The organism is Streptomyces sp. NBC_01341, assembly GCF_035946055.1.
GTDB lineage: Bacteria > Actinomycetota > Actinomycetes > Streptomycetales > Streptomycetaceae > Streptomyces.
This window is the reverse complement of sequence record NZ_CP108364.1, coordinates 3,485,338-3,600,680: the sequence shown is the minus strand read 5'-3', so window position 1 is coordinate 3,600,680 and position 115,343 is coordinate 3,485,338. Positions and strand designations below refer to the sequence as shown.

The following is a 115,343-nucleotide window of genomic DNA, read 5'->3' as shown; positions in this document are numbered from 1 at the left end:
GCGAGGCCGGAGCGGCGCACTTCGCCGTCGAAGAGATGTCCCGGCGGACAAGCTTGTACGTGTCCGAGACGCCGGTGCCCGTCAGTAGGGCCGTGTAGCCGACACCGGCCGTGAACCGGCAGGTGGTCGTGGAGCCGCCAACAGTGGTGCACAGCTCGTTGCCGGCGCCGTCGAACACCCGCACCGCGGCGTTGACCCTGTTGGTGTTGTTCGTGTAGTCGAACATCTCGGCGGTGGAGTGCTGGCCGGCGGCGATGCCCAGACACACGGCCTGGGTCGTGCTGGTGAGCGGAACTGACACGCCCCAGGTGCCGTCGAACGCCGACTGCGGCCAGGCCGTGCAGCCCGCGGTCTTCCCGGTGTCCTGGACGGCGAGCTGGTACTCACCTGCGGCGGAGCCCGAGAGCACCGCGTGGAACGGGGCGGTCCCTGTCAGCTTGCAGACCACCGGGGAGTCGTCGTTGTCGCACTGCGCGATGCCTTTGGCGTCGAACACCCGGTAGCTCGGGTGGACCCCACCGTCCGGTGTCCGGTCGATCAGGTAGAGGCCATGGCCGGTGGCCGTCGGGAGGGACAGACACTGCTGCTCGCCCGGTCCGCCGAAGGCACCCTTCACCGCGCCGGAGGCGAAGCCGTCGTCGCGTACGACGGTGCAGCCCTGCGTCAGGTTCGTCGCGTACAGCCGGACCCCGAAGGCGGCCGGGGCGCTGCTGCGCCCGTCGCGCGCCCAGGTGTAATCACCTGCGGTCAGGGTGCAGGGGGCGAGCAGCGTGGGAGTGCAGCGGGACGTGCCGTCGGTGGCGTAGAGGCTCCCGGAGACGCTGTCGCCGACGGTGTCGAAGAGATAGGGCCCGGAGGCGGGTACGTGCAGGACGCGGCAGCGCGCGGTGGACGTGGCGTCCGGGACCGTGCCGTAGGCCAGCGGCTGGACGGTGGGGCAGCCGGCGGGAGCGGAGAGGCGGGCCGACGTGAGGCTGTAGTCCATGCTCGCCGCGTACGACTGGTTAGTCAGCACACGGAACGGTGCGTTGCCCTTGAGGGTGCAGTCGAAGTCCGTGGCGTTGTTCTCACGGGTCGTGCAGACCTCCGTGCCGGTGGCGTCGTAGACGGTCCCGGTCACCTGCCACGCGGACAGATGGCTCCGCAGAACGTCCCCGGCGGCGGACGGCAGGCCGAAGCAGTGGCCGGCTGACCCGGCGGTAAGCGTGTCGGCGAGGGACTTCGGCGCCCCGAGGGCGGTGTCGTCCTTGGAGACCGCGGTGCAGGAAGTACCGGACAGCAGAGCCGTGTACGACACCGAGAAGCCACTCGGCGTGGCCCCGGCCTGCACGGTGTACGTACCGGCCCGGCTCGTCGGACACCGTGCCGCCCCGTACGCGCCGTCGGGCCGGTCGCAGGTGACCGTCGAACCGTCCGGTGCGGTGAGCGTCGGGTACTGGGGCTGGTCATCGGTGGAGACGACCTGGAGGAACACCAGGTCGTCGGGGTTCGGCAGGGCGAAGGTGAAGCTCGCGCCGCCCTCGGGCCCGGCGGAGCAGGTGTAGACCGTTCCCGACTCGATCGCCCCGGAGCAGGTGTCGGCCGCGTCGTTACGGCCGATCTCGCGCGCGGCGGTGGCGTGCAGCGCCTCGGGAGCCGCCTTCTTCTCCGGTGACTTCGGTGACTTCGGTGTCGCGGGCCCGGAGGCCGCGGCCGTGGTCTTCGGGGTCGGCACGGCCACGGCGGAAGCCGTGCCTGTCTGTGCGGTGAACGAGGCCAGGACGGCGACGATCAGCGCGAGAAGCGAAGCGGCCCCCCTGGACGCGTGTCGTCTTCGGCGTTGTTCCCTGATGGACGTGTGAAGCATGCGTTCCCCCCTGGAAAGCGCAGGCCCCGTCCCCGTGGTGCTCACGAGGGCTCTTGGGGCGAGTGGATTCTAACGAGGGGCAAGGACAGACGTTCGATCTTTACGGTGGCGTGGATTACGCCTTCCCGACCGATGTATTCGCGATGGGCTCCGGATGCCTGACCACCTACGTGCCGACGTACTACTCGGCCTTCGATCCGGCCGCTGCCCATCGGCGTGGAGCAGGCGCAGACGATCGTGCACGATGCGGTCGCCCACGCCCACGCCCGCGGTCTCGGCTTCGAGCCCGCGAGCGGCTTCGCCGACGCCGCAGCACACCTGGGCTCCCCGCCCGGTGACCGGCCCGCCCATCGGCTTCGGCCGGGACGGTAAGCCCTTCTACTTCTCCGGCCCCTACGACAACCCGCGCACGGGCCATTACGACTACGTCGCCCATCTGCACAAGCGGAACGGGGGCGACCCTCGGCCAGGTCCCGGAGTGCAGACCGACCGGAGTGACCGCCGAGAGGGAGCCACGTCACGACGCCTGGGCGAAATGTTGCGAAGATCGGAAATGAGCGAGACTGAAACTGAGAACAGGGCAATACGTCGAAGGGCCCCGCAGCAAGCTGCGGGGCCCTTCGACGTATTGCCCGGTGAGAGCAATGGCGGAGGATACGAGATTCGAACTCGTGAGGGGTTGCCCCCAACACGCTTTCCAACTATGCGAGTGGCCGTTCACACGCGTCCATGTGCGGTCGTTCGGCAGCTCGGCGAGGGTCGGCGTACGGCGATGAACCTGCGCGAGCACAAGCGAACTGAACAAAGAACAGGACAACGAGCACCGGGCAGCCTGAGGCTCTACTGGACGATGTTGCTTCGGTGCCAGGCGAAGTATGGGGCCCGGTGCTCGCTGTACCCACCGACCGAGTTGCCCGCGAGCTGGTCGGCGGCTTCCTTGAGCGCGGGATGCTCCCCGGCCTTGTCGCTGACAGCTACGTGGCCGGTGTCGGTGACGTGGATGTAGCCGTGCTCGAAGAGTTCGTCGCAGCCTAGGAGGCAGGCAGGCATGATGTTCGACAGCTGCAGGCGCTCTTCACGACTGGCCTGGCTGCGGCGCTTGATGTGAGCGGCCCGAATGAAGCGAACCGGGAGGTGGCGCCCGCACAGGGCACAGGTGAAGGTGTCGGCCCCGCCCAGCATCCTTTTGCGGAGCTTGCTCTGCTCACGGCGGACCAGGACTTCAACCAGGGCGCTGTCGGCGCCGGAATGCGTCACGGTTTCGGGTTCGTTGGGGAGCTGCGGCTGCTGCTCGCCTTCGCCCTCGCCTGTGGTCGGCAACTCGGTGACGAACTGAGCGAGTGCGGCCGTGCCGGGGTAGACGAGTGCTGAGCCCTGCTTGTTGGCGGACAGCCGGAGTGCTTCGGCGGCCTGGTCCCCGAGGGTCTGGCCGGTGACGTTGGCTTCGTCCGCGAGAAGGTCGATACCGATGCGCTCAGGGTAGGTGTCGTCGGGCCAGACCTGCGTGGTGTCCTGGAAGTATGGCTGGGTGATCTGGGTGACGATGACGCGCTTGAGAGTGGCGTCGGCCCAGCCGCCGGCCGGGACGCGGGCCTGCGGGCCGATGTGGGCGAGGACGAGGTAGTCGCCTGCCTCGAGGCTCTGGACATCGGGACGGCCGGTTGCACGGTCGAGGGTGGGGCTCTTCCAGCCCCACAGCCCGCGGTCGAGGCCGATCTCGAGGTTCTTCTTCGAGGGCGCGGGGACGTAGATGTACGCGGTCTTCGACATGCTGCTCCTGCACTCTGCCTCCCAACTGGGAGGGTTCAGTGGCGGTTGGCCCTTCTGGTCCGGTCTCCGGCTCGTGCCGGCGGAGAGGAAGTTCCTTCCATAGCCCGGTAGTCGGGCTGGCGGCGATGGTACATCGTCCTGGACGGTGGGACGGGGCAGTTGCTCTCGTCTCGCAAGGCATCTTGCAGGACCCGATGCAACTGGCCGAAGACGTCGCCACCGGTCCAGTCGGCGCGAGCACGTCTGCCTCGAGCCGAACCCCAGCTCCAAAGGCAGGAGTTGCCAGGCTATGTCGTTGTAGAGGACGAACAGGATGCCCTGGAGGAGACCGCGTCGGCTATGGCGGCAGCAACGCTCGACCAGAGCCCACAACTCATCGTCCACGATCCACGGTCGAGCACCGACACCCTCACGAACAGTCGAATCGTCACACCGGTTACGCCCCACCAGCCAACGTCAACAAGATCGTGTTACGAGCTCTTAAGGAGGGGCAAAGAAGGCGCTGAGGTGGGGGCCGCTGAGATGCGCGAAGCCCAGCTTAGAGCGCTTCACTGTCCACGGTGGTCCACGTAAATGTGCCTTCGGTTGCGGAGAGGTGGAAACGAAGCAGCGACAAACCAGGTGCAGTGGGAACTACATGAGGCGAGCGCGCGTGTTCTGAGGAGCAGACACGAAGTCACCACGAAAGGGTGTGGAGGGTGAGGGCCTCGTCGAGACGGGCAAGAATCTTGCTTTGGGTGGGGGCGACGCTGGCTGCTGGCCTCGCGGTGCTCCTCACATGTGTGGCGCTCTGGGCTGACCTGGATACAGCCGACAAGTTGGCCAGTCTGGTAGGAGCAGTGCTGGCTGCCGCAGGGCTGGCACTTTCCTGCTATGCCCTACTCGCGAGCCCCACTGACCCCCAGGTGACAGGCGCGCGATCAGTCCAAGCCGCAGGCAGCGTTGGTCGTGCCGTGACAGGTGACAGGAACCGCATCGGAGGCGCAGCCCCTCAGCCAGTTCCGCGAACTGAAGATCGCAGCGTGCCGGTACCCCCTGCACCAGGTGAGAGAGGGGTGTCTGCCGGGGGCCATCTCGGTGAAGGCATCACAGGCGACGGGAACCAGGTCCCGTGAAGTTCTGGAAAAGACATACAGGGTTGTCCAGAGCTCAAGGAACTGGAGAGGCCGCTCAATCCCAATCAGATATCGCACACGCCGAGTCAGGAACCGGGACGTCTGCTACCGAAACCGGAGGACGTTTAAATCCTCCGAGTCGCTCTGCATCGGCACCAAGGGAAGAACTGCAGGACGGTTACGTAACCGGCGGTGCAGAGCGATCCATGACTGCGGGGGGCAGTATCGGCCTGGCCTTATCCGGGGACAGAAATAAGGTCAACGTTCACGGAGACATACTGCTCGAATCCGGTCAGGCCCGAGCACCGAGATCGGGTTATATGCTCGAAGTGCAGGAGTTGAGCGCGCAACGGTTTGAAGGGCGCGAGGCTGAACTAGCGGCAATGGCAGCCTTTAGTTCTGCTCCGGAAGCTGACACTTCCGGTTATTGGAGATGGCTAGCTCCCGCATGGGCTGGCAAAACTGCCCTGATGGCTCACTTCGCCCTGCACCCGCCGCCAGACACAGATGTGCTGGCCTTCTTCGTGACAGCCCGGATGGCAGACCGCGCCGATCGAACGGCTTTTCTGTCCGCCCTGGAGAGCCAGCTGGGTGAATACCTTGATGATGGAGATGTGCGGTGCTCCAATCAGGGTGCTTTCTTGGAATCCTTGCAGCGAGCAGCAGATAGGGCGCAAGGTGTCGACCGACAACTTCTTCTCGTTGTAGACGGTCTAGACGAAGACGCAGGTCTGGCAACCGCTAGTACGGGGTATAGCATCGCCGCGCTACTGCCACGCACCCCGCCCCCTGGGCTCAGGCTGATCGTCGCTGGTCGTACTCATCCACCGCTACCTGGAGACGTTCCACCTGGTCATCCCCTCCGCGACCCAGCCACTAACCATGAATTACTGCCCGCGCCGGCTGCTTGGGTTGTGAAAGAGGATGCCGAACGCAATCTCGATGCCCTTATCGCCGCAGGGGGCCTTACAGAGGAGCTTGTCGGTCTCACGGCGGCGGGCGGAGGACTCACCGCGCCCGATCTTGCCGAACTGACCGGACAAACTCAGCGACGCATCGAATTGGTATTGGGAGGAAGTATCGGGCGCGCGTTCCAGATACGCCCGACACGCTATGCGGCTGACGGTGATGGTGCGCCCCTTGCGGTATATTCCTTTGCACATCAAGAGCTTTTTCTCGGTGCTCGCGAATTGCTGCGGCCATCAGTCATGCAACAGTACCGAGACCGCTTGCATTCTTGGGTGGAAAGTGCCCGCGCAGCAGGATGGCCTGCTACAACACCTGAGTGGGTCCTAATTGGGTATCCTCGAACGCTGGTTGAGCTGCAGGACGCAGACAGGCTCTTCGCGCTAGCTACCGATTCCGTGCGACACGAGCGCATGTGGCAGTTTACTGGTGCTGATATCGATGCCCTAGCCGAGATAACTAACGCGTTTACAGTTCACGGCACCCGTGCGCGTCCTGATATTTCTGTCTGCGTCCGGTTGGCCCATCAGCGTGAGAATCTCGTCGAAAAGACTAGAAATGTTCCCGACGGACTTATTTATGCCTGGGCGCGTATGGGGCACTTGCAACGTGCGGTAGCGCTCGCTGTCCACAGCGCTGGCTCAATTCGACGCTTGGACTATTCCAGCTACATTGTAAAAGCAGTCGGCTCGACACCTGAGTCCCTGGCAGCAGCAGCGGAGATCATCAGAACTCTCGACCCGATTGACAAGCCCTTTGCTCTAGTATGCCTGGGAGAGGCGCTTGTAGAAGTAGGAGATTTGGAGAGAGCGTCGGATATAGCCAGCCAGGCTCGACATTGGGCTCTGGATATTCCCAATGCCTCTCGGCGAGATGAGGCGGCGATGGCCAGTGCCAATTTGCTGGCTCGGGTCGGCAGGGAGGAGGAAAGCGCAGAACTAGCGCGCAGTTTGGTAGATGAGGAGAGGTGGGGAGAAGCTCTCGGCAGTGTTGCGGAGGAGTTGGCTCGTGCAGGGAAACATTCTAAAGCTATCGATTTTGCACGCGAGGCCATCCTATTGGCTGACACCTCTTCAGAGTCGGAGCAGGCCGTGTATGCACTCTGCCTGTCAAGCCGTGCTCTGGCTCTGGCAGGTCTGTGTGATGAAGCCGCTGATATCGCTCGCCAGGCCGTCGACTTGGCTGCGGACCTGGATAGCGACGAAGCTGCGTGGCTTTGTCGAGGGGCATCAATGGCCCTAGCGCAGGCAGGATATGCGTCAGAAGGTGCGGATCTTATTCGGGCTTTGGATAGCGATTGGGATGGAGTACACGCTTTCGGCGACGGCGCAGAAGAACTTGCTCTCAATGGGAAAATGCAGGAAGCGGCATATTTTGCGCGCGAGGCGGAACGGATAGTTTCCGCCATCGGAAATGCGACGCCTCAAGAACCACTGATGGCCGTCGTTGCAAGAGCCTTAGCAGTCTCAGGGAACGTGCACCGCGCTTATGAGATCGGGCTATCTCTTACTAGCTCCAGTGTGATTATTGCGATCGCTCATGCGCTAGCTGATTACAGCCATGCGGATGAGGCTGGCAAACTCGCGCAATACGCAGTCGATGCGTCTGCCGCTATATCGGATAAGTACCGCCAAGGAGAGACCCTCGGCGAAGTCTCTGCACTCCTTGCACGCTGCGGTCGGTTGAATGAGTCTGCTGAGCTCGCGCAATATGTTGCAGACACCGCTCGAACGAAAACGAATCCAACCAGTCATGCAGTAAGTCTTCTTGAAGCCTCAGCCGCACTCTTCTCTTGTGGCCAGATCGGTGAGGCCATAGGGCTTGCAGAACGCGCTGTTGCAGTTTCTGACACCATCGAGGACCTGTTGGGTAGGTGCGAGGTACTTGCGCGATCGGCCCAACTACTTTGCCGGCTAGGAAAAGCCGGAGAAGCGACTGGCGCAGCCCAGAAAGTCGCTCACTTGACTGTTTCGCTTCACAGAAACATGGGTCTCCCGTATCTGCTAATTGCTTTTGAAGTGTTGATCGAAACAGAAAGTTTTGAGGAGATGCTCGATGTCATCAAAACCTCGATTGAACCACCTCAAAGGGTGGAAATCGAGTTTGAGCTATCGATTCGGCTGCTCGAGAGAGGGAGGTTCGAGGAGGCGGTAAAGCTGGCTCGCGATGCCGCAGGCGGCACTCCACACAAGTCTTTGCCTTTTGCAGCTAGAAAAGCGCACAGGAGAATCATCAATGCGCTCGCTGAAGCTGAACTGATGGATGAGGCGATGGCGCTCCTGGAGGAGACTTGCGAGAACAATGAACACGCCGAGATAATTTCCCTTGCAAAACATCTAGTGAGCATTGAACGTGCAGACGACGCAGTCAGTTTTGTCAGTATTGCGGTGAGTCGAGCTCGGGAAGTAAGTCGCAGTCTTGGGGTGATTGGTGCTACGTATTCGGAAGACCGGACGCTAGTTGAGGCTGCGGGAATACTTGCAACCGTTGGGCGCTATAAGGAGGCGGTTGATTGTGCTCTCGCTGTATCTTCTCCGAGATGTCGAATCGACGGGCTTTTGGCTGTTGTGGAGGCGGGCGCTGGTCCCGATGAATTGAAGCAGTCGGTCAAGCTAGTCAAAGCTTCGGTGGCACTTGCTCTTGAAATAGACAATGATTACGTAAAATCTCGCTCATTGCGCTCAATTGTCGGTGCGAAAGCACGATGCGGACTCGTAGAGGAAGCCCTTATCCTCGCGGGCGAGATAGCTGATGATTGCCAGAGGTCGCGAGGTGTCAGTGAGGTTGCTTTAGTGTTGGCGAAGGAGGGTCAAAGGGACAGGGCTGATGTTCTATCCCGGCAAGCAATTGATTTCGCCTCCCGTTCCCACGACCCAGTTAGGCGCGGAAAGGCGATTCGTGATGCATGTCAAGTTCTAGCGCTGACTGCGGTACCGAGAGAAGTAATTGATACTGCCCTGTCCATAGAAGCGCACGATCAGAGATGTGAGGCGCTGGTTGGCGTCGCTAAGTCTTTCGCTCGCTCCATCAAAGCGGAGGACGCAATTGATGCAGTGCTGTGCATACCTGATGAGGATGAGCAGGTATCTACTTTCCGTGAGGTCGCTAGACTACTTATCTCCCAGGGCGGGGGAGAGGAACTTCTGCGTGGTGTGAGAAAGTGCAGCGACCCGTTTTGGCTGGAGACGGCTTTGCCGCTTGTTGTCGAGTCTCGGCGGGGATGGTCGGATGGAATTGTGTTGCTAGCTGAGGCGTTGGCGGTCAAATCCCCTACCTCTCTGATTTCGCTCATTGCTTCTTTTGACGGCCAAGCCGTAAAAACTTATGCCAGATGCCTGATGTCGTAATTGAGAATTGCCATGGGAAGTGTTCCGGTACGACAAAGCGGCTGCCGGCCAGAGGTGGAAGCCCTGCTCGCAGAACTCCCACGCCGTGCGCGGGTCTTGATGCAGTAGAGGAGGTTCTACCGCGTAGGCGCCCTCACGGCTCTCAAGAGCGCTGCGGGTGCAGATACTTAACCGACCTGCACCCATGTCCTACAACGGGCCCCTAATTGGCCGACACGAGGCGGCTCGTGAACCCCTCGGCACACAGGCGTTCATAGGCCGCGGCAACAGAGTCCGGCACCTCTTGCCTGATCATGAACCCTTGCTCGGGGTAGACCAACAGACGCTGCTGGGCCCCAACGAGCATGTCCAGCACGAGACGCGGATCCTTCATGGAGTCGACGTACTCCGAGAGCGTCATGGGCGCCGACGCACTGACGATCGCGACTCCCGGCCAGAGCCTGCGCGCTGTCGCGTAGGCCCGTCGCTCCTCGTACGGCTTGCTCACGAGCAGCACGGATGAGACTTCGACACTTCGCTCGGCGAGTAGTTCGCGTGCGAAGTTGATGTTCTCGCCCGTGTTCCGCGCCCTAGGCTCAACGAGGATCGCCGATGCGGGAACGCCCAATTCCAACGCACGCTCCCGATAGTGCTCGGCTTCCCCCCGTGGCATCCGGTCGCGTGTAGTCCGGCTGGTCGCCCCCGTGAAGAGGATCAGCGGGAACATGCTGCGCTGATACAGGTTCACGGTCGCGTCAGCCACACCCAAGTCATGGCTTCCGAGACCGATGCCGACCGAACAGGGCTGGGGGTCGTGGCGCATCTGCTGAAAATCCCAGAGCAGCTGAGCGTCAGACCACGTCTGCACGGAGATCACTGCGTTGCCCCTTCCGCCGAGTCGGGAACCTTGAAGTCGTAGGCCCAAGCGAAGCGGCTCGCTGCGTGAATGCCAATTGCGAACTCCACTACGGTCCCGTCGACCGTGTACGTGGTTCGGTGGAGTTCTACAACCCACTCGCCCGGCGTCAGCTGGAGTAGTGCGGCCTCCTCTGGCACTGCGGCCCGCGCGAACAGTTCCTCCCGCATGTGGTCAATCTCGTACCCCGCGTCGTAGAGCACGCGGTATCCGCCACCCTTGCCGGCCGGGCCAGGCGTGGGGTCGACAAGCCGTGTCCCCTCGACGTGCTCCGGGCGGTAGTAGCTGGTCAGGGTGTGAGTCGGCTGGTCCCCCTCCTTCACGAGGCGTGCGCGCGCGTACACCTCAGAGCCTTCCGGAAGTCCGTGTGCAGCGGCCACGAGTGGCGTGGCTGGGACGCGACTCACGTTCTGTGTCTGCTCGCCCCGCTTGTGCGCGCGCCCAGAAGCTACGCGGTCGGCGATGAACGCGACCTCGTCCCCGTCGCGCCATTTGGCTTTGTCATACCGAGCGATACCGAGCCGCTTGAGCGGCTCTTGCTTCCGCACAACGGTGCCGTGGCCTCGGGACGAGGTCACCAGGCCTTCGGCCTCCAGCGCCCTGTAGGCCGCGTGAACCGTGGACTTCGACCCCTCACCAGCCTCAACCAGGTCTCGGATATGCGGAAGCTGCCGACCAGGGGGCAGCTCACCGCTCTTGATCTGCTCGGCCAGCTTGTCGGCCAGTTCCCGCCACTTGGGTGCCACGAGCACTCCTCTCAACGACTCCAGTGAAACACAGTCCTAGGACTGTTGACAGTCTCGGGACTGTGCGTCATTGTCATCTCAGGTGCACCGCAGTCCTAGGACAGCGAGCACGTAGGCCGTCCTTTTGGGCTGCTTCGACCTGCGCCCGTCGGCTCTCCGCCGGACCGCATCGCTGAACAACTGCACAGCGTGATCCACCACCGGCAGTCGACCGTGACCGATCCGGCGAGGTGAGTGGAGACCAGCCGACCGAGAGTGGGCCCCCGTCACACCGGGGCTCTACACCCCAGTGGGGGACACGCCCTCGGCTCTAAACCGCAGAACCGCACCACCATCCGCCGCAGCGCGTGACCGCTGCGGCCGGTTGCCTCCCCGCCCGTCCGACCCTTCGCGGTCGTACGGGCGGGGCAGAGGGGAGCCGGACTGTCCAGAACCGCGACCCACGGGAGCGACATGAGCACCGAGACGTTCGAGACCATCCGCTACACCGCTGACGTCGTCGTCACCACGACCGACGGGTACGTCCTGCTGATCGAGCGAGGCTGGGACCCGCACGCCGGCCAGTGGGCGCTGCCCGGCGGGCACGTCGACCCCGGCGAGACCAGCTGCGCCGCGGCTGTCCGCGAGCTGGCCGAAGAGGCCGGCGTGTACGCGGCGCCGGAGGAACTGACCCAGGTCGGCACCTGGGACGCCCCCGGCCGCGACCCGCGCGGCCGGTACGTCACCGTCGCCTACCAGCTCACCGTCATCCCCGGCACGTCCGCCGAAGCCGGTGACGACGCGGTCAACGTCCGCTGGTGGCCGCTCGCCGACCTTCCGCCGCTGGCGTTCGACCACGCCGACATCATCGCCGCCGTCACAGCGTCGACCGTCTGACCCACCTGTTTCGTCCCGGTCCCGCCGCCTGCCGGCGGGGTCGTGACGGCGCCGGATCGAATCCGGCCCGGGGCGCTGCCACCCACTGGGGTGGCTACCACCAGAACGGCGCGCGGCCCCGGTGCTGGAACACCGGGGCCGCTGTTCGGGCCGTTCCACCACGAGGAGAAAACGACCCATGCAGATCATCGCTGCACTTCAGGGCCTTGTCACGGCCGAGTCGCTCGACGTCGAGCCGACGGCGGCAGAGCTGGACGCGATCGAGCAGGAGATGCCGCTCATCCGGGCGGAGGTCGAGTTGCTGGATGCGCAGATCATGACCATCGACCGCCCGGCGAACGAGCTGGACACCCGGCGCATCCGCCGGGCCCGTAACCGGGTCCTGGTGGTGCGGCGGGACCTCGCCAACCGCGTTTCCGGCACGGCGGCGTCCGGGGGCGCGGCATGAGCAAGCAGATCTTCGGAGCGCAGATGTCGCTGCGCTGCTGCGGGACCACCACTCCGGAAGTGACGGCCGGTCCGTGCTGGCAGGTGTTCGTGGCCATGTCCGGACGGGTCAGTGAGTGGCCCACCTACACGTGGCCGACGTCCAGCGACGTTCCGACCCCTGACCAGCGCCTGGAAGCGCTGTCGGAACTCGGGTTCGCCCTCGCCGAGGGCGCTGAATGGGAGTGGACGGAGGACACCGGGCCGGAGTACCACCCGCACCCGGTGCGCGTCGCGCTGCTGGGCGCGGTCAAGGTCCGGTCGCTGGACGGGAGTGCGGCATGAACGCCAAGACCGTACTGCCCGCCGTCGGCATGACGGCCGTCTCCATGGTCCTCACCCTGGCCGTCGTGGTGATGTGGCTGGGTACGGCGATGCCGTGGCCGGTCGCGCTGGTCGTCGGTCTCGGGATCGACGGCGGATGGCTCGCCACCCTCGCCTACGAACGCCGCCTCGCCGCGCAGGGCGACCACTCCACCCCAGTCACCGCCGTCGGCTGGTCCTTCGGCCTCATCGCCACCGGCGTCCTGATCGCCCACGCCCTCACCGAGGAATCGGCCGGCGCGTGGCTGGCCGTCGCCTGGCTCCCCATCGCCGCCAAAGCACTCTGGCTCGTGCACGGACTGTGGGAGCGCACCGCACTCACCGGTGAGGCGCTGAACGCGATCCAGGGCATTCAGCAGGAAGCGCGCGACGAAGCCGCGGTTGCCCGTGCCCGTCTCCGGGCGGAAGCCTCCACGGAGGAGACGCGGCTGACGGCCGTGACGCAGGCCGGTGCCCGCGTCGCACACGTCCAAGCCCGCACCGCTGACACTCTGTCCCGGGCCTGGTCCACGCTGGAATCGGCAAGGGATGGTGAGGACACCGGACGGGCGCTGACCAGCGTGACGAGCCGCGTCACGCCCGGAGTCACACCCCGCTGGGAACTCCCCGTCTGGGGCCCCACAGAGCCTGTTTCCGCGTTCGCGCTGGAGTCTGCTGGCGCCCTCACCGATGACGCCCTGGACGCGCTCGTCGACCAGATCCGGCACAGCGAGACCCCGGCCCTGTCCTACCGGGAGATGGCGTCACGGTTCCGGACCGCTGGCCACTCCGCCTCAGAGGTCCGCCTGCGGGCCGCGTGGAAGCGCGTGGCTGCGTGATGGCGACACTGCCTGTCTACCAGTGGCGCCTGGCCCCGGACGGATATGCCACCCGCCGCCAGCTCCGTGCCCTCGGGCTCCGGCCCGGCGGGCAGGACGTGGCCGCGCAGCTGGAGCGGCCCCGCCGACGGCGCGGTCCGCTGGTCGCCTACCTCTACCGCGTCGACCGGGCCAAGTCCGTACGTCCCATGACACCCGCCCGCCGGGCCGCCCTGGAAGCGGCCATGCGGGCCCGCCGGACCTGCACCAACTGCCGGACCGATGCCGGGTACTGCATCCCGCGCTCCCTCGGCATGTGCGTGCCCTGCTCGGACCTTGAGACTGCCGCCTGACCTGCGGCAAGAGACGGAGATGACGTGAAGCTGGACGTCAGCACACACAAGCTCTTCGGCTACGGATCCACCCTGCGCACCGCCAAGCGCCTGAGCGAAGAGGCCGTACGGATCGTGGAGCGTTCCGTGGCTGGCCGCATGCCCGACGTGAAGGTCGTCCTCACCGGGGAGCGGAACCTGGCCGAGGTGACCACGGCCGCCGAGTGGGAGACCGCAGGATGCACCGACAAGCGGGTCCAGGCCCGGGCGCTGCGGGACGCGAAGCGGCACGCCCGGGAAGTCGCCGGGCGGTCCATCCCGCTCGCCGACGGCGGGGTCCTGGTCGTCATCAACGTCGACCAGCACCCCAACGAAGCCACATTCGCGATCACCCTCGTTCACGAACTGGTCCACGCGATGCAGACCAGCCGCAAGGACGTCCGTGACCGGCTCGTCGCAGGCCTGCGCCACGACCTCGGTGTCGAGCGCCTGTCACGCCGGCAGAGCCGTGAGATCGACCGGCTGCTGGAAGCCGACGAGAAGGAGGCGTACGGCGCCGAGTACCTCGCCGGCCGCCTCGTCCCCGCCGCAGCAGCCTGACCCCCACCCCCACACCATTCCGCCTTCCTCGCCCCTGGCATCCCGGGGCAGTCAGGAGTCGTTCCGCCATGAGCGACAACGTCGTTCCCCTCTTCGAAAAGACCACCCCCACCCCCCTGGAGCCCGCTCCGGTCGACGCGGCTGCTGTAGCAACTCCAGCCGCTGAAAAGCCGCCTGTGCCCCTGTGGGTGCGCTCCGCACGCGGCATCCGCACGGTGGCCACGCACGAGACCACCAAGACCGCCTGCCGGGCCACCGCTCGCCACGGCCTGTACGTGCTGGGTGGGACACGGATCGTGGCCCGTCGCACGTGGGAGGGCCGCACCGCCTCCCGCTATGAGCGCATGCTCCGTGCGGCAGAAGCCGCGGGGAACATGGAAGCCGCCACCGAGTGGGAAGAGCGCGGGCAGCGCTTCCGCCACGAACGACACCGCCGCCGCATGGACCTGCTCACCGCACCCATGGACGCCGCCAAAGGCATCGCCGCCGGGCTCGGCATCGGGGCCGGTGGCCTCTTGCTCCTCGGCATCATGCTCGCCGTCGCCAACAAGGACTGGACCGACATCGGCGCCCCGACCATGGCGCTGATCGAGCTGGTCCGCTGGATCGTCTTCATCATCACCGTGACCTGGGGCCCCCTCGTCACGATCGGCCCGTGGGCCGTCCTGCTCGGCCTGTGGGCCGTGGGCAAGAACCAGCAGGCCGCCCCACAGTGGGCCCTGCCCGCCAACGCCCGCTCCGGTGAGGGGGAGCCGATCACCCCCTCCATCGTCGTCCTCGCGCTCCGGAACCTCGGTATCGCTCCGCTGCGCAGCGCCATCAAGGAGATGGGCGACGCCGGCGCTTCCATGCTGGGCCCGATCCGGATCGCCGGATGCGGCGTAGAAGTCGACGTGACCCTGCCCTCCGGCGTCTCCACCAACGAAGTGCAGAACCGGCGCCGCAAACTCGCCGAGAACCTGGCCCGCCATGAGCACGAAGTGTTCATCACGATCCCGCAGGCCGCCCGCACCGTCCGGCTCTGGGTCGCCGACAGTGGCGCGCTGGACGAGCCGATCGGCCCGTCCCCGCTCACCACCGACCAGGACCTCACCGCGAACTACAAGACCGGCAAGGCCCCGTGGGGCCAAGACCTGCGCGGCGACGCCGCAGCTCTCAGCCTCTACCAGCGCCACCTCCTCATCACCGGCCTGTCCAACCAGGGCAAGACCGCAGCCTTGCGGGCCCTCGCGCTGTGGCTGGCCCTGGACCGCGCGGTGGAGTTCCGGCTTGCCGACCTGAAGGGCGCCGGGGACTGGGCCATGTTCGATGGCCTGGCCACGGTGCTGATCCAGGGGCCGACTGACGACCACGTCATCCAGGCAACCGAGATGCTGGAAGGCGGCGTGAGCGAGATGGAACGCCGTCTCCAGGCGCCGCCCGGCACTGTCTTCCCGCCGCTCGTGCTGCTGGTCGACGAGGCGCAGGTGGCGTTCATGTGCCCAGTCGTCGACAGCGAGAAGCGACCGTACGGCGGGTCCAAGGCCACCTCCCGCTACTTCATGGCCGCGAGGAAGATTCACAACCAGGGCCGGGCCGTGAACGTGACCCTGTGGCAGGGCACGCAGGACCCGACCGACCAGAACCTTCCCAAGCTGGTCCGCGAGGGCGCCCACACCCGCGCGTCCCTCGCGCTCGGCACCGAGTCGCAGGCCCGCATGGCGCTCGGTGACAAGGCCGTCGACGGCGGAGCCGCCCCGAACCTCCTCCGCCCGGGGCTCGACAAGGGAACCCTCGTTGTCGCCTCCGACGGCATCGCGATCCCCGCCGGCCAGGCGTCCATCACCGTGCGCACGCACTTCATCGACACCGACACCGCCGCTCTCATCACCGCCCGCGCCCGCGCCATGCGCGACGGGGTCACCACCCTCCACGTCATCGAGCGCGACGAGGAACGGGACCCGCTCGCCGACATCGCCACCGTCATCGCCGACGCACCCCGGCTGTTCACACAGGACGTCCTGCAGCGGCTCACGGCGTTGAGCGCGGACGTCTACGGCGGATGGACCAACGGTGACCTCAAGCGGGTGCTCGAAGCCTGGGGCGAGGAGCCGAAGAAGTCCCACGGCCGCATGGTCGTCCACCGCGATCACGTCCTGCGTGCCCTGTCCAACCGCGACGCCGACGATTCCGCTTCCGCCACCCAGTAGCGGGGAGGCGAGCACCCTCCCGCGGGGGAGGCGGGGAGAACTCCCCAACCGCCTCCCCAACCCGCCTCCCCCGCACTGATCAGCGGAAACACCGGTTCGGGGAGGCGGGGAATCACCCCAGCTCAACACCCCCGCACCCCCCTCACAGCGCCTCCCTCAGGGGGTACTTCCGCCTCCCTGACCCAGCAGAGGAAGGGATTCCGCATGTTCCCCGAGAACACCGGCCACCGGCCCGCCGAGCAAGCCGTGACCATCCACCACCCCGCCCCCATCACGCCCTACCCGGCCGCACCGGTCATCCCGGTACAGCCCGGCGGCGTGCCGTCGGTGACCTCGATCGTGCTGCCGGACGGGCGGGTCATCACCGGCTACGCCATCGACCACAACCGGCCCGAGCCGGGCACCGCCAAGCCGCTCGTGTCGCGTACGGCGGTGAACATCGCGCTCGGCGGAATCGGGTTCGGCGCCGTTTGCGGCGGGCTGGTCCTGCTGACCACGTTCATCGCCGCCCTCGCGGCCCTGGTCCAGCAGCTCATCATTCTGGCCGCCGTCATCTTCGGCGGCTTCATCGCCATCCAGGTCCTCACCGCCAGCCGTGAACGCGGCACCACGACGGTGAACATCCGCAAGGCCGTCATCAAGCGCAACCACTTCCACAGCTAGCTACGCCGACGGCGGCCCCCAACCTCACGCCAATGAAACCGGGGCCGCCGTCGTCTGCCAGCACCCTCATCAGAGAACTGGAGACATCCAGCATGACTCAACCTGTCCTAATCCGGCGAGGCCCCGGCCACCGGCCCCGTTTGCTGGACCTCTACTGCTGCCAGGGCGGCGCGGCCAAGGGCTACACGGATGCCGGGTTCGAGGTGACCGGCGTCGACAGCGCCCCGCAGCCGCTGTACCCGTACCGGTTCGTCCAGGCCGACGCGATCCAGTACCTGCTCGCACACGGCGGGGAGTTCGACTTCGTCCACGCCTCGCCGCCCTGCCAGCGCTACAGCCGCGCGCAGAAGATCCAGCACCGCGCCCACCCCGACCTCATCGCCCCCACCCGGGCCGCCCTCGAAACGGCCGGCCGCCCCTGGGTCATCGAGAACGTCGAAGAGGCCGCCGGAGAACTCCGGGACCCGGTGACGATGTGCGCCGCCGCATTCGGGATGCGCACCTACCGCCACCGCCTCTTCGAGACCTGCGGCTTCACCATCACCCCGCCCCAGCATGGCGCCCACCTGGCGCCGCTCACCAAGATGGGCCGCCCCCGCGCCGCCCGGCACTTCGCCCACTACGTCGGCAACTTCAGCGGCGTCCAGGAAGCACGCGACGACATGAACGTGCCGTGGATGACGCGCGACGGCATCCGCGAGTGCATCCCCCCGGCCTACACCCAGTGGATCGGCACCGCCGCCCTCCAGGCCCTGGCACTGCTGGGGGTGGCCGCGTGAACGCCCGCGTCCTGCCCTTCCGCAAGCCCAACGGGTTACGGCTCCTGGACGCCTGCTGCGGAGCCGGTGGCCTGTCCATGGGCTACTACCTCGCCGGATACGACATCGTCGGCGTCGACATCAACCCGATGCCGAACTACCCCTTCGAGTTCGTCCAGGCCGACGCCGTCGACTACGTCGCCGAACACGGGCACAGGTTCGACCTCATCCACGGATCGTGGCCCTGCCAGTACTTCGCCCGCGTCACCGCCTGGCGCGGCAACCGCGACGACCACGAAAACCTCATCCCCGCCGGCCGCCAGGCCATGCAGTCCACCGGCCGCCCCTGGGTCATCGAGAACGTCCCCGAAGCGTCCTGGTGCGGGGCCCTGCGTCCCGACTACCTGCTGTGTGGGTCGCAGTTCGGGCTCAACGTCCGCCGCCACCGCGTCTTCGAAACGTCCTGGGGCGGCGGCGGGGACCTGCTCCCGCCCTGCTGGCACCACAAGGGCCTCCTCCCCTTTGAGCACAAGGGCGAGCGCGCCTACGCCGACGCCATGGGCTGCACCTGGATGAACAAGACCGAAGCCCGCCAAGCCGTACCCCCCGCCTACACCCAATGGATCGGCCAGCAGTTCCTCACCTACGAGAAGGAGGCCGCAGCATGAGCACCCACCTGGCCACCGCCCTCACCCTGGCCGCACGAAACGTCCCCGTCCTGCCGCTGCGAGCCGGAAAGCTCCCGTTCGGTAACTGCCCTGCCTGCCGGGACAACGCCTGTGGCGGCCGGCCGACCATGAAAACGGCCGGGCCGTGCCAGTGCCCTCGCCCCTGCCACGCGTGGGCTGCCGCCACCACCGACCCCGCCGTCCTCACCGGGCCCGCTTGGGCGTCGGCCTGGAGGCAGACCGCTGCGGTGGCTTACCACCCCGGCGGGACCGGTCTGACCGTCGTTGACCTCGACCACGCCGACGCCATCGCCTGGGCCCGCGAGACGCTCCCCGCCACCCGCACCGTGCCCACGACGCGCGGTGAGCACTGGATCTACCAGGGTGCGATGCAGTCCGCGAACGCCGTCCGTGTCGGCGTCGACATCAAGTCGTCCATGTCCTACGCCCGGTGGCTCGGACCCGGCACCGGCACCATGACCGTCCTTCCTGATGCCGTACTGGCCCTGATCGTCAAGAAGCCGTCGCCGGACCGACCCGTCACTGTGCCCCTTCCGGCCGGGGGCGGGCAGTGCCGTCACCGCACCCCCGCCTATCTGGAGCGCGGCATCGCTATGGCAGAACAGAGCATCACCGAGGCGGCCGGCGGGGTGCACACGACCGTGTACCGCACCTTTCTCGCCGTGCTGTCCGCCCACGGCCGGTGCGGGTGCCTCACCGACGCCCACGCGGAGCGGCTGTTCGCGGCCGCCCAGATGAAGGGCGAGAGCGCCCGGCACTGCACGGATGCGTGGTCCAACGCCCGCACTGCATTGGGGATGTGAGCCATGTCCGAGGACGAGAAAACCCCGGCGCGTGAGGTCATCACCGAGTACGCGCAATCGCACTTCCGGTACTTCCGCACCACCGAGGGCACCGTTTACGCCCAACGGCTCGGCCACCCCGTGGCCCGCCCGATCCGCTCCCAGGGCACAACCGGCAGCCACCGGCAGGAACTCATGGTCGACCTCTTCAACGACGGGGTCGGCGTCTTCAACGGAACCTCGCTCAAGGAGGCATTGGACTTGATCGAAGCACTCGCGCTGAGCCAGGACGTGCAACCCACACACATCCGTGTCGCCCCCGGGTTCGACGGGGCGACGTGGCTGGACCTCGGGCGCGACGACGGTCAGTCCGTCCGCATCCACCCCAACGGGTGGGAGATCAAGGTTCCGGACCCGCGTGAGGTGTGCTGGCGGCGCACCCAGCTCACCGGAGAACTCCCGATGCCCGCCCGGGACACCGAGGGCAAGGGCATCGACCAACTGTTGCGGCTGACGAACTTCGCCACCGCCGACACCGAGAGCCTGGCCCTGGCCTGGCTCATCGGCTGCCTCGGCCCGTCCGTCCCCGTCCCGGCCCCGTTCCTCACCGGCCCGCAGGGTGCGGGGAAGTCGACGGCCGGCCGGATGCTGGTACGGATCATCGAGGGCATGACCGGCGACCTGCGTAGGGCCCCGAAGGACGAAGAGAACCTGATCACGGCCGTTGCCGCAGGATGGGTCACCGCGCTGGACAACCTCTCGCACCTGGCGCCGGACCTGTCCGACCTCATGTGCTGCATCGTCACCGGAGCCGAGAGCATCAAGCGGGCCCTGTTCAGCGACGGGGATGTTGTCCGTTCCCGCTACCGCCGCCCTCTCCTGCTGACCGGGATCGACGTCGGCGTCATCCGCCCGGACCTGGCCGAACGTCTACTGCCGTTGCGTCTGGAACGCCCGAGGGTGCGGCGGACCGAGGCGGAGCTGTGGCGGGAGTTCGAAGAGGCCCTGCCCGTGATCCTCGGCTCTGTCCTCGACTTGGCGGTCAAGGTCCGGGCTGCTGAGGCGGACATCCCGAGTGATCTGCGGATGGCGGACTTCGCCCACCTGTGCGCGCAGTTCGACACAGCCACCAGCCTCCGGGCGCTCCCCGCTTACCGCAGCAGCCTGGACGAGCTGAACGACGACGTCATCGAAGGGGACCTCCTCGCGCAGACCGTCCTCAAGCACGCCTCAGGCCTCGACCCTGGCACCGAGACGCGGATGACGTCCTCGGAGTGGCTGCACCTCCTCAGCGGCCTCTACAGCGGCGACGACTGCCGTCCACTGCCCAAAGGATGGCCCACAACCGGGAAAGTCCTCTCCGACCGCCTCAAACGCCTCCAGCCCACCCTTGCCGCCCGGGGCGTCCTCGTCGACTGGGGCCGCACCAAAGCAGGCCGGTACATCGAAATGACCCGACGCCCGGCCCTGCCGCCCCACGAGCAGCAGTCGCTCTGACCCGCACCTGCGGCCGGGGTACGGACAAGCAAGAGGAGCACCACGCGCCATGGCGGCGGGTGCTCCTCTTGCTGTTCGGCGGAACGCCGCCCGGTGGTCGCGCCGCGAAGCGGCTCCCCACTTCACGCCCGAAGCCGCACCACACCACAACAGACACCCCTCTCTTTTTCCATGAGAAAGGGAAGGCTGCGTCACCCGCGTCACCACAGGCCCTGAAACAGCCCCTGAACTGCGGTGATCGAGGTGACGCAGAACGGTTCGGCTGCGTCACCCCGCGTCACCTGCGTCACCCCGCACCACCTCATGACGCACGCCTGCGTCACCGATGACGCACCCCCAACCGGCTGCGTCATCGCGTAACCGCAGGTCAGGAGGCATGAGTGACGCGGATGACGTGGTGACGCAGAAATCGCAGCCTCGGACACATCTCGCGCTATTTCACCGCCAAGGAGCGAGCCCGTGCACCAGATCCATGCAGCCGCACCCCATGCGGCAGACGACTCGACGCTGGTCCTGCTCACCGTGGAGGAGGCCGCCCGCCGCCTCCGCGTGGGCCGGACCACTTGCTTCGCCCTGATCCGCTCGGGCGCTCTGGAGTCGCTGACGATTGGCACCCTCCGCCGTGTCCCCGCGGACGCCCCGGCTGCGTACCTCGCACGCCGTCGCGCCGAGCGGCATGCCGCCTGAACCACCTCACATACGGGACGCCGCCCCAGCGGGGCGGCGTCCCGTATTCACACCTGAACTTGAAGGAGTCCGCCCGTGGCGGAGAAGAAGCGCACTCGCCGGGCAAACGGTGAAACAGCCGTCTACTTCGGCAAGGACGGCCGTTGGCACGCCCGCGTGCCCATGGGCTACAAGGACAACGGCGAGCCCTACCGCAGGCACATCACCCGCCCGACCGAGGACGCCTTGACCGAAGAGGTCAAACGGCTGGAGAAGCAGCGTGACCAGGGAACTGCGCAGCAGCCCGGCAAGCTGTGGACCGTTGAGAAGTGGCTGTGGCACTGGGTCGAGAACATCGCTAGAGACGTCGTCAGCGAGAACACTTACGACGGGTACGAGGTGGCGGTACGCGTGCACCTCGTACCCGGCATCGGCAAGCACCGCATCGACCGCCTGGAACCGGAACACCTGGAGAGCCTGTACCGCCGGATGCAGAATCACGGCAGCAAGGCAGCCACCGCTCACCAGGCCCACCGCACTGCCCGGACCGCCCTCGGTGAGGCGGTCCGCCGTGGCCACGCAGCGAAGAACGCCGCCGCCCTGGCCAAGCCGCCACGGGTGGAAGAGGCGGAAGAGGAGATCGAGCCCTACTCGGTCGAGGAGGTGCAGAGCCTGCTGATTGAGGTAAAAAACCGCCGCAACAGCGCCCGTTGGATGCTGGCGTTGGCTCTCGGCCTGCGGCAGGGGGAGACGCTGGGCCTGCGATGGGTCGACGTGGACCTGGACCACGAGTACCTGAAGCTCCGCCGGAACCGGCTGCGCCCCAAGTACGACCACGGGTGCAAGGAGGCAGCTTCCTGCGGCCGGAAGGCTGGGTACTGCCCGGACCGCAAGCAGGTGCGGCGCGAGACGAAGAACACCAAGTCGCGCGCCGGCCGCCGAGCGGTGCCCCTGCCGGGCCCCTTGGTTGAGATGCTGCGAAAGCACAGGGAGGTACAAACCCGTGAGCGCAAGACCGCCGGCAACCTGTGGACCGAGTCGGACTACGTGTTCACGAAGCCGCTCGGTGGACCGCTCAGCCCGAACACGGACTACCACGACTGGAAGAAGCTGCTGGAGGACGCCGGGGTACGTGACGCGCGGCTGCATGATGCCCGTCACACCGCCGCCACCGTCCTCATGCTGCTCGGCATCCCAGACCGCGTGATCGACCAGATCATGGGCTGGGAGGCAGGCACCTCCTCACGGATGCGCGCCCGGTACCTGCACGTGCCCGACGCCATGCTGAAGGAGGTGGCACAGAAGCTCGCGGACGCCATCTGGGGGCCCGCACCGAACGCTCCTATGGACAAAGACCAGAACAACGAGGGCTGAGACAACGCCGAAGGGCCCCACCGCGAACGGTGGGGCCCTTCAACGTATTGCCCGGTGAGAGCAATGGCGGAGGATACGAGATTCGAACTCGTGAGGGGTTGCCCCCAACACGCTTTCCAAGCGTGCGCCCTAGGCCACTAGGCGAATCCTCCGCGGCAAACAATACAAGACGCCAGGGGGTGCTCGCGAACACGTTCCCCGTAGATCGTTCCGGAGCGCTCTCCGTCCGGATCGTCATGGGGGAGCGGGTGGACGGCGGGGGGCGGGGATCGGCTAAGGTGGGCGTCAGCCCCTCACGTGGCGCTATCTGACTGAACTCCCCCAGGGCCGGAAGGCAGCAAGGGTAGGTCGGCTCTGGCGGGTGCGTGGGGGGCCCTTGCGTGCCCGGGGTGTGGTGTCCCGCCGGGGGCGGTGTCCCGGGGCGGGACCGGTTGTCGGTGCGCCCCGATAACCTCGTATGTGTGTCGTCCCTTGCGCTGTACCGCCGCTATCGTCCCGAGTCCTTCGCCGAGGTCATCGGGCAGGAGCATGTCACTGACCCGTTGCAGCAGGCCCTGCGGAACAACCGGGTCAACCACGCGTACCTGTTCAGCGGGCCGCGCGGCTGTGGAAAGACGACCAGCGCGCGCATCCTCGCCCGCTGTCTCAACTGCGAGCAGGGCCCCACGCCCACGCCCTGCGGGGAGTGCCAGAGCTGCCGGGACCTCGCGCGCAACGGGCCGGGATCGATCGACGTCATCGAGATCGACGCCGCGTCGCACGGTGGCGTGGACGACGCGCGTGACCTGCGGGAGAAGGCCTTCTTCGGGCCCGCGTCGAGCCGGTACAAGATCTACATCATCGACGAGGCCCACATGGTCACCCCGGCAGGGTTCAACGCCCTGCTGAAGGTGGTCGAGGAGCCGCCGGAGCATCTCAAGTTCATCTTCGCGACCACCGAGCCCGAGAAGGTCATCGGCACGATCCGTTCGCGTACGCACCACTACCCCTTCCGGCTCGTACCGCCCGGAACCCTGCGCGGCTACCTCGCGGAGGTCTGCGGCAAGGAAGGCAGCGCGGTCGAGGACGGTGTGCTGCCTCTCGTGGTGCGGGCGGGTGCCGGGTCCGTGCGTGACTCGATGTCCGTCATGGACCAGTTGCTCGCCGGCGCACGCGACGACGGTGTGACATACGCCATGGCGACCTCGCTCCTCGGCTACACGGACGGGTCCCTGCTGGACTCCGTCGTGGAGGCCTTCGCGGCGGGCGACGGGGCCGCCGCCTTCGAGGTCGTGGACCGCGTGATCGAGGGCGGGAACGACCCCCGGCGCTTCGTCGCCGATCTGCTCGAGCGGCTGCGCGACCTGGTGATCCTGGCCGCCGTGCCCGACGCCGGCGAGAAGGGGCTGATCGACGCCCCCGCCGACGTGGTGGAGCGGATGCAGGCCCAGGCGTCCGTCTTCGGCGCCGCGGAGCTGAGCCGCGCCGCCGACCTGGTCAACGAGGGCCTCACCGAGATGCGCGGGGCGACCTCCCCCAGGCTTCAGGTGGAGCTGATCTGTGCACGGGTCCTGCTGCCCGCCGCCTTCGACGACGAGCGTTCGCTGCAGGCCAGGCTGGACCGGCTCGAGCGCGGTGCGGCGGCGTCGTTCGTGCCCGCGAGCCCCGGTCCCGCCATGGGGTACGTCCCGGGGCCGGACGCCCACGGGGCCGGTGGCGGGATGTCCGGCGGCCCGGCCGCCGCCCGTGCTGCCGTTCGGGGCGACGCCCAGGGCGGTGCTCCCGCCGATACGCCGTCGGCCGCGCCCGTCGCCGCGGAGGCCGTGGCACCTCCGGTCGTCCAGCGGTCCCCCGCGCCGTACGAACCCCCGGAGCCGCAGGAGGTCCCGCCCGTCCAGCAGCCCCCGGCCGTCGAGCAGCCTCCGGCCGGACAGCGTCCCGGAGCATGGCCCGCCGCTGCCGGAGCCGGCAGTGGGGCCGAAGCCCCTCGCCGCCCCGGCGGCTGGCCGACGGCTTCCGCGCCCGGCGCCGGTGTCCCGCAGACGCAGGCACAGCCGCCCGCTCCGTCTCCTGACCGGGCAGCACCGGCCCCGGCTTCCGCCCCGGTCGGCCAGGCGCCCGCGCAGGCGGGCCCGGGTACGGCCCAGGGCGCCGCCCAGGTGCGCAACATGTGGCCGGACATCCTGGAGGCCGTGAAGAACCGCCGTCGCTTCACCTGGATCCTGCTCAGTCAGAACGCCCAGGTCACGGGCTTCGACGGCAGCACCCTGCAGATCGGCTTCCTGAACGCCGGTGCACGCGACACCTTCGCGAGCAGCGGGAGCGAGGAGGTGCTGAAGCAGGCGCTGGCCCAGCAGTTCAACGCCAACTGGCGCGTGGACGCGGTCGTCGACCCGTCCGGCGGTGGCGGGATGCCACCGCAGACCGGTGGAGGCGGAGGAGGAGGCCGGCCGCCGGCCGCTCCGTACCAGCCCCCGTCGTCGCCGCAGGCGTCGTCCTACGAACCCCGGCCCGCCCCTGCCGAGCAGGGGCCACCGCCCGTGCAGCCGCCCCCGCAGCAGGATCAGGGCCGCCCCGAACCGTCTTCCTACGACCGGACGGCGCCCGAGCCTCCACGGCCGGTCGCGCCCGAGGACGACACCGCCGAGGCGGACGACCCCGACCTGGTCGACTCCGCGCTCTCCGGGCACGACCTGATCGTCCGCGAACTGGGGGCCACGGTCGTGGAGGAGTTCACCAACGACTGAGGCCGGACGGGCGCCACACCCCCCTGCCATCCGCCCGTGGGCCGGACAACCGCCCTCGGACATCCGCCCGGGAACCGGGCACCGCCTCGGACATCAGTCGTCCCCGCCGGCTTCCGTACAGGACCCCGTGGCCGTCCACGGAGCGGAGCCCGTCGAGGCTCTCCGCCCCCGGCGGCTAGGCTGCACCCCGTGAAGGTCCTCGTCATCGGCGGCGGCGCCCGCGAACACGCCCTGTGCCGCTCTCTCTCCCTCGACCCCGATGTCACCGCTCTGTACTGCGCTCCCGGCAACGCCGGAATCGCAGAGGTGGCCGAACTGCACCCGGTCGACGCACTCGACGGCGACGCCGTCGCGCGCCTCGCCACCGAGCTGGGCGCCGAGCTGGTGGTCGTCGGTCCGGAGGCACCGCTTGTCGCCGGTGTCGCCGACGCCGTCCGCGCGTCAGGCATCCCCTGCTTCGGCCCGTCCCGTGAGGCCGCACTCCTGGAGGGCTCCAAGGCGTTCGCCAAGGACGTCATGGCCGGTGCCAACGTCCCGACGGCCCGGAGCTACGTCTGCACGACGCCCGCCGAGATCGACGAGGCACTCGACGCCTTCGGAGCGCCGTACGTCGTCAAGGACGACGGTCTGGCGGCCGGCAAGGGCGTCGTCGTCACGGAGGACGTGGAAGCCGCCCGCGCGCATGCCCTGGCCTGCGACCGGGTCGTCATCGAGGAGTTCCTCGACGGTCCCGAGGTCAGCCTCTTCGCGATCACCGACGGCACCACCGTGCTGCCCCTCCAGCCCGCCCAGGACTTCAAGCGCGCGCTGGACGGCGACGAGGGCCCGAACACCGGCGGCATGGGCGCGTACTCCCCGCTTCCCTGGGCCGACCCGAAGCTGGTCGACGAGGTCATGCAAACCGTTCTGCAGCCGACCGTCGACGAGCTGCGCCGACGCGGCACCCCGTTCTCCGGGCTGCTGTACGCGGGTCTCGCGATCACCTCACGCGGTGTGCGGGTCATCGAGTTCAACGCCCGCTTCGGGGACCCGGAGACCCAGGTGGTCCTCGCCCGGCTGAAGACCCCGCTGGCCGGTGTCCTGCTCGGTTCCGCCAACGGCACCCTCGACGCCGTACCCGCCCTGACGTGGCACGACGACGCCGCGGTCACGGTGGTCATCGCCTCGCGCAATTATCCGGAGACGCCCCGGACCGGGGATCCGATCGAAGGACTCGCGGACGTCGCGGAGAAGGATGCGCCCCACGCGTTCGTCCTGCACGCCGGCACACGGCAGGACGGCGACGCGGTGGTCAGCGCCGGAGGGCGTGTGCTCTCCGTGACGGCAACCGGCAAGGACCTCACGCAGGCCCGTGAGCGCGCCTACACGGCGCTCGGCCGCATCCGGCTGATCGGCTCCCAGCACCGTACGGACATCGCGCGGAAGGCCGCGGAGCAGGCCTGAGCCGCACCTGTCCGCACCTGTGCCCGGCCCTCCCGCGAGGTGCCGGGCACAGGTGCGTCCGGTGTCTGCCGGGTTCCGCCGGGGTGCTTGCGGGTATCACCGGACCCCTGCTCGTCCGCGCGTCAGCAGCTTTGCCCAAAGCCATTCCATCGGGTGACGGCTCGGCCATCCGGATGACGGCCGCCGAGCCCCCAACTAGGGTGCGGCGCAAGCGTTCCGGCACTTGGCCCACCGGCATTGCGATGTCAGTGACGGGTGCCACAGTGGGGGAGTGACCAACACCGTCGCGGGGGCAGAGGGGGTGACGTACAGCCGTGTCCGGTACCGGTTCGGTTGAGGAGCTGGGCGCGCACGCAGCGCGCGCCAGGGCCCTGGCCCTGCTGCGCATCCGCAGCAGAGCCACCGCCCTGGCGATCCTCCCGGCAGGCGCGGCCGTCGTGCTGCTCGTCGCGAGCGGTCAGGGGCGCCTCGACGGAAGCGCGTGGACCACGGCCGCCTGGGTGGTGACGGCTTGTGCCGTCATGGTGCTCCTGGTCGCCGCCGGGGTGGGCGTCGCCCTTGCGCGCGCGAGGCCGGCGGTCAGCCCGACGGTGCCTCTCACCGAGACGGCGGCCCCCGATCTGTACCGGCTGGTCCGGGATCTCGCCGACCGGCTCGACGTCCCGGCGCCGTCCGCCATAGCGCTGACCCCCGACTGCGACAGCTGGCTGGAGGACCGTACGCACCCCTCCGCCGGACCCGGAGCGTCGGACACGGCCCCGGCGGAAGCCGGACGCGGCCGTCGTGTTCCCGTGGCCCCGGTGCTCGTCATCGGCTCCCCGTTCCTGTGGTGGATGCGGGTCGCCGAGCTGCGCGCGGTGCTCGCTCCCGTCGTCGCGGGCACCGGGCCGTCCGCGCACCCCGACATAGCCGCGGCCCGCCGTTTCGTCCGTGGCCTGGATGCTGCCGTTGCCGATGCCGCCCTCCCCGGGCAGGGCGTCGTCCGCCGCATCCCCACGGCCTTCGTGGGGTGGGTCGCCAAGATGATGCTGCGCGGGTGCCGGGGGCACGCCGCCGAGATGGAGCGCTGTGTCGCCGCCGCCGCGTCGGGCCGCGCGCAGGACGTCGACTACGGCCTGCGGATCCGCGCCCAGGAGCAGGTCGGCCTCGCCTACGCGGGCTGGGACCGGCTGCTGACCCGGGTCGCGCTGCCGGCCTGGCGGATGGGGCGCTGGCCCTCACGGCTCGACGCGGGTGTCGTCTCCGCGCTGACGGAGCTCTCGCGGCGCGACAGGCTCGCGGAAGGTTTCACCGACCGGCTGGGGGAGCGCCCCGCCTGTGACCTCATCGAGGAGCCCGGCGCCGCCGACGAGGCGGCCTCGCTGCTCGCGGCACGGCTCTTCCACGGCGGCCCGGCGGAGCCCGGACCCGGCTGGGCCCCCGTCGACTGGCAGCAGTACCCGGAGGAGGTCGTGGACCGGAAATGGCGTTCGGAGGCGGCCCGGCTGCACCGGGTGCTCGACGCGCTGGGGGTCGCCGCGAGCGTACCGGTGGGGAGACCGGGGGCATCGGGGGCGGATGGGGCGGTGGTTCCCACGCTGGCGCGCGTCATCGATCATCTCGCCGCGCCGGGCGCCGACAGCGACGCGCTCGCGGCCGGGATCGGTGCGGCCGTCGCCCGGGACGAAGCGGGGACCGGGCCGCGTCCGGGGGAGGCCGCCGGCAGCAGCGCTTCGGACGGTTCACCGGCCGGGACGGGCGCCGACGCCCAGGACCTCTGGGGGCCCGTGCCGCTTCCGCTCTTCCCCCTCCAGCCGCCGCGCACGGGCACGGAGCTGCTCGCCGACCATGTGGTGGCGATGGTCTGCTGCGCCGCCGTGGACACCGCGGGAGCGGCGCCCGGCCTCGACTGGCTCGACGGTCCCGCCCTGCTGGTGGACGGCGGCCGCCGGTCGGACCTGGGCGCCCCGGTGCTCAGCCTCGTGGAGGACGGCGACGCGGAGCCGCTGCGCTCCTGGCTCACCGCGGTGGGGGTCCGCGCGGACAAGCCCGTACGCCTGGGCTGAACGACCGTCCGTCTACTTAACGAGCGAAATATTCCGAATGTGCGCTCAATGCCTGGATGAGCTCCTTCCGTTCACATCAATTCGCGACGAAAGGTGACGGACCGTGCGCGTTATGTGATGTGCTGGGGGCCCGCGCCGGCGTCCGGCGCATCGGGTCTCACGGGGGGACGAGGGAGGGGTGCGCGATGGGGGCGGAGCATATTCGGCGGTGGGAATCGGGTGCCCTCGCGCACGCCGTGAGCGACCCCTTCGGAATGGGGCCACTGCCCTGGCTGCGCGGCAGTGAGAACTACTTCGACGACACGGGGCAGGTCGTTCCCTGGTACGCCGACACCGCCCTGGGCCGTAGCGGATCGGGCGGCGGCACGCGGACGGCCGACGACGTGCACCGCCAGATCAAGGGGTTCGTGTCCCCCGGCGCAGCGGCTCCCGGTGAGGCGATCGACTTCCACATCACCGTGGACCCGCCCCAGCAGTTCTCCGTCGACGTCTACCGCATCGGGCACTACGCCGGCGACGGCGCCGCCAAGATCACCACGAGCCCGCGTCTGTCCGGCATCGTGCAGCCTGCGCCGCTGACGGCCGAGCGGACGGTCTCCTGCCACCACTGGTGGCTCTCCTGGCGCCTTCAGATCCCGACGTACTGGTCGGTCGGCGCGTACGTGGCCGTCCTGACCACCGCCGACGGGTACCGCTCGCACATCCCCTTCACGGTCCGCGACGACCACCCGGCGGACCTGCTGCTCCTGCTTCCCGACATCACGTGGCAGGCCTACAACCTCTATCCGGAGGACGGCCGGACCGGTGCCAGCCTCTACCACGCGTGGGACGAGGAAGGCCGGCTGCTGGGGGAGGAGGACGCCGCCGTCACGATCTCCTTCGACCGCCCCTACGCGGGCGCGGGCCTGCCCCTCCACGTGGGCCACGCCTACGACTTCATCCGCTGGGCCGAGCGCTACGGCTACGACCTCGCGTACGCCGACGCCCGCGATCTGCACGCCGGACGGGTCGACCCCAGTCGCTACCGCGGCCTGGTCTTCCCCGGCCACGACGAGTACTGGTCGGTCCCGATGCGCCGCACGGCCGAGCAGGCCCGGGACATCGGCACCTCGCTGGTCTTCCTCTCCGCCAACACCATGTACTGGCAGGTCGGCCTCGGCCTGTCGCCCTCGGGTGTCCCTGACCGCCTGCTCACCTGCCGGAAGCGCCGCGGCCCCGGGAAGCCGGCGCTGTGGCGTGAGGTCGACCGCGCGGAACAGCAGCTGCTCGGCATCCAGTACGCGGGCCGGGTTCCCGAGCCCCACCCCCTGGTCGTGCGGAACGGCGGGCACTGGCTCTGGGAGGCCACCGGGGCCGCGGAGGGCGACGAGATCGCCGGGCTGGTCGCCGGTGAGGCCGACCGCTACTTCCCGCGCACGTCCCTGCCGGAGCACGAGAACCGCATGCTGCTCGCGCACTCGCCGTACAGCGACAGCGAGGGGGCCACCCGGCACCAGGAGACCTCGCTCTATCGCGCGCCCTCGGGCGCCCTCGTCTTCGCTTCCGGCACCTTCGCCTGGTCCCCGGCGCTCGACCGGCCGGGCCACGTGGACGCCCGTGTCCAGCGGGCCACGGCCAATCTCCTCGACCGGATCTGCAAGCGCGACTGACGGGCAGGGCGCAAGCCCCACTGACCGGCACGGCCCTTGGACGTGTGCCCGGGAGGACGCACGTCGGGACACGGGTTCGCGTGCTCCCTACGTCGGTTCCGGGCTTCCGCCGCAGGCCCGGGCGTCACCGCTCGCCGTCCACGGGGGTGACCCCTGTCGGCGCGGCCTCTTCGCATGCGGGACAATCGGAACCACTCCTGGATCAACCTACGCGGAGGCAGCGTGTCCGGTTTCGTAGAAAAGCCCGAGCCCGTGCAGGTGCCGGGGCTCACCCACCTGCACACCGGCAAGGTGCGCGACCTGTACCGGAACGAGGCCGGTGACCTCGTCATGGTCGCCAGCGACCGTATCTCCGCGTACGACTGGGTCCTGCCCACCGAGATTCCCGACAAGGGCCGGGTCCTGACGCAGCTGTCGCTGTGGTGGTTCGACCAGCTCGCCGATCTCGTCCCCAACCACGTCCTGTCGACGGAGCTCCCGGCCGGGGCGCCCGACGACTGGGCGGGCCGCACCCTGATCTGCCGTTCGCTGCGGATGGTCCAGGTCGAGTGCGTGGCGCGCGGTTATCTGACCGGCTCCGGCCTGACCGAGTACGACGCGACCCGCACGGTCTGCGGGCTCGCGCTGCCCGAGGGGCTGGTCGACGGCTCCGAGCTCCCGGCGCCGATCTTCACGCCGGCCACGAAGGCCGCGGTCGGTGACCACGACGAGAACGTGTCGTACGAGGAGGTCGCCCGCGAGGTCGGTGCGGAGACGGCTGCCGTGCTGCGCCGGACGACCCTGGACGTCTACGGGCGGGCCCGGGACATCGCGCGTGAGCGCGGGATCATCCTGGCCGACACGAAGTTCGAGTTCGGCTTCGCGCCCAGCGCCGACGGCGGCGAGGAACTGATCCTGGCGGACGAGGTGCTGACCCCGGACTCGTCGCGTTTCTGGCCCGCCGAGAGCTGGGAGCCCGGCAGGGCGCAGCCGTCGTACGACAAGCAGTTCGTGCGGGACTGGCTGACGTCTCCGGCCTCCGGCTGGGACCGCCGCGGCGAGGAGCCGCCGCCGGCGCTTCCGCAGGAGATCGTCGAGGCGACCCGCGCCAAGTACCTGGACGCGTACGAGCTTCTCACCGGTCTCAGCTGGGCGGCCGACGGCCGCTGACGGAACGGAAGAAGGCCTCGGTCGCGATGACCGGGGCCTTCTTTTTTCATGGAGCGGACGACCAGGTTCGAACTGGCGACCTCAACCTTGGCAAGGTTGCGCTCTACCAACTGAGCTACGTCCGCGTGCGCCGAAGCGCGGTGCTTACTATACCCAACCTCTCACCCCTGTGAGACGCACCGTTGCACGACGGTGCTCCGGCCGGGTCCGGAGACGGCCGCTGACAGGTGGTCGGGCGCCGTCGTCCCGGGACGGGGACGCGCGCTCCGCGATCCCGGCGGCGGAAACCCGGTCGGCCGTGGGCTCCGGCACCTCGGTCCCCGGGCCGTCGGCGAGGGACTCCGGCAGGGTCGAGTCGGCGGCCAACTCGGTTCGTACGGAGCGGTTTCCGGCAGTCACGTCAGGATGATCCCGGCCGCCCGGTGGACGCAGGCCGTCTTCGGGGCGAAGGGTCCACGCCTGTGCGCCCGGGAGCCCCGGACCGTTCGTGACCTCGTCATGGACGTGTGCGGTGGTCCGGCAGTCCGGTCCGCGGCGATGTGGCGACCTTCACACCGTGCTCGGCCCGCAGCCGGCTCCCGCGCGCCGCCGGTCCCGCGCAGGGCGCAGCCCTCCCCGTGGGCGGCACGGGAAAACGAGATCCCGATCACTGCTCCGGGGCTCAGGCGGAAAACGACGCCGATGCCCGGGCGGAAACCGTGCCGGTGCCCGGGCCGTGCGCGCTGCCATCACCGCTCAGGACACACGTCATGCGCCGATAACCGGAAACGTCGAAGGCCCCGGTCGAAATCGACCGGGGCCTTCGAATCAAGAGCGGACGACCAGGTTCGAACTGGCGACCTCAACCTTGGCAAGGTTGCGCTCTACCAACTGAGCTACGTCCGCATTGCTGCCACTCGGCTTTCACCGGTGGAGCGTTCACTACTCTACCTGATCCACTGAGTGGTCCGGTAAGGCAGTGCAGAGCGGGTGACAGGAATTGCACACTGCGCCTTCCCCCTGGAAGGGGGATGTTCTACTACTGAACTACACCCGCACGCTGCGTCGGACCCGGCTTTTCGGCCTTGCCCTTCGGCGTGCTCCAGACTCTAGCCGACCTGCAGGGGTGTTGTGCAAGTCGGCTCCCCGAGGTGTCGCCCCGGGGAGCGGCGGGCGCCGGACCGGAATGGAACATTCCGGGCGCTGCCCTCAACTCGCCGCGTGGAACGCCTCGTAGACCTTCTTGGGGATCCGGCCGCGGGCCGGCACCTCCATCCGGTGCGAGCGGGCCCAGGCGCGCACGGCGGCGGGGTCGGGCGCCAGTGAGGTGTGGTGGTAGGTCACCGGGGCCTTGCCGCGCTTGCCGGTATTTGTCTGCTTTCGGCCGGCCGACACGTACGGAGCCAGCGCCTTGCGCAGTTTCTTTGCATTGGCGGGATTGAGGTCGATCTCGTAGGACTTCCCGTCCAGGGAGAAGGTGACCGTTTCCGCCGCTTCTCCCCCGTCGATGTCGTCGGAGAGCGTGACCACGACGCGCTGAGCCACGGATATCGGTCCTTTCCTGCGGCATCGTCGCGTCTGACATGCGCTGATGCCGGCCTTCCGGCGGCTGGGCGGATACGGATCGACGGGTGTCGACTGTTCCGGGACAATCGTGCTTTCCCTGTATTCATTTGTACAGCGGTGGGAGGTGCATTGTGAAGCCCGCCCAATTACTTCCGCGTGTTGCTTCCGCGTGACGCCCCCGCGCAATCGGGGTGAAGATTTTTTCCTCAGGTTTTTCCGTGTGTTGCACCGCTCCGATATCGCGGCGTGATCCGGGCCACCCGATATCTACCCGCGTAGAATTTCTGGCCAGGTACGCTGAGTGGACCCGCGGGGATCTGGGGAACCCCTCGGAGACACAGCCGCACCACACCACCGGGAGTGCCAGTGGCACGCGTCGTAGTCGACGTCATGCTCAAGCCGGAGATCCTCGACCCGCAGGGACAGGCTGTGCAGCGCGCACTGCCCCGTCTCGGCTTCGACGGAATCGCGGACGTTCGTCAGGGAAAGCGTTTCGAGCTCGAGGTCGAGGGGCCGGTCGACGATGCCGCCCTCGCCCGTATTCACGAGATCGCCGAGACCTTCCTCGCCAACACCGTCATCGAGGACTTCACCGTCAAGGTGGAGGAGGAGAAGTGACCACCCGTATCGGAGTCGTCACTTTTCCCGGCACGCTCGACGACCAGGACAGCCTGCGGGCCGTCCGGATCGCGGGGGCCGAGCCCGTATCGCTCTGGCACCGTGACAAGGACCTGCACCAGGTCGACGCCGTCATCCTGGCGGGCGGATTCAGTTACGGCGACTACCTGCGCGCCGGTGCCATCTCGCGGTTCTCGCCCGTGATGGAGACGGTCATCGCGCAGGCGAAGGCCGGTATGCCGGTCCTCGGTATCTGCAACGGCTTCCAGATCCTGACCGAGGCGCACCTGCTCCCCGGCGCGATGCTGCGGAACAATCACCTCCACTTCATCTGCCGCGACCAGAAGCTGCGGGTGGAGAACGCCGAGACCGCCTGGACCTCGGACTACACGGCGGGCCAGGAGATCTCCGTACCGCTGAAGAACATGGACGGCCGGTACACCGCCGACGAGCGCACGCTCGACGAGCTGGAGGCCGAGGGCCGTGTCGCCTTCCGCTACGCCGACGTGAACCCGAACGGCTCGCTGCGCGACATCGCGGGCATCACCAACGCCGCGGGCAACATCGTCGGTCTGATGCCGCACCCCGAGCACGCCGTCGAGCCGCTCATCGGCACCGGTCGCACCGACGGCCTGGGTTTCTTCACCTCGATCATCAAGAAGCTGGTCAACGCATGAGCCTCGACACGGTCAAGCACGCGGCCGAGACGCCGGACGCCGGACAGCCCTGGAAGGAGCTCGGCCTCAAGGAGGACGAGTACGCCCGCATCCGGGAGATCCTGGGCCGCCGTCCCACCGGCGCCGAGCTCGCCATGTACTCCGTGATGTGGTCCGAGCACTGCTCCTACAAGAGCAGCAAGGTCCACCTCAAGCAGTTCGGCGAGAAGGTCCCCGCGAACGACGCGATGCTCGTCGGCATCGGCGAGAACGCCGGTGTGGTCGACGTCGGCCAGGGTTACGCGGTCACCTTCAAGGTCGAGTCGCACAACCACCCCTCGTACATCGAGCCCTACCAGGGTGCGGCGACCGGGGTCGGCGGCATCGTCCGCGACATCCTCGCCATGGGCGCCCGTCCGGTCGCCGTCGTCGACCCGCTGCGCTTCGGTGCTGCCGACCACCCCGACACCCGGCGGGTCCTGCCCGGCGTCGTCGCGGGCATCGGCGGTTACGGCAACTGCCTCGGCCTGCCGAACATCGGCGGCGAGGTCGTCTTCGACGCCTGCTACCAGGGCAACCCGCTCGTCAACGCCGGCTGCATCGGCGTGATGAAGCACGAGGACATCCACCTCGCCCAGGCCTCCGGCCCCGGCAACAAGGTCATCCTCTACGGTGCCCGCACCGGTGGCGACGGCATCGGCGGCGTCTCGGTGCTGGCCTCCGAGACCTTCGACTCGACCGGTCCCGCGAAGCGCCCGGCCGTCCAGGTCGGTGACCCGTTCCAGGAGAAGCTCCTCATCGAGTGCACCCTGGAGATCTTCAAGGAGAAGCTCGTCGCGGGGATCCAGGACCTCGGCGGCGCCGGGCTCTCCTGTGCCACGAGCGAGCTGGCCTCCGCGGGGTCCGGCGGGATGCGCGTCGAGCTGGACACCGTGCCACTGCGCGACTCCTCCCTCTCGCCCGAGGAAATCCTCATGAGCGAGTCGCAGGAGCGCATGTGCGCGATCGTCGAGCCGCAGCACGTGGACCGCTTCCTCGAGATCTGCGAGAAGTGGGACGTCATCGCCACCGTCATCGGTGAGGTGACCGAGGGCTCGCAGCTGGAGATCTTCTGGCACGGCGAGCAGATCGTGGACGTACCCCCGCGGTCCGTCGCGCACGAGGGCCCGACCTACCACCGGCCGTTCGCCCGGCCTTCGTGGCAGGACGCGCTCCAGGCGGACGACGCAGGCAAGCTCGCCCGCCCGGCGAACGCCGCCGAGCTGCGCGAGCAGGTCCTCCGGCTGGTCGCGTCCCCGAACCAGGCCTCCAAGTCCTGGATCACCGACCAGTACGACCACTTCGTGCAGGGCAACACGGTGCTCGCGATGCCCGAGGACGCCGGCATGGTCCGGATCGACGAGGAGTCGAACCTGGGCGTGGCCATGGCGACCGACGGCAACGGCCGCTTCGCCAAGCTGGACCCCTACACGGGCGCCCAGCTCGCGCTGGCCGAGTCGTACCGCAACGTCGCCGCGTCCGGTGCCAAGCCGCTCGCCATCTCGGACTGCCTCAACTTCGGTTCGCCCGAGGACCCGGACGTCATGTGGCAGTTCGCCGAGGCCACCCGCGGTCTCGCGGACGGCTGCCTGGAGCTGGGCACGCCGGTCACCGGCGGCAACGTGTCGCTCTACAACCAGACCGGTGACACGGCGATCCACCCGACGCCGGTCGTGGCCGTGCTCGGCGTGATCGACGACGTCACCCGGCGCACGCCGGTCGCGTTCGCGCAGGAGGGGCAGCTGCTCTACCTCCTGGGTGACACCCACGAGGAGTTCGGCGGTTCGGCCTGGTCCGAGGTCATCCACCAGCACCTCGGCGGCATGCCGCCCAAGGTCGACCTGGGCCGCGAGAAGCTGCTCGGCGAGATCCTGATCTCGGCCTCCCGCGACGGCATGATCGACGCGGCGCACGACCTCTCCGACGGCGGCCTGATCCAGGCGGTCACCGAGTCCTGCCTGCGGGGTGGCAAGGGTGCCCGGCTGGTCGTCCCCGACGGTCTGGACGCGTTCACCTTCCTGTTCTCGGAGTCGGCCGGCCGCGCGGTCGTCTCGATCCCGCGCAGCGAGGAGCTCCGCTTCAACGACATGTGCGGGGCGCGGGGTCTTCCCGTCGCCCGGATCGGTGTCGTGGACGGCGACGAGATCGAGATCCAGGGTGAGTTCAGCATCCCGCTGAGCGAGCTGCGCACGGCGCACGAGGGGACTCTGAAGGGTCTGTTCGCCTAGGTTCTGCCTGAGCCGAAAGCCCCCGTCCGGGTCGACCGGACGGGGGCTTTCGGCGTTCTCACGGAAACCGTTGATGGATGTTACGTAATTACGTAAGGTTGTGTTCTGTGGAGCTTGAGGAACGCGTCGCCGAACTGGAGCGCCGGCTCGCGGTGCTGGAGTCGGCGGCGGGCGGCGGCAGGCCGGAACTGGGCGACGGCGACTTCTGGGCGTTGGACGGTCTGAAGGACCAGCTCGGCCTGGTCGGGGACGCCGCCGCCGACGGCGGGGTGCTGTTCACCGGCGCCGTCCGGCTGCCCGCCGGTGAGCGTTACGAATGGCAGTACGGCGCGCTCACCGCAGGCCTCCTGGGCACCGACGAGGACCGGCCCGACTGGACGGAGGCCGCCGAACCGCTCGCCGCCCTCGGCCATCCCGTACGGCTACGGCTGCTCCGCGAGATCCTCGCGGGCCGGCGCACCGCCGCCGAGCTGGCCGGGCTCGACCAGACGGGCACGACCGGGCAGGTCTACCACCACCTGCGGATGCTCACCGCCGCCGGCTGGCTGCACACGACGGGGCGGGGGCGCTACGAGGTGCCGGGCGCCCGGGTCGTGCCGCTGCTGGTGGTCCTCACGGCAGCCCGGCCATGATCCGCTGACCGGGGGCCGCAAGGCGTCGGCACGGGACCGCGTGACATCCGCAGGACGAGACCGAGGGGGACCACATGCCCGTACGCAAAGCCGCGATGATCGTCTACCGCTGCTGCTGGATCGTCTTCGTCGCCCTGGTGCTGGTGAGCGTGCTCGCCGAACCGGTGGTCCCCTACGGCCTGGCCTTCGTGCCCGCCGCGCTGGCGGTCGTCATCGGGCTGCTGGTGGGGCGCCGGGGCCGTGAGGACCCGGCGAACGGCCGGTCCGCCGTGGAGATCGCGCCGCCGGTGACGGGGCGCTGGACGGCGCTCAACAGCCCGGCGGACAAGGTCCCCAGCCACGGCACCCACGGCTACGGCCAGTCCCACGCGATCGACATCGTCGCGGAACCCGCCACGGGCGGACGGCCGGCATTCCGGTGGCTGTGGCCGGTGGCCCGGCCGAACAGCGACTTCCCGGCCTTCGACGCCCCGGTCCTCGCGGTCGCGGACGCCACCGTCGTGCACGCGAGCGGGGGCCGGCGCGACCACCTCAGCCGGAACTCGGGCCCGGCCCTGGCGTATCTGATGCTGGTGGAGGCGTCGCTGCGCGACATGTCGGGCGCCCGCGGGATCTTCGGGAACCACGTCGTGCTCGACCTCGGCGAGGGCGTGTACGCCGTGTACGCCCATCTGCGCCGCGGTTCGCTCCAGGTGGAGTCGGGCGACACCGTGCGCGAGGGACAGCCGATCGCCCGCTGCGGGAACTCGGGCAACTCCACCGAACCCCATGTGCACTTCCAGCTGACGGACCACCCCGACCTCGACGTCGCACGGGGGATCCCGTTCACCTGGCGGGGCGTCGGTGTTCCTCCCAGCGGAGAGGCCTTCGTGGTCGAGGAGGCTGTCGGCAGCGACTGGTAACTTGCGGGGCGCCACACGAGGCCGAACCGACGGGGGTCGATGATGGACGACGGCACGCGCGCCGAAGCGGACGGCCCAGCGGGACGGGGTCGTCTGCGAGGAGCACTGAACACGGCGTTCGTGCTGGTCGCGGTGGCGGGGATCGGCCTCAGCGTATGGGCGCTCGTCAGCGAGGTGCTCGACCTCCGCGACCGGGCCGAGAGCCGTGAGCGCATAGCGGAGGGGTGCGGCGGTCTCGTCGACCCCGACCTGGTGCTCGGGCTGAAGGGAGGCGTCAGCCGGGTGAAGCTCTCCGACCGCCACCACATCAGCACCGCGCGGAGTGACAGCGGGTGCGTCGTCTACCGGGTGGGCGATCCGGGGACGACCTACGGGCACGTCTCGCTCGACCTCACGCTGTACCCGGCCAACCCCAACGCCGACGAGCACCAAGTGGATCCCGAGCACGAACCCTTCGACTACTTCACCGCCCGGAACAGGGACGACGTCACGGCCGCCGCGCAGTACGCGCTGCCGCACCCGCTGGGCGACGGCGGGCTGGGGGAGTACGACGCCGGCACGGTGACGGTCAGGGCCCTCTGCGCGGACGGGGGCGGGATCTCCTCCGTCAGGGCCGAGGCCACGGCCCTGTACGACGGCCCCGTCACGTCCGGGGACCGCCGCGACCTCACCGCCCTGGCGCGCCAGGCGGCGCAGCGGGCCGCGGCGGAGAAGGGATGCCGCACCGAACTCCCCGCCGTACCCATGGCGTTCCCCGAGCCGAGGACCGCTCTCGTCCCCGCTGCCGAAGCGGGCGGTACCTGCGCCTGGTACGGACGGCACAGCGCCGCCCACGGGCGGGGCGCGCTGCCCGACCGGGCGCTCGCCGCACCGGCCGGGAGGGCGAGTGCCCATGACTCCTGCCTGCTCGCGATGAGCCCGGAGGGGACCGCGAGGATCTGGCCGGCCTACGAGAAGAGCCATCCGGACGGCAGGGACCTCGACAGGGTGCTGGCCCTGCGCCCGCTGTGGATGCAGATGGACACCCTGGTGGGCGACGGCACCAGGGGGCTGCGGGCAGGCCTGGGCCGGACCCCGGTGGTTCCCTCTTCGGCGGGATCGGCCGACGGCGTCCTGTGGGCCTCCTCGGTCTGCGGCGGCAGGCCCGCCCTGCACCTCATGCAGGTGTCCTTCCCGTACGACGACATCGTCCGGGACCGGCTGGAGCCCTTGTTCCGGGCCTACGTCGAGGACGCCACCGCGCGCCGGGGCTGCACCGGTGTCACCTTCCCCGCGGCCTCGGACTTCGCCGGGGCCTGACCTTCCGCGCGGAGGAGCCCCCCTGTCACAGGCGCCGGTTAGTCTCGCCCCTATGCCCCCGGCCAAGAAGCGCCCGCGCACCTACGACCTCAGCCGGACCCGCACGGCGGTCCTGGCACAGTTCGCCCACGTACAGGCCGCCGTCCGTGCCCTGACGCCCGAGCAGTTGTCCGGTCCGTCCGGGCTGGGGGAGTGGACCGTACGGGACCTCGCGGCGCACGTGACCACGGTGCTGGAGCGGATCAGCCGTGAGCTGGAGCTGCCGGAGCCGCCCGGTGCCGCACCGCAGCTCACCCTGCTGGAGTGGCCCCTCTCCACGGCGGGCCGGGCCGAGGACATCGCGGGCGACGCCAGGGCCCTGGCCGCGGCACGGCCCGGTCTCGCCGCGCTCTACGAGGAGACGGCCGAGAGGTTCGCCCGGCTCGTCGCCGGGGTCCCGGGGGAGCGGCTCGTGACGACCCGGGCGGGCACGATGCGGCTCGGCGACTTCCTCGTCACCCGTACCGTCGAACTCGTCGTCCACAGCGACGATCTCCACCGGGCGACGGGCGTCGCCATCCCCTACGACCGCCAGGCACTAGCCGCCTGCACCCGGCTGCTCGCCGACGCGCTCGCGGACAAGGCCCCCGGCGGCTCGGTCGAGGTGCGGGTCCCGCCCTTCGCCGTCGTCCAGTGCATCGGCGGCCCCAAGCACACCCGGGGCACCCCGCCCAACGTCGTCGAGACGGATCCGCTCACCTGGCTCCGGCTGGCCACGGGCCGCACGGAGTGGGCGGAGGCGCTGGAGGAGGCGCAGGTCAGCGCCAGTGGTGAGCGGGCGGATCTCGCCCCGCTGCTCCCGCTGATGGGCTGAACGGAACCGGATCGACAGGCCGTTCCGTCCCATGTCCATGCGCACACAACGTATGCCTGTCAGCGTCCTTGCCCTCGTGACCACCTTCACCCTCGCCGCCTGCGGTACGGAGTCGGGCTCCGGAGCGGGATCCGGGGATTCCGGGGACGGCAGCGGCACCGTACGCACCGAACCAGCCGTCACCGGTGTCCACTGGAACGTGTCCTCCCTGACCGTCGGCGGGAAGAAGACCACCGCGCCCGCGGGAGCCCACGTCGAGATCGGCCCCGAGGGGAAGGCCACCGGCAGTCTCGGCTGCAACCGGTTCACGGCGGACGTCCGTGTCGACGGCTCCGCGGTCACGGTCGGAGAGGGCACCACCACCGAGATGGCGTGCGCGGACGACGTCCAGGCGTTCGAGGACGCGATGGGCCGGGCCTTCCGCGGCACGCTCGAGGCGGCGGTCGCCGGGCGGGGCGACGCCAGGACCCTGACCCTGACCACCGCTCAGGGCGACTCCATCGCCCTGCACTCCGAGCCCCCGGCCCCGCTCACCGGAACCGGGTGGAAGGTGAGCGGCCTGCGCACCGGCAGCGTCGCCACCTCCCTGCCCGACGGCACGGAGGACAAGGCGCGGCTCACCTTCGGCAAGGACGGCACCGTGGAGGGGAACCTCGGCTGCAACTCCTTCCACGGCAAGGCGGTCGTCTCCGGCTCCACGATCACCTTCGGCCCGTCGGCCTCGACCCGGAAGATGTGCCCGGGCGCCCCGATGGAACTGGAGCGCGCCCTGCTCGGCGCCATGAAGGGGGAGACGACGTACACGATCGCGCACCGCACCCTGTCGCTCACGGCGAAGGGCGGCGAGGGATTCGACGCGACCGCCCCGGCGGCCGGGCACTGACCGCCGGGACCGTCACGAAGCCTCAGGAACCCGTCGGATACGGGAGCGGGCCGGAGTCCGCGTGCGCGCGGACCGGGGCACGGGCGGCCGGAGGGCGCGAAGCGAGGTCGACGTGGCGGCGCTCCACGAGCGTGACCGAACGATCACCGAGGGGCTGCATGGGGCAGGAGCCTGCCAATGGGGCATGGGCCCGTCGACGGTGGTCTCGCCCTGCGGGGGCGGGGGCGCTTCAAGTGGCCGTCGGCACCGGCGCGGAGGTGGCGTCCCGGCTGTCCGGTGAGTCGTTCGTCCGGGCTTGGGGGGCTCCGGCAGCGACCGCCCGGTGTGAGGCTCGCCACGAAACGAGCGTGCGGATCGGCTCCGCCCGCTCCACCGCTCGGCTCACCGAGCGCCACGAGGGAGCCGTCGGCGGGGCCGGACGGCCGACAGGACCGACCCGTCGGTAACCGGCGTCCATCCCGGTCCACGGGCGCCCGGCACCCATGTCCGGCCCCCGGTGCGCGACCGACCATGATCACGGGCAGTGATCAATCGGACTCACCCCGGGCCGTCGGCCGGGGGGCCGAGCGGGCTCGCCCGCGGCACTCCGGGGGCCGCTGTCGGGCGTTCACCCAATTCGGACCGGTGGTCGATCTCGCCTACACTCGGTGGCGTGCCTCGTGGTGATGGACGACTCAACCACGACCTGCTCCCCGGCGAGAAAGGACCCCAGGACGCTTGCGGCGTCTTCGGTGTCTGGGCTCCCGGCGAAGAGGTCGCCAAGCTCACCTATTTCGGACTGTATGCCCTGCAGCACCGTGGACAGGAGTCCGCGGGCATCGCAGTGAGCAACGGGTCCCAGATCCTGGTCTTCAAGGACATGGGACTGGTCTCGCAGGTCTTCGACGAAACGTCTCTGGGATCGCTCCAGGGCCATATCGCGGTCGGTCATGCCCGCTACTCCACCACCGGTGCCTCGGTGTGGGAGAACGCGCAGCCGACGTTCCGTGCGACCGCGCACGGCTCGATCGCCCTGGGTCACAACGGCAATCTGGTCAACACGGCCCAGCTCGCCGAGATGGTCGCCGACCTTCCCCGTAAGGACGGCCGTGCCACCCAGGTCGCGGCGACCAACGACACCGATCTGGTGACCGCGCTGCTCGCCGGGCAGAGAGACGCCGACGACAAGCCGCTCACCATCGAGGAAGCCGCCACCAAGGTGCTTCCCGGGGTGAAGGGCGCCTTCTCGCTCGTCTTCATGGACGAGCACACCCTCTATGCGGCCCGTGACCCGCAGGGCATCCGCCCGCTGGTCCTCGGCCGGCTCGAGCGCGGCTGGGTGGTGGCCTCCGAGTCCGCCGCCCTCGACATCTGCGGTGCGAGCTACGTCCGCGAGATCGAGCCGGGTGAGCTCGTCGCCATCGACGAGAACGGCCTGCGCACCTCGCGCTTCGCAGAAGCGAAGCCCAAGGGCTGCGTCTTCGAGTACGTCTATCTCGCCCGCCCCGACACCGACATCGCCGGGCGCAACGTCTATCTGTCCCGTGTGGAGATGGGCCGGAAGCTGGCGGCGGAAGCCCCTGTCGAGGCCGATCTGGTCATAGCGACGCCGGAATCGGGAACCCCCGCGGCCATCGGTTACGCCGAGGCGAGCGGAATTCCGTTCGGGGCCGGCCTCGTCAAGAACGCCTACGTCGGCCGGACCTTCATCCAGCCGTCGCAGACCATCCGCCAGCTGGGCATCCGCCTCAAGCTGAATCCGCTCAAGGAAGTCATCAAGGGCAAGCGCCTGGTGGTCGTCGACGACTCGATCGTCCGCGGCAACACCCAGCGCGCCCTGGTGCGGATGCTCCGTGAGGCCGGTGCCGCCGAGATCCACATCCGGATCTCGTCCCCGCCGGTCAAGTGGCCCTGCTTCTTCGGGATCGACTTCGCCACGCGGGCCGAGCTGATCGCGAACGGCATGACCGTCGACGAGATCGCCACCTCCATGGGTGCGGACTCGCTCTCGTACATCTCGCTCGACGCGATGGTCGAGGCGACGACGATCGCCAAGCCGAATCTGTGCCGCGCCTGCTTCGACGGCGAATACCCGATGGAGCTCCCGGACCCGGAGCTGCTCGGCAAGCAGCTGCTGGAGACCGAGCTGGCCGCCGGCCCCGCCGCGACCGCGGCTGCCGACGCGCTGCGTCGTCCGTGATCCGGACCGACCGGCCGCTTCCCCACCAGCCCCGTACTCCCACACGAAAGATCCCGGGCCATGTCTGAGACAACAGGTGCTTCCTACGCCGCGGCGGGCGTCGACATCGAAGCCGGTGACCGCGCCGTCGAGCTGATGAAGGAGTGGGTGAAGAAGACGAAGCGCCCCGAGGTCGAGGGTCTCGGCGGCCTCGGCGGGTTCGCCGGTCTCTTCGACGCCTCGGCGCTCAAGCGCTACGAGCGCCCGCTGCTGGCCTCGGCGACCGACGGCGTCGGCACCAAGGTGGACCTGGCCCGTCAGATGGGCGTGTACGACACCATCGGCCACGACCTCGTCGGCATGGTCGTCGACGACCTGGTCGTGTGCGGGGCCGAGCCGCTCTTCATGACCGACTACATCTGTGTCGGCAAGGTGCATCCCGAGCGTGTCGCGGCGATCGTCAAGGGCATCGCCGAGGGCTGCGTCCTTGCGGGCTGCGCCCTGGTGGGCGGCGAGACGGCCGAGCACCCCGGGCTTCTCGGTCCCGACGACTTCGACGTGGCCGGGGCGGGCACGGGCGTGGTCGAGGCGGATCGCCTGCTCGGTCCGGACCGTATCCGTGAGGGTGACGCCGTGATCGCGATGGCGTCCTCCGGTCTTCACTCCAACGGGTACTCGCTCGTGCGCCACGTGGTCTTCGACCGCGCCGGATGGTCCCTGGACCGCCAGGTCGAGGAGTTCGGCAGGACGCTCGGTGAGGAGCTCCTGGAGCCCACCAGGATCTACTCCCTGGACTGCCTGGCACTGACCCGTACGACCGAGGTGCACGGCTTCAGCCACGTCACCGGCGGCGGGCTGGCCAACAACCTGGCCCGGGTGATCCCGGACGCGCTCCACGCCACCGTCGACCGTGGCACGTGGACTCCGGGTGCCGTGTTCGATCTCGTCGGCAAGGCCGGGAAGGTCGAGCAGCTGGAGCTCGAGAAGACGCTCAACATGGGCGTCGGCATGATCGCGATCGTGCCGGCCGACTCGGTGGACGCGGCGCTGACGACGCTGGCCGACCGGGGTGTGGACTCCTGGGTCGCCGGTGAGATCACCGAGCGCGGCGACCGTGCCACGGGCGCCGAGCTGACCGGAAGCTACGCACGGTAGGACGTCGTGTCCGCCGGTCCCGGCCCACGGGCCGGACCGGCGGCGGGCCGCACACGCGCGGTGCTCCACGACGCGAGCGCGGCCGTTCCGGGCCCGGACAGCACAGAACCCGGTCCGGGCGGACCCGGACCGGGTTGATGTGTCAGAGCGAGGTCAAGCGCCGCGGCGCTGTGACGACGGACCGGACTGTTCGTCCTCGTCCGCGTCCTCGTCGTCGTTGTACAGATCCGCGTACTGTGCGTACGGGTCATCTTCCTCGTCGTCGTCCTCGAACGGCTCTGCGTTCGGTGGCTGACTCGAAGGCGATGCGCCCAGCTCATTGGCCAGACGCGACAGGTCCGTCCCGCCGCTGCTGTACTTCAGCTGGCGGGCGACCTTGGTCTGCTTGGCCTTTGCCCGGCCGCGCCCCATGGCTCGACCCCCTCGGTGACGGGGCTCGACGGCCCCAGAGTCTTGACACGCGTTCATGTTTCGGGACGGACTCTCGGCTGAGAGACCGCGCCCGTGGCTTTAACGGTACCTGCTTCCTCGGCCATACGGTACGCCGCCCGCATCACGTGCCTTCGCGCAGGACCGCCGAGGAGCCCTTCCTCGCTGGTCACGACCGATTTTAACCTCTTGCGGACGGCCGACCCGCCGACCTGAGTGAGTCTTGTCTCTCCCAGGGCGGGCCGGCCGCTCCGGCACCCCTGCGCGGCCTCCGCCGGGCGGACCCTCGATGTCCTCCGGAGACGGGGGCCGACGCTGTGTCACGGGTCAGCGGCGACGGGCCTCGGCCATCCGCTGCTCGGCGATGCGGTCGGCCGCAGCGGCCGGCGGGATACCGTCAGCCTTCGCACGTGCGAATATGGCCAGCGTCGTATCGAAGATCTTCGCGGCCTTCGCCCTGCACCGGTCGAAGTCGAAACCGTGGAGTTCATCGGCGACCTGGATGACGCCACCGGCGTTCACGACGTAGTCCGGTGCGTACAGAACCGAACGGTCGGCCAGGTCCTTCTCGATGCCCGGGTGCGCCAGCTGGTTGTTGGCCGCTCCGCAGACGATCTTCGCGGTGAGGACGGGGACGCTCGCGTCGTTCAGCGCGCCGCCGAGTGCGCACGGCGCGTAGATGTCGAGGCCCTCGGTGCGGATCAGCGCGTCCGTGTCCGCGGCCACCGTGACCTCGGGGTGCAGGTCGGTGATCCGGCGTACGGACTCCTCGCGCACGTCGGTCACGACGACCTCGGCGCCGTCGCTCAGCAGGTGCTCGACCAGGTGACGGCCCACCTTGCCGACGCCGGCGACACCGACCTTGCGACCGCGCAGCGTGGGGTCGCCCCAGAGATGCTGGGCGGAGGCCCGCATGCCCTGGAAGACGCCGAACGCGGTGAGGACGGAGGAATCGCCCGCGCCGCCGTTCTCGGGCGAGCGGCCGGTGGTCCAGCGGCACTCCCGGGCGACGACGTCCATGTCGGCGACGTACGTGCCGACGTCGCACGCGGTCACGTAGCGGCCGCCGAGGGAGGCCACGAACCGGCCGTAGGCCAGGAGCAGTTCCTCGGACTTGATCTGCTCCGGGTCACCGATGATCACGGCCTTGCCGCCGCCGTGGTCGAGGCCGGCCATGGCGTTCTTGTACGACATGCCGCGCGACAGGTTCAGCGCGTCCGCGACGGCCTCCCCCTCGGAGGCGTACGGGTAGAAGCGGGTGCCGCCGAGGGCGGGGCCCAGGGCGGTGGAGTGGAGGGCGATGACGGCCTTGAGGCCGGTGGCACGGTCCTGGCAGATGACGACTTGCTCGTGGCCGCCCTGATCCGAGTGGAACAGGGTGCGCAGCACGTCGACAGGTACGCCGGTCACATCGGTCACTGTGGTGACTCCCAAGTACGAAGCGGCGGAAGACCCTCCTGAAGGTGGGGAGGGTCCCGGTCGGACCGGCAGCGGCCGGTCCGACTGGGCAAGAGCGTAAGTCCTCGGGACACGCGGATCCGTGCGGGTACGCGGGATCACCCCCTGGTGGAGTACCGGCGTGACACGATTTACCGCATGTCGGTGGTGTCTTCGGTGCTCGTCCCATACGCGTCCTATCTGCGGGTGTACGAGCCGCTCGCCGCTTTCCGGGAGCCCGAGAGAGGTCACTGGGCCCGTTATGCGCAGCGGTCGGTCCTGCCCACGGCGCAGGACGAACTGCGCCGCTCGCTGGCGGACTTGGTTCCCACCCCGCCGGTGCCGGTGCCGGTGCACGAGAGCGGGGACGCCTTCGTGGCGGAACTCGACGGGGTGGTGTGCGTGTGCCCGTGGCGCACCCGGATGCGGGGCTGGATGGCGCTCGGTGAGCTGGGGGGTCTGTTTCCGGCCACTGTGCTGGACGCTGTGCTGCCCCCCGTGGTGCGGGGCCAGGCGGCGGCGGACTACGAGCGGTGGTCGGAGCGGAACCCGGACGCCCGTCCCTGGATCCGGACCACGGTGTGGCACGTGCCGGTGCGCTGGTTCGTGCTGTTCGACGACGAGGAGCGCGAGTACGTCGCGGCCGGCGCCGACGGGGGGCGGCCCTCCCTGCGGTACCGCACTCCGATGGTGCAGGCGCGCCGACGGCTGGCGAGGGCGCTGCGGACGCTGCGGGAGACGGTCGACGAAGGGCCGCTGACCGAGGGGCTCGTGGATGTCGGGCGCTGGCTGGAGGAGTTCCATCCGCGCGGTCTGGTCGAGCTCGACTACGGCGGCCTCGTGCACGCGCTCTCCGGCGAGCAGCTCGCGGGTGACCGGTCGGCCGCGGACGTGGCCGAGGGCATCGCGGCTCTGCGCGCGGGCGACAGCGATGCCGCGGGTGTCGCGTACGGGCGTCTCGCCGACCGCTGGCGGGCGGTGCGCGACCTGCAGTCCTCCAACTAGCCCGAAGTAGTGTGAATTGGAACGCAACGCCGCATAGAGGTGTTCGGGGCAGGGAAGAGACATCCTGTGAGGTGTCCGACATCCGTGGGCACCGGGGATGCCGGCGGAGGTGGGCGGGATGTCGTGACAGGACCCGAGGGACACTCAGCCGTGTGCCTGATGTGACGCGTGCGACAGGCGAGGCGAAGATGTGCTGGTCCCGGCCTCGGGACCTACGTCCTGAACCGGGCCTTTGCCTCAAGCGTGACGGACAGCACTAACGGGGCCCTTGCGCCCTTCCCTACTCCTCATGCCAAAATAGGACAAGGAGTCCGGGGAGGGCTCCGTTCGCCCAACTATGGGCGTCATGCTTCGCATTGCACGCTATGGGGGGTCTGACGACTTCTGGCGACTCCTGGTTGACCTGTGACTGATCGTTACTGGGGCGTGACTGTCCGCTATGGCATGGTCCATCGGCTTCCGTCGCTGATGAACACCTGGGAGGGCAATTCCATCGGTTTGGCCGACGTGGCTGGACGGATGGTGTAGTTGTAGTGCCGAGGACAAGCCGTTCGTCCTATAACCGACTCGGCCCGCGTCCGCCATTTCGGGCAACGTGGGTCAAGGTGCAGAATTTAGAGGAAAGAACCGAGATGGTTCGGTTCTCCCGAGGAGGCCGCTCATGACCGCTCGCACCCCTGATGCCGAGCCGCTGCTGACCCCGGCTGAGGTCGCCACGATGTTCCGCGTGGACCCGAAGACGGTCACCCGTTGGGCAAAGGCTGGCAAACTCACGTCCATCCGCACGCTCGGTGGACATCGCCGGTACCGCGAGGCAGAGGTCCGCGCACTGCTTGCGGGTATCCCGCAGCAGCGCAGCGAGGCCTGACACACCCCTGTCGCCGCAGCCATAACAGGGCTCCCGAGGGTCCCCCAACCCACGGTAATCCCACTCATAGCTCCACACGACGGGCGCCCGCCCCAACGGGCGCCATACCTGTGACATGCGGGTGCGTCGTTCGATCGCGCTGGACTCCGCCGGGTCCAGCGCGATCTTCGTTTTCCGGGGGAACGCGCGCGTCGCGCGGGGGCGCCCGTGGGGGCGTGACCGTCCGAGCGGCCGCGCCGGCCCTCCGAACCGGCCGACGGGTCGGTTTGCGGGGCTTGGCGTGTGACTGTGGGCGGGACTGTTCGGGACTGTTCGCCCGGGTCCCGGACGTCGTGGGGCAGCTCGTGCGGAACGGTCCGGGATGTACTTCACGGGTAGTGCAATTGCACATATTAAATTCGCCAGTTGTAGGAAGTGCGTAAGGTGCCCCTTCCGAAAAACTGGTTCAGTGACTCGCGTCACACCCCTCTCCGTGCCGCCGAGTGCGGGCCCGCTGCTCCGGGAGCGGCGTCCGCGGCGGCCGGCAGGTCACGCCCCGGCTGCACGTCGGTCACCGGGAGGGGTCTCGCGGCGGCCCGGAGGAGGGTCTTCGGAGGGGGTGTCGCCTTCTGTCGGGGGGTGGTGCGGGCCGGCCTCGCCCCGTGTGTCGCCCCCGCGGCCGTCGGTGGCGCTCTCCGGGCCTGCCGGGGGTCGCGTCGCGGTGCCCGATTCGGCGGGCCTGCAAGGCTCCTGTGGGGCCGTCAGGGGCTCCATGGCGAGTCGCAGCAGCCGATGGCAGATCGGGCAGTGCCGGGTGAGGTGGCGGTAGCCGGACGCCGCCGCCAGATGGGCGCGCAGCAGCGCGCGGGTCTCGTGCCTTCCCGTGGACGCGGACATGCGCGCGACCTCCCGGTGGACCCCGCCGCCCCCTGCCGGGTGAACCGGGGCGGACTCCGTTCTACGGGGGTACCCGCGCCGGGGGCCGTAGTCAAGACGCACGAAAGCCCGGATCCAGGGGATCCGGGCTTTCGTCTACTGCGGTCCTGACGGGATTTGAACCCGCGGCCTCCACCTTGACAGGGTGGCGAGCACTCCAAACTGCTCCACAGGACCTCGTTTTCGCTGCTTGCCTTGCGGCCTGCTGCGAAACGAGACTCTACAGGAGGTCGGCGGGCCAGGTCGAACTCACCCACCGTGCGGGGACCGTCACGGCCCGGCGGCGGGTGCCCTCACGGCGCCGCCGCGTCGATCGCCTTCACGATCCTCTTGTCCGAGACGGGCTGCGCGGTGCCGAGGGCGTGCGCGAAGTAGCTCACCCGCAGCTCCTCGATCATCCAGCGGATGTCCAGGACCTCCTGGGGCACGGGCCGTCCCTGCGGTAGCTGTTCGAGGAGCCAGGCGTACTCGTCCTGCATCTCGTGGACCTTCTCCATGCGCGTCGTGTCGCGCTGGGCGTTCGACGGCATCTGCTGCAGCCGGCGGTCCTCGGCGACCAGATAGCGCATCAGGTCGGGCAGTCTGCGCAGCCCCGTGGCGGTGACGAACCCGGCCGGCACGAGACGGGCCAGGTGGTCCCGCACGTCGGTGACGTTGTTGATCAGGACCAGGCTGTTCGTCGCCTTGAGCCTGCGCTCGCAGGCCTGCCAGGCCGCCAGGATCTGCTGCACCTGGCCGACCGTGCGGACGGTGAGGTCCACGATGTCGGCGCGCACCTTGTCGTACAGCTTCCGGAACGACGCCTCGTCCCAGGCCGGTCCGCCGTGCGCGGCGATCAGCCGGTCGGCCGCCGCCGTCGCGCAGTCGTCGAACAACGCCTGGACGGAGCCGTGGGGATTGCGGGACAGCGCCAGCTTCTGCTGGTTGGTGAGCTTGTCCGAGGCGAACTTGGCAGGATTCACCGGGATGTTCAGCAGGATCAGCCTGCGGGTGCCGCGCCACATCGCCTGCTGCTGTTCGGCCTCCGTGTCGAAGAGCCGTACGGCCACGGTCGCGCCCTGGTCGACGAGCGCCGGGTACGCCTTCACCGGCTGCCCGGCGCGGCGGGTCTCGAACACGCGGTTCAGGGTGCCGATGGTCCAGTCGGTGAGGCCCGCCCGTTCGATGGACTCGCCCGAGGGCCCCGCCGTGGCCGCGGCGGCCTCGGAGAGTGCCTGTCGCGCCTTGGGGCGCAGACGGATCTTCAGCGCCTCCAGGTCCTTGTCCTCGGCGACCTTGCGGCGCCGTTCGTCGGTGATCCGGAAGGTGATCTTGAGGTGGTCCGGAATCCGGGACAGGTCGAAGTCGTCGGCCGTGACCGGCACGCCGACCATGCGCTGGAGCTCACGGGCGAGCGTGAGCGGCAGCGGTTCCTGCAGCGGGACGGCCCGGTCGAGGAACTTGTCCGCGTAGTTCGGCGCGGGGACGTAGTGCCGGCGGATGGGCTTGGGCAGTGAGCGGATCAGCTCGGTGACGACCTCCTCGCGCAGGCCGGGGATCTGCCAGTCGAAGCCCTCGGAGGTGACCTGGTTGAGGACCTGGAGCGGGACGTGGACGGTCACACCGTCGGCGTCCGCGCCGGGCTCGAACTGGTAGGTCACCCGGAACTTGAGCTTCCCCTGCCGCCAGGAGTCCGGGTAGTCGTCCTTGGTGACGGCGCCGGCCTTCTCGTTGATGAGCATCGAGCGCTCGAAGTCGAGCGCGTCGGGCTCGTCGCGGCGCTTGTGCTTCCACCAGGAGTCGAAGTGGGCACCCGAGACGATGTGCTCGGGAATCCGCCGGTCGTAGAAGTCGAAGAGCGTCTCGTCGTCCACGAGGATGTCGCGGCGCCGGGCCCGGTGCTCCAACTCCTCGACCTCGCCGAGCAGTTTGCGATTGTCATGGAAGAACTGGTGGTGGGTGCGCCAGTCACCCTCGACCAGGGCGTTCCGGATGAACAGGTCGCGGGACGCCTCCTGGTCGATACGGCCGAAATTGATCTTGCGCTGGGCGACGATCGGCACGCCGTAGAGCGTGACCCGCTCGTACGCCATGACCGCCGCCTGGTCCTTCTCCCAGTGCGGCTCGCTGTAGGTGCGCTTCAGCAGGTGCTGGGCGAGGGGCTCGATCCACTCCGGCTCGACCTTCGCGTTGACGCGCGCCCACAGCCGGGACGTCTCGACCAGCTCGGCCGACATCACGAAGCGGGGCTGCTTCTTGAACAGCGCCGAACCCGGGAAGATCGCGAACTTGGCGTTGCGGGCGCCCACGTACTCGTTCTTCTCGGTGTCCTTCAGCCCGATGTGCGACAGGAGGCCGGCCAGCAGCGAGGTGTGCACCGCCTGCTCCGGGACGCCCTCGTCGGCCTTGGGCTCCTCGACGCTGATGCCCATCTGCTTGGCCACCGTGCGCAGCTGCGCGTAGATGTCCTGCCACTCCCGGATGCGCAGGAAGTTCAGGTACTCCTGCTTGCACATCCTCCGGAACGAGGAGGAGCCGCGCTCCTTCTGCTGCTCGCGGACGTAGCGCCAGAGGTTCAGGTACGCCAGGAAGTCGGACGTCTCGTCCTTGAACCGGGCGTGGTTCTGGTCGGCCTGGGTCTGCTTCTCCGCGGGCCGCTCGCGCGGGTCCTGGATGGACAGCGCGGCGGCGATGACCATGACCTCGCGGGCGCAGCCGTTCTTGTCGGCCTCGATGACCATGCGGGCCAGGCGCGGGTCGACGGGCAGCTGGGAGAGCTTGCGGCCGAGCGGGGTGAGCCGCTGCCCCCGCTTCCCCTCCTGGGGGGACGTCTCCCCCTGTTCGAGGGCCCCCAGCTCCTGGAGCAGCTGCACACCGTCGCGGATGTTGCGGTGGTCCGGCGGGTCGATGAAGGGGAACTTCTCGATGTCGCCGAGGCCGGCCGCGGTCATCTGGAGGATGACGGAGGCCAGGTTGGTCCGCAGGATCTCCGGGTCGGTGAACTCCGGCCGGGTGACGAAGTCGTCCTCGGAGTACAGCCGGATGCAGATGCCGTCCGACGTACGGCCGCACCGGCCCTTGCGCTGGTTGGCGCTGGCCTGGGAGATCCGTTCGATCGGCAGCCGCTGGACCTTGGTGCGGTGGCTGTAGCGGGAGATGCGGGCGTTGCCCGGGTCGATCACGTACTTGATGCCGGGGACGGTCAGCGAGGTCTCGGCGACGTTCGTCGCCAGAACGATCCTGCGTCCCGTGTGGCGCTGGAACACGCGGTGCTGCTCGGCGTGCGACAGGCGCGCGTAGAGGGGGAGTACCTCGGTGTGTCTGAGGTTGCGTTTGTTCAGGGCGTCCGCGGTGTCCCGGATCTCGCGTTCGCCGGAGAGGAAGACCAGGACGTCGCCGGGGGCCTCGTGGCCCAGCTCGTCCACGGCGTCGCAGATCGCGGTGATCTGGTCGCGGTCGGAGTCGTCGCCCTCCTCCTCGAGAAGGGGCCGGTAGCGCACCTCCACCGGATAGGTACGGCCGCTGACCTCGACGATCGGTGCCTCGCCGAAGTGGCGTGCGAAGCGTTCGGGGTCGATGGTCGCCGAGGTGATGACGACCTTCAGGTCCGGGCGCTTCGGCAGCAGCCGGGCCAGGTAGCCGAGCAGGAAGTCGATGTTCAGGGACCGCTCGTGGGCCTCGTCGATGATGATCGTGTCGTAGGCCAGCAGCTCGCGGTCCGTCTGGATCTCGGCGAGCAGGATGCCGTCCGTCATCAGCTTCAGATACGTCGACTCCGGGTTCACCTGGTCGGTGAAGCGGACCTTCCAGCCGACGGTCTCGCCGAGCGGGGTCTTCAGCTCGTCCGCGACCCGCTCGGCGACGGTGCGGGCGGCGATCCGGCGGGGCTGGGTGTGCCCGATCATCCCCCGGACACCGCGGCCCAGCTCCATGCAGATCTTGGGGATCTGCGTGGTCTTGCCGGACCCGGTCTCACCGGCGACGATCACGACCTGGTGGTCGCGTATCGCCTCCAGGATCTCGTCCTTCTTCTGGCTGACCGGGAGCTCGTCGGGGTAGGACAGGGCGGGCAGCCGGGCCGCGCGCGTGGCGAGGCGCCCGGCCGCTTTGCCCGCTTCGGCCGCGATCTCGTCCAGCACGGACTGTCGGGCCTCGGGCTTGCGGATGCGGCGCGCTCCTTCGAGGCGCCGGCCGAGCCGGTTCGCGTCGCGGAGCGAGAGCTGTCCGAGCTGGGACTGGAGATCGGCGAAGGAAGTAGACATACGGGTCCCAGGATCGCACCCGGGCGTGAGGAGTGGCGAACCCATTTCGCACCGGGCCTGTCACGCGGGCGGGGATGCGTCACATCGGTGACCGAGCGGTCAGGCGCGGTCACAGGCCGTACCATTTCGGGCAGCTGATCAACCGTTCCCCGTCCGAGGCGGTTCCGTGTCCCCTTCGCAGTGGCGCAGCCCGGCGGCCGTGCGCGCCTCCCGGCCGCGGTCGGTCCGCACGCCGGCCACCGCCGCCGGGGTCCTTCGGCGCCGGGGGATAGCCGCACCCGCCGAACCCTCCGAGCCGAGGGTGTAGGCGGGCCGTCCCCCCCACCCAGCAGACACCCCCGCACCAGCCCGGAGTGCCGCATGCCCACGCCCCCGCGCACCTCGTCGACCCTCCTGAAGCCGCTGCTCTTCGGCCTCGCCGTCGCGCTCGCCGCCGGACTGCTCGGCCTCGTCTCCTACCTGGCCACCGCCCCCGACGGTGCCGCGTCGGACGCCCCGGCCGTCCGCACGACCGAGGGCACGGACCCCGACGTCCGACGCGAGCTGGCGGAGCTCGCCCGCCGAGACGCGGGCGACAAGCTGGCCCAGGGCCGCACCGACGCCCCGGTCGTCCTCATCGAGTACGCCGACTTCCAGTGCGGCTACTGCGGCAAGTTCGCCCGGGACACCGAGCCCGAACTGATCAGGAGGTACGTCGACGACGGCACCCTGCGGATCGAGTGGCGCAACTTCCCGATCTTCGGCGAGGCGTCCGAGGCGGCGGCCCGCGCGGCCTGGGCCGCCGGGCGGCAGGACCGCTTCTGGGCCTTCCACCGGGCCGCCTACGCCGAGGACGCCAAGGAGAAGGGCTTCGGCAAGGCCCGGCTCAGGGTTCTCGCGGGGCAGGCGGGCGTCAAGGACCTCGACCGGTTCGCACGCGACGCCGACAGCCCGCAGGCCGCGGAGGCGGTCCGCGTGGACCGGGAGCAGGCCTACGGGATCGGCGCCACCTCCACACCGTCCTTCCTCGTCAACGGCCGTCCTCTCGCGGGCGCACAGCCGACGGCCGTCTTCACCCAGGCCGTCGAGGAAGCGGCGGCGGAGGCCGCGAACGTCGGGAACGCGGGCAACGGCGCCGGGGATCCCGCGAAGTGACGCCCGGCATCGGCTACTTCGCGGCTCTGCTCGGCGGACTGCTCACCCTGGTCAGTCCGTGCAGCGCCCTGCTGCTCCCCGCCTTCTTCGCCTACACCGTCGACTCCGCCTCACGGCTGCTGGCACGCACGGGGATCTTCTACGCCGGTCTCGCCACCACCCTCGTCCCGCTCGGCGCGGCGGGCTCGTACGCCGGGCGGCTGTTTCACGGGCACCGTGACGCGCTCGTCCTCGGTGCGGGCTGGCTGATCATCGGGCTCGGCCTCGCCCAGATCGCGGGTCTGGGCTTCGCCTCCCGCCGGATCGCCGCACTCAGTGGCCGGATCCGGCCCACGACGGCACTCTCCGTCTACGCCCTGGGCGCGGTCTACGGACTGGCCGGCTTCTGCGCGGGCCCGATCCTCGGCGGTGTCCTCACGGTGGCGGCCGTCGGCGGCAGCCCCGTCTACGGCGGGCTCCTCCTCGCGGTCTACGCCCTGGGTATGGCCGTACCGCTGTTCGTGCTCGCACTCCTCTGGGAACGCTTCGAACTGGGCCACAGGGCCTGGCTGCGCGGCCGGACCCTGCGCCTCGGCCGCCTCGGAGTGCACAGCAACTCGCTGCTGTCCGGTCTCCTCTTCGTCGGACTCGGCGTCCTCTTCCTGGTCTACGACGGAACGACCGCGCTGCCCGGACTCCTGGACGTCGACGCTTCGTTCGCCGTCGAGCAGTGGGTGCAGCGCGTCGGCGCGAGCGTGCCGGACGCTGTGGCTCTGAGCGTGGTGGTGGGCGTGGCTCTGCTGGTGCCGGTCGTGCACGCCGTCCGCCGGCGCCGTGACGGGTGAAGGGGCGCGGACACGACGAAGGCCCCGTCCGGGGACGGGGCCTTCGGGTGGTGGCTGGGGCCGGGATCGAACCGGCGACCTATCGCTTTTCAGGCGATCGCTCGTACCAACTGAGCTACCCAGCCACGCAGCTCATACGGGCTGCAGCGGTCCTGACGGGATTTGAACCCGCGGCCTCCACCTTGACAGGGTGGCGAGCACTCCAAACTGCTCCACAGGACCAAGCTAGTGTGCGAGACAAGTCTCGCACACGGTAAAGCGTGCCCCCAACGGGATTCGAACCCGTGCTACCGCCTTGAAAGGGCGGCGTCCTGGGCCACTAGACGATGAGGGCTAAGGGCCCACCTGCGCGCTTTCCAGCGCGTCGGGGACGTGAGAAGCATATGGGATGCGGGGAGGTATCGCCAAAACGGTTTACGGGGAGGTCGTCGGGACGCTCGGGGAGGGCGACGGGGACGTCAGGTTCTCCTCCGGGAGGTGGCGGCCGACCTCGGCCGTCGTGAGGCCGAGCCCGCCCAGCGTGATCTCGTCCCAGGCCTGCAGATGCCGGGTGGGGCGGTCCAGGTAGAGCACGGAGGCGCGCACCTTCTCGGGCTTCTCGTTCTGCACGGCGCGCAGCCCGCCGCCACCCGTGGAGCCCTCGACCTTCAGGCGGGTGCCCAGGGGGAGCAGTTCGTTCACCCGGTGGTGGAGATGGCCCGCCAGGACCAGAGGAACCGTTCCGTCGGTCTCCCGGGCGGCGTTCGGGTCGTGGGCCACCGCGATGTCCACGGGGGTGCCCGCCCGCTTCTGGTCGCGCAGGGCCGAGGCGAGACGCATGCCCGCCAGCTGCTCGGCGGCCTTACCGCCCGGGGGCCGCGAACGGTCGGGGGTGAACTGGGGGTCGCCGGTGCCCGCGATGCGCAGCCCCGCCACGTCCACCGCGTCGCCCTCGTCCAGGACGTGCACGTTCTTCGTCTTCTCCAGATACGCCTGGGTCAGCCTGGAGTCGTGGTTGCCCCGTACCCAGACGTAGGGGGCGCCGAGGTCGCGGGCCGGGTCCAGGAAGCCGTTCTCGGCGGCCGTGCCGTGGTCCATCGTGTCGCCGGAGTCGATGATCACGTCGATCTCGTACTGCTCGACCAGCGACCCGATGATGTGCCAGGCGGCCGGGTTCAGGTGGATGTCGGAGACGTGCAGGACCCGGATGGTGCCGGGGTCCGGCTGGTAGACGGGCAGCGTGGACGTGGCGTCGTACAGCTTGGTGACGTTGGTGACGAGGCGCGCCAGTTCCTGCTGGTAGACGTCGAACTCGGTGACGATCGACCGGGCGTCGCCGACGACCGAGGGGGCGCTGGAGAGCAGCCCGGAGAACTTCGGTTCCAGGACCGACTTCGGGTTCCAGGTGGCGTACGCGCTGACGCCCGACGCCGCCAGCAGCGCCAGGGCGAGCCCGCCGGCCGCCAGCGCGCGGCGCGGGCGGCGGTAGACGACGAGGCCGAGGGCGGTGGCACCCGACACGACGGCCACACAGGAACGCCAAGCCAGCTCACGGGTGCCGGAGGCGACGTCGTCGGTGACCTCCCTCTGCAGGCCCGAGAGGCGTTCGGGGTGCTTCACCAGGGCCTGGGAGCGCTCCGGGTCCAGCTGGTCGACGTCCACGTCCAGGCGGACGGGGGCGTGGTGGGAGTCCAGCTCCAGGGCACCCAGCGGGGACACGTTGATCTTGGTTCCGCCGCTCACCGACGGCCGCAGGGTCATGGTCGTGTCCATGGGACCCACCGGCGTACGCACACTGCCGACCACCAGCAGCCCGAGCCAGGCACCCAGCACCACCACGGCCAGCATCCCGAGTGCCTGCTGCCAGGGGTGCGCGGCGGGTGCGAGGCCGACGGTGGCATTGGCGCGGGAGCGGGACGGGCGGAGTCGGCGGACACGGGCGGCGGCGGCGTGGAACGGGCGTGCCATTGGGCGCGTATGCCCCGAACGGACGGCGGACATGCGGACCGGCGGGCGGCCGTGGGCCGGGCGGGTGGCCGGCGGACGGGAGCGGGCCGCCCGCACGGGGCCGCCGTAAGTGACAATGGCCGGGTGCTGGAGATGACGCGCGAGGAGTTCGAAGAGCTGGTGAGCCTGGCTCTTGACCGTGTCCCGCCGGAACTGATGCGGCTGATGGACAACGTCGCGGTGTTCGTGGAGGAGGAGCCGGAGGACCCCGGGGACCGCGAGCTGCTCGGCCTCTACGAGGGAACCCCGCTCACCGAGCGCGGCGAGTGGTACGCGGGAGTGCTCCCGGACCGGATCACCATCTACCGGGGGCCGACGCTGCGCATGTGCGAGACGCGTGAGGACGTCGTCGCCGAGACCGAGATCACCGTCGTCCACGAGATCGCCCACCACTTCGGCATCGACGACGAGCGGCTGCACGAGCTGGGGTACGGGTGAGCACCCAGAGCCCCCCGCCCGAGCGGCCGTCCGTAGACCCGGACGTCGACCTGTCGGTGCCCGCGCAGCGCGCCGAGATGAGTGGCGCCGGCAGGTGGCGGGTCCTGGGCGTGATCGCGGCCGGTGGCGCGGCCGGGTCTGCGGCGCGCTACGCGGTGACCCTCGCCGTGCCCGCCGCCGAGGGCGGTTTCCCCTGGGCGGTGCTCGCCGTCAATGTGACGGGCTGTGCGCTGATCGGTGTGCTGATGGTGCTGACCGTCGAGCGGGGCAGGATCACGCACCCGCTGGTGCGGCCCTTCCTCGGGGTCGGAGTGCTCGGCGGGTTCACGACGTTCTCGACGTACGCCGCCGGGGTGTCGGACCTGCTGGCCCGTCAGGAGGTGGCGACCGCGACCGCGTACGCCGCCGTGACGGCCGTCGCGGCGCTCGCCGCGGTGTGGGGGGCCGCCGCTCTCACGAGGGCGCTGGCCGGTAGGACGGGACGGGCGGCGTGAACTGGCTTCTGGTCGTCCTCGGAGGAGCCGTCGGGGCGCCGCTGCGCTACCTGACGGACCGTGCGGTACAGGCGCGGCACGGCGCCGGACTGCCGTACGTGTTCCCGTGGGGGACCTTCACGGTCAACGCGGCGGGCAGCCTGCTGCTCGGGGTGCTCACGGGCGCCGCGGTGTCCTCGCCGGTCTTCGCCCTGCTGGGGACGGGGCTGTGCGGGGCGCTGACGACGTACTCGACCTTCTCGTACGAGACGCTGCGGCTGGCCGAGCAGGGCCGCGGCTTCCTGGCGGGCGCCAACGTGCTGGCGTCCCTGCTGGCCGGGCTCGGGGCGGTCTTCCTCGGGGTGGAAGTGGCGGGGGGCTTCGGCGGCGCAGGGGGGTGAGCGGGGGGACTCCGCGTGTGCGGGTGTTGTGCCGGGGCGTGTCCCCGGCGGGGGCAGGGGAGTTGAACACACCGCCCCCCGTCCCTCGCCGCCCCGGAGGTCCATCCCGTGCGCCAGTTGTCCGCCCGCGTCCGCTGGGCAGCCGTCACCGCGCTGACGATCGCCGCGTCCACCGGCTGCATGAGCGTCGGCGACGACGCAGGAGACCCGTCACCCTCGCGCCAGGCGGACCGGAAGGGGTCCTCGGCCCGGCCGGACGGGGGCTCCGCGTCCGGCTCCGGGTGGTCCGGGTCCGGTGGCGGCCGCGCCGAGGCGCAGTCCGACCGGCACGACTCCCGTCGCAAACCGGACGCGAAGGCCTCGGGCCGCGACGCCTCGGCCGGTCCCGAGGACCCGCCCGGGGCGCCCGGTGTCCCGGGTACTTCGGAACCGACGCGCGGCGGGCCGCTGCCCACGCCCGAGCCCAGCGCCCCCGGCTCCGGTGAGCCGCCGCCCCCGCCGGTGACCCAGGAGCCGCCCCCGCCTCCGCCCTCGCCCGACCCGGAGCCGTCGCAGCCGCCCGAGCCGCCCACGGCCTCGCCGGCCGCGGCGCAGTTCCGTACCGACGCCATGGGGGCGCCGGACCGGGTGGACGTGTGGCCCACTCCGAGGGCATCGCCGCAGGTCGCGCCGGTGTGAGCGCCGATTTGGACGACCCGGTTTGCGCGAAGTGGGGGAGGGTGCGTATGGTAGTAGATCGTTTGATCCCATTGCCCGGCGCCGACACAGAAGAGCGCCGTGTGGCGCGTACTCTCCCTTGCCGTGGCTGGACCGCATTGAGGCGGTCGAAATTGCGAAAACACGGAGTTACGGGCGCGTGCCGAGACTCCGGAAGGTTTCGCATTTCGCATGTCAATTTCCAGTTCTGACCACACCGTCCTGCCCGAGAGCGTCGAGAACGACGTCGAGATCATCGAGGTCCTCCAGGCCGCCGAGTCCCTCGTGGCCGAGGCTCCCGAGGCAGTCGTCGAGTCCCCCGCCGAGGAGGCCTCGGACGAGGTCGCCGAGGACGCCGAGCCCGGCATCACCTTCGCCTCGCTGGGCCTGCCCGATGGCATCGTCCGCAAGCTCGCGCAGAACGGTGTGACGGCACCCTTCCCGATCCAGGCCGCGACCATCCCGGACGCCCTGGCCGGCAAGGACATCCTGGGCCGCGGCCGTACCGGCTCCGGCAAGACCCTCTCCTTCGGTCTGCCCACCCTGGCCGCGCTGGCCGGCGGTCACACCGAGAAGAAGAAGCCCCGCGCGATCATCCTCACGCCGACCCGTGAGCTCGCGATGCAGGTCGCGGACGCGCTCCAGCCCTACGGCGACGTGCTCGGCCTGAAGATGAAGGTCGTCTGCGGCGGTACGTCGATGGGCAACCAGATCTACGCACTGGAGCGCGGTGTCGACGTCCTCGTCGCCACCCCGGGCCGCCTGCGCGACATCATCAACCGTGGCGCCTGCTCCCTGGCCAACGTCCAGGTCGCGGTCCTCGACGAGGCCGACCAGATGTCGGACCTGGGCTTCCTGCCCGAGGTCACCGAGCTGCTCGACCAGATCCCCGGCGGCGGCCAGCGCATGCTCTTCTCCGCCACCATGGAGAACGAGATCGGCACGCTCGTCAAGCGCTACCTGAGCAACCCGGTCACCCACGAGGTCGACAGCGCCCAGGGCAACGTCTCGACCATGTCTCACCACGTCCTCGTCGTGAAGCCGAAGGACAAGGCGCCCGTCACGGCCGCGATCGCCGCCCGCAAGGGCCGCACGATCATCTTCGTCCGGACCCAGCTGGGTGCCGACCGCATCGCCGAGCAGCTCATCGAGTCCGGCGTGAAGGCGGACGCGCTGCACGGCGGCATGACGCAGGGTGCCCGTACCCGCGTGCTCGAGGACTTCAAGAAGGGCTTCGTCAACGCGCTCGTCGCCACCGACGTCGCCGCCCGCGGTATCCACGTCGACGGCATCGACCTGGTCCTGAACGTGGACCCGGCCGGTGACCACAAGGACTACCTGCACCGCTCGGGCCGCACCGCCCGTGCCGGCAAGTCCGGTGTCGTCGTCTCGCTGGCGCTGCCGCACCAGCGCCGTCAGATCTTCCGCCTCATGGAGGACGCGGGCGTCGACGCCTCGCGTCACATCGTCCAGGGAGCGGGCGTCTTCGAGCCCGAGGTCGCCGAGATCACCGGAGCCCGGTCGCTGACCGAGGTCCAGGCCGACTCCGCGAACAACGCGGCCAAGCAGGCCGAGCGCGAGGCCGCCGACCTGACCAAGCAGCTGGAGCGCGTCCAGCGCCGCGCCGTCGAGCTGCGCGAGGAGGCCGACCGTCTGGTCGCCCGTGCCGCCCGCGAGCGGGGCGACGACCCGGAGGCGGCGGTGGCCGAGGTGGCCGCCGAGGCCGAGGCGGCGCTCGTCGCCGCTGTGTCCGTCCCCGAGCAGCCGGCGGCCCGCGAGGACCGTCGTGACGACCGCGGCAACTACGCCCGCCGTGACGACCGCGGTGGCGACCGTGGCGGTTACCGCGGCGGCAACGACCGCGTCGGCGAGCGCAGTGGCCGTCCCTCCGGCGGCACCGGCTACCGCGGCAGCAACGACCGCCCGTCGTTCCGCGGAAGCAGCGACCGCCGTGACGAGCGTCCCTCGGGCGGCTTCCGCTCGGGTGGCGGCGACCGTCGCGACGACCGTGGTGGCCGTTCGTTCGAGCGTCGTGACAACGACCGCCCGGCGTTCAACCGTGACCGCCGTGACGAGCGCCCCTCGGGCGGCTTCCGCTCGGGTGGCGGCGACCGTCGCGACGACCGTGGTGGCCGTTCGTTCGAGCGTCGTGACAACGACCGCCCGGCGTTCAACCGTGACCGCCGTGACGAGCGCCCCTCCGGTGGCTTCCGCTCCGGTGGCGGCGACCGTCCGTTCAACCGCGACCGTCGCGACGACCGTCCCGCGGGCGGCTTCCGCTCCGGTGGCGGCGACCGCCCGACCGGCCGTCGTGACGACCACCGCGGTGGCACCGGCACGGGCACCGGCACCGGTACCTTCGGCCGCCGCGACGACAAGCCGCGCTGGAAGCGCAACGGCTGACCGTCGCTGAACGACTGATGTGATGGGCCTGTACGCCACCGACCCGGTGGCGTACAGGCCCTTCCCTCATTCAGCCCCCTGACCTGGGGCGAACGGGTCCCCCGGCCGCCACGAGGAGGACGTACCCGGTCCGTACGAGGGGCAGCGGCGGATGGAATCGGTTCAACGCCGTCGTGGCGAGCGGTGCCATGGACCCCTACGGACGCCAGGACAACCTGGCCCGCACGCCCGGCGGCGCATGCCGTGGCCCCGGTGAGGGCATCGCTGGGGGCATGACAAACGACGAAGCGGTGGCCGCCGAGCCGCCACCCGAGGCCCTCCGTCCCTCCGCCGCCGCGGCCACCGACGAGGAGCGACTGGCCGAACTCGGCTACACGCAGGTGCTCGCCCGGCGGATGTCCGCCTTCTCCAACTACGCCGTCTCGTTCACGATCATCTCGGTGCTCTCCGGCTGCCTGACGTTGTACCTGTTCGGCATGAACACCGGCGGCCCCGCCGTCATCACCTGGGGCTGGGTCGGGGTCGGGCTGATGACGCTGTTCGTCGGCCTGGCGATGGCGGAGATCTGTTCGGCGTACCCGACGTCCGCGGGCCTGTACTTCTGGGCCCACCGCCTCGCCCCGCCGCGCTCCGCGGCCGCCTGGGCATGGTTCGCCGGCTGGTTCAACGTGCTCGGCCAGGTCGCCGTCACCGCCGGCATCGACTTCGGGGCGGCGTCCTTCCTCGGGGCGTACCTGAACCTCCAGTTCGGCTTCGAGATCACCCCCGGCCGCACGATCCTGCTGTTCGCCGCGATCCTCATCCTGCACGGACTGCTGAACACCTTCGGCGTCGGCATCGTCGCGATCCTCAACAACGTGAGCGTCTGGTGGCACGTCGTCGGTGTCGCCGTGATCGTCGGCGCGCTCACGTTCGTGCCGGACTCGCACCAGTCGGCCTCGTACGTCTTCACCGAGTTCGTCAACAACACCGGCTGGGGCAGCGGCTTCTACGTCGTGATGATCGGCCTGCTGATGGCCCAGTACACCTTCACCGGCTACGACGCTTCCGCCCACATGACGGAGGAGACCCACGACGCGGCCGTGGCGGGCCCCAGGGGCATCGTGCAGTCCATCTGGACCTCCTGGATCGCCGGCTTCGTGCTGCTGCTCGGCTTCACCTTCGCCATCCAGTCGTACGACGGCGCCCTGAACTCCCCGACCGGCGCGCCGCCCGCGCAGATCCTCCTGGACGCGCTCGGAGCCACCACGGGCAAGCTCCTGCTGCTCGTCGTCATCGGGGCCCAGCTGTTCTGCGGCATGGCCTCGGTCACCGCCAACAGCCGCATGATCTATGCCTTCTCCCGCGACGGGGCACTGCCTTTCTCCCGCCTCTGGCACACGGTCAGCCCCCGCACCCGTACCCCCGTCGCGGCGGTCTGGCTGGCCGCGCTCGGCGCGCTTGCCCTCGGCCTCCCGTACCTGATCAACGTCACGGCGTACGCCGCCGTGACCTCCATCGCGGTCATCGGGCTCTACATCGCCTACGTCATCCCCACCCTGCTCCGTCTGCTGAAGGGCGACGACTTCGTCCGGGGTCCCTGGCACCTGGGCCGCTGGTCCCGGCCCGTCGGTGTCGTCGCCGTGGGCTGGGTCGCGGTGATCACGGTGCTGTTCATGCTTCCCCAGGTGTCCCCGGTCACGTGGGAGAGCTTCAACTACGCACCCCTGGCCGTCCTGGTGGTGCTCGGGTTCGCGGCCGTCTGGTGGCTGGTGTCCGCCCGCCACTGGTTCCTCAAACCGGTCGTACCGGCTCACAAACGCACGATCGAGGACGAAATCACGGACTGACCGGAGCCCGCTCCGGGCACGACAGGGCCCGGCACCCGATACCCGATCGGCTGCCGGGCCCGGGGCGGCTATGCTCGGGGGTGATCCATCACGGGCCGTTAGCTCAATTGGTCAGAGCAGCGGACTTTTAATCCGTTGGTTGTGGGTTCGAGTCCCACACGGCCTACGTGGAGCAGGGCGAGGAAACATCCTCCGACCTGCGGTGCAGCGCCCCGACCGGCTTCGGCCGGCGGGGCGCTCCGTCGTCTCCGGGACCGGCCCGCGCGGTGAGGGCGTGCGGACCTCCCGACTGCCGCCGGCGGCACGGCATGCCGGACCGCCGGCTCAGGGGCGGGGCCAGGGGCGGCCGCCGATGCGTTCCAGGTCGGTGTTGAAGCGTCGCAGGTAGCCGGCGAAGGCGGAGATCTCCTCCTCCGGCCAGTCGGCCATCACGGTGTGCAGGGAGTTGACCATGCCCTCGCGCTCGGCGTCGAGGGTGCGGACGCCCTCCTCGGTGATGCGGAACTTGCGGGCCATGCCCCCGTCCGGGTCGGGGATGCGTTCCACGAAGCCCTCGCGCATGACCGCGGCCGTCTGCCGGTTGAGGGTCGAGACGTCGAGGTCGAACGCTTCGCTCAGCTCGCCGACGGACATTGGGCCCTGGACGCGGATGCGGCTGAGCAGGATGTACGCGCTGCGTTCCAGGAGGCCGTCCTTACGGCGGCCCTTCCTGTGGTTCAGGAGCCCGTGACGGCTGAGCAGCATCTGCTCGTACTCGACCTCCTGCGTGGCCTTGTCCATGCGTGGGCGCCTCCTGCTTCCTGCCGGGCGAGGCCGGTGTCTCGTCGTGCGGGCTCGACTTCATCGTATGTTTACGCGGAAGTGCATGGGCCACAGAATGTGCATGATGCAATAGAAGTGTACGATGCCATTCTTTCGCCGACAGATAGCCGAGGACCCGCGACATGGACGCCCCCCAGCCCACAGCCCGCGCAGGCGGTGTGATCCCGACTCTGGCCCTGGCCGGCACCGTCGCCGCGATCATGCAGACGCTGGTGACCCCGCTCATCGCCGAACTGCCGCGGATCCTGGACACGTCGTCCTCGAACGCGGCCTGGGTGGTCACCGTCACGCTCCTGGTCGCCGGTGTGTGCGTACCGGTGACCGGACGCCTCGGCGACCTCCTCGGGAAGCGCAGGATGCTGCTGGCCTGCGCGGTCCCGCTGGTCGCCGGGTCGGTGGTGTGCGCGATGGCCTCGTCCGTGGTGCCGATGATCGTCGGGCGCGGCCTCCAGGGCATGGGCATGGGCATGGTGCCGCTGGGCATCGCGCTCCTGCGGGACGTCGTCCCCGCCGAGAAGCTCAGTGGTTCGATCGCCCTCGTCAGCGCCTCCATGGGCATCGGCGGCGCGCTCGGCCTGCCGATCTCGGCCGCGGTCGCCGAATACGCCAGCTGGCGCGTGCTGTTCTGGGGTTCCGCGGTGCTCGCCGTGGCCGTCGCCGTACTCATCTGGACCTTCGTCCCCGACGTCCCGGCCGGGGCCAAGGGGCAGCGCTTCGACGCGCCCGGCGCGGTCGGACTGGCCGTCGGGCTCGTCTCCCTGCTGCTGGCGATCTCCAAGGGCGCCGACTGGGGCTGGGGTTCGGGCACCACGCTCGGCCTGTTCGCCGTCGCGGTCGTGTCCCTGGGCGCCTGGGGGTTCTACGAGCTGCGCACCCGTGACCCGCTGGTCGACCTGCGCACCACGGCCCGCCCGCGCGTCCTGCTGACCAACGTCTCGTCCGTCCTGGTCGGCGTCGGCATGTACTCCTTCATGCTGATCGCCCCGCAGCTGCTGCAGTTCCCGGAAGCCACGGGATACGGCCTCGGTCAGTCCATGCTCGCGGCCGGCCTCTGGATCGCTCCCGGTGGCGTGATGATGATGATCGTCTCCCCGCTGGGCGGCAAGCTCATCAACGCGCGCGGACCCAAGATCGCGCTGGTCCTCGGCGCCCTCGTGATCTCCGCCGGCTACGGTCTGTCGCTGTTCCTCATGGGCTCCGCCTGGGGCCTGATGATCGTCGGCATCGTCATCAACAGCGGTGTCGGACTCGCCTACGGTGCGATGCCCGCCCTGATCATGAGCTCGGTCCCGCTCTCGGAGACCGCGGCGGCCAACGGCTTCAACACCCTGATGCGTTCGCTGGGCACCACCATCGGGTCCGCCGTCATCGGTGTGGTGCTGGCTCAGATGACCATCAGCCTCGGCGGGTTCTCGCTCGCCTCGGAGGACGGGTTCCGCGTCGGCCTGACGATCGGCTGCGTGGTCGCCCTCGTGGCCGCCGCGGTCGCGGCCTTCATCCCGGGCCCCGCTGGTCGCGGCGCGAGCGGTGACAGGACCGGTCCTGCCACGGCCGACAAGGTCTCCGTCGAAGCCTGACCGCATCATCCGGAGCGCCCCACCGGTCGGCCCGGTCGGGGCGCTCCGGCGTTCCGGAACTTTTCCTCTGCACGGGCATTGACCCTGCGTGTGGGGGGACTTACGTTCGTCGCGTTCTTCGTATGTCATATATGAGACGCGATATCAGAGCCGGGAGCCGCATGCGGCGGGGCCGAGCCCGCTTCCCCGCCCCGCCCGGCGCACCGGACGCCGTCCGGCGCCGCGCCGATGAGCACGCAGAGAAGAGAGCCGCCATGATCAAGCCCCGCAACAGCCACCTTGCCGCCGCGACAGCCCTGGTCTCCGTGCTGGCCCTCACCGCGACCGGCTGCGGTGACGACGGCAGCGGCATCGCCGGTGCGAAGGGGAGCGAGGGCCCGGGCACCGGGAAGATCGTCTTCTGGGACGAGAACGGCGGTGTCCGCACCGCCGTGTGGAAGGAGATCATCGCCGACTTCGAGAAGGTCAACCCCGACATCGACGTGCAGTACGTGGGCATCGCGTCCACCGAGGCCCAGTCGAAGTACGACACCGCCATCCAGGGCGGCGGTCTCCCCGACGTGGGAGGCGTGGGAGCCGCGATGGTCGCGGGAATCACCGCTCAGGACGCGCTGGAGCCGCTGGACGACCGGGTCGACGCGAGCTCGCTGAAGGGCCGGCTCAACGAGGCGATGATCGAGAACGTGCGGAGCGCGGCGGGCCGGGACGAGATGTACACGGTGCCGATCTCCGCCACCAACGGCGTGCTGTACTACCGCACCGACCTGTTCGAGAAGGCCGGTCTCGACGAGCCTGACACCTGGGACGAGTTCTACGCGGCCGCCGCGAAACTGACGGACAGGAAGAAGAACCGGTTCGGCTACACCATCCGGGGCGGCCCGGGCTCCATCGCCCAGGCGCTGGACGCGATGTACGGACAGTCGGGCATCGAGTCGTTCTGGGACGAGTCGGGGACGAGGACCACCGTCGACCACCCGAAGAACGTCGCGGCGCTGGAGAAGTACGTGAGCCTGTACCGGAAGGCGACCCCGGAGGCCGACCTCAACAACGACTTCACCAAGATGGTCGCCCAGTTCGACGCGGGCGGCATCGCCATGCTGAACCACAACCTGGGGTCCTACCAGGATCACGTCAGCTCACTGGGCACCGGCAGGTTCCGTGGCATCCCGCAGCCCGAACTGCCCGACGGCACGCGGGTGATGGTCTCCAATCCCGTGTCCGGCCTGGGCCTCCTCAAGTCCTCGGAGAACAAGGCGGCCGCCTGGAAGTTCATCGAGTTCGCCGCCTCCCACGCGTCGAACTCCAAGTTCGCCGAGTCCGCGGGCCTGATCCCGGCCAACAAGGAAGCGGCCGAGGACCCCTGGCTCGACAGGGCGGAGACGACGAAGCTGGGTGCCGAGGCCCTGTTCTCCGGCGACACCAGGATCGTCCAGCTGCCGTACTACCTGCCCGACTGGAACACCCTGTCCAAGGCGGACAACGAGTCGGGGTTCCAGAAGGTGATGCTCGGCAGGACGAGCGCCGCCGATTTCCTGGGCGCGCTGGCCGAGGACCTCGACGAGGCGCAGGCGGAGTGGAAGGAGCAGATGGCCCGCTGACCGGCCCGCCGCCGTCCCGTCGTTTCCCGGGGCCCGCCGACGGAACAACCCTCAGTCCAGGCCCTCCTGGCGCAGTGCGTACATCAGGAGGAACGTCCGGTAGGCCTCCTCGGACACGTCCACACAGACGTCCGGCCGGTTGGTCCACGTCGACGTGTTGTCGAGGGCCCGTCGGCAGGCCGCCTCGGCCTCGGCCTCCGAGGGGATGTTCGAGATGAACGCGGCGATCAGCAGGACCACTGCGAGGACGACCACGCCGATACGGATGCGCATGGCCGTTCAACGACGGCACGGCCGCGGCGGTCACTCGCGGCGGGCCGGCGGCCGTCCGGTCACTCGAGCTCGTCGGTGACCGGAGGCAGGTCGGGCTCGATGAACAGGCCGGCGTACTGCGGGCTGGGCAGCGGGGCGGCGGCTGTGTCCACGGACGCCACCGCGCCGTCGGAGTGCCGCTGGTTCGTGCGGGCGGGCATGTCGGTCATCTCGGTGTCCTGTACGTGTAGGTGTGTGGTGAGAGCCCCGTGTGACCGAGCCGCTGGTGCGCCTGGCCGGACTGGTCCCGACCGGCAGGGCGACGAAGTGCCGCTGCCGGTGCCGCGCCGCTCCGGGGGCGTCCGGATCATCGTGCGGTGCATGCAGACTGTAACCCTCCCAGCACGGCTTTCCCCCGGAATTGCGAGCCCGGCGTGACGGTCAGTGCGGCGCTGCGGGCTCGATGTTCTGGTTTGCGTGGAAGAGGTTGTGCGGGTCGTAGTCCTGTTTGACCTTGGCCAGCCGGTCGTAGTGGCCGCTGTAGGTGGCCCGGACCCGGTCCGGGGACTCGCCGGTGCCGAGGAAGTTGACGTAGGCACCGCCCATCGAGTGAGGGTGCAGCGCCTCCCAGTATGCGACCGCCCAGTCCCGCAGGGCGGTGGCGTTGGCCGGGTCCGGGTCGATACCGGCGATGACACCCGACCAGACGGCGTCGCGGTACGCCCATGCGGTGTCGTCGGGACCGACGCGGCCCGCCGCCCCGTCGACCGGGTAGAGGTGCATGGTCGACTGACCGGTGGGGAGCTTCTCCGCGAAGGCCGCGTGCACGTCGACCGCGTCGTCGGTGATCTCGTCGAAGAAGTCGCCCCGCCAGTACCACTGGAGCCCTGCGGGCAGGAGCGCGTCGAACATGGTCTGCAGGGCCGGGTAGGGCATCGGCGCCGTGAAGTGGAAGGCGGGCGGCGCGGGATCGTTCACCACGGCGAGGGTCTTCTCCAGGGCTTCGGGGTCGGCCGTGGAGGACCAGACGACGCCGCACATCTTCTGTCCGTGGATCTCCTCGGGGAAGGGCGGGCCCGGGGGAACGGACAGCGAGGCGAAGAAGCCGTACAGGTCGTCCGGCGCCTGCGGCAGGAAGTCGCGGTACCAGCGCATGACGTCCTGGAAGTGCTCCAGCGGCCATACGGTGATGCCGACGCCGACCGTGTCCACGGGGTGCAGCTCGAAGTCGAACGACGTGACGACGCCGAAGTTCCCGCCGCCGCCACGCAGCGCCCAGAACAGGTCGGCGTGCTCGCTCGGGTTCGCGGCGACGAAGCTGCCGTCGGCCAGGACGACGCCGGCGGAGACCAGGCTGTCGACGGTGAGGCCGTACTTGCGGGTGAGGTAGCCGTGGCCGCCGCCGAGCGTGAGGCCCCCGATGCCGGTCGTGGACATGATCCCTGCCGGGGTGGCGAGGCCGAACGCGTGCGTGGCGTGGTCGAACTCGCGCAGTGTCGCGCCGCCGTCCGCCTGGGCGGTCTGGGTGGAGGGGTCGACCCGCACGCCGTCCATGGGGGAGAGGTCGATCGTGACGGCCCCGTCGACGACGCCCAGGCCGGGGCCGCTGTGGCCGCCGCCCATGACGGCCACGTCCAGGCCGTGGTCACGGACGAAGTCGACGGCCGCCATGACGTCCGCGGTGTTGTGGCAGCGGACCACGGCTGCCGGTTTCCTGTCGATCATGGCGTTGTACACCGTGCGTGCCTCGTCGTACGCCGGGTCGTCCGGGCCGATGACCGGGCCGCGCAGCGCGGTCCTCATGGCCTCCAGTGTGGTGCCGTCCATGGCCGTCTCCTCGTGAGCGTGCGCCCGGCCTCCCCTGGCTCCATCTCATCGGGTGAGGCTGCTGGGCCGACGCCGGCACCTGAGGATGCCGCGCAGACGGGACCGAACACCGAATGTCGTCTCCTTCCAGCGTCCCGCCGCCGCGCAGGGCTCGCAATCGCGGCGCCGGCCGCTGGGGCGCCGACCGCCTCAGGACGAGCGTGGAGGGGAGCCGGTGGGAAAAGTGGTCGGAGCACCCTCCCGGATGGCGTAGAGTTGCCATCACAACGACGCGGGGTGGAGCAGCTCGGTAGCTCGCTGGGCTCATAACCCAGAGGTCGCAGGTTCAAATCCTGTCCCCGCTACTGAAGACAGAGGCCCGGATCCTTTCGAGGATCCGGGCCTCTGTCGTGCGCCGGGGCGGCTCCGGGATGCGGGGCTTGACCTTGACGTTGCGTGAAGATCTAGCGTTTCCGGCATGGAGTGGTCCATCCAGGAAATCGCCAGAAGAGCCGGCACCACCAGCCGCACGCTCCGGCACTACGGAGATCTCGGTCTTCTCGTGCCGAGCCGCACCGGTGCGAACGGCTACCGCTACTACGACCAGGACGCACTGGTCAGACTCCAGCGCATCCTGCTGCTGAGGGAGCTGGGACTCTCGCTGCCGGCGATCAAGGACGTGCTGGAGGGGCAGCGGGACACCTCCGTGGCGCTCCGGGCCCATCTGCGCCTGCTGGAGCAGGAGCGGGAGCGCATCGGACGGCAGATCGCCTCGGTGCGGACCACTCTCCACAGGACCGAGGAAGGGGAGGATCTCATGGCCGAGGAAGTGTTCGACGGCTTCGACCACACGGCGTACGAGCAGGAGGTCGGCGAGCGGTGGGGCCGTGCGGCGTACGAGCGGGGTGACCGGTGGTGGCGCGGGCTGAGCCCCGCAGAGCGTGCCGCGTTCCAGGACGCGCACGACGTCATCGCCCGTGACTACGGCGCGGCGAGGGCCGCCGGTCTGGAAGCGGGAAGCGACGAGGTGCAGGACATCGCACGTCGGCACTGCGCGTGGCTGTCGGTGACCACGGAAGTCACCCGTTCGTACGTCACCGGGCTCGGCGAGATGTACGCCGCCGATCCACGCTTCGCGAAGAACTACGATCGCCACGGGGACGGAACCGCCGTCTTCGTACGGGATGCACTGACGATCTACGCTGGGCACCGGCTCTCCGGTTGACCCCGGAGGAACGTGGCGGCGGTGCGCTCCTTCCTTCGGCCGATGAGCGGGCGCGTCACGGCGCGGCTCCGCCCGGCCGGGTCGGGGCGCGGTACCGTCCGCAGCCGTGGGCGGACCGGGCAGGGGTGTACAGGTGGGGAAGCGGGACGAACGGCAGGGGCGCGCCCAGGGGAACGCGCGCGCACGCAGGCTCGTGCGTCTGCTGCCCACCCTGATGATCTGTGCCGGAGTGGTCTGCGACGTCACGACCCCGCCCGAGGTCTCCGCGGTGCCGCTCTTCGCCGCGGCGCCGCTGATCGCCGCCCCCTTCTTCTCGCTGGCCTCCACGATCCGAACCGGTGTGGCCGCGATCCTCGTCGTCCTCGCCATCCGTGCCTCCGACGGCGTGCTCGCCGAAGTCGCCCCCCTCACGGACCTGCTCACCCTCGTCACCGTCGCCGCGCTCTCGCTCGTCATCAACCGGGTCGTACAGCGCGGCAACGAGCAGCTGGCCTCGGCGCGGGTCATCGCGGAGACCGCGATGCGCGCGGTGCTCCCCGTGCCGGAGGACCGGATCGGCGGTATGCAGGTCGCGGCGCGCTACGAGGCCGCGCAGGCCGACGAGTTCGTCGGCGGCGACCTGTTCGCGGTCGCGGACACGCCGTACGGGGTGCGGCTGGTGGTCGGGGACGTACGGGGCAAGGGCCTGGACGCGGTGGCGGCGGTGGCCGTCGTGATCGGCGCCTTCCGTGAGGCGGCCGAGCAGGAGCGCTCGCTGGAGGGCGTGGTCCAGCGGCTGGAGCGGGCGCTGGCACGGGAGAGCACGCGGCGCGGCGGACTGGACTCGATGGAGGGGTTCGTGACGGCCGTGCTCGCCGAGATCCCGGCGGGCGCCGACACGCTGCGGGTCGTCAACCGGGGCCACCCCGAGCCGCTCGTGCTCCACGCGGACGGCGCGCTCGACGTCCTGCGGCCGACCGAGCCGGCCCTGCCGCTCGGCATGGGCCTCGACGTGTGGCCGGACCGTGCGGACGAGTGGCCGCTGCCGGCGGGGGCCACCTTCCTGGCGTTCACCGACGGGCTCTCGGAGGCGCGGGACGCCGACGGGGTCTTCTACGACCCGGCGGCCCGGTTGCGCGGCAGGCTCTTCCCGGGACCGGAGGAACTGCTCTCGGCCCTCACCGATGACGTCCGGCTGCACACGGGGGGCCGGTCGACGGACGACCTCGCACTGCTCGCGGTCGGGCGGCCGTCCAGGGGGCAGCAGGAGCGGCGGAAGACGGTGAAGATCGTGGGGCGGTACCGTGAATGACCGAAGACGACCGTCCGTAATCAGAAGACGTCGCTGTGCATAACATTTGACGAAACGTCAGAAACCGTGGTGTGCGTGAGGGGTGTGCAACTCGCCCGTTTGGGGGCGATTGACCCCTGAAAGTCCAGGCCAGAGTCATGAACGATCTGTGGGAACAGCTTGGAATCGGACCCGCATGTCTATTAACGTTCGATAACGCAGCGCGGTTGTCCCAGTCGTCGCCAGAGGCGGCACCGTGCGCAGTGCCGAATCCCGCAAGGGAACCGGGGAACCACCTACATGGGGTGAATCGGACGCCTGACTCCCGCGAGGGACGAAGGGGTCCGTAGGAGACCTTCCTGCTCCGAACCCGTCAGCTAACCCGGTAGGCGAGAAGGAAGGAAAGGAGTGCGCCCACGTGGCGTCAAATCAGCCTGCCCCCGAGGCTCCGGCACCCTTCAGGCCCGTCAGTCCCGGTGATCAGGGCAGGACGTGGGAGGAATGGAACCCCACCGAGGAGTCCATCCGTCCCGTGCGCGGCAGGCACCGCGTGGCCAAACAGCGTGGTCTCGCCCGTAGCTCCACCGTCCTCGGCGTCGGTGTCATCGCGGCCGTCGGCGCGGGAGGCATGGCCACCGCGCAGAGCAAACCGCCGGTCTCCATCTCCCTTCCCGATTCCATCGCGGACAATCTTCCCGACGCCAAGTCCCTTCCCGGCGTGGGTGCTTACCTCTCCGACGACGCGGATCAGGGCACGGTCACCGCTTCCTCCCCGCTGACCACGGCCGGCATCACCGCTGCCGAGGCCGAGCAGGGCACCACGGACGCCGGCGAGGCGCTGCGCGCCCGCATCCTCCAGCAGGCCGAGCAGCAGCAGGCCGGGGCCGAGGCCGAAGCCAAAGCCACGCAGGAGAAGGCGGCGGCCGAGGAGGCCGCGGCCCAGGCGGCCAAGCAGCAGAGCGAGGCCGAGGCGAAGGCCGCCGCGAAGAAGAAGGCGGACGAAGAGGCGGCGAAGAAGAAGGCCGAGGCCGAGCGTCTCGCCAAGCTCGCCCTGAGCTACGCCGTCCCGACCTCCTCGTACACCATCACCTCGACCTTCGGTCAGGCCGGTTCGATGTGGTCCTCCGGCTACCACACCGGTCTCGACTTCGCCGCTCCCACCGGTACGCCGGTCAAGGCCGTGCACAGCGGCACGGTGAAGTCGGCGGGCTGGTCAGGTTCCTACGGCTACCGCACGGTCCTTCAGCTCGACGACGGCACCGAGGTCTGGTACTGCCACCAGTCCTCGATGGACGTCACCGCCGGCCAGAAGGTCACCACCGGCGACACCATCGGCCGGGTCGGAGCGACCGGCAACGTGACCGGGCCGCACCTGCACCTGGAGATCCACACCGCGGACGGCTCGGGCGTCGATCCGATGAGCTGGCTGCGCGGCAAGGGCCTCTCGATCTGAGTGCCCGCGCCGGCACACGGCGCACTTCGAGACCCCGGCGGCCCTGGCGCACAACCCCCCGACGCCAGGGCCGCCGGCCCCGCACTCCGAGAGCGGGCGGCCGCCGGGATCGGAATATGTGGCTCCGCCCATGTGTTGAGCCCGGCTATGACATCACTGCGCCCGCTCGGAAACTCAGGCCTGAAGGTCTTCCCTCTCGCTCTCGGCGGCAACGTCTTCGGCTGGACCGCCGACCGGGACACCACCTTCGCCGTCCTCGACGCGTACACGGAGGCGGGCGGCAACTTCATCGACACCGCTGACGCCTACTCGGCCTGGGTCCCGGGCAACGAAGGCGGTGAGTCGGAGACGCTCATCGGTGCGTGGCTGTCCGGCCGTTCCCGCAGGGACGATGTCGTCGTCGCGACCAAGGGCGGAGCCCACCCGGAGTACAAGGGGCTGTCGGCGACCACGATCAAGGGGGCGGCCGAGGCGTCGCTCCGCCGGCTCGGTACCGACCACATCGACCTCTACTACACGCACTTCGACGACGAGACGGTCCCCGTCGAGGAGATCATCGGCGCCCTGGACGAGCTGGTGAAGGCCGGCAAGGTCCGGGAGATCGCGGCGTCCAACATCAGCCCGGAGCGGCTCAAGGCCTCGTTGGAGTTCTCGGAGCGCGAGGGCCTCGCCCGCTACGTCGCTCTGCAGCCGCACTACAACCTCGTCTCGCGCGACACCTACGAAGGCGCGCTCCAGGACACCGCGGCGGCCGAGGGACTCGCCGCCGTCCCGTACTTCGCGCTCGCCTCGGGCTTCCTCACCGGCAAGTACCGGCCGGGGACGGCCGTCCGGAGCGCGCGGGCCGAAGGCGCGGGGAAGCACCTGGAGACCGAGCGCGGCCGCAAGGTGCTCGGGGCGCTCGACAAGGTGGCCCAGGAGCACGACGCCGAGATCGCCACGGTGGCGCTGGCCTGGCTGGCGTCCCGGCCGACCGTGGCCGCACCGATCGCCTCGGCCCGCACGGTCGGCCAGCTGCCCGCACTCGTGGCGGTGGCCGGGCTCGAACTGACCGAGGGCCAGCTGGCAGAGCTCACCGAGGCCTCGGCCTGAGGATCCGGCACCAACCGTCCGGGCCGCGCCGGTCCGGACGGGCCCCTCACCCCGGCGGAGTCCCGGTGGGCGGAGCGGCACGGGGGCCGTGCTCCAGATAGGGGTTGTAGCCGCCGTAGTGGCGGTGCGGCGCCGGGATCTGCCGGGGAGCCGGGGCGCCGTGGGGGAGCCGGCGGGGGAACGGTGCCTGCGGGGGCGACACGTGGGCGCGCGTCCGGCCCGTCATGTGCGCCGCGTACCCCAGAGCGGGTCCCGCGATCTCCCGACGCTGCCACAGATGGTGCAGCAACTCCTGCTCGCGGACGGCGAAGTCGGCGCCCGCGCCGTCGTGGCGTGCCCGTCGGCGGAGCATGGCCAGGGACGTCGCGAACGACTCGTACTCGGCGACCGCGCGGGCGGCAGCCCTGCCCCGGGCGCGGTCCTGGGCCCCGTGCCAGTGCCGTGCCCTGTCCCGGGCCATTCCCCGGGCCCGCATCGAGGCCAGTGCGGCCGGCTCGGCGGGGCCGAGCCAGCCGGCCGCCGCGTAGACCGGCAGTTCCGTGGAGAGTGTCCGCAGTTCCCGCTGGCGGGACCAGACGGCCAGCCAGGTCACCAGGCCGAAGCACGGCACCATGAACGCGCCGTAGACCGCGTAGAAGCCGTACGGGCCGAAGGACGACGAGCCGTTCCAGAGGGCGTGCATACCCATGGCCAGGGCCAGTCCGAGCAGCGGCAGCAGCACCCGGCGCACCCGGTGGCGCGCGCCGCCCAGCGCCGCGATCCCGAAGCCGATGCCGGAGAGCACCGTGAACAGGGGGTGCGCGAACGGCGACATCACCACACGTACGAAGAACGTCCCGGCCGTCAGCGAGGCGAGCCCCGTGGTCCCCAGCTCCTGGTCCTCACCGAAGGCCTGGCCCAGGTAGAGGATGTTCTCGGTGAAGGCGAAGCCGGTCGCGGTGAAACCGGCGACCACGATTCCGTCGACGACACCGCCGAACTGCCGTCTGCGGAAGAGGAAGATCAGCAGGACGGCCGCCGCCTTCGCGGTCTCCTCGACGACCGGTGCGATGACGGTGGCGCCGAGGGTGTCCGCGCTCGCCGGATCCGCGGTGGCCGTGGCTATCCACCGGGTGGCGAAGGAATTGGCGATGATGGCGACGAGCGCGGCGGCGCAGGCGCCCCAGGAGAACGCGAACAGCAGATTGCGCCACGGGCCCGGCTCGACACGGTCGAGCCAGCGGAACGCCGCCATCAGCAGCGGCACGGGCAGCACGGCCAGGCCGAGGCCCACCAGGAAGCCCTCGGTGCCGGTCTGTTCGCGCACCAGGGCCAGGATCACCAGCCCGCAGAGGGCGAGGACGGTGACGACCGCACCGGCGCGGAACGCCTTGCTGCGCCAGACCATGCCGACGCGGCTCGGCCGGTAACGCCACTGGCCGTGCTCCGGTACGGCGCCCAGGTACTCGTCGAGCTGCTGCTCCTCGAGAACCGGGACGGCCGGCTGCTGGTGCTGTACGGACCACTCGGACACCTGACGACCCTAACGAGAGGGACCGGCACCGTGCCACGGTGCGACGGCCGGGACGTCCGCCGACGGCCGGTCAGCGACGGGTGAACAGGACGTCGTGCACCACGTGTCCCTTGTCCAGGCCCTGTCCCTCGAAGCGGGTCAGCGGCCGGAAGGACGGCCGGGGCGCGAAGCCGCCGTCCGCCTGCGTGTTCTCGTACAGGGGATGTGCCGTCAGGACGTCCAGCATCTGCTCGGCGTAGGGCTCCCAGTCCGTCGCGCAGTGGACGAGCGCTCCGGGCTTCAGGCACCGTGCCACCAGGTCGAGGAACTCCGGCTGGATCAGCCGCCGCTTGTGGTGCCGCTTCTTGGGCCAGGGGTCGGGGAAGTACACCCGGAGCCCGTCCAGCGAGGCAGGCTCCAGCATCTCCCGGAGCAGAATGATCGCGTCGCCGTTGGCGACGCGGACGTTGGACACCCCCGCCCGGTCGGCGAGGCCGAGCAGATTGCCCTGCCCCGGGGTGTGCACGTCGACGGCGAGGATTCCGGTCGTGGGGTCGTCGGCCGCCATCTGCGCCGTGGCCTCACCCATGCCGAAGCCGATCTCCAGGACCACCGGGAGGCCGTCGAACAGCGTGGGGAGGTCGATGACGCTCTTGCCGTCGATGTCCAGGCCCCACGTGGGCCACAGGCGCTGGAGTGCCTCCTCCTGGCCGGTCGTCACCCGGCTGCGGCGTGGCTGGAAGCTGCGGATCCGGCGCTCGTGGTGCGAGCCCGCCGGGTCGGCGGCGGGACCGCCGGGGAAGCGGGGTTCCTGGCGCAGCCTCCGCTGGCGTTCGAAGGAGGCGGCACGCCGCGCCTCGGCGTCCCTGTCCGCGTCCGTCTCCGGCGCGGGGACGGTCTCCGGCGGGACGCCGGGCGTCTCTGGGGTGGGGCCGGGCGTCTCTGGGGTGGGGTTCACAGGCTCAGACACAATGACCCGATTCTACGGCGGGCGGCGTCCACCCCGTCGCGCGAGCCCGCAGCAGAGCCCGGCGCGCCACCTCCCTCCCGATGGGCAGGGAGGCCGTGGCCGCGGGCGACGGGGCGTTCAGCACGTGCACCGTGTGCGGGGCGTCCCGGATCAGGAAGTCGTCCACCAGCGTGCCGTCCCGCAGGACCGCCTGTGCCCGGACCCCGGCCGGCGACGGGCGCAGGTCGGCCTCCGTCACCTCGGGCAGCAGTCGCTGGACGGCCCGGGTGAACGCGCTCTTCGAGAGGGATCTGTGCACCTCGCCCGCCCCGTACCGCCAGTGCCTGCGGGCGATCCGCCAGGAGCCTGGCCAGGCCAGGGTGGCGGCCAGCTCGCGCGGGTGGACGACCGTGCGGCCGTATCCCTCGCGTGCCAGTGCCGGCACCGCGTTGGGCCCGACGTGGACCGTGCCGTCGACTCCCCGCGTCAGATGCACCCCGAGGAAGGGGAACGCGGGATCGGGCACCGGATAGACGAGCCCGCGCACCAGCTCGGGCCGGGTCAGCTCGTAGTACTCCCCGCGGAAGGGCACGATGCGCGCGCCCGGGTCGTCACCGGCGAGAGCGGCCACCCGGTCGCTGTGCAGACCCGCGCAGTTCACGAGGACACGGGCCCTGACCACCTGGCCGTCGGCCGTGCGCACCGCCACACCCCAGGAGCGCCGGTCGACGGCGACGACCTCCGCGCCGTACCTCACCTGTCCGCCCGCGGCGCTCGCCTCCGAGGCCAGGCGGACGGCGACCGCGGTGAAGTCGCACACCCCCGTCGTGCCCACCCTGATCGCCGCGAGGCCGCGCACCCGTGGTTCGTGCTCCGCGATCTGGGCGGGTCCGAGCTCCCGGACCGGCAGCCCGTGCGCCCGGCCGCGCTGCACCAGGGCGTGCAGCCGGGGCAGCTCGTCGCGGCCGGTCGCCACGATGAGCTTGCCCGTCACCGCGTGCGGGATGCCGTGCTCCGTACAGAAGTCGATCAGCTCGGCGGCCCCCCGCACCGCGTAGCGCGCCTTGAGCGAGCCCGGCGGGTAGTAGATGCCGCTGTGGATCACCCCGCTGTTGCGCCCGGTCTGGTGGCGCGCGGGACCCCACTCCTTCTCCAGCACCGTGACCCGGGTACCGGGCGCGGTGCGCGTGATCGCGTACGCGGTGGACAGACCCACGATTCCGCCACCGATCACCAGCACATCGCAGTCGTACGCCGCGTGCGTCACCATCACGCCACCTCCCACCCCGATAGTGCACTGGCCCACTGACAACGGGCTCAAACCAGGGGCGGCCGGGGCGTGGCGCACAGGTGTGTCACAGCGTCGGGCATACCGGGACGATCCCGGTCCGACCTCAGACCGGTGTGACGAGAAGCGGACGGGCCCTCTCGCGCAGTTCGGCCACGCGAGGCTCGTCCCCGTACGGCTCCAGGCGGTGCAGGAGGTCGCGCACGTACTCGGTGGTGCGCGCGGACGAGATGCGCCCGGCCACCTCGACCGCCCGGGTGCCGGCCGCGCAGGCGGCGTCGAGATTGCCGGACTCGAGCTCGGCGACGGCCGACACGACGAGGCGCAGTCCGTGTGAGCGGACGAACTCGTCGGTGGGCCGGGACAGGGCCTGCTCGGTGAAGCGGCGGACCTGGCGGGGTGCCTTGAGGTCGCGGTAGCACTCGGCGGCGTCGGCGGCGAACCGGTCGTAGGAGTAGAACCCGAGCCAGGACGGATCGGAGTCCCCGGTCCTGGAGCGTTCCAGCCAGCTCTCGGCCGCCCTGAGCGCGGCTCCGGCGGCGGGTGCGTCTCCGGCCTTGGCGTGGGCGCGCGCCTCGACGAGCCGGAAGAAGCTCATGGTCCGGGCGGTGGCGAGGCCCCGGTTGCGCTCGACCGCCGCCTGCGCGAGGTCGACGCCCTCGTCGGCGAAGCCCCGGTAGGTCGCCTGCAGGGACATGGACGCCAGGACGTATCCCCCCAGGGGTACGTCGGCGGCGGCGCGGGCCAGGCGCAGCGCCTGGATGTAGTAGCGCTGGGCGGCTTCCTGCTGGCCGGTGTCGAAGGCCATCCACCCGGCGAGCCTGGTCAGTTCGGCGGAGGCGCCGAAGAGGGCCCGGCCCACCTCGTCGCTGTAGGAGCCCAGGAGGAGCGGTGCGGCGTCGACGCGTAAGCACTCCGGGACCATGGAGGAACGCCAGTCGCCACCGCCGTACTTGGAGTCCCAGCGGCGCGCGTCCTGGGCCGCCTCGCGCAGCTTGGTGACGTCGCTGTGGCCGACGCGCAGCGGCGAGACGCCGGGTGCGGAGTCCGGTCCCGGCTGGACGGGCACCCCGCCCCCCTGCGCCCCGGATGCGCCCTCGGGGCCGAACAACGAGGCCTGGGCGTCGGAGGGGTCGCGGGCCACCGACGGGTCGGCGGGGGTTATGAGCCACCGGGACGCGGGGGTCGCGTAGGCGCTCACCGCGAAGGAACCCGCCAGCGACTGCCAGATCCCCCCGCCGCCCCTGCGCCCCGCGAGATCCAGCCGGTAGAGGTCCGTCGCGGAACGCACGGCCTCCCCCACGTCACGGGGGAAGGCGAGGCCCACCTCCGGCGCCGGATCGGCGTCCGCAAGCCCGATCTCGTGCAACGGGACCGGGCGGCCCAGTTTGGCCCCTATCGCCGCCGCGATCAGGTGGGGGGCGGCACCCTGCGGCACCATGCCCTTGGCGACCCAGCGGGCCACCGAGGTCTTGTCGTAGCGAAGTGTCAGACCGCGCTGTGCTCCGAGGTCGTTGACCCGCCGGGCGAGGCCGGCGTTGCTGATTCCCGCGAGGGCGAGAACCGTGCCGAGCTTCTCGTTCGGCCCGCGTTGCTCCCTGGACATGAGCCACCCCTCGACACACAGACGGCCGCCGCGTCACCGGTCGGGCGCGCGGCATTCGTACCGTGTTCTCCCCAGGTGCGGTCCCGGGCACTCCGGCCGCACACGCATTTGGCCAGGCCCCGTGGAATATGCCGCCCCGGCGAGAACATCGGTACACCCAGCGTAGTTCGCCGCATCCCCACCGTTAAGGGGCAGACCTCCGTATGGCGGGAATGTTGTGCGTGCGACAGAGGGCGTCGCGGCCGTGCTCCTGGTGTGTGGCCGTGCGCCCGGCCGTGCGCTCTCGCCCGGCCGAATCGCAAGCGCTTCGATGGGTCCTGCGTGGGTCGGCCCGCTGAACTGGACTCGGCGGGCTGGGGGAATCCGCCGCCCCAATCCCCGCGGGCGGCGAACCGGTCCGGGAGGTGACGAACACCTCCCGGACTGTGCGCCGCACGGTGGTTCGGGGGAGCGGACGTGCGGGCCGGCGCACCGGGGGGATGCGCCGGCCCGCACGTCCACATGCTCCGGGGGGCCGTTCCGGGGCCACGTCACGAGGTCGTCCACCGGCGTTCGGAGTGCCCGTGGGGGCGCACCGCAGGCTGTGCGCGGGGCGTCGGCCGTAGTGAAACGCGCGGTCCCTTCGCCTTCGGAGAATGGCTGAATCGCAACGCTCGCACAGGCCCCCCGGGGAGCGGCCCGAGTATGGCCGGATCCCAGTGGTTCCACGCCCCGGCCCTGGCGCGGCCCGCCTCCCGGACCGGCGGCCGCACCCCCTGGAGCCGCCCGCACCGTCGCGACGGGATCCCAGGAGCCGCGGCCGGGCCTTTGCCAGGGGCGCATGCACATCCGTCGTGCGCCGCCCGTACCCCCTCCGGGGCGCCGTTGTCGTGGCAGCATGTCCCGCGACGGCGTTCCCCGTGTCCTGGTACGCCGGTTCGTCCACGGCCTGTGGAGGCGGCGATGCGTTGGTTGGTGGGGTGGAGCAGTATCGCCGCGAGCTTCGGCACCGTGGGCGCGGTCGGCCGCCACGGGGAGGGGCGCACCGTCCACCCCGTCGGCTCCCGACTCCTGTGGGGTGACCCGGATCCGCTGTGGGCCGTGGGCGACTGGCGACCCGACGAGATCCGCGTCATCACCGTCGCGACCCCCGAGGGCGCGCCCACCGCCCGGCTCGCCGTGCTCGGCTGCTGCGGCGCCACCGACGAGCAGCTGCGGGTGGGGCTGCTGGCCGCCCGCGGCGGAGCACTGCGCCACCTCACGGCCTGGTCCGGGAGTTACACGGCCGTCGTGCAGGTCGGCCGGCGCATCACCGTCGCCGGCGACCTCGCCGGGGCGCGCCCCGTCTTCCACACCCCCTGGGCCAACGGCACCGCGTACGCCACGGCTGCCCTCCCGCTCGCCGACCTCATCGAGGCGCAGCTCGACATCGGCCACCTGGCGGCGCTGCTGGCCTGCCCCGAGACCCCGGAGGCACTGGGCGACGGCACACCGTACGAAGGGGTCAGACGGATCCCGCCGGGGCACGCGCTGATCCTCCGGGAGGGTTCGCGAGAGATCACCGGGTACGAAGCGGTCGCCTCGCTCGCGGTGGCCGCCCCGCAGACCGACCCGGTGAGAGCGGTCGAGGGCGTGCGGGACGCGCTGGTCGACGCCGTACGCGCCCGGCTGACCGCCCCGCGCCACGCCCCGGAGACCCTGCCGCCCGACCCCGGGCCCGTCCCCGGCATGGGACCCGCCGAACGCCGCGCGGCGCGGGGCGCCCCCGTCCCAGGTATCGGGGCGGACCTCTCGGGCGGCAGCGCCTCCGCCACCCTCGCGCTGCTCGCCGCCGGACTGCCGGGACTCCCCGGCACCCTCCTGGGCCACGGCACGGGAGCGGGCGAACGGCTCCTCGCCGTCACCTTCAACGACCTGTCCACGCAGGGCCACGAGGACGAGATGGAGCGCGCTCGCGCCATCGCCGCCAACCCGCGGCTGCACCATGTGGTCGTCGCGGCGGGCGAGGACGCCCTGCCCTACGCGTCGCTGGAGAACGGGCCGCTCACCGACGAGCCCGCCCCCTCCCTCGTCGTCGCCGAACGCCACCGGAGACGGCTCGCCGCGGGCAGCGCCGACCACTTCGTCGGCCACGGCGCCCGTCAGGTGCTGGACGCGCACCCCGCCCGGCTGGCCGACCTGCTCATGGACCGGCGCAGACGTCACATCCTGCGGCCCGTCGCCGCGCTCGCCAGGGCCGAAGGGCCCTCCACACACTCCCTGTTCGTCCCGCTGGCCGTCTACCGGGCCGCCCGCCGGCTGGCCAGGACGTCGTACCGCACCGGCCTCGAGACGGCCGCCTCCGTGTTGCCGGAGGCCAACCGCGACATCCCCGGGTTCGACACCCCGGCCGACGCCTCGCTCGCCTCCCTCACCTGGTCGCGGCCGGGTCCCGCCGCACGCTGGCTCACGGGTGAGGCACTCGCGGAAGTATCGGTTCGCCTTCAGGAGGCGGCCTTCCGGCCCGCCTCGGTCCAGCGCCCCGGAGAGGCCCGCGCCCGCGCCGCGCTCGCCCGGCACGCCGCCGGCCAGCGGATCCTGGAGCAGGCCGCCGAGATCCGCAGCCAGCGGCTGCACGCCCCCTTCCTCGACAACCAGGTCGTACGGGCCGCCCGCGCCCTCCCCGAATCGCTGCGGGTCCAGCCGGGCGCGAGGGCCGCGATCCTGCGCCGGGTGCTCGCGGGCGCCGGCATCCACGAGCTGCCGCCCGGATGGGGCACCCCGTCCCAGGCGACCTCGACCGCGGCGGGACGGCTCGGTCTGCGTGCCGCCCTGCCGGACCTGATCGCCCTCTTCGACGCGCCCCTGCTCGCCGACGCGGGCCTGATCGAGGCGCGCGTCGTACGCAAGGCCCTCCGCGCCGCGTCCGAGGGTGAGCCCCTCCCGCTGGACGGCCTGGCCGAGCTGGCGTCCACGGAGCTGTGGCTCCGCCGCCTGGTCACGCGCCGGGGCACCTGCTGGACGGGCACGGCGGCACCGCGCCAACGAGCGGTGGCCGCCGGTGTGGTCCCGGCGCGCCGGACGCTGCAGTCCTGAAGCACCGGATCCGTGATCGTCCGCCGCACCGGTCGGCGGACACAGTCGCGGCCGCCCGCCGTACCGATGAACGGACGGACGGCCGCCGGGACACAATGGCCCGGTGCGGTACCTGATCCTGGGCGTCACCGAGGCGCGAGACGAGCACGGCGGAGCACTGCCCGTCGGCGGCGCGCGGCTGCGCACCCTGCTCGCGGCGCTCGCGCTACGGGCCGGTCGCCCCGTGTCCGTCGCCGCGCTCATCGACGACGTATGGGCGGACGAGCCGCCGCTGGACGCGCCCGCCGCGCTCCAGGCCCTCGTCGGCCGGCTGCGCCGCGCCCTCGGCAGGGAGGCGGTCACGGCGGCCCCAGGTGGCTACCGGCTGGACGCGGGTCCGGACGACGTCGACCTCCACGTCTTCGAGCGGCTCGTCCGGCAGGGCTCCGCGGAGCTCGCCTCCGGCAGGCCCGAGGCCGCCGCCGGCACCCTGCGCGGCGCGCTCGCCCTGTGGCGCGGTCCCGCCCTCGCCGATCTCCCCGGGGACGAGTCCGGGCGCAGGGCGGAGGCCCACCGGCTCACCGCGCTCCAGCAGCGCGTCGAGGCCGACCTCGCCCGCGGCGCCACGGCGGGCCTCGTCCCCGAACTCAGGGAGCTCACGGCCGCCCACCCGTACGACGAGCGGCTGCGCGCGCAACTGCTGCGCGGCCTGCGCGCCGAGGGCCGGCAGGCCGACGCGCTCGTCGCGTACGAGGAGGCGCGCAGGGCCCTCGCCGACGGTCTCGGCACCGATCCGGGGCCGGAACTCAGCGCGCTGCACCGGCAACTCCTCGACGCCGGCGGACCGTCCGGGCGGGCGGCCCTGCGCGATCCGCGGGTTCCGGGCGATCCGAGTCCCGACGAGGGCAACATCCGGCCCCGGCTCACCTCCTTCGTCGGCCGTGAGCCCGAACTCCGCCTCATCCGCTCCGATCTGTCCCGCTCCCGGCTCGTCACCCTCACGGGCCCCGGCGGTTCGGGCAAGACCAGGCTCGCCGAGGAGTCCGCGGCCGGGCAGGGCGCCTGGATCGCCGAACTCGCCCCGCTCGACGACCCATCGGCGGTCCCCGGCGCCGTGCTCTCCGCGCTCGGTCTGCGGGAGACGGCCCTGTTGCAGGGCGGCGCACGCGACGGGCACGCCGTGCCGCAGGACCCCACCGAGCGGCTGGTCGAGCACCTGTCGCACCGGTCACGTCACCGCCCCTTCCTGCTCGTGCTCGACAACTGCGAGCACGTCATCGACGCCGCCGCGGCCCTCGCCGAGACGCTCCTCACCCGGTGCCCCGGACTGCGCGTCCTCGCCACCAGCCGCGAGCCGCTGGGCGTGCCGGGTGAGACGGTCCGTCCGGTCGGCCCCCTGCCACCTGACCCCGCACACCGCCTCTTCGCCGAGCGCGCCCGCGCCGTCCGGCCGGACTTCGCCCCGGACACCGGAGCGGGCGGTGATCCGGGAGCCGTGGCCGAGATCTGCCGCAGACTCGACGGTCTCCCGCTCGCCATCGAACTCGCCGCCGCCCGCCTCCGGCTGCTCACCCCACGCCAGATCGCCGACCGCCTCGACGACCGCTTCCGACTGCTCACCAGCGGCAGCCGCACCGTGCTGCCCCGGCAGCAGACGCTGCGGGCGGTCGTGGACTGGTCCTGGGACCTGCTGTCCCCGGACGAGCGGACCGTGCTGCGGCAGGTCTCCGTATTCGCGGGCGGATGGGACCTGGCGGCGGCCGAAGCGGTGTCCGGTCCCGACGCCGCCGCCCTGCTGGGCGCACTGGTCGACAAGTCACTCGTGGTCGCCACCCCCACCGGCGGCGACATGCGCTACCGCCTGCTGGAGACGATCCACGAATACGCCTCCGAGCGCGCCGCCGAGACCCCCGGCGTCCGCGACGCCGCGGCCTCCGCCCACACGGCGTACTTCCTCGCACTGGCCGAGGAGGCCGACGGCCTCCTGCGCTCCGAAGGCCAGCTTCCGTGGATCGAACGCCTGGAGGCCGACCTCGACAACATCCGCGCCGTCCTCCACCGCACGGTCGTCGCCCGCCCCTGCGAACCGGTGGCGATGCGCCTGGTGCTCGCCATGGGCTGGTTCTGGTGGCTGCGCAACTTCCGTGTCGAGGGCCTGTCCTGGACCGAACGTGTCTCGGCACTCGGCGAGGATCCGCCCGACGAGGCCGATCCCCGCCACTGGCCGCGGATGCACCTGCACATGCTGCGGTTCCTCCTCGCGATGGAGAACCGGCCGACGGACAGCATCAACGAGGACGAGGAGCTCCTCACCCTGATCGGCAAGGTGACCGAGGTCTTCGGCGCCTGCGGCCCGGAGGCCGCCCGGTTCCCCGGACTGCTCTGGCCGATGACCTTGTACATGCGGCGTGAGTACACACCCCACGTCCACGCGCACTTCGACGCGGCCGTCGCCAACACCCGTGCGTACGGCGGTGACTGGGAGTACGGCGTCACGCTGATGTTCCGCACCCACATGCTCGTCGACACCCCCCTCGGCACGAACGGCATCGACGAGGACCTCGCCGAGCTGCGCGTCCTCAGCCGCCGCAACGGCGACCGGTACCTGCGCGCCCAGGTCGCGAGCGCAGCGGCCGAGGCGGACATGATGCGAGGGAGGTACGACGAGGCGCGGGCCGACTACCAGGAGGCGCTGCAACTCGCCCGGGAGGTCGGAGCCCACGCCGAGACGCCGTTCCTGCTGGGGCGCCTCGCCGAACTCTCCTACCGGACAGGTGACCTCGACTCCGCGAGGAAGGGTCTGGACGAGGCGGAGGCGGAGGCCGAGCGCCGGCAGGTCCTGGACGCCAGGGCCTACATCGGATTCCTGCGCGCCTCGATCGCGCTCACCGCGGGCCAGGTCGCGGAGGCCCGCCGGTACATCGACTCCGTGAACTGCGGTGAGTCGTACGGCAATCCGCCCCCGCAGTTCGCGGCGGCGGTTCTCGGCCTCTCCGCCCGCATCAGCGTGTTCGAGCCGGAGGCCGGCCCCGAAGCCGGGCTGCGCGGGGTCACCGACGCGCTCCGCCTCGCCGTGGAAGCCGAGTGCGCGGAGGTGGTCACCGCACATCTGGCGGAGGCAGCCGGAAGCATCCTGCCCAAGGTCGGCCGGCACGCCACCGCGGTCCGCCTCCTCGCGGCGTCCGACACCTGGCGGGCGTACGGGCCGCGCTCCGCGGTGGAGGAGGCCGAGGTGAAAGCCTTGCTGGAGGCCCTGCGCGAACGGCTGGGCGAGCGGGCGTACGCCGAGGAGCGCGCCGCGGGGCAGGGGCTCACACCGAGGGACGCCATCGCGCTGCTGACGGAGGTCGCCGACGAGACCGGCCGGGGCCGGTCCGGGACGAAGCCGGTCAGCGGCAGCTGATCCGGGACTCCGCCCAGTCGGCGAGGGCCACCCCGCCGAGGGCCCCCGAGGGTTCCACGACGAGCCTGATGCTCTCCCGCCCCTGGATGCCGACGCTCGCCGGGACCGCGGGGTCACCGCCCCGCATCACCGGGGACCGCCACAGCCGCGCCCCCGCACCGTCGTACACGGAGAAGCGCACCGCGCCGAGACCGAGCGTCAGGTCGTCGACCCCGACCGACGCCTCGTAGCGGGTGCACGTCCGGTTGAGCTCCACGGTGACCGACGAGAGGGAGGGAGCGGTCACACCGTGCGCATAGGACTTGGTGGAGATGGACAGCACGTCGCGCTGCCAGAACACCCCGGTGCTCCCGCGGAGGACGATCTCGGGCTGCGTGTGGTCCCCGACGACGGAGTACGCCAGGCGGTTCACCTGGTAGACCTCCGGCGCGGGCGGTACCGGCTCCTCCGGTGCGGGCTCCGTCGGAGCGGGCGCGGGTGGCGCCGGGGTGGGTTTCGCGGGAGTCGGCGCCGGGGTCGGAACAGGTGCCGCAGGCGGTGTCGGCTCCGGGGCGGGCGGTTCGGGTGCCCGCGGGGCGGGCCGCGACGGCGACGGCTTCGGTTCCGGCTTCGGTTCCGGCTCCGGCGGAGGAGCGGGAACCGGAGCCGCGGGTGCGGCAGCCGGCGGCTTCGCCACGGGACGCTCCTCCGGCGCCCGGTCGTCGCCGGACAGGGCCCACACCAGCCCGGCGGCGGCCGCCGCCACGGCCACCGCGGCGGCGATCCCGGCCTTCACCGGGGCGCCGAGCCCTTCCGACACGGCGGCCCCGCCCGCCGCACCGCTGCCCGACGACGCGCTGCCCGTGGCCGCGGCGGCCGCTCCGGCACCGGCCGCCCCCACCGCTCCGCCGACGGCGACGCCCGCCGCCTTGACCGCGTACCCCGCGGCGAACCAACCGATGACCGCGACCGGGAGCAGCGCCGGAATCCCGGCGTTCACACGGTCGAGTTCACCCGCGGCGACCCGGCACCTGGCGCACTCGTCCAGGTGCTTGCGCAGCCCGCGCTCGGCACGGGTCCGCAGTCCGCCCCGGGCGTGGGCGCCGAGCCGGTCGGCGTACTGCGCGCAGTCACCGCCGGCCGTCAGCGCCTGACTCACATGCGCCTGCAGATACGCCTGCCTGAGCCCTTCGCGGGCGCGTACGGCCAGGACCGCCGTGGCATTGGCCGTCAGGCCGAACAGCGGGGCGACCTCGCTCGGCGACTCCTCCTCCACCGTGGTGTGCCACAACACAGCCTGCCAGCGCTCCGGCAGGCTGCGGAACGCCTGCATGGCCATCGACCTGTCGGCCTCGTGCATGGCCAGCACGTCAGCCCCGAGGTCGACGGTGTCGGCCTCGGACAGCTCGCTGGAGCGGGTGGCCTGAGCGGCGAACACGGCGAAGTCGTCGACCAGGTGCTCGCGCTTCGCACTCTTCGTCCAGGCGGCGGCCACATGCCGGACCGCGGTCATGAGGTAGGCCCGGACGGCCTCCTGCGGCCCCTTGCCGCCGCGCACCGCCTGCAGGGTCCGGGCGAACACCTCGGCCGTCAGGTCGTCGGCGGTGTGGGCGTCCCGGCAGCACGTACGGGCGTAGCGGCGCACCGCTCCCGAATGCCGCCGGAACAGCTCCTCGTACGCCGAGTCGTCCCCCGCACGCATGCCCTGGATCAACTGGGCGTCGGACGGGCCGAGATCGGCGGAGCCCGCCCGGCCCTCGCGCTGCAGCGGGACCGCGTACGCGGGGGTGGTCCCCGCTCCGGGATCCGGGGGCCCGGCCTCCTCGGCGGGCGACCAGGGGCCGGGGAGCACCGTGCCGCCCCCGGCGGAGTCCCCGGACCGGTCACGGCCGGCCGGCCCCGGCGGTTGGTTCGGCACGTGACCGGGCGTCGGGCCGTCGGTGCCCGTCCCGTCGCTCCCGCCCACGGCGGCGCTACCGCCGGCCGGTTCTTCCTGCCGCGCGTCACCGTTCATCGCGAAGCCCCCGTATGCACCCTCGGACCCGAAATACCGGGGCCAGAGTGCCACAGCGCCACGCCGCGACGGACCCTGGGCAGGGGCAACCACTCGTCCGGGGTGTCTTCACCCCTGCGGGGGGTGTGACGTCACTCCTGCGGGGAAGGACGGATGCCCTCCGAACCGCACTGACGTCCGGTCACAGCGGGTCCGGCCGCCGCTGCTTCGGCCTCGGCCCGTACGCGGGGATGGTTCCCAGCGGGGATCCGGCCGCCTCCGGGTGACCGCAGGACCGCTCCGGACCCACGCGGAACCCCTGTCGCGCGCTCCGACCCCCGGTCGTCGCCCGGTCAACCCTGCCCCGTGACGACGTCCGGCCGGTGGGAGACAGCTCCCGCCGGCCGGTGCGTTCGCCTGTCCTCCCGCGGCTACGCGGGGCGGGAGCGGAGCCCCTCCAGAAGGATGTCCAGCAGCCTGGCCGAGGCGGCGGCCTGGTGAGCGGGGTCCGGCAGGGCCGGCGCCGCCGTGGCGATGACCAGCAGCACATCGGCCACCGTCACATCGCCGCGCAGCTCACCCGACTCGCGAGCCCGGTTCACCAGACTCCCCACGACTTCGAGCAGCTCGGCCACCCCCGGGTCGTCGTCGAGGGCCTCCTCGGCCGTCGCGTGCTGCTCGACCACCCGGAGGCCGGGCTGGCCCGTCACCTGCCGCTGATGCGGGACGCGCGTGTCGCCGTCCGCCGCGGCCTGGACCGGTATCGCCGCCTCCTCGGGCTCCGCCCCCACCCGGAGTACCTGCGGCGGCAGCAGCCGCCCTGCCCCGGACGCCACCGAGGTCCGCAGGAAGCGGGAGAGCGCGGACCACGGTTCCTCCTCCTGCCCTAGGGCCGACCGCGCCTGATCGGTCAGCCGCGCGGTCTCCTCCTCGGCTATCCGGCGGACGAGCACGTCCTTGCTCGGGAAACGCCGGTAGACCGTGCCGACTCCGACCCGGGCGCGGCGGGCCACGTCTTCCATCGGAGCGCCGTAACCCAGCTCGCCGAACACCTCGCGCGCGGCGCGCAGGACGTGTTCGAGATTGCGCTGTGCATCCACACGGAGCGGTGCCGAACGGGAGGCGATCGCCGCCGTCCCGACCGCGCCCACCGCAGCCACCGCGCTCAGCCGCCCGTGGCCCTCAGCGGTGGAGCCGACAGCACTCTGCCCATGCAAATCCTGAATGTGCATAACTTCCCCCGGTTATGACGTCTCCCCCCGGAGACTTCCCGCCCTGTCCGCCGGGTGTGGACCTCTGTCCGATTCCGACACCCCGACGGGGTACGAACATAGTTGAGCCCGGGTCAATTCAGAAGGGGGTAGTTCCGCACGGAGCGCCCCCCGATCGGAGCAAGGACCGGTTGGGCCCCGATTCGCCCCCCGTGGGTCCGCCCGCCCGTCGTACCTGACCTGGGAAGCTGCGCGATCGCCGGGCGCCCGGACCCCGCCCCCTGATCGACGAGCTCCGGTCACACAATTTGCCGGGCCTGTGGACAAACTCCGGACTCCGTTGCGTCATGGGAAGGTGATGGCACCAGATTCCCGGGGCACGTCCCCCGGCACCCGGCCAAGTGTGCGCATTCTCGTCGTCGGCGGCGGCTACGTCGGGATGTACACCGCACTGCGTCTCCAGCGGAAGCTGCGGCGGAGACTGAAGAGCGGTGAGGCCGAGATCGTGGTGGTCACGCCCGAGCCCTACATGACCTACCAGCCGTTCCTGCCCGAGGCGGCCGCCGGATCGATCTCCCCCCGCCACGTCGTCGTGCCGCTGCGCAGGGTCCTCAAGGACTGCACGATCGTCATCGGCGAGGCGGAGCGGGTCGATCACGCGAAGCGCACCGCGACGGTCACGACGCTCGCCACAGCGGACGACGGCACCGGCGCCGTAGAGATCCCGTACGACGAGATCGTCATCGCTCCCGGGTCCGTCTCTCGGACCCTGCCGATTCCGGGTCTCGCCGACTTCGGCATCGGCTTCAAGACCGTCGAGGAGGCCATCGGCCTCCGCAACCACGTCATCGAACAGATGGACATCGCCTCGGCCACCAGGGATCCCGCCGTCCGCGACGCCGCCCTCACCTTCGTCTTCGTGGGCGGCGGCTACGCAGGCGTCGAGGCGCTCGGGGAACTGGAGGACATGGCCCGCTACACCTCGCGCTACTACCACAACATCAAGCCCGCCGACCTGAGGTGGGTCCTTGTCGAGGCGACGGGGCGCATCCTGCCGGAGGTCGGCGAGGCGATGGGCAAGTACGCCGTCAGGGAACTCCGCGGCCGCAACATCGACGTACGCCTCGAAACCCGTCTGGACAGCTGCGAGGGCCGGGTCGCCGTGCTCAGCGACGGGTCGCGCTTCCCCACGCGCACGCTGGTGTGGACCGCCGGCGTCAAACCCGCGCCGCTCCTCGCGGCCACCGACCTGCCCCTCACCGAGCGCGGCCGGATCCGCTGCACCGCCGCGCTCGCCGTCGACGGGGCCCCGCACGCCTGGGCGGCCGGCGACGCCGCCGCCGTGCCGGACCTCACCTCGGCCGAACCGGGCACGGAGACCGCGCCGAACGCCCAGCACGCGGTACGCCAGGCCAAGGTCCTCTCGGACAACATCCTCGCCACGCTCGCCGGCCGGCCCACCGAGGACTACCGGCACTCCTACGCCGGGTCCGTCGCCTCGCTCGGCCTGCACAAGGGCGTCGCGCACGTGTACGGCCGCAAGCTCAAGGGGTATCCGGCCTGGCTGATGCACCGCGCCTACCACCTCAGCCGCGTACCGACGTTCAACCGGAAGGCGCGGGTCCTCGCGGAGTGGACCCTGGCCGGCCTGTTCAAACGCGAGATCGTCTCCCTCGGATCGCTCGAGCACCCGCGGGCCGAGTTCGCCCTGGCCGCAGGCGGACACGCGCACCCGGCACCCCCCGAGGGCTCCCCGCCGAAGGACGGGGAGCCGCCCCGCGCGTCCGGCTGAGCCCGGGCGACGCGCGCACTGCCGAGCCGCCCGGAGAACGGCCGTGGCCGGGCGGCCGTACCCCTTGCCGTACCTCAACTGACAGTACGGTCGGTCACACTGGGCGTGTGACCATAGGCGGGCCCGCACCTGCGCAGAGTGACCCGCCCGGTAGTCACCTACAGTGACCGGCAGCGACGACCGACAGCACGAAGAGCCCGGCTGTGATTTCCCGGGAGCCCCGCCCCCCGCACCTCCCCCCTGCACGACCGCTTGCGGGGGGAACGGTGCGGGAACAGCAGACGAAGCAGCTCGCCCGAGCGGACCAGACCGACACACGAGGCCAGAAATTCCGTGAACTTCACGCGCTGGAGCGCCCGCTTCCCCGGAACGCAGCGTCGAGCCGCCGCGCGGGACGACCGCAGTTCCGTACCCGCCGCCCGCGCGGAGTCCGCGCGGCCGGCACCCGCGGCCGCACCCCCGGAATCCGCCCCGGAATCCGCCCCGGAACCCGCCGGCCCCGTGCCGGGCCCCTCTCTGGAGGCCCTGTCGGCCGGCGCCCTGCTGGGCCGTCTGCCCGCCCCCGTCGCGCTGCTCCACGGCCCCGACCACCGCATCACCTACGTCAACGAGGCCTACACGACGGCCTTCGGACCCCGGCCGTGCGGGGCACCCGCCGCCGAGGCCATGCCGGAGCTCTCCGAACTGAGCCTGCTGCCGCTCCTGGACCAGGTCCTGCGCAGCGGCACCTCCCGCACGGTCAAGTCACGCAAGGTCCTGGCCGGCAGCTCGTACACGGTCACGTGCACCCCCGTGGCCGCGGGCGCCACGGACAGCGAGCCCGGCGTCCTCGTCTACGCCACCGACGTCACCGACCACGCCGAGGCGGCGGAGCGGCTGCGCTCCAGTGAACGCCGCCACCGCGAGACGGCCGTCACCCTCCAGCGCTCGCTGCTGCCGCAGGACCTCGAACAACCTGACGACCTGCGGATCGCGGCCACCTACCAGCCGGGCGGCACGGACGCGGCGGTCGGCGGCGACTGGTACGACGTCATCACCCTCGGCGCCGGACGCACCGCCCTCGTCATCGGTGACGTGATGGGACGCGGGGTGCGCGCCGCGGCCGTCATGGGGCAGCTGCGCACCGCGGTCCGCGCCTACGCCCGCCTCGACCTGCCGCCGCACGAGATCCTCCAGCTCCTCGACGTCATCGCCGCCGAGATCGACGCGAACCAGATCGCCACCTGCGTCTACGCCGTGCACGACCCCAACGAGGGGCACCTCGTCTACGCCTCCGCCGGGCACCTCCCCATCCTCGTGTGCGACGAGGACGGGGCGGTCCACCGCGCGGAGGACCCCACCGGACCGCCGCTGGGCACGGGCGGCTGGGTGCACACCTCGGGGACGATCGCGCTGCCGCCGGGTTCCACCGCGGTGCTCTACACGGACGGCCTGGTCGAACGCCGCAGCGAGGACATCGATGAGGGAGTGGCGGCCCTGGAACGCGCGCTGTCCGGCGCCAAGGGATCGCCCCAGGTGGTCTGCGACCGGCTGATCCGCGCCCTGGGGGTGACAGCGGAGCACGACGACGACGTGGCGGTGCTCGTCGTCCAGCACCCCGCCCGTACGGGGACGAGCGCCGAACTCTTCCACAACGCCTCGCTCGAACTCCTCGGCGGAATCGAAGCGGCACCGAGGGCACGCGCCTTCGCGACCGGGGTCCTGGCCTCCTGGCGGTTCCCCGTCGAACTCTGCGACCTGGGCCTACTCGCCGCGAGCGAGCTCGTGGCGAACTCCCTGCAGCACGGCACCCCGCCCATGCGTCTCGGTCTGCGCCGCACCGACCGCCGCCTGATCATCGAGGTGACGGACGGGGACGACCACCTGCCGCGCCGCCGGCGAGCCGAGCCCGCCGACGAGGCGGGACGCGGCATCTCCATCATCGCGACCATCGCCTCGTCGTGGGGCAGCCGCCGTACCCCCGGGGGAGGCAAGGCGGTGTGGTGCGAGTTCGCACTCCCCGGCTGAGCCCGCCTCAGCGCACGGCGGCCGCGGCCGCAGCCGCTTCGCCCTCGGGCATCGACACGGCGACCACCCGCGAGGGCACCGCCACGAGCGACGGCTTGTCCTGTACGGGGGTGAGCCGCCGGCCCAGTTTCAGGGCCAGCACGGTGATGCCCAGCGAGAACAGCACGAACGTCACGATGTACGGCCCGTGCAGCGACGCCCCCATGGGCCCGCCCACGGCCGGCCCCACCGCCAGGGCAAGCTGCTTGACCAGCGCGAAGGCCGAGTTGTACTGGCCGACCATGGACTCGGGTGCCAGATCGGCGACGAGCGGGGCGACGGTCGGCGACAGCATCGCCTCACCGAGACCGAACAGGGCGTACGTCGAGATCATCGCGGCCGTCGCCATGGTCTGACTGCCGTGCCCGAGGCCCGCGTAGCCCGCCACGATCCAGGCGAAGGCCCAGATCAGACCGACGCCCGCGATGACCCGGCTGCGCCGCCGCCGCTCGACGAGGCGGAGCACGACGAACTGCGCGGCGACGATGACGGCGGTGTTGGCCGCCAGCGCCAGCCCCAGCGTGGACGGCTCGATCCCGGCGGCCTCCGTGCCGTATGCGGCGAGGCCCGACTCGAACTGTCCGTAGCAGGCGAAGAAGATCACGAAGCCCAGGACGCACAGCTGCACCATGGCCCGGTGCGAGAGCAGCACCCGCATGCCCGCCTTGGGCGCGACGCCGTCGGTGGGCACCGCATCGGGGATGGACGGGGCCCGGGGCATGCGCACCGTGGCGGCGACGACGCCGAGGACCACGAACATCGCCGCTTCGATCAGGAACAGCAGGGTGAAGCTCGACGGGCTGTCGACGTCCACCAGCTGCCCGCCGACCAGGCCGCCGATACCGAGGCCGAGGTTCTGCAGGAAGAACTGCATGGCGAAGGCACGGGTGCGGGTCGATGTGCTGGAGCACCACACCAGCATCGTCGCGAGGGCGGGCTGCATGACGGCGGTCCCGGCGCCCAGGACCGCGGCTGACAGCACCGCGGTCACCACGCTGTCCGCCACACCGAGCGCACCGGCGCCCACGGCGGCCGCCCCGGCAGCCACGACGAGCACGGGCAGGGGCCCGCGCCGGTCGATGGCCCGACCGGTGAACGGCAGTACGGCCAGCGCGGCCATGGCGAAGACAGCCAGTACGACACCCGCCGTACCGGCACCAAGATCCCGCACCTGCGCCACGTAGACGTACAGATACGGGACGGTGAACCCGAGGCCGAACGCGCTCAGCGCGCTGCCCAGCTGGATCCGCCGCAGCGCTGCACCCATCTCCCTGGTCACACTCACCTACCTCAAGAGTCGAAGAACTTTGAAGAACACAGACTCGTAGACTTTAACACTAAAGTTAGAAGATGAAGTCTACAGCCCGAAGGACTTCGACAGGCATGAGGGCGTGCGATACTGCCCGCCATGTCTGAGACCACCGAGCAGCCCGAGCTCCAGGAGCCGAGCCTCGACGAGCAGATCGCGGCCTATCAGCGAGAGTTCCGGGACCTCGACCCCCAGGTCGAACAGGTCGTGTCGGCGCTCGGCCGGCTGAACCGCCGGATGAACGTCGCCTACGGCAGACAGGTCGCGGCGCTGGGCATCAGCAACGCCGAGTGGGAGGTCCTCAAGACCCTGGTCCTCGCCGGTACCCCGTACCGCCTGGGACCGGGTGAGCTGGCCAAGCGCCTGGGCCTCACCCCTGCCGCGATGACCCACCGCATCGACCGGATGGCCGGCGAGGGTCTCGTCACCCGGGACAGGGACGAGAACAACCGGGTGCGCGTCATCGTCGAACTGACCGACGAGGGTCGTACGAAATGGCTCGAGGCGATGAGGATGGCGACCAGCTTCGAGGAGGACCTCCTCCAGGACCTCTCGGGCGACGAACGTGGAGCTCTGGGCGAGATACTCATCCGCCTCCTGCGCCGCGTGGAGCACGAGCAGCCCGACGCCGGCGGCCGTCTCACCGACCTGGACTGAACGCCCGAAGACGGGGTACAGGGAGGGGTTGACACAGCGCTCCCGCATCCGTATGGTTCTTCGAGTTGTCACGGAGTCGGTACGGATCCGGGGCAGCCGATCCCGCCGCGAATGCGGCAACCAAACTCAGCACGATCTCCCACCGGAGAGAATTTCGGCATGCCGGAATTCAATTCGACAGCTCGATTATGAGTCGCCGGGAAAATCCGCTAGAGTTTGGACGTCGGAAGGGCCCAACAGCCCGGATGGCAAGCCCCACTGACTGGGAATCAGGCCCGAAAGGATCTGATAGAGTCGGACTCGCCGGAAAGGGAAACGCGAAAGCGAAGAACTGGAAAGCGAAACAAGCAGTAGCCCGCTTCGACCGGGAATCGGACACGAAAGAGTCTGATAGAGTCGGAAACGCAAGAACGAAGGGAAGCGCCCGGAGGGCCCCGGTGAAACGGGACCGAAGGAAGCGTCCGTTCCTTGAGAACTCAACAGCGTGCCAAAAGTCAACGCCAGATATGTTGATACCCCGGCCTGCTTCGGCAGGTTGGTGGTTCCTTTGAAAAGTCCTGCGGGATCTTCGGATCCGGTAGGCAACAACAGCGAGGACGCTGTGAACAGCCGGTCATATTCCGACCTGGTTGTTCCGCTCTCGTGTTGTGATCCCGATTACGGGAAAACATTCACGGAGAGTTTGATCCTGGCTCAGGACGAACGCTGGCGGCGTGCTTAACACATGCAAGTCGAACGATGAAGCCTTTCGGGGTGGATTAGTGGCGAACGGGTGAGTAACACGTGGGCAATCTGCCCTTCACTCTGGGACAAGCCCTGGAAACGGGGTCTAATACCGGATAACACTCTGTCCCTCATGGGGCGGGGTTAAAAGCTCCGGCGGTGAAGGATGAGCCCGCGGCCTATCAGCTTGTTGGTGGGGTAATGGCCTACCAAGGCGACGACGGGTAGCCGGCCTGAGAGGGCGACCGGCCACACTGGGACTGAGACACGGCCCAGACTCCTACGGGAGGCAGCAGTGGGGAATATTGCACAATGGGCGAAAGCCTGATGCAGCGACGCCGCGTGAGGGATGACGGCCTTCGGGTTGTAAACCTCTTTCAGCAGGGAAGAAGCGAAAGTGACGGTACCTGCAGAAGAAGCGCCGGCTAACTACGTGCCAGCAGCCGCGGTAATACGTAGGGCGCAAGCGTTGTCCGGAATTATTGGGCGTAAAGAGCTCGTAGGCGGCTTGTCACGTCGGATGTGAAAGCTCGGGGCTTAACCCCGAGTCTGCATTCGATACGGGCTAGCTAGAGTGTGGTAGGGGAGATCGGAATTCCTGGTGTAGCGGTGAAATGCGCAGATATCAGGAGGAACACCGGTGGCGAAGGCGGATCTCTGGGCCATTACTGACGCTGAGGAGCGAAAGCGTGGGGAGCGAACAGGATTAGATACCCTGGTAGTCCACGCCGTAAACGTTGGGAACTAGGTGTTGGCGACATTCCACGTCGTCGGTGCCGCAGCTAACGCATTAAGTTCCCCGCCTGGGGAGTACGGCCGCAAGGCTAAAACTCAAAGGAATTGACGGGGGCCCGCACAAGCAGCGGAGCATGTGGCTTAATTCGACGCAACGCGAAGAACCTTACCAAGGCTTGACATATACCGGAAAGCATCAGAGATGGTGCCCCCCTTGTGGTCGGTATACAGGTGGTGCATGGCTGTCGTCAGCTCGTGTCGTGAGATGTTGGGTTAAGTCCCGCAACGAGCGCAACCCTTGTTCTGTGTTGCCAGCATGCCCTTCGGGGTGATGGGGACTCACAGGAGACTGCCGGGGTCAACTCGGAGGAAGGTGGGGACGACGTCAAGTCATCATGCCCCTTATGTCTTGGGCTGCACACGTGCTACAATGGCCGGTACAATGAGCTGCGATGTCGCGAGGCGGAGCGAATCTCAAAAAGCCGGTCTCAGTTCGGATTGGGGTCTGCAACTCGACCCCATGAAGTCGGAGTTGCTAGTAATCGCAGATCAGCATTGCTGCGGTGAATACGTTCCCGGGCCTTGTACACACCGCCCGTCACGTCACGAAAGTCGGTAACACCCGAAGCCGGTGGCCCAACCCCTTGTGGGAGGGAGCTGTCGAAGGTGGGACTGGCGATTGGGACGAAGTCGTAACAAGGTAGCCGTACCGGAAGGTGCGGCTGGATCACCTCCTTTCTAAGGAGCACTTCTTGTCAGCTTCGGCTGACCAGAGGCCAGTACACCGGCGAATGTTCGGTGCTGGTTGCTCATGGGTGGAACGTTGACTATTCGGCACGATCGGCAAGTTTTTGTGAGTACTGCTTCGGCGTGGAAAACGGGAACGGGTTGGTCGGGTCGGGCACGCTGTTGGGTATCTGAAGGTATGGCCGTGAGGCTGCCTTCGGTTGCCGGCCCCAGTGCACTCACCTGTAAGGGTGGGGTGATGGGTGGCTGGTCGTTGTTTGAGAACTGCACAGTGGACGCGAGCATCTGTGGCCAAGTTTTTAAGGGCGCACGGTGGATGCCTTGGCACCAGGAACCGATGAAGGACGTGGGAGGCCACGATAGTCCCCGGGGAGCTGTCAACCAAGCTTTGATCCGGGGGTTTCCGAATGGGGAAACCCGGCAGTCGTCATGGGCTGTCACCCGCTGCTGAACACATAGGCAGTGTGGAGGGAACGCGGGGAAGTGAAACATCTCAGTACCCGCAGGAAGAGAAAACAACCGTGATTCCGGGAGTAGTGGCGAGCGAAACTGGATGAGGCCAAACCGTATGCGTGTGATACCCGGCAGGGGTTGCGCATGCGGGGTTGTGGGATCTCTCTTTCATAGTCTGCCGACTGTGAGACGAGTCAGAAACCGTTGGTGTAGGCGAAGGACATGCGAAAGGTCCGGCGTAGAGGGTAAGACCCCCGTAGCTGAAACATCAACGGCTCGTTTGAGAGACACCCAAGTAGCACGGGGCCCGAGAAATCCCGTGTGAATCTGGCGGGACCACCCGCTAAGCCTAAATATTCCCTGGTGACCGATAGCGGATAGTACCGTGAGGGAATGGTGAAAAGTACCGCGGGAGCGGAGTGAAATAGTACCTGAAACCGTGTGCCTACAAGCCGTGGGAGCGTCGCGCATCGAGCTTGCTCGGTGCGTCGTGACTGCGTGCCTTTTGAAGAATGAGCCTGCGAGTTAGCGGTGTGTAGCGAGGTTAACCCGTGTGGGGAAGCCGTAGCGAAAGCGAGTCCGAATAGGGCGATTGAGTTGCACGCTCTAGACCCGAAGCGGAGTGATCTAGCCATGGGCAGGTTGAAGCGGAGGTAAGACTTCGTGGAGGACCGAACCCACCAGGGTTGAAAACCTGGGGGATGACCTGTGGTTAGGGGTGAAAGGCCAATCAAACTCCGTGATAGCTGGTTCTCCCCGAAATGCATTTAGGTGCAGCGTCGTGTGTTTCTTGCCGGAGGTAGAGCACTGGATAGGCGATGGGCCCTACCGGGTTACTGACCTTAGCCAAACTCCGAATGCCGGTAAGTGAGAGCACGGCAGTGAGACTGTGGGGGATAAGCTCCATGGTCGAGAGGGAAACAGCCCAGAGCATCGACTAAGGCCCCTAAGCGTACGCTAAGTGGGAAAGGATGTGGAGTCGCAGAGACAACCAGGAGGTTGGCTTAGAAGCAGCCACCCTTGAAAGAGTGCGTAATAGCTCACTGGTCAAGTGATTCCGCGCCGACAATGTAGCGGGGCTCAAGCGTACCGCCGAAGTCGTGTCATTCACACATATAGGGCCAACGCCTGTGTGGATGGGTAGGGGAGCGTCGTGTGCCGGGTGAAGCAGCCGCGGAAGCGAGTTGTGGACGGTTCACGAGTGAGAATGCAGGCATGAGTAGCGATACACACGTGAGAAACGTGTGCGCCGATTGACTAAGGGTTCCTGGGTCAAGCTGATCTGCCCAGGGTAAGTCGGGACCTAAGGCGAGGCCGACAGGCGTAGTCGATGGACAACCGGTTGATATTCCGGTACCCGCTTTGAAACGCCCAATACTGAATCAGGCGATGCTAAGTCCGTGAAGCCGGCCCGATCTCTTCGGAGTTGAGGGTAGTGGTGGAGCCGACGAACCAGACTTGTACTAGGTAAGCGATGGGGTGACGCAGGAAGGTAGTCCAACCCGGGCGATGGTTGTTCCCGGGGTAAGGGTGTAGGCCGTGTGGTAGGCAAATCCGTCACACATTAAGGCTGAGACCTGATGCCGAGCCGATTGTGGTGAAGTGGATGATCCTATGCTGTCGAGAAAAGCCTCTAGCGAGTTTCATGGCGGCCCGTACCCTAAACCGACTCAGGTAGTCAGGTAGAGAATACCGAGGCGTTCGGGTGAACTATGGTTAAGGAACTCGGCAAAATGCCCCCGTAACTTCGGGAGAAGGGGGGCCATCACTGGTGATTGGATTTACTCCATGAGCTGGGGGTGGCCGCAGAGACCAGCGAGAAGCGACTGTTTACTAAAAACACAGGTCCGTGCGAAGCCGTAAGGCGATGTATACGGACTGACGCCTGCCCGGTGCTGGAACGTTAAGGGGACCGGTTAGTGCACTTTCGGGTGTGCGAAGCTGAGAACTTAAGCGCCAGTAAACGGCGGTGGTAACTATAACCATCCTAAGGTAGCGAAATTCCTTGTCGGGTAAGTTCCGACCTGCACGAATGGCGTAACGACTTCTCGACTGTCTCAACCATAGGCCCGGTGAAATTGCACTACGAGTAAAGATGCTCGTTTCGCGCAGCAGGACGGAAAGACCCCGGGACCTTTACTATAGTTTGATATTGGTGTTCGGTTCGGCTTGTGTAGGATAGGTGGGAGACTTTGAAGCAGCCACGCCAGTGGTTGTGGAGTCGCCGTTGAAATACCACTCTGGTCGTGCTGGATGTCTAACCTGGGTCCGTGATCCGGATCAGGGACAGTGTCTGATGGGTAGTTTAACTGGGGCGGTTGCCTCCTAAAGAGTAACGGAGGCGCCCAAAGGTTCCCTCAGCCTGGTTGGCAATCAGGTGTTGAGTGTAAGTGCACAAGGGAGCTTGACTGTGAGACCGACGGGTCGAGCAGGGACGAAAGTCGGGACTAGTGATCCGGCAGTGGCTTGTGGAAGCGCTGTCGCTCAACGGATAAAAGGTACCCCGGGGATAACAGGCTGATCTTCCCCAAGAGTCCATATCGACGGGATGGTTTGGCACCTCGATGTCGGCTCGTCGCATCCTGGGGCTGGAGTCGGTCCCAAGGGTTGGGCTGTTCGCCCATTAAAGCGGTACGCGAGCTGGGTTTAGAACGTCGTGAGACAGTTCGGTCCCTATCCGCTGTGCGCGTAGGAATATTGAGAAGGGCTGTCCCTAGTACGAGAGGACCGGGACGGACGAACCTCTGGTGTGCCAGTTGTCCTGCCAAGGGCATGGCTGGTTGGCTACGTTCGGAAAGGATAACCGCTGAAAGCATCTAAGCGGGAAGCCTGCTTCGAGATGAGTATTCCCACCACCTTGAGTGGTTAAGGCTCCCAGTAGACGACTGGGTTGATAGGCCAGATGTGGAAGCCCGGTAACGGGTGGAGCTGACTGGTACTAATAGGCCGAGGGCTTGTCCTCAGTTGCTCGCGTCCACTGTGTTAGTTCTGAAATAACGAACGGCCGTGTTTTCATCCGGTGTTGGTTAATTTCATAGTGTTTCGGTGGTCATTGCGTTAGGGAAACGCCCGGTTACATTCCGAACCCGGAAGCTAAGCCTTTCAGCGCCGATGGTACTGCAGGGGGGACCCTGTGGGAGAGTAGGACGCCGCCGAACAATTATTCCGGGAAAGCCCCGTGCCCTTGTGGCACGGGGCTTTTCTGCGTTCCCGGCCAAAGGTCGAGCCCGCCCCGTTCATTTCTGACCGGTGTCGTCAGCTGCTGGGTGGCTCGGTCTCCTCGGAGTCGAGCTGGTGATCGGCCCAGATGTAGCTCTCGGGAAGAAGGTCTGTGATGGAGACGGTCCTGAGCCGGGAGCCGGCTCCGACGATGACCTTCAGAGCCGGAAAGTAGTCCAGGAGGACCTGGCGGCAGCGTCCACACGGGGGAACGACCCCCCGGTCGCGGTCTCCGACGGCGACGATGGTGTCCAGGTCGTAGGCGCCTTGAGCGGCAGCCGTACCGATGAGAACCAGCTCGGCGCAGGGCCCTCCGGTGAAGTGATAGGCGTTCACCGCGGTGACGATCAGTCCGTCCTGGGTACGGGCCGCGGCCGCCATGGTGTGGTTGTCGCCCCGGCAGCGAGTGCGTGCGACGTGGGCCGCGGCCCGGATGAGCTCGTGGTCGACCTGTGGAGCCTGCGTCATTGTCTTCTTCGCCTTCGTGAGGTGTCAGGTGACGTTGCCCCGCGTGACCTATGCCGCGCAACCCAGTTCTGGTCGACCGGGCCAGGAACGCTCTGTCGCTGGACGACTGACCGGCGCGTCCCAAGTCGTTTGCCCGGAGGGACACCGCGGGGCACCATCGGCGCATGGACTATGTCATTCGCGGTGTGCGGGCGGGGGAGTGGGAGCCGGTCAGGGAGATCCGTCTGGCGGCACTGCGTGACCCGGTGGCGCCGATCGCCTTTCTCGACACGTACGAGCGCTCGGTTCTCAGGCCGGACGAGTTCTGGCAGCAGCGGACGGCCGACGCCGCCGAGGGCCGGCTGTCCCGTCAGTTCATCGCCGAGGCGCCTGACGGCCGCTGGGTGGGGACGGTTTCGGTGCTCGTCGAACGCCCTGCCGACGAGCCGGGGTTCGGAGAGGCGGCCGAGTACGACCAGACGCATCTCGTGGGTGTGTTCGTGCGGCCGGGGCACCGGGGGCGTGGGGTGCTGGACGCGCTCGTCCGGGAGGCGATCGACTGGTCGTGGTCTCTGACCGGCCCGCCGGTGGAACGGGTGCGGCTGTACGTCCACCAGGCAAACGTGCGGGCCTCGGCCGCCTACCGCCGCATCGGCTTCGTCCCGACCGGACGCAGCGTGCGGCTGGAGGGTGACCCGGACGCGCTGGAGCTGGAGTTCGAGCTGCGGCGCTGACCGTGCACGCGGTCCTGGGACGGAGCGGCGGGCAGTGTCCCGGTCAGCGTGTTCCCGGAGCGGGCAGCTCCTCCTGCCAGCGGGCCCGGGCCTGCTCGCGGGAGCGGAGCAGGACCAGCGTGGGCATTCCTCGGTCCTGACCGGCTGCCAGGAGCTCCGGAAGCTGGGGCAACGGAGCGACGGCGGCGACGTCGTCGAGGACGAGTGTCATTGGTGGGTCGAGCCGACCGTCGGTTGACCGTGCGGCCATGCGGCGGCCGTGCTCGACCACGTGCGAGGCGAGTGCGGTGAGCAGGGGCATCGCACCGGGGTGGTGGCGGGGATCCTCGATGGGTTCACCGACCACATAGAGCGTTCCCAGTTCGCGTGCAAAAGATTCCAGTGTGAGCGCATCGGCTCGATTGGGTGTGCAGGCCTCGCGGATGTGGACGGACGAGAGGGCGGCGAAGGCCCGTACGGTCAGTTCCTGCGCCATCTCGCGGCGTTCGGGATGGGCGGTGAGCGCGGACTCCAGCAGCCCGGCGAGCCCGGAAGCCGCCTTCGGGTGGGTACGGAGCAGACGCACCGGTTCGTGGCCGCCGGCGCCGGACGCCCAGCGGTGGACCTGGCGGAAGGGGCGGCCGTCCACCGCGGCGGCGTGCAGCCAGCACTGGAGGAGGGTTCCGGCCGTGTCGGCGACGGCAGCGTCAGCCTTGGCCGAGGGGCGTACGGGGGTGAGCAGCGCGGTGGCGCGTGCGGCCGCCACGGCGGGGTCCTCACATCCGGCGGTGGGCGACCAGTGGAGCCTGGCGGGGGTGTCGCAGAGGTGGCCCGGGTCGTAGACGAGGACGGGGCCGAGCTTGCTCCGGGCGTCCTTCGTCTCGGCCCAGACGGTGGGATCCGAGGTCACGACCAGTGCGGGCCCGTCCGCGTCCCTGATGGCCTGGACGACCGTGGGGCGGCGGGTCGCGGACACGCCGTACATGACGTGAGGAGTACGAGGCGTGGGGAAGGCGGGTGCCGTCGGTTCCGGTGCATACGCCACGGCAGGAGACGCGGCGGCGGGCAGTGGCGCCGGGGCCGGGGGGCCCGGGGAGCGCGTGCCGGCCTGACCGTGCTCCTGGGCCGCCGGTTGCCGGTGTACGGCGTCCGGTGCGGGCTCCTGGTGGGTGGTCTCCGGGGCGGGTGCGTATGCCTCCGGGTAGGTGGCCCGCCGCTTCCTGACCATGCGCCAGCGGGTGACCACACCCGCCGCGAACACGGTCAGGACGAGCAGAACCATCACCTCGCCGATGAACAGGCCCCAGAACAGGCCGTGTCCGGACAGTTCACCGGCCGGGGTGTCGGGCCACGCCCCCGGCAGGTCCGTGGGCCGCACGGCCAGGGCCCGCAGGGCGAGCGGTGTGCGTGTGAAGGTGACGGCATGCGGCCAGGCGCCGTGGGTGAACAGCCCGGCGAGCCCGGTGGCCGTCCATGCCAGGACCGTCAGCCCGAAGAGGAAGGCCAGGAGGCCGACCAGCAGGCCGTCCGGGATACCGCCCTGCTGTTCACCGCGCCCCGTGCCGGATGGTGCCTGGCGTGCCATGTCATGCCACCGTTGACTCGGAGGACTCGTTGACCCGTTGCTGGTACTCGATGTGGGCCGCCCGCTGCTCCGCCTCCAGCTCCGCGGCTCGCACGTCCTCGGGGAGCAGGTCCGACGTGGACCCTTCGGTCATGGCCCTGTCGGTGAAGACCAGGGGGCGTTCCGCCTCCGTGATCAGGTGCTTGACGACCTGGACGTTGCCGTTGACGTCCCATACGGCGATGCCGGGTGTCAGCGTCGGGATGATCTCCACGGCCCATCTGGGCAGGCCGATGACCTTGCCCGTCGCTCTGGCCTCGTCGGCCTTCTGGGCGTAGATGGTCCGGGTGGACGCCATCTTCAGGATGGCGGCGGCTTCCTTCGCCGCGGCTCCGTCGACGACGTCACTGAGGTGGTGGACGACCGCCACGAAGGACAGCCCGAGACGGCGTCCGAACTTCAGCAGGCGCTGGAAGAGCTGGGCGACGAAGGGGGAGTTGATGATGTGCCAGGCCTCTTCGACGAGGAAGATGCGCTTCTTCCGGTCGGGCCTGATCCAGGTGTGCTCCAGCCAGACGCCGACGATCGCCATGAGGATCGGCATCGCGATGGAGTTGCGGTCGATGTGCGAGAGGTCGAAGACGATCAGGGGCGCGTCGAGGTCGATGCCGATCGTGGTCGGGCCGTCGAACATGCCCCTCAGGTCACCGTCGACGAGGCGGTCCAGGACGAGGGCGACGTCCAGGCCCCACGCCCGTACGTCGTCTATGTCGACGTTCATCGCCTCGGCGGACTCGGGCTTCGGGTGGCGCAGCTGCTCCACGATGTCCATCAGCACGGGCTGGCGGGCGGTGATGGTGTCGCTGACGTACGCGTGGGCGACCTTGAGCGCGAAACCCGAGCGCTCGTCGAGGCCATGGCCCATGGCGACCTCGATGATCGTGCGCAGCAGGGCGAGCTGGCCCGTCGTGGTGATCGAGGGGTCGAGCGGATTGAGCCTGATCCCGTCGTTCAGTGCCGCCGCCGGGTCCAGCCGGATGGGCGTGATGCCCAGTTCCTCGGCGATCAGGTTCCATTCGCCGACGCCGTCCTCGCCCTGGGCGTCCAGGACGACGACCTGGCGGTCGCGGAAGCGGAGCTGACGCAGGACGTAGGTCTTCTCCAGCGCGGACTTGCCGTTGCCCGACTCGCCGAGGACCAGCCAGTGCGGGGCGGGGAGCTGCTGTCCGTACAGCTGGAACGGGTCGTAGATGTAGCCCTTGCCCGAATACACCTCACGCCCGATGATCACGCCGGAGTCGCCGAGGCCGGGCGCGGCGGTCGGCAGGTAGACGGCCTGGGCCTGACCGGTGGACGTGCGCACCGGCAGGCGGGTCGTCTCCACCTTCCCGAAGAGGAAGCCGGTGAAGGCATCCGACAACGCGGACAGCGGATCTCGCATGGCGTGACTGCCCTTTCGTTAGCGACGGATACCGGTGGCGAACGGCAAGGTGTTCACGAAGGCGCGGTGGTGCTCCCGGTCGCACCACTCCAGCTTCAGATACGACTTGCCGGCCGAGGCCCGGATCGTCCGCTTGTCGCGGGCGAGGGCTTCGGGGGACCGGGACGACACGGTGATGTACCCCACGAGGTTCACCCCGGCCGCGCCGCTCGCCAGATCTTCACCCCGCTGGTCGAGCCGGCCGTGGGCGGCGATGTCGCGCGGGTCGACCGTGCGGTTCATCTTGGCCTGGCGGCTCGCCTCGGCGTCGTCGTTGGTCTTCTCGGTCAGCATCCGCTCGATGGCGATCTCGGTGGGTTCGAGGTCCATGCAGACGGCGACCGTGCGGATCACGTCGGGTGTGTGGACGAGGAGGGGTGCCAGGAAGTTCACGCCGACCGGGGTCATGGGCCATTCCTTCACCCAGGCCGTGGCATGGCACCAGGGGGCGCGGGTGGTGGACTCGCGGGTCTTGGCCTGCAGGAACGTCGGCTCGACCGCGTCGAGTTCGGCAGGCCAGGCATTGCGCTTGGTCATGGCCTGGATGTGGTCGATGGGGTGGTCCGGGTCGTACATCGAGTGGACGAGGGAGGCCAGACGGCTCTGCCCGAGCGGCTGGCGTACCCGGATGTCCGCCTCGGCGAGCCGGGCGCAGATGTCGGTCAGCTCGCGTGCCATGACGACGGCGAGCCCGGCGTCGCGGTCCACCTTGCGGCCGCCCTGGGGGCGGATGGCGCGGGCCATGGCGTTGGCCTCGGCGGCCAGGTCGCGGCTGTAGTGCATGCAGGCCACGAGGTAGGCGCGGTGCTGCTCGCTGGAGGTGGAGACCATCGACTGGAGCTGGTCGTAGGAGTCCTGCAGCCAGCCGGGTGCGGTTCTGTCACCGCGCTGGGCGACGTCCTTCGCGTGGGCGTCGGGGTCGGCGGGGAGGGTGCGGGCGAGCATCTGGAGGCGCGTCACGAAACCGTCGCCGTTGGCCACGTGCTTGAGCAGGGTGCCGAAGCGGTCGACCAGGGCCTCCTGGTCCTCGCTGTCGCGGAGTCCGACGCCCGGGCCCTCGATCTCGATGGCCGCGGTGACGGTACGGCGGTCCGCGTGCAGCAGCACGGCGATCTCGTCGGGCCCGAACGGTGCGGCGAGCCAGCTGATCCTGCCGATGCCGGGCGGCGGCCCGATCTCGACCTCGCGCCCGTCGGTCCTCACGCCCGCCTCCATGGCGGAGGAACGGTAGGCCGTACCGCGGCGCAGGGTGCGCTTGAAGCTGCGGTTGATCTCGAACCACTTGTAGAAGGTGCGGCCCTTGTAGGGGACGTACACGACGGCCAGGGCCAGCATGGGAAAGCCCACGAGGGACACGATGCGCAGGGAGAGCGCCGGGACGAGGAGGCCGCTCATCATGCCGAGGAACGCCCCGGCGATGATCAGCGCGATCTCGCCCGTCTCGCGGTTCTTGCCGACGATCGCGTTCGGCCGGGCCCGGCCGATGAGATACGTGCGGCGGGGCGCGATCGTGTGGGACTGGATCGTCAACGCCCTCCACCTCCTGTGCTCGTGCTACCTGTGCTGCCTGAACCGCCCCCTCGCGGGGAGCGGCTGCCGTGGGGTGTGCCGGAGGTGGGTCCGGAGCCGCTGCGGGGCGACGGTGCGGCGCCTCCGCCTCCCTGGTTGCGGGAGCTGTGGGCGGCGACACCGCCGCTGACCGGGTTGGCCGGGCGCGCGCCGCCTCCGCTCCCGCCTTCGCCGCCGCCGCTCCGGCCGCTGTGGGTCTTGATGCCCTGCGAGACGAGCGCGGCGGGGGAGCTGATGAGGGCGGCGGCCTGCGAGCCGTCGGTGGCCTGCTTGCGGTTGGTACGGGCGCCCTGGATCTCGTCGCCGAAGCCGGGCACGAAGCGGTAGATCATGGCGGAGGCGAAGATGGCCAGCAGGATGATCGCGAGCCCGGACACGACGGCCGAGAACGCGTTGGGTCCGTCGTCGGCCGAGAGCGCCCCGGCGAGCCCGAGCACGATGACGATGACCGGCTTCACCATGATCACCGCGATCATGATGCCGGCCCAGCGGCGGACGTGGCCCCACATGTTCTTGTCGACGAGCCCGGAGTACACGACGACGCCGAGCAGCGCGCCCACGTAGAGCAGGGCGGCCCGGATGACGAGCTCCAGCCACAGGATGCCGGCGGCGAGGATCGAGACCAGGGAGACGACGATCAGCATGATCGGCCCGCCGCCGATGTCCTTGCCCTTCTTGAGCGCCTCGGCGAACGACCCGAAGAAGACGTCGGTCTGCCCGCCCGTCGCGGTCGAGATCACCTCGGTGACACCGTCGGTGGCCGAGACCACCACGTACAGGATGAGCGGGGTGAAGGCCGAGGCCAGGACCGTGAGCCAGAGGAAGCCGACGGCTTCGGAGATCGCGGTCGTGAACGGCACGCCCCTGATGGCGCGCTTGGCCACGGCGAACAGCCACAGGACCAGGGTGAGGATGGTGGAGGCCGCGAAGACCACGGCGTACTGGGTGCGGAAGGTGGAGTTGGTGAAGTCGACGGTCGCCGTGCTCTCCACGGCCTCGCTGAGCTTGCCGACGAGGTAGGCGGCGGCGTCGGCGCAGCCGCGGGCGAGGGAGGAGAGGGGGTCGAGGGCGTCGTCGGTGACGGCGGGTGTGCGGCTGGGGGTGCCGCTTCCGCCCTCGCAGTAGTCCTTGGCAGGGCCGACGATGAGGTCGCAGTCGTCCTTCGCGGAAGGGCTGGGTGTCGGCGATGGTGCGGCGACAGCGCGGGCAGCAAGGAGTATTACGGAGGCCTGGACCGCAGCCAGACAGGCTCCGACGCGCAGGATCGGACGCGGACTAGCGGGCATACGTGAACCCTCCGTACTCCTCGACCGCTCTGGCGATCTCGTCAGCGTTGGAAGCCGTGCGGTCGGTATTCACCGGGGCTGGCCCGTCCTTCTGGGCGAAACTGTCGACTTTCCAGTCGTCGCCTGTCCACTGGAGCTTCAGCGACATGGTGAACCAGTCGTTGCTCACTGGATTGGTCGAGCCGATGCCAGCTGTGCCGAAGACGCCTGTGCACCAAACCTCGATAGTGGTGGTTGCATCCGAGTAGGCAACCGTCTTCGTACCGAGCGGAGCGGTTCGGGAGACGTATGTGAGGCCGGGAGCGGCGTTGCCGTCGGCATCGAGGCCGATCTTGTCCAGAAAGCTCTGGTCATACGCCTGGTTGAACTTGGCGTCCAGTTCGCCGGCGCGCTCAGCGATGAAGATCTGCTGGACGATCTGAGCACGACGGTCAGGCTTGAGGATGTCGGCCGAGACCAACGCCACCGCATAGTTCGCCGCAGCGCTCTGCGCCCCCTGCTCGTCGTGCGCGAAGCCGTAGGCGATGGTGCCGTTCTTGCCCTGGACCGGCTTGGTGCCCGTCGCCGTCGTGGGGCCCACGCCGGCGGCGTCCGGCTTCTTCGCCTTGCCGGTTCCCCCGTTGTCGCCCCCGCCCTGGTTCGCGAACGCGATCGCCGCGATCAGCAGCACCACGACGCCCACGATCATGACCAGGGAGCGCGAGTTCCGGGTGGGTCGCCGGCCGTATCCGTCGGGGTCCTCGCCGCTTCTGTGCATGCGGGTGCGGGTCTGCCGCGTCCCGCCGAGGGTGCTGTACGCGTCGTCCGAGCGGCCCCCCGGCTCGCTGCCGCCGTAACCGCGCTCGTCGCCCTGGCTCATGCCGCGTACGCCCCCTCAGCCGTCTGCAGTTCCGCGTAGTACGACGGTAGCGCTGCTGGTTTCCGCGTGGGCGCGGTGTGGTGACTCGACATCAGGGGACGCAACCTCTGCCGGTGGGCACGACGGACGGATGGTGTGGGTGGGGCTGGGAGGCCACGGCCGGGATGGTGCTCTGACGTTAGGTCAGACAGCCATCCCGTACACGATGGTGAACAGCGTGCCGAGCGAGCCGATGATGAAGACGCCGGTCAGGCCCGCCACGATGAGGCCCTTGCCCTGCTCCGCGCTGAAGGTGTCGCGCAGCGCCGTCGCGCCGATGCGCTGTTTTGCCGCTCCCCAGATCGCGATGCCGAGGCAGAGCAGGATGGCGACTGCCATCACCACCTCGATCATGATGCGTGCCTCATTGCCCAGGGTCCCGAACGGCCCCCAGTTCGGGGCGATTCCCCCGATGATGGTGGTGATATCGCCCTTTTCCGCTGACAGGATCATGTAAGTCACCGCCCCTGTTGGGTAGTTCGCAGCCCGCACCGTGCGGCGCGGGTAGGTCTCTATCTTCGCTGATGAAACCGGCATCGCACGACGCCTTCCGGGGTCTCTTTACCCGGATCTCGCACGTTTGACCGGCCTGGCCGCCCTGACCTGCGGCTCGTGTCAGGATCTGCGCGCATATGCATGGTTACTCTGTGTATCACGGGGTGTGACCGCTAGCAACGACGGTGGCCATGGTTCCGGGTGCGGTCGATGCGTTCACGGGCCGCGAGGGGTTCGTACGCGCTGTTCGAGAGCCGTGGCTGCGCCGGTGGCTTCCGGCCGACGCGTCGTCAGGTGCGCGGTGGGGAAGGCCTCACGGGCCCGGAGGTCCGAGAACGCTTCGTACGGGCGGCTGCGGCCGTGGCGGGATCGTCCAGTGCGAAGGTGGCTTGAAGTCGCACCAGGAGCCGTCGAAGGGGAAGGTTCTCGTCTCGGCGAGGCGCACCACGCGTTCGCCCTCGGCGCGTATCGCCGCGGCTTCGTCCGGCGACCAGTAGGAGGGGTGCCCGGTCTTCTCGGCGAACGACCGCTCGTCCTTCCATCGCCATGCGTGGGACCGGCTGACGGTGATGTCCAGTTCGTGGTCGGCGACGTCGATGTCCTCGCCGTGGTGGTTCCGGTGCTCCAGGTTCACGTACCAGCCGCGGAACCTCCTGCGTCGCCCGAAGAACCAGAACACCGCGTGTCCGCCTGCGGTCGGCTGGTGGATGAGCGCGCTGCCCATGGGCCATCGGCCGGCCTTCAGCGGGTATCCGCCCGCGGGCCGCTCTTCCGGCGGGATGTCCCGGAGGTGGGCGCCGCCGGGCAGGTCCGTCAGCCACATCGGGGTACCGGTCTCCAGCCACAGCAACTGGCCTTCGTCCGTGTGTTCGACGAGGCGTACGGGCACGGAGGAGCTCAGGTGGCCGCCGATGAAGAGGTTCCAGCGGAGGATCCCGCCGGTCACGGGGTGAGGAGTGCCAGGTCGTCGGCGGTGAGCCGCAGGGAGCCCGCGGCCACGTTCTCGGCGAGGTGGTCCGGGTTGCCGGTGCCGGGGATGGCCAGGACGTGCGGTCCCTGGTGGAGCGTCCAGGCCAGCCTGACCTGGGCCGGCGTCACGCCGTGGGTGCGTGCGACGGCGTGCACCTCGGCCCTCTCGGTGCCGGTGGCGCCGCCTTCGCGGCCCTTGCCGACGATGGCGAAGAACGGCACGAAGGCGATGCCCTCCTCGCCGCAGTGGCGCAGGAAGGTGTGATCATCGGCCGGGGAGTCGATGCTGTACGCGTTCTGTACGCAGACGACGGGGGCGATGGCCCGTGCCTCGGCGAGCTGCTCCGGTGAGGTGTTGGAGAGGCCCAGGTGGCGGACGAGGCCGGCGTCGCGGAGCTCGGACAGGGCGCCGAAGTGCTCGGCGACGGATGCGTGGGCCGCACTCGGGGCGAGGCGAAGGTTGACCACGTCGAGGTGATCGCGGCCGAGCTGGCGCAGGTTCTCCTCGACCTGGCCGCGCAGCTGTTCCGGCGTGGCCCAGAGCCAGGCGCCCGAGGGGTCGCGGCCCGGGCCGACCTTGGTGGTGATGACGAGGTCGTCGGAGTACGGGGCCAGCGCGCTGTTGATGAGCTCGTTGGCGGACCGTAGCGGCGAGAAGTAGAAGGCGGCCGTGTCGATGTGGTTGACGCCGAGCTCGACGGCCCGGCGCAGGACGCCGAGGGCGCGCTTCCGGTCGCTGGGGACTCCGTCGGCGAACGCCGTGCCGTCCTGGGTGAGGCGCATCGAGCCGAAGCCGACCCTGTTGACGGTCAGATCCCCGAGCTGCCAGGTGCCGGCCGACGATGCGTTGATCATTTCCACCGATGAGGTCATCGTCGGATTCTGTCATCGGCCGTCTGCGCCGCCCCGGCGGCATGTGACGGCCCGTTCGGTCGTCGAAGCCGGGGAAGCGCGTCGCGGGTGGGCGGGGAGGTGGTCGAGGCGCCGCTGGCCCGCACGACGGCTGTCCGGCTCGGTGTCGGTCATGATGCGGTGGACGAGGGTGTCGTCGGCCGTGTGCGGCACGACGTGGTGGAGCGGGATCCCGGCCTCGGCCAGGCCGCCGCTGATCTGTGAGTGGGCGTCAGGGCATGTACTCCAGTTCGGCGGTGAGGCTGCGGCCGTAGGAGCGGTCGGTCGTGACGTCGAGGCGGGTGCCGCCGGGGACATGGCGGACCCGGACCCCGGCGTCGGCGGAGCGGGTCCGCAGCGGTCTGCCGTGCAGAGTGACGGACACCGTGCCCCGCGTCGTGGTGGGGTCGGACACCGAGACCGCACAGGTGCCGTCGGGGGTACGCCGCAGCAGCACGGATGCGGGGCCGTCGATGGACAGCCCGCTCACATGGTGTGTGCCGGGCGAGAAGGCGTTCGCGGCCAGGATGCCGAGGCCCGCATGGGCGACGGCCTGCAGCCGGACGGTGTTGGCCCGCACGGCCGGCGGGCCCTGGCGGTAGGACGCCAGCTGTGTCTCGGAGGCGTTCGGCACGATGATGTGGGCCATGGAAGCCGGAGGTTCAGCCGCGGCCCGGTCGTAGGACAGCGTGAAGACCTTCTTGGTCACCGCGGTGTCCGGGTTGGCGACGCGGACGAGCCGCCGGCTGCGGGTGAGCGTGTCGAGCGCGACCGTCGGGGCGGGGCCGGACAGGAAGACGTATCCGACCGCCGTCCCCTGCCCGGTGTCGGCGTACCGCAGCCAGGCCGGAGGAGCGGTGCCGGTGCGCTGCCAGGCTGTTCCGTCGTGGAGGGCGCCGCTGAGGGTGACGGTGGAGGAGGGGTCGGCGATGCGGGTGTCGACGGTGGTGGTCACCGCGCGGCCCGACCGGCCGGTCACGCCGGCGGTGAGCACGACGATCTCGTCGTCGAACATGAACCACGAGGTGGTGGCGTGGGCTGCCCGGTACGCCACGAAGTCGTCCGGGAGTTCGCCGGCCTGCTGCGCGGTGTACGCGGCGTCGTCGGACTGGACGTGTCCGGCCACGCCGTAGGCGCCGAGGCGGGCGCCGCCGGAGAAGGACCCGGTGCCGCGAGGGAAGTACACGTACGTGTTCTGTGCCTCGGAGGACGCGGTGAAGCCCCGCTCCGGGTTGTCGTACCAGAGGGTGCCGTAGAGCTCGGGGACCGTCCGGCGGACCTCCACGGGGGCGGTGACGCCGGCGAGGCGGTGGGGCGGGACGACGGTGAAGTGGTCGAGGCCGTACGCCTGCCGCTGGTCCACGCCGGAGAGGTAGAGGTAGTGGGCGCCGGCGCCCTGGAACCAGGGCATCAGGTTCTCGCCGTTCATGTACTCGTACGTGCTGATGCGGTCGGAGCTGCGCGCGAGCGCGAAGGCGTAGCCGGGCCGGCGGTGGACGGTCCGGTCCATCGCGTTGAACGCCGCGTGGGAGGCGGCGGGCCCGAGGTCCTCCGCCGGCGTCGCCGAATTCAGGATGTCGGCGTAGCGGGCGATGCTGAGGGGGGAGACGAAGGAGACGGGGTCCAGGCCTGCCTTCGACGTCTCGCGGACGTGCTTGACATAGCCTTCGAGCGCCGCCGCACCGTCGCCCGCCGTGTGGGCGGAGAGGTCGACGACCGCTTCGACGACTGCGGTGACGTCCGCATAGCCGGTGCCGGGGCGTGAGACCGCGCGTCCTTTGACGATCTCCATCATCCAGCCCTCGAAGACCAGGGGGGCGAAGCCGTCGGTCACCCAGGTCCGGACGACACCGGCCAGGTCGTCCGCGGGCACGTAGCCGGTTCCGTCGAGGATTTTCAGGGTCTGCACGATGCGGGTGAGCAGGCCCTTGCCGTAGGACCCGGTGTACGCGACCGAGGCGTGCTGGACGAACGAACCGTCCGCGTAGAACCCGTCGGTGACTCCGTGCCGAAGGTCGTAGGGGTCGATCGTCGCGAAGACGGTCAGGTGGTCGGCGACTGCCTTCCCGATGCGGGCCTCGTCGCCGAGGACGGCTCCCTGGAGCATCCGGTTCGTCGTGATGTCGGCGAGGTTGGCGCCGGTGTGGAAGCGGGAGTCGAGGTCGACGTCGCCGTCCTTGCCGTTGCGGAGGTACGCGTCCATGGTGGCGGTGTACGTCGCGGCGAGGTCCGGCCGCTGGACCGCGATGTCGTCGCGCAGGAGAACCAGGGTCCTGCTCACGTGACCCGGGATGCCGATCTCCCAGTGGAACCAGTTGCCGTAGTAGCCCTTCGTCCGGTCGCCGAAGTACTCGTCGTGCAGCCGGGCCAGTCCGTCGACGACCCGCCTTCGCACGGTGGGGCTGTCCCGCAGGTCGGAGTCGTCGGTGCCCGGGAGACAGGTGGCCAGGGCCGTCTCGTAGAGGTACTGGTACGTCGTGCTCAGACCGGTGTCGCTGGTGCCGAGGGGCAGTCCCGCGAAGAGCTCGTCCGGGCCGGCGGCCTCCATCGCCGCGAGCCGGGCGTACGCCGTCGCCCGCAGGGACGCGATCTTCGGGGCGACTTCGGGGCGTGCGTTGGACTCGGCCGTGCCGGCGAAGATCGCGGCGGTGTTGCGCAGAAGCGTCCCGGCGTCGCCCGTCGGGGTTCCCGAGGCCGTCGTGGCGGAGCCGGGCGGGGGCGTGGCCCCGGCCCGGGCCGGGGCCGAGACGGCCCACAGTGCCGCCGCCGGTATCGCGGACAGTGCGGTACGACGCGAGAGCTCCACCAGTACGCTCCAGGGTCCGGTAAGCGCGTACCCACCAGTCGACCAACGCGGTCACGGCGCTGTCAATGGCGCGGAGTGCGGGGCCGGAATCCTCACGGGCCCCGGACACTTCACGGACTCCGGGACCCTCACGGGCTCCGGCTCCTCACATACTCCGGATGACGTCGTTCACGAAGTCGCGGGACGCATCGGGTGGGAGTGCGATGGCCTCGATCCGGTTCAGCAGGACGCGGTACTTCTCCAGCTGTGCCTCCGTGTCGAGGAAGGCGGGGCCGTGTGCCTGGTCCAGGTTGACGCTGTCGAGCTGCGGTACCGGCCCGTGGGCGTAGTAGATCGACTGACCCGACCCGGCGAGGGTGCCGGCGGAGAACGGGATCACCTGGAGTGCGACGTGCTCGCGCTCGCTCATCTCCAGGAGGTGCGCGAGTTGCCGGCGGGCCACGTCGAGCCCGCCGAACCGCATCCGCAGGGCTGCCTCGTGGATGACGACCCGTTGGGTCGTGGGCGGGTCGCGGAAGAGGACGGCCTGTCGTTTGATGCGGAACGAGACGCGGTGCTCGATCTCGGGAGGCGAGAGCTCCGGTACGTCCTGGCGGAGCACCTCACGGGCGTGCTCGGGGGTCTGGAGAAGTCCGGGGATGTGGACGGTGACCGCCGTACGCAGGCGCACGGCGTGGTGTTCGATCTCGGCCAGGTCGAGGAGGGGTGAGGGCAGGAT

The 115,343-nt window shown here is 69.8% G+C and carries 86 protein-coding genes, 10 tRNA genes, 3 rRNA genes, 1 other RNA gene, 1 pseudogene and 1 riboswitch (2 of these 102 only partly in view); of the genes and pseudogenes, 59 read left to right on the top strand and 42 right to left on the bottom strand.

The features are described 5' to 3' along the window. The 4 genes and pseudogenes from OG206_RS15810 to OG206_RS15795 all read right to left on the bottom strand — a co-directional run. Nucleotides 1-1,846, bottom strand: partial view of a hypothetical protein gene (locus tag OG206_RS15810; protein ID WP_327116495.1) — the 5' end (the start) only. The gene continues 2,108 nt to the left of window position 1, outside the view; 1,846 of the gene's 3,954 nt are visible here — the first part of the coding sequence; the start codon lies at nt 1,844-1,846; its stop codon lies beyond the left edge, outside the window. 840 nt (nt 1,847-2,686) lie between these two features. Next, the gene (locus OG206_RS15805; protein WP_327122287.1) at nt 2,687-3,616 is read right to left on the bottom strand and encodes a hypothetical protein; all 930 of its coding nucleotides are present in this window, start codon (nt 3,614-3,616) and stop codon (nt 2,687-2,689) included. A gap of 222 nt (nt 3,617-3,838) precedes the next feature. Next, nucleotides 3,839-4,000, bottom strand: a pseudogene (locus OG206_RS15800) (transposase); the annotation flags it as partial. 1,168 nt (nt 4,001-5,168) lie between these two features. Further along, nucleotides 5,169-5,423, bottom strand: a complete 255-nt coding sequence (locus OG206_RS15795) for a hypothetical protein (RefSeq protein ID WP_327116493.1) — start codon at nt 5,421-5,423, stop codon at nt 5,169-5,171. A gap of 222 nt (nt 5,424-5,645) precedes the next feature. Between OG206_RS15795 and OG206_RS15790 the strand changes: the two genes are divergently transcribed. Next, entirely contained in the window at nt 5,646-9,044 is a 3,399-nt protein-coding gene (locus OG206_RS15790) for a tetratricopeptide repeat protein (RefSeq protein WP_327116491.1), read from the top strand. Nucleotides 9,045-9,246: 202 nt separating this feature from the next. Here the strand turns inward: OG206_RS15790 and OG206_RS15785 are convergent, their stop codons facing one another. Together OG206_RS15785 and OG206_RS15780 are read right to left on the bottom strand one after the other, a co-directional pair. Then, nucleotides 9,247-9,900 (bottom strand): YdcF family protein, encoded by a 654-nt coding sequence (locus OG206_RS15785; protein WP_327116489.1) that lies wholly within the window; start codon nt 9,898-9,900, stop codon nt 9,247-9,249. Beyond that, the gene (locus tag OG206_RS15780; protein ID WP_327116487.1) at nt 9,897-10,685 is read right to left on the bottom strand and encodes a GntR family transcriptional regulator; all 789 of its coding nucleotides are present in this window, start codon (nt 10,683-10,685) and stop codon (nt 9,897-9,899) included. The genes OG206_RS15785 and OG206_RS15780 overlap by 4 nt, the downstream gene beginning before the upstream one ends. A gap of 453 nt (nt 10,686-11,138) precedes the next feature. On the opposite strand from OG206_RS15780, the gene OG206_RS15775 reads away from it, so the two are divergent. The 14 genes from OG206_RS15775 (at nt 11,139) to OG206_RS15710 (ending at nt 22,718) form a co-directional block, all read left to right on the top strand. Then, the gene (locus OG206_RS15775) at nt 11,139-11,561 is read left to right on the top strand and encodes an NUDIX hydrolase (RefSeq protein ID WP_327116485.1); all 423 of its coding nucleotides are present in this window, start codon (nt 11,139-11,141) and stop codon (nt 11,559-11,561) included. 178 nt (nt 11,562-11,739) lie between these two features. Continuing rightward, nucleotides 11,740-12,009 carry a DUF6284 family protein gene (locus OG206_RS15770; protein ID WP_327116483.1) on the top strand — a complete coding sequence of 90 codons (270 nt, stop codon included), beginning with the start codon at nt 11,740-11,742 and terminating at the stop codon, nt 12,007-12,009. Continuing rightward, nucleotides 12,006-12,332: a DUF6303 family protein gene (locus OG206_RS15765; RefSeq protein WP_275317660.1), complete on the top strand. Its 327-nt coding sequence runs from the start codon at nt 12,006-12,008 to the stop codon at nt 12,330-12,332. Before OG206_RS15770 ends, OG206_RS15765 begins: the two co-directional genes overlap by 4 nt. Then, nucleotides 12,329-13,189 (top strand): protein spdB, encoded by an 861-nt coding sequence (locus OG206_RS15760; RefSeq protein WP_327116479.1) that lies wholly within the window; start codon nt 12,329-12,331, stop codon nt 13,187-13,189. The genes OG206_RS15765 and OG206_RS15760 overlap by 4 nt, the downstream gene beginning before the upstream one ends. Beyond that, nucleotides 13,189-13,521, top strand: coding sequence for an RRQRL motif-containing zinc-binding protein (locus OG206_RS15755; protein WP_327116477.1), 333 nt, complete (start codon nt 13,189-13,191; stop codon nt 13,519-13,521). The genes OG206_RS15760 and OG206_RS15755 overlap by 1 nt, the downstream gene beginning before the upstream one ends. 24 nt (nt 13,522-13,545) lie before the next feature. Further along, nucleotides 13,546-14,100 (top strand): hypothetical protein, encoded by a 555-nt coding sequence (locus OG206_RS15750; protein WP_327116475.1) that lies wholly within the window; start codon nt 13,546-13,548, stop codon nt 14,098-14,100. Between the two features lie 68 nt (nt 14,101-14,168). Continuing rightward, a complete protein-coding gene (locus tag OG206_RS15745; RefSeq protein ID WP_327116473.1) occupies nt 14,169-16,289 on the top strand; it encodes an ATP-binding protein in 2,121 nt (706 codons plus the stop codon). Between the two features lie 204 nt (nt 16,290-16,493). Then, complete coding sequence (locus tag OG206_RS15740; protein ID WP_327116471.1) at nt 16,494-16,952, top strand: hypothetical protein; 459 nt, start codon at nt 16,494-16,496, stop codon at nt 16,950-16,952. A 92-nt stretch (nt 16,953-17,044) separates the two neighbouring features. Then, nucleotides 17,045-17,731: an SAM-dependent methyltransferase gene (locus OG206_RS15735; protein WP_327116469.1), complete on the top strand. Its 687-nt coding sequence runs from the start codon at nt 17,045-17,047 to the stop codon at nt 17,729-17,731. Next, nucleotides 17,728-18,378 (top strand): DNA cytosine methyltransferase, encoded by a 651-nt coding sequence (locus tag OG206_RS15730; protein WP_327116467.1) that lies wholly within the window; start codon nt 17,728-17,730, stop codon nt 18,376-18,378. Before OG206_RS15735 ends, OG206_RS15730 begins: the two co-directional genes overlap by 4 nt. Then, on the top strand, nt 18,375-19,202 hold the full coding sequence (locus OG206_RS15725) for a bifunctional DNA primase/polymerase (protein ID WP_327116465.1): 828 nt from the start codon (nt 18,375-18,377) through the stop codon (nt 19,200-19,202). Before OG206_RS15730 ends, OG206_RS15725 begins: the two co-directional genes overlap by 4 nt. 3 nt (nt 19,203-19,205) lie before the next feature. Continuing rightward, nucleotides 19,206-20,678 (top strand): ATP-binding protein, encoded by a 1,473-nt coding sequence (locus OG206_RS15720; RefSeq protein WP_327116463.1) that lies wholly within the window; start codon nt 19,206-19,208, stop codon nt 20,676-20,678. 459 nt (nt 20,679-21,137) lie between these two features. Beyond that, complete coding sequence (locus OG206_RS15715; protein WP_327116461.1) at nt 21,138-21,365, top strand: excisionase family DNA-binding protein; 228 nt, start codon at nt 21,138-21,140, stop codon at nt 21,363-21,365. Nucleotides 21,366-21,440: 75 nt separating this feature from the next. Continuing rightward, nucleotides 21,441-22,718 (top strand): tyrosine-type recombinase/integrase, encoded by a 1,278-nt coding sequence (locus tag OG206_RS15710; RefSeq protein ID WP_327116459.1) that lies wholly within the window; start codon nt 21,441-21,443, stop codon nt 22,716-22,718. A 64-nt stretch (nt 22,719-22,782) separates the two neighbouring features. Here OG206_RS15710 and OG206_RS15705 read toward each other — a convergent pair. Then, nucleotides 22,783-22,870, bottom strand: a tRNA-Ser gene (locus tag OG206_RS15705). A 133-nt stretch (nt 22,871-23,003) separates the two neighbouring features. On the opposite strand from OG206_RS15705, the gene ffs reads away from it, so the two are divergent. From ffs to OG206_RS15675, 6 genes are all read left to right on the top strand, one after another. Continuing rightward, nucleotides 23,004-23,098: signal recognition particle sRNA small type (ffs, locus tag OG206_RS15700), an RNA gene on the top strand. 81 nt (nt 23,099-23,179) lie between these two features. Next, nucleotides 23,180-25,444, top strand: a complete 2,265-nt coding sequence (locus OG206_RS15695; protein ID WP_327116457.1) for a DNA polymerase III subunit gamma and tau — start codon at nt 23,180-23,182, stop codon at nt 25,442-25,444. 189 nt (nt 25,445-25,633) lie between these two features. Then, a complete protein-coding gene (gene purD / locus OG206_RS15690) occupies nt 25,634-26,887 on the top strand; it encodes a phosphoribosylamine--glycine ligase (protein WP_327116455.1) in 1,254 nt (417 codons plus the stop codon). A gap of 314 nt (nt 26,888-27,201) precedes the next feature. After that, a complete protein-coding gene (locus tag OG206_RS15685; RefSeq protein ID WP_327116453.1) occupies nt 27,202-28,932 on the top strand; it encodes a hypothetical protein in 1,731 nt (576 codons plus the stop codon). 185 nt (nt 28,933-29,117) lie between these two features. Continuing rightward, nucleotides 29,118-30,581 (top strand): N,N-dimethylformamidase beta subunit family domain-containing protein, encoded by a 1,464-nt coding sequence (locus OG206_RS15680; RefSeq protein ID WP_327116451.1) that lies wholly within the window; start codon nt 29,118-29,120, stop codon nt 30,579-30,581. 222 nt (nt 30,582-30,803) lie between these two features. Continuing rightward, nucleotides 30,804-31,730 (top strand): phosphoribosylaminoimidazolesuccinocarboxamide synthase, encoded by a 927-nt coding sequence (locus OG206_RS15675; RefSeq protein WP_327116449.1) that lies wholly within the window; start codon nt 30,804-30,806, stop codon nt 31,728-31,730. Between the two features lie 49 nt (nt 31,731-31,779). Here the strand turns inward: OG206_RS15675 and OG206_RS15670 are convergent. The 4 genes from OG206_RS15670 to OG206_RS15655 form a co-directional block, all read right to left on the bottom strand. Continuing rightward, nucleotides 31,780-31,855 (bottom strand) — tRNA-Gly (locus OG206_RS15670). Between the two features lie 687 nt (nt 31,856-32,542). Beyond that, nucleotides 32,543-32,615 (bottom strand) — tRNA-Gly (locus tag OG206_RS15665). Between the two features lie 79 nt (nt 32,616-32,694). Beyond that, nucleotides 32,695-32,766: transfer RNA gene (locus OG206_RS15660), tRNA-Gly, on the bottom strand. Between the two features lie 152 nt (nt 32,767-32,918). Then, nucleotides 32,919-33,254, bottom strand: coding sequence for a histone-like nucleoid-structuring protein Lsr2 (locus OG206_RS15655; RefSeq protein ID WP_327116447.1), 336 nt, complete (start codon nt 33,252-33,254; stop codon nt 32,919-32,921). A gap of 387 nt (nt 33,255-33,641) precedes the next feature. Here OG206_RS15655 and purS point away from each other — a divergent pair, with 387 nt between their 5' ends. From purS to purM, 10 genes are all read left to right on the top strand, one after another. Next, entirely contained in the window at nt 33,642-33,893 is a 252-nt protein-coding gene (purS, locus tag OG206_RS15650; protein WP_327116445.1) for a phosphoribosylformylglycinamidine synthase subunit PurS, read from the top strand. After that, nucleotides 33,890-34,570 (top strand): phosphoribosylformylglycinamidine synthase subunit PurQ, encoded by a 681-nt coding sequence (gene purQ / locus OG206_RS15645; protein WP_327116443.1) that lies wholly within the window; start codon nt 33,890-33,892, stop codon nt 34,568-34,570. Before purS ends, purQ begins: the two co-directional genes overlap by 4 nt. Next, the gene (gene purL, locus OG206_RS15640; protein ID WP_327116441.1) at nt 34,567-36,816 is read left to right on the top strand and encodes a phosphoribosylformylglycinamidine synthase subunit PurL; all 2,250 of its coding nucleotides are present in this window, start codon (nt 34,567-34,569) and stop codon (nt 36,814-36,816) included. Before purQ ends, purL begins: the two co-directional genes overlap by 4 nt. 107 nt (nt 36,817-36,923) lie before the next feature. After that, nucleotides 36,924-37,448, top strand: coding sequence for an ArsR/SmtB family transcription factor (locus OG206_RS15635; RefSeq protein ID WP_327116439.1), 525 nt, complete (start codon nt 36,924-36,926; stop codon nt 37,446-37,448). A 74-nt stretch (nt 37,449-37,522) separates the two neighbouring features. Continuing rightward, entirely contained in the window at nt 37,523-38,350 is an 828-nt protein-coding gene (locus OG206_RS15630) for a M23 family metallopeptidase (RefSeq protein ID WP_327116437.1), read from the top strand. A gap of 42 nt (nt 38,351-38,392) precedes the next feature. Then, a complete protein-coding gene (locus OG206_RS15625; protein ID WP_327116435.1) occupies nt 38,393-39,649 on the top strand; it encodes a hypothetical protein in 1,257 nt (418 codons plus the stop codon). A gap of 52 nt (nt 39,650-39,701) precedes the next feature. Then, nucleotides 39,702-40,502 (top strand): maleylpyruvate isomerase family mycothiol-dependent enzyme, encoded by an 801-nt coding sequence (locus tag OG206_RS15620; RefSeq protein ID WP_327116433.1) that lies wholly within the window; start codon nt 39,702-39,704, stop codon nt 40,500-40,502. Between the two features lie 31 nt (nt 40,503-40,533). Continuing rightward, nucleotides 40,534-41,385 carry an META domain-containing protein gene (locus tag OG206_RS15615; RefSeq protein ID WP_327116431.1) on the top strand — a complete coding sequence of 284 codons (852 nt, stop codon included), beginning with the start codon at nt 40,534-40,536 and terminating at the stop codon, nt 41,383-41,385. Between the two features lie 652 nt (nt 41,386-42,037). Next, nucleotides 42,038-43,564, top strand: a complete 1,527-nt coding sequence (gene purF, locus OG206_RS15610) for an amidophosphoribosyltransferase (RefSeq protein WP_327116429.1) — start codon at nt 42,038-42,040, stop codon at nt 43,562-43,564. 60 nt (nt 43,565-43,624) lie between these two features. Then, entirely contained in the window at nt 43,625-44,698 is a 1,074-nt protein-coding gene (gene purM / locus OG206_RS15605; RefSeq protein ID WP_327116427.1) for a phosphoribosylformylglycinamidine cyclo-ligase, read from the top strand. A 153-nt stretch (nt 44,699-44,851) separates the two neighbouring features. On the opposite strand, the gene OG206_RS15600 is transcribed toward purM, so the two are convergent. Both OG206_RS15600 and OG206_RS15595 read right to left on the bottom strand, forming a co-directional pair. Continuing rightward, on the bottom strand, nt 44,852-45,109 hold the full coding sequence (locus OG206_RS15600; protein ID WP_073750911.1) for a DUF3073 domain-containing protein: 258 nt from the start codon (nt 45,107-45,109) through the stop codon (nt 44,852-44,854). Nucleotides 45,110-45,454: 345 nt separating this feature from the next. Beyond that, nucleotides 45,455-46,546, bottom strand: a complete 1,092-nt coding sequence (locus OG206_RS15595; protein WP_327116423.1) for a Leu/Phe/Val dehydrogenase — start codon at nt 46,544-46,546, stop codon at nt 45,455-45,457. A 177-nt stretch (nt 46,547-46,723) separates the two neighbouring features. Between OG206_RS15595 and OG206_RS15590 the strand changes: the two genes are divergently transcribed. Together OG206_RS15590 and bldC are read left to right on the top strand one after the other, a co-directional pair. Next, nucleotides 46,724-47,569 (top strand): hypothetical protein, encoded by an 846-nt coding sequence (locus OG206_RS15590; RefSeq protein ID WP_327116421.1) that lies wholly within the window; start codon nt 46,724-46,726, stop codon nt 47,567-47,569. Nucleotides 47,570-48,230: 661 nt separating this feature from the next. Beyond that, the gene (bldC, locus tag OG206_RS15585) at nt 48,231-48,437 is read left to right on the top strand and encodes a developmental transcriptional regulator BldC (RefSeq protein WP_003949541.1); all 207 of its coding nucleotides are present in this window, start codon (nt 48,231-48,233) and stop codon (nt 48,435-48,437) included. 528 nt (nt 48,438-48,965) lie between these two features. On the opposite strand, the gene OG206_RS15580 is transcribed toward bldC, so the two are convergent. The 3 genes from OG206_RS15580 to hrpA form a co-directional block, all read right to left on the bottom strand. Then, the gene (locus tag OG206_RS15580; protein WP_327116419.1) at nt 48,966-49,313 is read right to left on the bottom strand and encodes a DUF6274 family protein; all 348 of its coding nucleotides are present in this window, start codon (nt 49,311-49,313) and stop codon (nt 48,966-48,968) included. Between the two features lie 141 nt (nt 49,314-49,454). Next, nucleotides 49,455-49,529, bottom strand: a tRNA-Asp gene (locus OG206_RS15575). Nucleotides 49,530-49,645: 116 nt separating this feature from the next. Next, the gene (gene hrpA / locus OG206_RS15570) at nt 49,646-53,593 is read right to left on the bottom strand and encodes an ATP-dependent RNA helicase HrpA (protein ID WP_327116417.1); all 3,948 of its coding nucleotides are present in this window, start codon (nt 53,591-53,593) and stop codon (nt 49,646-49,648) included. A 360-nt stretch (nt 53,594-53,953) separates the two neighbouring features. On the opposite strand from hrpA, the gene OG206_RS15565 reads away from it, so the two are divergent. Both OG206_RS15565 and OG206_RS15560 read left to right on the top strand, forming a co-directional pair. Further along, nucleotides 53,954-54,727, top strand: coding sequence for a DsbA family protein (locus OG206_RS15565; protein WP_327116415.1), 774 nt, complete (start codon nt 53,954-53,956; stop codon nt 54,725-54,727). Further along, nucleotides 54,724-55,551, top strand: a complete 828-nt coding sequence (locus OG206_RS15560; RefSeq protein WP_327116413.1) for a cytochrome c biogenesis CcdA family protein — start codon at nt 54,724-54,726, stop codon at nt 55,549-55,551. Before OG206_RS15565 ends, OG206_RS15560 begins: the two co-directional genes overlap by 4 nt. Before the next feature lie 48 nt (nt 55,552-55,599). Here the strand turns inward: OG206_RS15560 and OG206_RS15555 are convergent. The 4 genes from OG206_RS15555 to OG206_RS15540 form a co-directional block, all read right to left on the bottom strand. Continuing rightward, nucleotides 55,600-55,676: transfer RNA gene (locus OG206_RS15555), tRNA-Phe, on the bottom strand. Nucleotides 55,677-55,698: 22 nt separating this feature from the next. Beyond that, a tRNA-Asp gene (locus OG206_RS15550) sits at nt 55,699-55,773 on the bottom strand. 39 nt (nt 55,774-55,812) lie between these two features. Further along, a tRNA-Glu gene (locus OG206_RS15545) sits at nt 55,813-55,885 on the bottom strand. A gap of 80 nt (nt 55,886-55,965) precedes the next feature. Then, on the bottom strand, nt 55,966-57,498 hold the full coding sequence (locus OG206_RS15540; RefSeq protein ID WP_327116411.1) for a metallophosphoesterase family protein: 1,533 nt from the start codon (nt 57,496-57,498) through the stop codon (nt 55,966-55,968). Nucleotides 57,499-57,621: 123 nt separating this feature from the next. Here OG206_RS15540 and OG206_RS15535 point away from each other — a divergent pair, with 123 nt between their 5' ends. The 7 genes from OG206_RS15535 (at nt 57,622) to OG206_RS15505 (ending at nt 63,943) form a co-directional block, all read left to right on the top strand. Then, the gene (locus OG206_RS15535; RefSeq protein ID WP_327116409.1) at nt 57,622-57,975 is read left to right on the top strand and encodes a metallopeptidase family protein; all 354 of its coding nucleotides are present in this window, start codon (nt 57,622-57,624) and stop codon (nt 57,973-57,975) included. Continuing rightward, nucleotides 57,972-58,469, top strand: coding sequence for a fluoride efflux transporter FluC (locus OG206_RS15530; protein ID WP_442805847.1), 498 nt, complete (start codon nt 57,972-57,974; stop codon nt 58,467-58,469). Before OG206_RS15535 ends, OG206_RS15530 begins: the two co-directional genes overlap by 4 nt. Beyond that, nucleotides 58,466-58,849 carry a fluoride efflux transporter FluC gene (locus tag OG206_RS15525; protein WP_327116407.1) on the top strand — a complete coding sequence of 128 codons (384 nt, stop codon included), beginning with the start codon at nt 58,466-58,468 and terminating at the stop codon, nt 58,847-58,849. The genes OG206_RS15530 and OG206_RS15525 overlap by 4 nt, the downstream gene beginning before the upstream one ends. 108 nt (nt 58,850-58,957) lie before the next feature. Then, nucleotides 58,958-59,527: a hypothetical protein gene (locus tag OG206_RS15520; protein ID WP_327116405.1), complete on the top strand. Its 570-nt coding sequence runs from the start codon at nt 58,958-58,960 to the stop codon at nt 59,525-59,527. A 210-nt stretch (nt 59,528-59,737) separates the two neighbouring features. After that, on the top strand, nt 59,738-61,948 hold the full coding sequence (locus tag OG206_RS15515; RefSeq protein ID WP_327116403.1) for a DEAD/DEAH box helicase: 2,211 nt from the start codon (nt 59,738-59,740) through the stop codon (nt 61,946-61,948). A gap of 272 nt (nt 61,949-62,220) precedes the next feature. After that, the gene (locus OG206_RS15510) at nt 62,221-63,777 is read left to right on the top strand and encodes an amino acid permease (protein WP_327116401.1); all 1,557 of its coding nucleotides are present in this window, start codon (nt 62,221-62,223) and stop codon (nt 63,775-63,777) included. 92 nt (nt 63,778-63,869) lie between these two features. Beyond that, nucleotides 63,870-63,943, top strand: a tRNA-Lys gene (locus OG206_RS15505). A gap of 158 nt (nt 63,944-64,101) precedes the next feature. Here OG206_RS15505 and OG206_RS15500 read toward each other — a convergent pair. After that, entirely contained in the window at nt 64,102-64,557 is a 456-nt protein-coding gene (locus OG206_RS15500) for a MarR family winged helix-turn-helix transcriptional regulator (RefSeq protein WP_327116399.1), read from the bottom strand. A 164-nt stretch (nt 64,558-64,721) separates the two neighbouring features. On the opposite strand from OG206_RS15500, the gene OG206_RS15495 reads away from it, so the two are divergent. Both OG206_RS15495 and OG206_RS15490 read left to right on the top strand, forming a co-directional pair. Beyond that, on the top strand, nt 64,722-66,176 hold the full coding sequence (locus tag OG206_RS15495) for an MFS transporter (protein ID WP_327116397.1): 1,455 nt from the start codon (nt 64,722-64,724) through the stop codon (nt 66,174-66,176). A gap of 254 nt (nt 66,177-66,430) precedes the next feature. Beyond that, entirely contained in the window at nt 66,431-67,774 is a 1,344-nt protein-coding gene (locus OG206_RS15490; RefSeq protein ID WP_327116395.1) for an ABC transporter substrate-binding protein, read from the top strand. Between the two features lie 51 nt (nt 67,775-67,825). Here OG206_RS15490 and OG206_RS15485 read toward each other — a convergent pair whose 3' ends face one another. The 3 genes from OG206_RS15485 to OG206_RS15475 form a co-directional block, all read right to left on the bottom strand. Beyond that, the gene (locus tag OG206_RS15485) at nt 67,826-68,047 is read right to left on the bottom strand and encodes a hypothetical protein (protein ID WP_327116393.1); all 222 of its coding nucleotides are present in this window, start codon (nt 68,045-68,047) and stop codon (nt 67,826-67,828) included. A gap of 59 nt (nt 68,048-68,106) precedes the next feature. Continuing rightward, entirely contained in the window at nt 68,107-68,256 is a 150-nt protein-coding gene (locus OG206_RS15480) for a hypothetical protein (RefSeq protein ID WP_327116391.1), read from the bottom strand. A 211-nt stretch (nt 68,257-68,467) separates the two neighbouring features. Then, complete coding sequence (locus OG206_RS15475) at nt 68,468-69,853, bottom strand: FAD-binding oxidoreductase (protein ID WP_327116389.1); 1,386 nt, start codon at nt 69,851-69,853, stop codon at nt 68,468-68,470. Nucleotides 69,854-70,123: 270 nt separating this feature from the next. Here OG206_RS15475 and OG206_RS15470 point away from each other — a divergent pair. From OG206_RS15470 to OG206_RS15450, 5 genes are all read left to right on the top strand, one after another. Next, nucleotides 70,124-70,197, top strand: a tRNA-Met gene (locus tag OG206_RS15470). 113 nt (nt 70,198-70,310) lie between these two features. After that, the gene (locus OG206_RS15465; RefSeq protein WP_327116387.1) at nt 70,311-71,057 is read left to right on the top strand and encodes a MerR family transcriptional regulator; all 747 of its coding nucleotides are present in this window, start codon (nt 70,311-70,313) and stop codon (nt 71,055-71,057) included. A gap of 133 nt (nt 71,058-71,190) precedes the next feature. Beyond that, complete coding sequence (locus OG206_RS15460) at nt 71,191-72,348, top strand: PP2C family protein-serine/threonine phosphatase (protein ID WP_327116385.1); 1,158 nt, start codon at nt 71,191-71,193, stop codon at nt 72,346-72,348. A gap of 233 nt (nt 72,349-72,581) precedes the next feature. Beyond that, a riboswitch (cyclic di-AMP (ydaO/yuaA leader) is annotated at nt 72,582-72,734 on the top strand. Between the two features lie 11 nt (nt 72,735-72,745). Then, complete coding sequence (locus tag OG206_RS15455) at nt 72,746-73,780, top strand: M23 family metallopeptidase (RefSeq protein ID WP_327116383.1); 1,035 nt, start codon at nt 72,746-72,748, stop codon at nt 73,778-73,780. 147 nt (nt 73,781-73,927) lie between these two features. Next, entirely contained in the window at nt 73,928-74,872 is a 945-nt protein-coding gene (locus OG206_RS15450; protein WP_327116381.1) for an aldo/keto reductase, read from the top strand. Between the two features lie 46 nt (nt 74,873-74,918). Here the strand turns inward: OG206_RS15450 and OG206_RS15445 are convergent, their stop codons facing one another. From OG206_RS15445 to OG206_RS15430, 4 genes are all read right to left on the bottom strand, one after another. Then, nucleotides 74,919-76,385, bottom strand: a complete 1,467-nt coding sequence (locus tag OG206_RS15445) for a PrsW family intramembrane metalloprotease (protein WP_327116379.1) — start codon at nt 76,383-76,385, stop codon at nt 74,919-74,921. Between the two features lie 70 nt (nt 76,386-76,455). Beyond that, on the bottom strand, nt 76,456-77,334 hold the full coding sequence (trmB, locus tag OG206_RS15440; RefSeq protein WP_327116377.1) for a tRNA (guanosine(46)-N7)-methyltransferase TrmB: 879 nt from the start codon (nt 77,332-77,334) through the stop codon (nt 76,456-76,458). Continuing rightward, nucleotides 77,327-78,583, bottom strand: a complete 1,257-nt coding sequence (gene lhgO, locus OG206_RS15435) for an L-2-hydroxyglutarate oxidase (protein WP_327116375.1) — start codon at nt 78,581-78,583, stop codon at nt 77,327-77,329. Before lhgO ends, trmB begins: the two co-directional genes overlap by 8 nt. Nucleotides 78,584-78,707: 124 nt before the next feature. After that, entirely contained in the window at nt 78,708-80,207 is a 1,500-nt protein-coding gene (locus tag OG206_RS15430) for a sporulation protein (RefSeq protein ID WP_327116373.1), read from the bottom strand. A 942-nt stretch (nt 80,208-81,149) separates the two neighbouring features. Here OG206_RS15430 and OG206_RS15425 point away from each other — a divergent pair. Both OG206_RS15425 and OG206_RS15420 read left to right on the top strand, forming a co-directional pair. Then, nucleotides 81,150-83,261 carry an asparagine synthase-related protein gene (locus tag OG206_RS15425; RefSeq protein ID WP_327116371.1) on the top strand — a complete coding sequence of 704 codons (2,112 nt, stop codon included), beginning with the start codon at nt 81,150-81,152 and terminating at the stop codon, nt 83,259-83,261. Nucleotides 83,262-83,364: 103 nt separating this feature from the next. Further along, nucleotides 83,365-86,643, top strand: coding sequence for a BTAD domain-containing putative transcriptional regulator (locus tag OG206_RS15420; RefSeq protein ID WP_327116369.1), 3,279 nt, complete (start codon nt 83,365-83,367; stop codon nt 86,641-86,643). Here OG206_RS15420 and OG206_RS15415 read toward each other — a convergent pair. Together OG206_RS15415 and OG206_RS15410 are read right to left on the bottom strand one after the other, a co-directional pair. Then, a complete protein-coding gene (locus tag OG206_RS15415) occupies nt 86,630-88,636 on the bottom strand; it encodes a sigma-70 family RNA polymerase sigma factor (RefSeq protein ID WP_327116367.1) in 2,007 nt (668 codons plus the stop codon). The genes OG206_RS15420 and OG206_RS15415 overlap by 14 nt on opposite strands. A 410-nt stretch (nt 88,637-89,046) precedes the next feature. Then, nucleotides 89,047-89,847 carry a TetR/AcrR family transcriptional regulator gene (locus OG206_RS15410; RefSeq protein ID WP_327116365.1) on the bottom strand — a complete coding sequence of 267 codons (801 nt, stop codon included), beginning with the start codon at nt 89,845-89,847 and terminating at the stop codon, nt 89,047-89,049. Nucleotides 89,848-90,184: 337 nt separating this feature from the next. Between OG206_RS15410 and OG206_RS15405 the strand changes: the two genes are divergently transcribed. After that, entirely contained in the window at nt 90,185-91,618 is a 1,434-nt protein-coding gene (locus OG206_RS15405; RefSeq protein ID WP_327116363.1) for an NAD(P)/FAD-dependent oxidoreductase, read from the top strand. A gap of 333 nt (nt 91,619-91,951) precedes the next feature. Further along, nucleotides 91,952-93,625: an ATP-binding SpoIIE family protein phosphatase gene (locus OG206_RS15400; RefSeq protein WP_327116361.1), complete on the top strand. Its 1,674-nt coding sequence runs from the start codon at nt 91,952-91,954 to the stop codon at nt 93,623-93,625. A gap of 7 nt (nt 93,626-93,632) precedes the next feature. Here OG206_RS15400 and OG206_RS15395 read toward each other — a convergent pair whose 3' ends face one another. Next, the gene (locus OG206_RS15395) at nt 93,633-94,931 is read right to left on the bottom strand and encodes an MFS transporter (protein WP_327122285.1); all 1,299 of its coding nucleotides are present in this window, start codon (nt 94,929-94,931) and stop codon (nt 93,633-93,635) included. A gap of 141 nt (nt 94,932-95,072) precedes the next feature. Here OG206_RS15395 and OG206_RS15390 point away from each other — a divergent pair, with 141 nt between their 5' ends. From OG206_RS15390 to rrf, 4 genes are all read left to right on the top strand, one after another. Next, nucleotides 95,073-95,630, top strand: a complete 558-nt coding sequence (locus tag OG206_RS15390) for a MarR family winged helix-turn-helix transcriptional regulator (protein WP_327116359.1) — start codon at nt 95,073-95,075, stop codon at nt 95,628-95,630. Between the two features lie 670 nt (nt 95,631-96,300). Further along, nucleotides 96,301-97,826 (top strand): 16S ribosomal RNA (locus OG206_RS15385). Between the two features lie 298 nt (nt 97,827-98,124). Further along, a 23S ribosomal RNA gene (locus OG206_RS15380) occupies nt 98,125-101,250 on the top strand. 79 nt (nt 101,251-101,329) lie between these two features. Further along, nucleotides 101,330-101,446: ribosomal RNA gene (gene rrf, locus OG206_RS15375) — 5S ribosomal RNA — on the top strand. Together the 16S, 23S and 5S rRNA genes form the textbook arrangement of a ribosomal RNA operon. Nucleotides 101,447-101,543: 97 nt before the next feature. Here rrf and OG206_RS15370 read toward each other — a convergent pair. Beyond that, entirely contained in the window at nt 101,544-101,975 is a 432-nt protein-coding gene (locus OG206_RS15370; protein WP_327116357.1) for a cytidine deaminase family protein, read from the bottom strand. Between the two features lie 164 nt (nt 101,976-102,139). Here OG206_RS15370 and OG206_RS15365 point away from each other — a divergent pair, with 164 nt between their 5' ends. Further along, nucleotides 102,140-102,688 (top strand): GNAT family N-acetyltransferase, encoded by a 549-nt coding sequence (locus OG206_RS15365; RefSeq protein WP_327116355.1) that lies wholly within the window; start codon nt 102,140-102,142, stop codon nt 102,686-102,688. Between the two features lie 43 nt (nt 102,689-102,731). Here the strand turns inward: OG206_RS15365 and OG206_RS15360 are convergent, their stop codons facing one another. The 8 genes from OG206_RS15360 to OG206_RS15325 all read right to left on the bottom strand — a co-directional run bounded on the left by OG206_RS15360 (nt 102,732) and on the right by OG206_RS15325 (nt 111,801). Then, entirely contained in the window at nt 102,732-104,252 is a 1,521-nt protein-coding gene (locus tag OG206_RS15360) for a type IV secretory system conjugative DNA transfer family protein (protein ID WP_327116353.1), read from the bottom strand. Nucleotide 104,253: 1 nt separating this feature from the next. Further along, nucleotides 104,254-105,672 (bottom strand): ATP-binding protein, encoded by a 1,419-nt coding sequence (locus OG206_RS15355; RefSeq protein ID WP_327116351.1) that lies wholly within the window; start codon nt 105,670-105,672, stop codon nt 104,254-104,256. An 18-nt stretch (nt 105,673-105,690) separates the two neighbouring features. After that, on the bottom strand, nt 105,691-107,241 hold the full coding sequence (locus OG206_RS15350) for an SCO6880 family protein (protein WP_327116349.1): 1,551 nt from the start codon (nt 107,239-107,241) through the stop codon (nt 105,691-105,693). Further along, nucleotides 107,238-108,566, bottom strand: coding sequence for a hypothetical protein (locus OG206_RS15345; protein WP_327116347.1), 1,329 nt, complete (start codon nt 108,564-108,566; stop codon nt 107,238-107,240). Before OG206_RS15345 ends, OG206_RS15350 begins: the two co-directional genes overlap by 4 nt. Further along, nucleotides 108,556-109,425 (bottom strand): hypothetical protein, encoded by an 870-nt coding sequence (locus tag OG206_RS15340; RefSeq protein WP_327116345.1) that lies wholly within the window; start codon nt 109,423-109,425, stop codon nt 108,556-108,558. Before OG206_RS15340 ends, OG206_RS15345 begins: the two co-directional genes overlap by 11 nt. Before the next feature lie 183 nt (nt 109,426-109,608). Continuing rightward, nucleotides 109,609-109,917 carry a hypothetical protein gene (locus OG206_RS15335; RefSeq protein ID WP_327122284.1) on the bottom strand — a complete coding sequence of 103 codons (309 nt, stop codon included), beginning with the start codon at nt 109,915-109,917 and terminating at the stop codon, nt 109,609-109,611. A gap of 355 nt (nt 109,918-110,272) precedes the next feature. Next, the gene (locus OG206_RS15330; protein ID WP_327116343.1) at nt 110,273-110,905 is read right to left on the bottom strand and encodes a DUF402 domain-containing protein; all 633 of its coding nucleotides are present in this window, start codon (nt 110,903-110,905) and stop codon (nt 110,273-110,275) included. Next, entirely contained in the window at nt 110,902-111,801 is a 900-nt protein-coding gene (locus OG206_RS15325) for an oxidoreductase (protein WP_327116341.1), read from the bottom strand. Before OG206_RS15325 ends, OG206_RS15330 begins: the two co-directional genes overlap by 4 nt. A gap of 87 nt (nt 111,802-111,888) precedes the next feature. Between OG206_RS15325 and OG206_RS15320 the strand changes: the two genes are divergently transcribed. Continuing rightward, nucleotides 111,889-112,044: a hypothetical protein gene (locus OG206_RS15320; protein WP_327116339.1), complete on the top strand. Its 156-nt coding sequence runs from the start codon at nt 111,889-111,891 to the stop codon at nt 112,042-112,044. Between the two features lie 7 nt (nt 112,045-112,051). Here the strand turns inward: OG206_RS15320 and OG206_RS15315 are convergent, their stop codons facing one another. Continuing rightward, nucleotides 112,052-114,625, bottom strand: coding sequence for a polysaccharide lyase family 8 super-sandwich domain-containing protein (locus OG206_RS15315; RefSeq protein ID WP_327116337.1), 2,574 nt, complete (start codon nt 114,623-114,625; stop codon nt 112,052-112,054). 145 nt (nt 114,626-114,770) lie between these two features. Further along, nucleotides 114,771-115,343 carry the 3' portion of a helix-turn-helix domain-containing protein gene (locus OG206_RS15310; protein ID WP_327116335.1) on the bottom strand. It continues 273 nt past the right edge of the window, so 573 of the gene's 846 nt are visible here — the last part of the coding sequence; the start codon falls outside the window, past its right edge — the gene reads right to left on this strand; its stop codon occupies nt 114,771-114,773.

Excerpts from the sequence above, each read along its gene's own strand:
- OG206_RS15395 (WP_327122285.1), bottom strand. The coding sequence starts at position 94,931 with ATGGGTGCAGCGCTGCGGCGGATCCAGCTGGGCAGCGCGCTGAGCGCG.
- OG206_RS15510 (WP_327116401.1), top strand. The coding sequence starts at position 62,221 with ATGACAAACGACGAAGCGGTGGCCGCCGAGCCGCCACCCGAGGCCCTC.
- OG206_RS15625 (WP_327116435.1), top strand. The coding sequence starts at position 38,393 with ATGGACGACGGCACGCGCGCCGAAGCGGACGGCCCAGCGGGACGGGGT.
- OG206_RS15630 (WP_327116437.1), top strand. The coding sequence starts at position 37,523 with ATGCCCGTACGCAAAGCCGCGATGATCGTCTACCGCTGCTGCTGGATC.
- OG206_RS15775 (WP_327116485.1), top strand. The coding sequence starts at position 11,139 with ATGAGCACCGAGACGTTCGAGACCATCCGCTACACCGCTGACGTCGTC.
- OG206_RS15360 (WP_327116353.1), bottom strand. The coding sequence starts at position 104,252 with ATGGCACGCCAGGCACCATCCGGCACGGGGCGCGGTGAACAGCAGGGC.
- OG206_RS15740 (WP_327116471.1), top strand. The coding sequence starts at position 16,494 with ATGTTCCCCGAGAACACCGGCCACCGGCCCGCCGAGCAAGCCGTGACC.
- OG206_RS15620 (WP_327116433.1), top strand. The coding sequence starts at position 39,702 with ATGCCCCCGGCCAAGAAGCGCCCGCGCACCTACGACCTCAGCCGGACC.
- OG206_RS15355 (WP_327116351.1), bottom strand. The coding sequence starts at position 105,672 with ATGCGAGATCCGCTGTCCGCGTTGTCGGATGCCTTCACCGGCTTCCTC.
- OG206_RS15430 (WP_327116373.1), bottom strand. The coding sequence starts at position 80,207 with ATGTCCAGGGAGCAACGCGGGCCGAACGAGAAGCTCGGCACGGTTCTC.
- hrpA (WP_327116417.1), bottom strand. The coding sequence starts at position 53,593 with ATGTCTACTTCCTTCGCCGATCTCCAGTCCCAGCTCGGACAGCTCTCG.
- OG206_RS15415 (WP_327116367.1), bottom strand. The coding sequence starts at position 88,636 with ATGAACGGTGACGCGCGGCAGGAAGAACCGGCCGGCGGTAGCGCCGCC.
- OG206_RS15325 (WP_327116341.1), bottom strand. The coding sequence starts at position 111,801 with ATGACCTCATCGGTGGAAATGATCAACGCATCGTCGGCCGGCACCTGG.
- OG206_RS15540 (WP_327116411.1), bottom strand. The coding sequence starts at position 57,498 with ATGGCACGCCCGTTCCACGCCGCCGCCGCCCGTGTCCGCCGACTCCGC.
- OG206_RS15580 (WP_327116419.1), bottom strand. The coding sequence starts at position 49,313 with ATGTCCGCGTCCACGGGAAGGCACGAGACCCGCGCGCTGCTGCGCGCC.
- OG206_RS15425 (WP_327116371.1), top strand. The coding sequence starts at position 81,150 with ATGCGTTGGTTGGTGGGGTGGAGCAGTATCGCCGCGAGCTTCGGCACC.
- OG206_RS15590 (WP_327116421.1), top strand. The coding sequence starts at position 46,724 with ATGTCGGTGGTGTCTTCGGTGCTCGTCCCATACGCGTCCTATCTGCGG.
- OG206_RS15370 (WP_327116357.1), bottom strand. The coding sequence starts at position 101,975 with ATGACGCAGGCTCCACAGGTCGACCACGAGCTCATCCGGGCCGCGGCC.
- OG206_RS15615 (WP_327116431.1), top strand. The coding sequence starts at position 40,534 with ATGTCCATGCGCACACAACGTATGCCTGTCAGCGTCCTTGCCCTCGTG.
- bldC (WP_003949541.1), top strand. The coding sequence starts at position 48,231 with ATGACCGCTCGCACCCCTGATGCCGAGCCGCTGCTGACCCCGGCTGAG.
- OG206_RS15735 (WP_327116469.1), top strand. The coding sequence starts at position 17,045 with ATGACTCAACCTGTCCTAATCCGGCGAGGCCCCGGCCACCGGCCCCGT.
- OG206_RS15340 (WP_327116345.1), bottom strand. The coding sequence starts at position 109,425 with ATGAGCCAGGGCGACGAGCGCGGTTACGGCGGCAGCGAGCCGGGGGGC.
- OG206_RS15405 (WP_327116363.1), top strand. The coding sequence starts at position 90,185 with ATGGCACCAGATTCCCGGGGCACGTCCCCCGGCACCCGGCCAAGTGTG.
- OG206_RS15755 (WP_327116477.1), top strand. The coding sequence starts at position 13,189 with ATGGCGACACTGCCTGTCTACCAGTGGCGCCTGGCCCCGGACGGATAT.
- OG206_RS15760 (WP_327116479.1), top strand. The coding sequence starts at position 12,329 with ATGAACGCCAAGACCGTACTGCCCGCCGTCGGCATGACGGCCGTCTCC.
- OG206_RS15480 (WP_327116391.1), bottom strand. The coding sequence starts at position 68,256 with ATGACCGACATGCCCGCCCGCACGAACCAGCGGCACTCCGACGGCGCG.
- OG206_RS15410 (WP_327116365.1), bottom strand. The coding sequence starts at position 89,847 with ATGCACATTCAGGATTTGCATGGGCAGAGTGCTGTCGGCTCCACCGCT.
- OG206_RS15515 (WP_327116403.1), top strand. The coding sequence starts at position 59,738 with ATGTCAATTTCCAGTTCTGACCACACCGTCCTGCCCGAGAGCGTCGAG.
- OG206_RS15365 (WP_327116355.1), top strand. The coding sequence starts at position 102,140 with ATGGACTATGTCATTCGCGGTGTGCGGGCGGGGGAGTGGGAGCCGGTC.
- OG206_RS15485 (WP_327116393.1), bottom strand. The coding sequence starts at position 68,047 with ATGCGCATCCGTATCGGCGTGGTCGTCCTCGCAGTGGTCCTGCTGATC.
- purM (WP_327116427.1), top strand. The coding sequence starts at position 43,625 with ATGTCTGAGACAACAGGTGCTTCCTACGCCGCGGCGGGCGTCGACATC.
- OG206_RS15495 (WP_327116397.1), top strand. The coding sequence starts at position 64,722 with ATGGACGCCCCCCAGCCCACAGCCCGCGCAGGCGGTGTGATCCCGACT.
- OG206_RS15745 (WP_327116473.1), top strand. The coding sequence starts at position 14,169 with ATGAGCGACAACGTCGTTCCCCTCTTCGAAAAGACCACCCCCACCCCC.
- OG206_RS15465 (WP_327116387.1), top strand. The coding sequence starts at position 70,311 with ATGGAGTGGTCCATCCAGGAAATCGCCAGAAGAGCCGGCACCACCAGC.
- OG206_RS15805 (WP_327122287.1), bottom strand. The coding sequence starts at position 3,616 with ATGTCGAAGACCGCGTACATCTACGTCCCCGCGCCCTCGAAGAAGAAC.
- OG206_RS15725 (WP_327116465.1), top strand. The coding sequence starts at position 18,375 with ATGAGCACCCACCTGGCCACCGCCCTCACCCTGGCCGCACGAAACGTC.
- OG206_RS15490 (WP_327116395.1), top strand. The coding sequence starts at position 66,431 with ATGATCAAGCCCCGCAACAGCCACCTTGCCGCCGCGACAGCCCTGGTC.
- OG206_RS15720 (WP_327116463.1), top strand. The coding sequence starts at position 19,206 with ATGTCCGAGGACGAGAAAACCCCGGCGCGTGAGGTCATCACCGAGTAC.
- OG206_RS15475 (WP_327116389.1), bottom strand. The coding sequence starts at position 69,853 with ATGGACGGCACCACACTGGAGGCCATGAGGACCGCGCTGCGCGGCCCG.
- OG206_RS15565 (WP_327116415.1), top strand. The coding sequence starts at position 53,954 with ATGCCCACGCCCCCGCGCACCTCGTCGACCCTCCTGAAGCCGCTGCTC.
- OG206_RS15680 (WP_327116451.1), top strand. The coding sequence starts at position 29,118 with ATGGGGGCGGAGCATATTCGGCGGTGGGAATCGGGTGCCCTCGCGCAC.
- OG206_RS15770 (WP_327116483.1), top strand. The coding sequence starts at position 11,740 with ATGCAGATCATCGCTGCACTTCAGGGCCTTGTCACGGCCGAGTCGCTC.
- OG206_RS15450 (WP_327116381.1), top strand. The coding sequence starts at position 73,928 with ATGACATCACTGCGCCCGCTCGGAAACTCAGGCCTGAAGGTCTTCCCT.
- OG206_RS15335 (WP_327122284.1), bottom strand. The coding sequence starts at position 109,917 with ATGATCCTGTCAGCGGAAAAGGGCGATATCACCACCATCATCGGGGGA.
- purL (WP_327116441.1), top strand. The coding sequence starts at position 34,567 with ATGAGCCTCGACACGGTCAAGCACGCGGCCGAGACGCCGGACGCCGGA.
- OG206_RS15390 (WP_327116359.1), top strand. The coding sequence starts at position 95,073 with ATGTCTGAGACCACCGAGCAGCCCGAGCTCCAGGAGCCGAGCCTCGAC.
- OG206_RS15600 (WP_073750911.1), bottom strand. The coding sequence starts at position 45,109 with ATGGGGCGCGGCCGGGCAAAGGCCAAGCAGACCAAGGTCGCCCGCCAG.
- OG206_RS15345 (WP_327116347.1), bottom strand. The coding sequence starts at position 108,566 with ATGCCCGCTAGTCCGCGTCCGATCCTGCGCGTCGGAGCCTGTCTGGCT.
- lhgO (WP_327116375.1), bottom strand. The coding sequence starts at position 78,583 with ATGGTGACGCACGCGGCGTACGACTGCGATGTGCTGGTGATCGGTGGC.
- OG206_RS15500 (WP_327116399.1), bottom strand. The coding sequence starts at position 64,557 with ATGGACAAGGCCACGCAGGAGGTCGAGTACGAGCAGATGCTGCTCAGC.
- OG206_RS15765 (WP_275317660.1), top strand. The coding sequence starts at position 12,006 with ATGAGCAAGCAGATCTTCGGAGCGCAGATGTCGCTGCGCTGCTGCGGG.